The sequence below is a fragment of the Aliiroseovarius sp. ABM4_368 genome (assembly GCF_056161205.1).
On record NZ_JBSWYR010000002.1, the window covers coordinates 54465 to 169255 of the forward strand.

General features: G+C 57.4%; 103 protein-coding genes, 1 tRNA gene and 1 riboswitch (1 of these 105 only partly in view). Of the genes, 48 read left to right on the top strand and 56 right to left on the bottom strand.

What is annotated here, in order from left to right; translation table 11 throughout:
- From ACXAH3_RS06270 to ACXAH3_RS06280, 3 genes are all read left to right on the top strand, one after another.
- Positions 1–395 carry the 3' portion of a DUF6173 family protein gene (locus tag ACXAH3_RS06270; RefSeq protein ID WP_474861220.1) on the top strand. It extends 52 nt beyond the left edge of the window, so only the last 395 of its 447 coding nucleotides appear in the window; the start codon falls outside the window, past its left edge; the stop codon is at positions 393–395.
- 95 nt (positions 396–490) lie between these two features.
- Positions 491–625, top strand: a complete 135-nt coding sequence (locus tag ACXAH3_RS06275) for an aa3-type cytochrome c oxidase subunit IV (protein WP_474861221.1) — start codon at positions 491–493, stop codon at positions 623–625.
- A gap of 38 nt (positions 626–663) precedes the next feature.
- Positions 664–1260, top strand: coding sequence for a hypothetical protein (locus ACXAH3_RS06280; RefSeq protein WP_474861222.1), 597 nt, complete (start codon positions 664–666; stop codon positions 1258–1260).
- 14 nt (positions 1261–1274) lie between these two features.
- Here the strand turns inward: ACXAH3_RS06280 and ACXAH3_RS06285 are convergent, their stop codons facing one another.
- Positions 1275–1607, bottom strand: coding sequence for an AzlD domain-containing protein (locus tag ACXAH3_RS06285; protein ID WP_474861223.1), 333 nt, complete (start codon positions 1605–1607; stop codon positions 1275–1277).
- Positions 1607–2317 carry an AzlC family ABC transporter permease gene (locus ACXAH3_RS06290; protein WP_474861224.1) on the bottom strand — a complete coding sequence of 237 codons (711 nt, stop codon included), beginning with the start codon at positions 2315–2317 and terminating at the stop codon, positions 1607–1609. Before ACXAH3_RS06290 ends, ACXAH3_RS06285 begins: the two co-directional genes overlap by 1 nt.
- 47 nt (positions 2318–2364) lie before the next feature.
- On the opposite strand from ACXAH3_RS06290, the gene ACXAH3_RS06295 reads away from it, so the two are divergent.
- Genes ACXAH3_RS06295 through ACXAH3_RS06305 form a run of 3 tightly spaced genes read left to right on the top strand, consistent with a single transcriptional unit; the run spans position 2365 to position 5629 of the window.
- Positions 2365–3255 carry a formate dehydrogenase accessory sulfurtransferase FdhD gene (locus ACXAH3_RS06295; RefSeq protein WP_474861225.1) on the top strand — a complete coding sequence of 297 codons (891 nt, stop codon included), beginning with the start codon at positions 2365–2367 and terminating at the stop codon, positions 3253–3255.
- On the top strand, positions 3252–3872 hold the full coding sequence (gene mobA, locus ACXAH3_RS06300; RefSeq protein WP_474861226.1) for a molybdenum cofactor guanylyltransferase MobA: 621 nt from the start codon (positions 3252–3254) through the stop codon (positions 3870–3872). The genes ACXAH3_RS06295 and mobA overlap by 4 nt, the downstream gene beginning before the upstream one ends.
- A complete protein-coding gene (locus ACXAH3_RS06305) occupies positions 3869–5629 on the top strand; it encodes a bifunctional molybdopterin-guanine dinucleotide biosynthesis adaptor protein MobB/molybdopterin molybdotransferase MoeA (protein ID WP_474861227.1) in 1761 nt (586 codons plus the stop codon). The genes mobA and ACXAH3_RS06305 overlap by 4 nt, the downstream gene beginning before the upstream one ends.
- A 61-nt stretch (positions 5630–5690) precedes the next feature.
- On the opposite strand, the gene smpB is transcribed toward ACXAH3_RS06305, so the two are convergent.
- Positions 5691–6167, bottom strand: coding sequence for an SsrA-binding protein SmpB (gene smpB, locus ACXAH3_RS06310; RefSeq protein WP_474861228.1), 477 nt, complete (start codon positions 6165–6167; stop codon positions 5691–5693).
- Positions 6168–6272: 105 nt separating this feature from the next.
- Positions 6273–7148, bottom strand: a complete 876-nt coding sequence (dapA, locus tag ACXAH3_RS06315; protein ID WP_474861229.1) for a 4-hydroxy-tetrahydrodipicolinate synthase — start codon at positions 7146–7148, stop codon at positions 6273–6275.
- Positions 7149–7294: 146 nt separating this feature from the next.
- Here dapA and ACXAH3_RS06320 point away from each other — a divergent pair, with 146 nt between their 5' ends.
- Complete coding sequence (locus ACXAH3_RS06320; RefSeq protein WP_474861230.1) at positions 7295–9256, top strand: lytic transglycosylase domain-containing protein; 1962 nt, start codon at positions 7295–7297, stop codon at positions 9254–9256.
- On the opposite strand, the gene ACXAH3_RS06325 is transcribed toward ACXAH3_RS06320, so the two are convergent.
- Together ACXAH3_RS06325 and mnmC2 are read right to left on the bottom strand one after the other, a co-directional pair.
- The gene (locus ACXAH3_RS06325) at positions 9246–10109 is read right to left on the bottom strand and encodes a DMT family transporter (RefSeq protein WP_474861231.1); all 864 of its coding nucleotides are present in this window, start codon (positions 10107–10109) and stop codon (positions 9246–9248) included. The genes ACXAH3_RS06320 and ACXAH3_RS06325 overlap by 11 nt on opposite strands.
- Before the next feature lie 10 nt (positions 10110–10119).
- Positions 10120–10797: a tRNA (5-methylaminomethyl-2-thiouridine)(34)-methyltransferase MnmC2 gene (gene mnmC2, locus ACXAH3_RS06330; protein WP_474861232.1), complete on the bottom strand. Its 678-nt coding sequence runs from the start codon at positions 10795–10797 to the stop codon at positions 10120–10122.
- A 55-nt stretch (positions 10798–10852) separates the two neighbouring features.
- Here mnmC2 and ACXAH3_RS06335 point away from each other — a divergent pair, with 55 nt between their 5' ends.
- Positions 10853–11893, top strand: coding sequence for an NAD(P)/FAD-dependent oxidoreductase (locus ACXAH3_RS06335; RefSeq protein WP_474861233.1), 1041 nt, complete (start codon positions 10853–10855; stop codon positions 11891–11893).
- Positions 11894–11993: 100 nt separating this feature from the next.
- Here the strand turns inward: ACXAH3_RS06335 and ACXAH3_RS06340 are convergent, their stop codons facing one another.
- From ACXAH3_RS06340 to ACXAH3_RS06355, 4 genes are all read right to left on the bottom strand, one after another.
- A complete protein-coding gene (locus ACXAH3_RS06340) occupies positions 11994–12530 on the bottom strand; it encodes an NADPH-dependent FMN reductase (protein WP_474861234.1) in 537 nt (178 codons plus the stop codon).
- Between the two features lie 361 nt (positions 12531–12891).
- Positions 12892–13203, bottom strand: a complete 312-nt coding sequence (locus ACXAH3_RS06345; protein ID WP_474861235.1) for a YciI family protein — start codon at positions 13201–13203, stop codon at positions 12892–12894.
- A 24-nt stretch (positions 13204–13227) separates the two neighbouring features.
- Positions 13228–13836, bottom strand: a complete 609-nt coding sequence (gene cobO / locus ACXAH3_RS06350; protein ID WP_474861236.1) for a cob(I)yrinic acid a,c-diamide adenosyltransferase — start codon at positions 13834–13836, stop codon at positions 13228–13230.
- Between the two features lie 113 nt (positions 13837–13949).
- Positions 13950–15155, bottom strand: coding sequence for a TsoY family (seleno)protein (locus ACXAH3_RS06355; RefSeq protein WP_474861237.1), 1206 nt, complete (start codon positions 15153–15155; stop codon positions 13950–13952).
- Between the two features lie 161 nt (positions 15156–15316).
- On the opposite strand from ACXAH3_RS06355, the gene ACXAH3_RS06360 reads away from it, so the two are divergent.
- Positions 15317–15631 carry a hypothetical protein gene (locus ACXAH3_RS06360; RefSeq protein WP_474861238.1) on the top strand — a complete coding sequence of 105 codons (315 nt, stop codon included), beginning with the start codon at positions 15317–15319 and terminating at the stop codon, positions 15629–15631.
- A gap of 28 nt (positions 15632–15659) precedes the next feature.
- Here the strand turns inward: ACXAH3_RS06360 and cobN are convergent, their stop codons facing one another.
- Complete coding sequence (cobN, locus tag ACXAH3_RS06365; RefSeq protein WP_474861239.1) at positions 15660–19361, bottom strand: cobaltochelatase subunit CobN; 3702 nt, start codon at positions 19359–19361, stop codon at positions 15660–15662.
- Positions 19362–19424: 63 nt separating this feature from the next.
- On the opposite strand from cobN, the gene ACXAH3_RS06370 reads away from it, so the two are divergent.
- Entirely contained in the window at positions 19425–19589 is a 165-nt protein-coding gene (locus ACXAH3_RS06370) for a hypothetical protein (RefSeq protein WP_474861240.1), read from the top strand.
- 7 nt (positions 19590–19596) lie between these two features.
- Here the strand turns inward: ACXAH3_RS06370 and ACXAH3_RS06375 are convergent, their stop codons facing one another.
- A complete protein-coding gene (locus tag ACXAH3_RS06375; protein WP_474861241.1) occupies positions 19597–20049 on the bottom strand; it encodes a GNAT family N-acetyltransferase in 453 nt (150 codons plus the stop codon).
- Positions 20046–21152 carry a cobalamin biosynthesis protein CobW gene (cobW, locus tag ACXAH3_RS06380; RefSeq protein ID WP_474861242.1) on the bottom strand — a complete coding sequence of 369 codons (1107 nt, stop codon included), beginning with the start codon at positions 21150–21152 and terminating at the stop codon, positions 20046–20048. The genes ACXAH3_RS06375 and cobW overlap by 4 nt, the downstream gene beginning before the upstream one ends.
- 32 nt (positions 21153–21184) lie before the next feature.
- Positions 21185–21384, bottom strand: a riboswitch (cobalamin riboswitch).
- Positions 21385–21586: 202 nt separating this feature from the next.
- Between cobW and smc the strand changes: the two genes are divergently transcribed.
- Together smc and ACXAH3_RS06390 are read left to right on the top strand one after the other, a co-directional pair.
- Entirely contained in the window at positions 21587–25042 is a 3456-nt protein-coding gene (smc, locus tag ACXAH3_RS06385) for a chromosome segregation protein SMC (RefSeq protein ID WP_474861243.1), read from the top strand.
- A gap of 69 nt (positions 25043–25111) precedes the next feature.
- Positions 25112–25579 carry a YbjN domain-containing protein gene (locus tag ACXAH3_RS06390; protein WP_474861244.1) on the top strand — a complete coding sequence of 156 codons (468 nt, stop codon included), beginning with the start codon at positions 25112–25114 and terminating at the stop codon, positions 25577–25579.
- Between the two features lie 38 nt (positions 25580–25617).
- Here ACXAH3_RS06390 and ACXAH3_RS06395 read toward each other — a convergent pair whose 3' ends face one another.
- From ACXAH3_RS06395 to ACXAH3_RS06410, 4 genes are read right to left on the bottom strand one after another with little or no spacing between them, the layout of a single operon-like run.
- Positions 25618–26799, bottom strand: a complete 1182-nt coding sequence (locus ACXAH3_RS06395; RefSeq protein ID WP_474861245.1) for a lytic murein transglycosylase — start codon at positions 26797–26799, stop codon at positions 25618–25620.
- A 48-nt stretch (positions 26800–26847) separates the two neighbouring features.
- Positions 26848–27765 (bottom strand): adenosylcobinamide-phosphate synthase CbiB, encoded by a 918-nt coding sequence (cbiB, locus tag ACXAH3_RS06400; protein ID WP_474861246.1) that lies wholly within the window; start codon positions 27763–27765, stop codon positions 26848–26850.
- Positions 27762–28703 carry a threonine-phosphate decarboxylase gene (locus ACXAH3_RS06405; protein WP_474861247.1) on the bottom strand — a complete coding sequence of 314 codons (942 nt, stop codon included), beginning with the start codon at positions 28701–28703 and terminating at the stop codon, positions 27762–27764. Before ACXAH3_RS06405 ends, cbiB begins: the two co-directional genes overlap by 4 nt.
- Positions 28700–29071 (bottom strand): DUF1636 family protein, encoded by a 372-nt coding sequence (locus tag ACXAH3_RS06410; protein WP_474861248.1) that lies wholly within the window; start codon positions 29069–29071, stop codon positions 28700–28702. Before ACXAH3_RS06410 ends, ACXAH3_RS06405 begins: the two co-directional genes overlap by 4 nt.
- Before the next feature lie 148 nt (positions 29072–29219).
- Between ACXAH3_RS06410 and ACXAH3_RS06415 the strand changes: the two genes are divergently transcribed.
- On the top strand, positions 29220–29849 hold the full coding sequence (locus ACXAH3_RS06415) for an HAD family hydrolase (RefSeq protein ID WP_474861249.1): 630 nt from the start codon (positions 29220–29222) through the stop codon (positions 29847–29849).
- On the top strand, positions 29846–30760 hold the full coding sequence (locus ACXAH3_RS06420; protein WP_474861250.1) for an ornithine cyclodeaminase family protein: 915 nt from the start codon (positions 29846–29848) through the stop codon (positions 30758–30760). The genes ACXAH3_RS06415 and ACXAH3_RS06420 overlap by 4 nt, the downstream gene beginning before the upstream one ends.
- 90 nt (positions 30761–30850) lie before the next feature.
- Here the strand turns inward: ACXAH3_RS06420 and rpsU are convergent, their stop codons facing one another.
- Complete coding sequence (gene rpsU / locus ACXAH3_RS06425; RefSeq protein WP_007255353.1) at positions 30851–31057, bottom strand: 30S ribosomal protein S21; 207 nt, start codon at positions 31055–31057, stop codon at positions 30851–30853.
- Positions 31058–31168: 111 nt separating this feature from the next.
- Between rpsU and ACXAH3_RS06430 the strand changes: the two genes are divergently transcribed.
- The 3 genes from ACXAH3_RS06430 to ACXAH3_RS06440 are packed head-to-tail and all read left to right on the top strand — an operon-like array spanning position 31169 to position 33494.
- Positions 31169–31849 carry a COQ9 family protein gene (locus tag ACXAH3_RS06430; RefSeq protein ID WP_474861251.1) on the top strand — a complete coding sequence of 227 codons (681 nt, stop codon included), beginning with the start codon at positions 31169–31171 and terminating at the stop codon, positions 31847–31849.
- Entirely contained in the window at positions 31849–32832 is a 984-nt protein-coding gene (locus ACXAH3_RS06435; protein WP_474861252.1) for an NAD(P)H-quinone oxidoreductase, read from the top strand. The genes ACXAH3_RS06430 and ACXAH3_RS06435 overlap by 1 nt, the downstream gene beginning before the upstream one ends.
- Positions 32832–33494 carry a sulfotransferase family 2 domain-containing protein gene (locus ACXAH3_RS06440; RefSeq protein WP_474861253.1) on the top strand — a complete coding sequence of 221 codons (663 nt, stop codon included), beginning with the start codon at positions 32832–32834 and terminating at the stop codon, positions 33492–33494. Before ACXAH3_RS06435 ends, ACXAH3_RS06440 begins: the two co-directional genes overlap by 1 nt.
- Here ACXAH3_RS06440 and ACXAH3_RS06445 read toward each other — a convergent pair whose 3' ends face one another.
- Positions 33495–34136 carry a ribonuclease T2 family protein gene (locus ACXAH3_RS06445; protein WP_474861254.1) on the bottom strand — a complete coding sequence of 214 codons (642 nt, stop codon included), beginning with the start codon at positions 34134–34136 and terminating at the stop codon, positions 33495–33497.
- A 147-nt stretch (positions 34137–34283) separates the two neighbouring features.
- Between ACXAH3_RS06445 and ACXAH3_RS06450 the strand changes: the two genes are divergently transcribed.
- Positions 34284–35021, top strand: a complete 738-nt coding sequence (locus ACXAH3_RS06450; RefSeq protein ID WP_474861255.1) for a DUF1013 domain-containing protein — start codon at positions 34284–34286, stop codon at positions 35019–35021.
- 140 nt (positions 35022–35161) lie between these two features.
- Positions 35162–37360: an ATP-binding protein gene (locus tag ACXAH3_RS06455; RefSeq protein ID WP_474861256.1), complete on the top strand. Its 2199-nt coding sequence runs from the start codon at positions 35162–35164 to the stop codon at positions 37358–37360.
- On the opposite strand, the gene yaaA is transcribed toward ACXAH3_RS06455, so the two are convergent.
- The 3 genes from yaaA to ACXAH3_RS06470 all read right to left on the bottom strand — a co-directional run bounded on the left by yaaA (position 37361) and on the right by ACXAH3_RS06470 (position 40515).
- Complete coding sequence (yaaA, locus tag ACXAH3_RS06460; RefSeq protein ID WP_474861257.1) at positions 37361–38122, bottom strand: peroxide stress protein YaaA; 762 nt, start codon at positions 38120–38122, stop codon at positions 37361–37363.
- A gap of 1 nt (position 38123) precedes the next feature.
- Positions 38124–40166 carry a DNA helicase RecQ gene (gene recQ, locus ACXAH3_RS06465; RefSeq protein WP_474861258.1) on the bottom strand — a complete coding sequence of 681 codons (2043 nt, stop codon included), beginning with the start codon at positions 40164–40166 and terminating at the stop codon, positions 38124–38126.
- Positions 40167–40227: 61 nt separating this feature from the next.
- Positions 40228–40515 (bottom strand): YggT family protein, encoded by a 288-nt coding sequence (locus ACXAH3_RS06470; protein WP_474861806.1) that lies wholly within the window; start codon positions 40513–40515, stop codon positions 40228–40230.
- Between the two features lie 126 nt (positions 40516–40641).
- Between ACXAH3_RS06470 and ACXAH3_RS06475 the strand changes: the two genes are divergently transcribed.
- The 8 genes from ACXAH3_RS06475 to ACXAH3_RS06510 all read left to right on the top strand — a co-directional run bounded on the left by ACXAH3_RS06475 (position 40642) and on the right by ACXAH3_RS06510 (position 47991).
- Complete coding sequence (locus ACXAH3_RS06475; RefSeq protein WP_474861259.1) at positions 40642–41172, top strand: thioesterase family protein; 531 nt, start codon at positions 40642–40644, stop codon at positions 41170–41172.
- A gap of 58 nt (positions 41173–41230) precedes the next feature.
- A complete protein-coding gene (locus ACXAH3_RS06480; protein WP_474861260.1) occupies positions 41231–42562 on the top strand; it encodes an MFS transporter in 1332 nt (443 codons plus the stop codon).
- Positions 42563–42570: 8 nt separating this feature from the next.
- A complete protein-coding gene (gene mepA, locus ACXAH3_RS06485; RefSeq protein WP_474861262.1) occupies positions 42571–43446 on the top strand; it encodes a penicillin-insensitive murein endopeptidase in 876 nt (291 codons plus the stop codon).
- Positions 43419–44345, top strand: coding sequence for an esterase-like activity of phytase family protein (locus ACXAH3_RS06490; protein WP_474861263.1), 927 nt, complete (start codon positions 43419–43421; stop codon positions 44343–44345). Before mepA ends, ACXAH3_RS06490 begins: the two co-directional genes overlap by 28 nt.
- A gap of 116 nt (positions 44346–44461) precedes the next feature.
- Entirely contained in the window at positions 44462–45082 is a 621-nt protein-coding gene (locus ACXAH3_RS06495; RefSeq protein WP_474861265.1) for a queuosine precursor transporter, read from the top strand.
- A gap of 270 nt (positions 45083–45352) precedes the next feature.
- Positions 45353–45772, top strand: coding sequence for an alternative ribosome rescue aminoacyl-tRNA hydrolase ArfB (arfB, locus tag ACXAH3_RS06500; protein ID WP_474861266.1), 420 nt, complete (start codon positions 45353–45355; stop codon positions 45770–45772).
- A 6-nt stretch (positions 45773–45778) separates the two neighbouring features.
- Positions 45779–47050 (top strand): aspartate aminotransferase family protein, encoded by a 1272-nt coding sequence (locus ACXAH3_RS06505; protein ID WP_474861267.1) that lies wholly within the window; start codon positions 45779–45781, stop codon positions 47048–47050.
- Positions 47047–47991, top strand: a complete 945-nt coding sequence (locus ACXAH3_RS06510) for a phosphotransferase enzyme family protein (protein WP_474861268.1) — start codon at positions 47047–47049, stop codon at positions 47989–47991. The genes ACXAH3_RS06505 and ACXAH3_RS06510 overlap by 4 nt, the downstream gene beginning before the upstream one ends.
- 34 nt (positions 47992–48025) lie before the next feature.
- Here ACXAH3_RS06510 and ACXAH3_RS06515 read toward each other — a convergent pair whose 3' ends face one another.
- The 7 genes from ACXAH3_RS06515 to ACXAH3_RS06545 form a co-directional block, all read right to left on the bottom strand.
- Positions 48026–48385 (bottom strand): hypothetical protein, encoded by a 360-nt coding sequence (locus tag ACXAH3_RS06515; RefSeq protein ID WP_474861269.1) that lies wholly within the window; start codon positions 48383–48385, stop codon positions 48026–48028.
- A 2-nt stretch (positions 48386–48387) separates the two neighbouring features.
- Positions 48388–48690: a hypothetical protein gene (locus ACXAH3_RS06520; RefSeq protein WP_474861270.1), complete on the bottom strand. Its 303-nt coding sequence runs from the start codon at positions 48688–48690 to the stop codon at positions 48388–48390.
- A gap of 5 nt (positions 48691–48695) precedes the next feature.
- On the bottom strand, positions 48696–49988 hold the full coding sequence (gene pncB / locus ACXAH3_RS06525; RefSeq protein WP_474861271.1) for a nicotinate phosphoribosyltransferase: 1293 nt from the start codon (positions 49986–49988) through the stop codon (positions 48696–48698).
- Position 49989: 1 nt separating this feature from the next.
- Positions 49990–50598, bottom strand: a complete 609-nt coding sequence (gene pncA / locus ACXAH3_RS06530; RefSeq protein ID WP_474861272.1) for a bifunctional nicotinamidase/pyrazinamidase — start codon at positions 50596–50598, stop codon at positions 49990–49992.
- A 139-nt stretch (positions 50599–50737) separates the two neighbouring features.
- Entirely contained in the window at positions 50738–51838 is a 1101-nt protein-coding gene (locus tag ACXAH3_RS06535) for a polysaccharide biosynthesis/export family protein (protein ID WP_474861273.1), read from the bottom strand.
- A 157-nt stretch (positions 51839–51995) separates the two neighbouring features.
- On the bottom strand, positions 51996–52649 hold the full coding sequence (locus tag ACXAH3_RS06540; RefSeq protein WP_474861274.1) for an ABC transporter ATP-binding protein: 654 nt from the start codon (positions 52647–52649) through the stop codon (positions 51996–51998).
- Positions 52650–52658: 9 nt separating this feature from the next.
- Positions 52659–53939 carry a KpsE/RkpR family capsule polysaccharide export protein gene (locus ACXAH3_RS06545; RefSeq protein ID WP_474861275.1) on the bottom strand — a complete coding sequence of 427 codons (1281 nt, stop codon included), beginning with the start codon at positions 53937–53939 and terminating at the stop codon, positions 52659–52661.
- 91 nt (positions 53940–54030) lie between these two features.
- On the opposite strand from ACXAH3_RS06545, the gene ACXAH3_RS06550 reads away from it, so the two are divergent.
- From ACXAH3_RS06550 to ACXAH3_RS06570, 5 genes are all read left to right on the top strand, one after another.
- On the top strand, positions 54031–54822 hold the full coding sequence (locus ACXAH3_RS06550) for an ABC transporter permease (RefSeq protein WP_474861276.1): 792 nt from the start codon (positions 54031–54033) through the stop codon (positions 54820–54822).
- Between the two features lie 120 nt (positions 54823–54942).
- Positions 54943–56043: a hypothetical protein gene (locus ACXAH3_RS06555; RefSeq protein ID WP_474861277.1), complete on the top strand. Its 1101-nt coding sequence runs from the start codon at positions 54943–54945 to the stop codon at positions 56041–56043.
- Positions 56044–56052: 9 nt separating this feature from the next.
- Positions 56053–56982 carry a hypothetical protein gene (locus ACXAH3_RS06560; protein WP_474861278.1) on the top strand — a complete coding sequence of 310 codons (930 nt, stop codon included), beginning with the start codon at positions 56053–56055 and terminating at the stop codon, positions 56980–56982.
- 66 nt (positions 56983–57048) lie between these two features.
- Complete coding sequence (locus ACXAH3_RS06565; protein ID WP_474861279.1) at positions 57049–58878, top strand: DUF4422 domain-containing protein; 1830 nt, start codon at positions 57049–57051, stop codon at positions 58876–58878.
- Between the two features lie 4 nt (positions 58879–58882).
- Positions 58883–59578: a sulfotransferase gene (locus ACXAH3_RS06570; RefSeq protein WP_474861280.1), complete on the top strand. Its 696-nt coding sequence runs from the start codon at positions 58883–58885 to the stop codon at positions 59576–59578.
- A gap of 1 nt (position 59579) precedes the next feature.
- Here the strand turns inward: ACXAH3_RS06570 and ACXAH3_RS06575 are convergent, their stop codons facing one another.
- The 3 genes from ACXAH3_RS06575 to ACXAH3_RS06585 all read right to left on the bottom strand — a co-directional run bounded on the left by ACXAH3_RS06575 (position 59580) and on the right by ACXAH3_RS06585 (position 62597).
- A complete protein-coding gene (locus ACXAH3_RS06575; RefSeq protein WP_474861281.1) occupies positions 59580–60323 on the bottom strand; it encodes a phosphoadenylyl-sulfate reductase in 744 nt (247 codons plus the stop codon).
- A 71-nt stretch (positions 60324–60394) separates the two neighbouring features.
- Positions 60395–61552, bottom strand: a complete 1158-nt coding sequence (locus ACXAH3_RS06580) for an NAD-dependent epimerase/dehydratase family protein (protein WP_474861282.1) — start codon at positions 61550–61552, stop codon at positions 60395–60397.
- A gap of 88 nt (positions 61553–61640) precedes the next feature.
- Complete coding sequence (locus ACXAH3_RS06585) at positions 61641–62597, bottom strand: NAD-dependent epimerase/dehydratase family protein (RefSeq protein ID WP_474861283.1); 957 nt, start codon at positions 62595–62597, stop codon at positions 61641–61643.
- 202 nt (positions 62598–62799) lie between these two features.
- Between ACXAH3_RS06585 and ACXAH3_RS06590 the strand changes: the two genes are divergently transcribed.
- Positions 62800–63783, top strand: coding sequence for a glycosyltransferase (locus ACXAH3_RS06590; RefSeq protein WP_474861284.1), 984 nt, complete (start codon positions 62800–62802; stop codon positions 63781–63783).
- A gap of 3 nt (positions 63784–63786) precedes the next feature.
- Here ACXAH3_RS06590 and ACXAH3_RS06595 read toward each other — a convergent pair whose 3' ends face one another.
- The 3 genes from ACXAH3_RS06595 to ACXAH3_RS06605 form a co-directional block, all read right to left on the bottom strand.
- On the bottom strand, positions 63787–64929 hold the full coding sequence (locus ACXAH3_RS06595; protein WP_474861285.1) for a hypothetical protein: 1143 nt from the start codon (positions 64927–64929) through the stop codon (positions 63787–63789).
- Between the two features lie 10 nt (positions 64930–64939).
- Entirely contained in the window at positions 64940–66085 is a 1146-nt protein-coding gene (gene glf / locus ACXAH3_RS06600; RefSeq protein WP_474861286.1) for a UDP-galactopyranose mutase, read from the bottom strand.
- A 154-nt stretch (positions 66086–66239) separates the two neighbouring features.
- Entirely contained in the window at positions 66240–67541 is a 1302-nt protein-coding gene (locus ACXAH3_RS06605) for a M10 family metallopeptidase (RefSeq protein WP_474861287.1), read from the bottom strand.
- A gap of 436 nt (positions 67542–67977) precedes the next feature.
- On the opposite strand from ACXAH3_RS06605, the gene ACXAH3_RS06610 reads away from it, so the two are divergent.
- A complete protein-coding gene (locus ACXAH3_RS06610; RefSeq protein ID WP_474861288.1) occupies positions 67978–71445 on the top strand; it encodes a calcium-binding protein in 3468 nt (1155 codons plus the stop codon).
- A gap of 212 nt (positions 71446–71657) precedes the next feature.
- Positions 71658–72479: a DUF2793 domain-containing protein gene (locus ACXAH3_RS06615; protein WP_474861289.1), complete on the top strand. Its 822-nt coding sequence runs from the start codon at positions 71658–71660 to the stop codon at positions 72477–72479.
- Between the two features lie 13 nt (positions 72480–72492).
- On the opposite strand, the gene ACXAH3_RS06620 is transcribed toward ACXAH3_RS06615, so the two are convergent.
- Positions 72493–73191: a sugar transferase gene (locus ACXAH3_RS06620; RefSeq protein WP_474861290.1), complete on the bottom strand. Its 699-nt coding sequence runs from the start codon at positions 73189–73191 to the stop codon at positions 72493–72495.
- On the bottom strand, positions 73184–74518 hold the full coding sequence (locus tag ACXAH3_RS06625) for a UDP-glucose dehydrogenase family protein (protein ID WP_474861291.1): 1335 nt from the start codon (positions 74516–74518) through the stop codon (positions 73184–73186). The genes ACXAH3_RS06620 and ACXAH3_RS06625 overlap by 8 nt, the downstream gene beginning before the upstream one ends.
- 171 nt (positions 74519–74689) lie before the next feature.
- Here ACXAH3_RS06625 and ACXAH3_RS06630 point away from each other — a divergent pair, with 171 nt between their 5' ends.
- The 3 genes from ACXAH3_RS06630 (at position 74690) to ACXAH3_RS06640 (ending at position 77275) form a co-directional block, all read left to right on the top strand.
- Positions 74690–75325 carry a CAP domain-containing protein gene (locus ACXAH3_RS06630; protein WP_474861292.1) on the top strand — a complete coding sequence of 212 codons (636 nt, stop codon included), beginning with the start codon at positions 74690–74692 and terminating at the stop codon, positions 75323–75325.
- A gap of 159 nt (positions 75326–75484) precedes the next feature.
- A complete protein-coding gene (locus ACXAH3_RS06635; RefSeq protein WP_474861293.1) occupies positions 75485–75706 on the top strand; it encodes a hypothetical protein in 222 nt (73 codons plus the stop codon).
- Positions 75707–75844: 138 nt separating this feature from the next.
- Entirely contained in the window at positions 75845–77275 is a 1431-nt protein-coding gene (locus ACXAH3_RS06640; RefSeq protein WP_474861294.1) for a mannose-1-phosphate guanylyltransferase/mannose-6-phosphate isomerase, read from the top strand.
- Between the two features lie 15 nt (positions 77276–77290).
- Here the strand turns inward: ACXAH3_RS06640 and ACXAH3_RS06645 are convergent, their stop codons facing one another.
- Together ACXAH3_RS06645 and ACXAH3_RS06650 are read right to left on the bottom strand one after the other, a co-directional pair.
- Positions 77291–78028, bottom strand: coding sequence for a YjbF family lipoprotein (locus ACXAH3_RS06645; RefSeq protein WP_474861295.1), 738 nt, complete (start codon positions 78026–78028; stop codon positions 77291–77293).
- 2 nt (positions 78029–78030) lie between these two features.
- The gene (locus ACXAH3_RS06650) at positions 78031–80154 is read right to left on the bottom strand and encodes a YjbH domain-containing protein (protein WP_474861296.1); all 2124 of its coding nucleotides are present in this window, start codon (positions 80152–80154) and stop codon (positions 78031–78033) included.
- 215 nt (positions 80155–80369) lie between these two features.
- On the opposite strand from ACXAH3_RS06650, the gene ACXAH3_RS06655 reads away from it, so the two are divergent.
- From ACXAH3_RS06655 to ACXAH3_RS06665, 3 genes are all read left to right on the top strand, one after another.
- Complete coding sequence (locus ACXAH3_RS06655) at positions 80370–81527, top strand: acyl-CoA dehydrogenase family protein (protein WP_474861297.1); 1158 nt, start codon at positions 80370–80372, stop codon at positions 81525–81527.
- Positions 81528–81608: 81 nt separating this feature from the next.
- Positions 81609–82697: a CaiB/BaiF CoA transferase family protein gene (locus tag ACXAH3_RS06660; protein ID WP_474861298.1), complete on the top strand. Its 1089-nt coding sequence runs from the start codon at positions 81609–81611 to the stop codon at positions 82695–82697.
- A 111-nt stretch (positions 82698–82808) separates the two neighbouring features.
- Positions 82809–82885, top strand: a tRNA-Arg gene (locus ACXAH3_RS06665).
- A 659-nt stretch (positions 82886–83544) separates the two neighbouring features.
- On the opposite strand, the gene ACXAH3_RS06670 is transcribed toward ACXAH3_RS06665, so the two are convergent.
- From ACXAH3_RS06670 to ACXAH3_RS06685, 4 genes are read right to left on the bottom strand one after another with little or no spacing between them, the layout of a single operon-like run.
- Positions 83545–84576, bottom strand: a complete 1032-nt coding sequence (locus tag ACXAH3_RS06670) for a glycosyltransferase (RefSeq protein WP_474861299.1) — start codon at positions 84574–84576, stop codon at positions 83545–83547.
- Positions 84576–85571, bottom strand: coding sequence for a glycosyltransferase family 2 protein (locus tag ACXAH3_RS06675; RefSeq protein ID WP_474861300.1), 996 nt, complete (start codon positions 85569–85571; stop codon positions 84576–84578). Before ACXAH3_RS06675 ends, ACXAH3_RS06670 begins: the two co-directional genes overlap by 1 nt.
- Before the next feature lie 11 nt (positions 85572–85582).
- On the bottom strand, positions 85583–86503 hold the full coding sequence (locus ACXAH3_RS06680) for a glycosyltransferase family 2 protein (RefSeq protein ID WP_474861301.1): 921 nt from the start codon (positions 86501–86503) through the stop codon (positions 85583–85585).
- 3 nt (positions 86504–86506) lie between these two features.
- The gene (locus ACXAH3_RS06685; protein WP_474861302.1) at positions 86507–87742 is read right to left on the bottom strand and encodes an oligosaccharide flippase family protein; all 1236 of its coding nucleotides are present in this window, start codon (positions 87740–87742) and stop codon (positions 86507–86509) included.
- 194 nt (positions 87743–87936) lie between these two features.
- On the opposite strand from ACXAH3_RS06685, the gene ACXAH3_RS06690 reads away from it, so the two are divergent.
- On the top strand, positions 87937–89130 hold the full coding sequence (locus ACXAH3_RS06690; protein WP_474861303.1) for a polysaccharide biosynthesis/export family protein: 1194 nt from the start codon (positions 87937–87939) through the stop codon (positions 89128–89130).
- A 4-nt stretch (positions 89131–89134) separates the two neighbouring features.
- Here ACXAH3_RS06690 and ACXAH3_RS06695 read toward each other — a convergent pair whose 3' ends face one another.
- The 4 genes from ACXAH3_RS06695 to ACXAH3_RS06710 all read right to left on the bottom strand — a co-directional run bounded on the left by ACXAH3_RS06695 (position 89135) and on the right by ACXAH3_RS06710 (position 94631).
- The gene (locus ACXAH3_RS06695) at positions 89135–91492 is read right to left on the bottom strand and encodes a hybrid sensor histidine kinase/response regulator (RefSeq protein WP_474861304.1); all 2358 of its coding nucleotides are present in this window, start codon (positions 91490–91492) and stop codon (positions 89135–89137) included.
- A 213-nt stretch (positions 91493–91705) separates the two neighbouring features.
- Positions 91706–92203, bottom strand: a complete 498-nt coding sequence (locus ACXAH3_RS06700) for a putative pterin-binding protein (protein ID WP_474861305.1) — start codon at positions 92201–92203, stop codon at positions 91706–91708.
- A gap of 104 nt (positions 92204–92307) precedes the next feature.
- Positions 92308–93195: a UTP--glucose-1-phosphate uridylyltransferase gene (locus tag ACXAH3_RS06705; protein ID WP_474861306.1), complete on the bottom strand. Its 888-nt coding sequence runs from the start codon at positions 93193–93195 to the stop codon at positions 92308–92310.
- Between the two features lie 23 nt (positions 93196–93218).
- Positions 93219–94631, bottom strand: a complete 1413-nt coding sequence (locus ACXAH3_RS06710; protein WP_474861307.1) for a WecB/TagA/CpsF family glycosyltransferase — start codon at positions 94629–94631, stop codon at positions 93219–93221.
- 244 nt (positions 94632–94875) lie between these two features.
- On the opposite strand from ACXAH3_RS06710, the gene ACXAH3_RS06715 reads away from it, so the two are divergent.
- The 3 genes from ACXAH3_RS06715 (at position 94876) to ACXAH3_RS06725 (ending at position 98337) form a co-directional block, all read left to right on the top strand.
- Positions 94876–95517 (top strand): response regulator transcription factor, encoded by a 642-nt coding sequence (locus ACXAH3_RS06715; RefSeq protein ID WP_474861308.1) that lies wholly within the window; start codon positions 94876–94878, stop codon positions 95515–95517.
- A gap of 82 nt (positions 95518–95599) precedes the next feature.
- Complete coding sequence (locus ACXAH3_RS06720; protein WP_474861309.1) at positions 95600–97042, top strand: GumC family protein; 1443 nt, start codon at positions 95600–95602, stop codon at positions 97040–97042.
- A 2-nt stretch (positions 97043–97044) separates the two neighbouring features.
- Positions 97045–98337 carry an O-antigen ligase family protein gene (locus ACXAH3_RS06725; RefSeq protein ID WP_474861310.1) on the top strand — a complete coding sequence of 431 codons (1293 nt, stop codon included), beginning with the start codon at positions 97045–97047 and terminating at the stop codon, positions 98335–98337.
- 683 nt (positions 98338–99020) lie between these two features.
- On the opposite strand, the gene ACXAH3_RS06730 is transcribed toward ACXAH3_RS06725, so the two are convergent.
- The 8 genes from ACXAH3_RS06730 to ACXAH3_RS06765 form a co-directional block, all read right to left on the bottom strand.
- Positions 99021–99812 (bottom strand): inositol monophosphatase family protein, encoded by a 792-nt coding sequence (locus tag ACXAH3_RS06730; RefSeq protein ID WP_474861311.1) that lies wholly within the window; start codon positions 99810–99812, stop codon positions 99021–99023.
- A 14-nt stretch (positions 99813–99826) separates the two neighbouring features.
- Complete coding sequence (locus ACXAH3_RS06735) at positions 99827–100825, bottom strand: LacI family DNA-binding transcriptional regulator (RefSeq protein ID WP_474861807.1); 999 nt, start codon at positions 100823–100825, stop codon at positions 99827–99829.
- Positions 100818–102254, bottom strand: a complete 1437-nt coding sequence (locus ACXAH3_RS06740) for a glycerophosphodiester phosphodiesterase (protein ID WP_474861312.1) — start codon at positions 102252–102254, stop codon at positions 100818–100820. Before ACXAH3_RS06740 ends, ACXAH3_RS06735 begins: the two co-directional genes overlap by 8 nt.
- Positions 102251–103297: an ABC transporter ATP-binding protein gene (locus ACXAH3_RS06745; protein WP_474861313.1), complete on the bottom strand. Its 1047-nt coding sequence runs from the start codon at positions 103295–103297 to the stop codon at positions 102251–102253. The genes ACXAH3_RS06740 and ACXAH3_RS06745 overlap by 4 nt, the downstream gene beginning before the upstream one ends.
- Positions 103297–104127, bottom strand: a complete 831-nt coding sequence (locus ACXAH3_RS06750; RefSeq protein ID WP_474861314.1) for a carbohydrate ABC transporter permease — start codon at positions 104125–104127, stop codon at positions 103297–103299. The genes ACXAH3_RS06745 and ACXAH3_RS06750 overlap by 1 nt, the downstream gene beginning before the upstream one ends.
- Positions 104124–105425, bottom strand: a complete 1302-nt coding sequence (locus ACXAH3_RS06755; protein WP_474861315.1) for a carbohydrate ABC transporter permease — start codon at positions 105423–105425, stop codon at positions 104124–104126. The genes ACXAH3_RS06750 and ACXAH3_RS06755 overlap by 4 nt, the downstream gene beginning before the upstream one ends.
- Positions 105426–105495: 70 nt before the next feature.
- Positions 105496–106839, bottom strand: coding sequence for an ABC transporter substrate-binding protein (locus ACXAH3_RS06760; protein ID WP_474861316.1), 1344 nt, complete (start codon positions 106837–106839; stop codon positions 105496–105498).
- 413 nt (positions 106840–107252) lie between these two features.
- Positions 107253–108644 (bottom strand): PepSY-associated TM helix domain-containing protein, encoded by a 1392-nt coding sequence (locus ACXAH3_RS06765; RefSeq protein WP_474861317.1) that lies wholly within the window; start codon positions 108642–108644, stop codon positions 107253–107255.
- A 701-nt stretch (positions 108645–109345) separates the two neighbouring features.
- Between ACXAH3_RS06765 and ACXAH3_RS06770 the strand changes: the two genes are divergently transcribed.
- The 3 genes from ACXAH3_RS06770 (at position 109346) to ACXAH3_RS06780 (ending at position 114155) form a co-directional block, all read left to right on the top strand.
- Positions 109346–109882, top strand: coding sequence for a cytochrome b (locus tag ACXAH3_RS06770; RefSeq protein ID WP_474861808.1), 537 nt, complete (start codon positions 109346–109348; stop codon positions 109880–109882).
- 68 nt (positions 109883–109950) lie between these two features.
- Positions 109951–111078: an efflux RND transporter periplasmic adaptor subunit gene (locus ACXAH3_RS06775; RefSeq protein WP_474861318.1), complete on the top strand. Its 1128-nt coding sequence runs from the start codon at positions 109951–109953 to the stop codon at positions 111076–111078.
- Positions 111075–114155: an efflux RND transporter permease subunit gene (locus ACXAH3_RS06780; protein WP_474861319.1), complete on the top strand. Its 3081-nt coding sequence runs from the start codon at positions 111075–111077 to the stop codon at positions 114153–114155. Before ACXAH3_RS06775 ends, ACXAH3_RS06780 begins: the two co-directional genes overlap by 4 nt.
- Before the next feature lie 205 nt (positions 114156–114360).
- On the opposite strand, the gene ACXAH3_RS06785 is transcribed toward ACXAH3_RS06780, so the two are convergent.
- Positions 114361–114675 carry a 4a-hydroxytetrahydrobiopterin dehydratase gene (locus tag ACXAH3_RS06785; protein WP_474861320.1) on the bottom strand — a complete coding sequence of 105 codons (315 nt, stop codon included), beginning with the start codon at positions 114673–114675 and terminating at the stop codon, positions 114361–114363.
- Positions 114676–114791: the final 116 nt, after the last annotated feature.

A 114791-nucleotide genomic window follows, 5' to 3' on the forward strand; every position in this document is an offset into this window, starting at 1 on the left:
CCAATTGCAGCGAATCCGGGCCGGTTGTGGTTGAAGATCAACCGCTTCCCGCCAAAGTGGCCGAAACCCCGGTCGAGCAGAAAAGCCCAGCACAATGGGCCTATGAACGGCTGATTCTTTATATCAAAAACTTCGAAGAACAGCTGGACAACGAACACGAGGTCGCCATGGGCTTTGCTGGCGGCGACGCGGGCGTGTTGCGGATTGAGGGAATCGGCTTTTTCGACCCGGATATCATCACCTATTACGGATCGGACGGAGAGGGCACAAAAACCCAATTGGTACAGCATGTCAGCCAACTTTCAGTGATGCTGCGCGCCCTTCCCAAACAGGTAGAAAGCGCCGAACCTAATCGCATCGGGTTTCGCTTAGCTGCACAGCTGGAAGAAGAATAGACGCAATCCGCCCTTGGAACGCAATCCGGGCCGTGACAGAGGCCCGGAAATCCGTTATCTCGTGCAAAACGCAAACTCTGAACAGGAATTGAACAATGGCTGAACACGTGCATGGCACCATGGATACAAGCTCTCAGGAAAAAACCTATGCGGGCTTTGTCAATGTAACCAAATGGACGGTCATCGCCATTCTGGGTATTTTGGTATTCTTGGCACTTGTCGGCGCATAACACCGGCATATCCAACTTCTTCTAGGTTCGAGGGTCCTATGCTTCGATTGCTTGCTGCGCTGTCGTTGATTCTTTCACTTGCCGCATGCGGTGGGGCGGTAAACGTGTGGGCGAGCGATCAAGAGGTCGCCGATGCCGTGTATCGGCATGACGCCGCCCCCACCCTCACCTTGTTCACCGTGATCTCGACCGCGTCGGGATCTGGGGCGCATTCGGCGCTTATGGTTAGCGGATCCCAGCGCGTGATCTTTGATCCGGCGGGCACGTTCAACCATCCGAACCTGCCTGAACGCAATGACGTGGTATACGGCATGACGGATCGGGCGGTGGACTTCTATATCGATTACCATGCTCGCGTGACCTATGACATGGTACAGCAGGATATCGTTGTCTCGCCGCAAGTGGCCGAGATGGCCAGACGCGCAGTCGAGCAATATGGCGCGGTGCCCAAAGCGCATTGTGGCCAGTCGGTCAGCGCGGTCCTAAGCAGCTTGCCGGGCTTTGAATCCATTCCGAAGACCTATTATCCGAAAAAGATCATGGACGCGTTTGCGAAACTTCCCGGCGTGCGCACGCAACGTTTCAGCGACGACGACCCCCACAAGGGCGGACGGATCATCACGCAGGGCATATAAGCCCTGCGTACCGCTTATCCCAGCAGGAACAACAACCCGTAAAGCGTGGCCGCTCCGGACAGGATTGCGGCCAGCACATTCTTGGTGAAATACCCCACAGCCAGCGTCATCAAAGCCGCGCCCAAACGAGCCGGGTCAGGATTGCCGCCCGTTGCATCCGGCCACAGCACAAGCGGCGCGACGAGGCCCGGAAGCACAGCAACGGGCGTATAGCGCAAATGGCGTAGCACCCATTCGGGCATCGGGCGGTCCCCTATGAGACCCAAAAAGCTGAAGCGGATCAGGAAGCTGCCAATTGCCATCACGAAGATGACCAGCCAAACTGTTGTGTGATTCAGCTCTTCCATCAGGCGGTCCTCCGTTCCATATAAAGTTCGACCTGGGCGCCCACGATCATCGCCCCAATCGCCGCCACCAGCAGACCCGAGCCATAAGGCATCCATGCCATTAACAGCGCCAACACGACCGACGTCGCCGCCGACGCCACATGCGCAAATGTGCGTAGGGCAGGTGCGATCATCGCAAGGAATGTGATGGGAAGGGCGAAATCCAATGCAAATTCAGGTGGCACCTGTGTACCCGCCACAGCCCCCAGATAAGAGGCGCCAAACCAAAACGGTATCAACGGCGCGACTGTGCCGACATAGTACATGAAACGCTCTGTCACAGTCAGATCACGTTCCATCTCGAATTTGATTTGCGACAAGGCATAGGCCTGATCCACCATCATATAGGCGACCAAAGCCCGCTTCCAGATCGGCGCACTGCCCAGATAGGGCGTCAGGGATGCGCTGTACATCGCCATGCGCAGGTTCACGGCCAGCGCGGTCAGGATCACGATTATCGTCGGCGCATTCTCGGTCATCAACTGCACCGCGGTGAACTGCGCAGCGCCTGCGATAACCATAACGGAAAAGCCCATCGTTTCAGCCAAGGTCAGCCCAGCTTCGGTCGCCACAACGCCAAAAAGCGCTGCAAACGGGATGATCACCAAAAGAAACGGAAGCGCATCGCGTGTTCCGCGCAGGAATTGTCGTTTCGGGTTGGACGTTGTCATGGGGAAATCCTAAATTACCCACAACGCTTACGGCGTCTCAGCAGGAGTTGCAATTGGCCACCGAACTCAATCTTTCCGATTATCTGATCGCTCCCGATCCCGGCGCGGCGCGACTGACCCGTGCGGTTGCCGGTCATGACGAAACCGGCGCGCCTGTGACCATCAACGTGGTCGAAGAACGCCCGCTTACCATCTTCTTGAACCGACGCGAGATCGTGACCGCCATGACCATCGGCGATTATCCCGAATATCTGGCGCTGGGGTTCCTGCGCAATCAGGGGATGTTGTCCGAAGACGACCAGATCATCGGCGTGGATTTTGACGAAGATATCGACACGGTGGTGGTGCGCACCGCAACCGAGACCGACTATGAAGATAAACTGGCGCGCAAGACACGCACGTCGGGCTGCGCAGTCGGCACAGTGTTTGGCGATATGATGGAAGGGCTTGAGGGGCTAACCCTTCCCGCCGCGCCTGTGAAAACCTCGTGGCTCTATGCCTTGTCGCAAAAAATAAACCGCACGCCCTCGCTGTACCTGGAAGCAGGCGCGATTCATGGCACGGTCCTGTGCGAAGGTGATCGTCCGCTGGTCTATATGGAGGATGTGGGCCGCCACAACGCCGTCGACAAAGTAGCGGGTTGGATGCTGGACCAGAAAGTCTCGGGCGCGGATAAGATCCTTTATACAACTGGTCGCCTGACCTCGGAGATGGTGATCAAAACCGCGCAGATGGGTATTCCCGCGCTGGTCTCACGATCCGGCTTCACCGCGTGGGGCGTCGAAATCGCAAACGAGGTTGGACTGACCCTGATCGGTCGGATGCGTGGGCAGCGGTTTACTTGTTTGGCGGGCGAGGAACGATTGGTCCGCGATGTAGACCCGGCACATATGACTCACGAAGACCGCAAGCACCGCCGCAAGGGGGCAGGCGCATGACCCGCCCCCTTGGCATCATTCTGGCCGGTGGTCTGGCCACTCGTATGGGCGGCGGCGACAAAGGGCGGTTGCCGCTGGGCGACGGCACGCTTTTCACCCACGTGATCGACCGGCTTGCCCCTCAGGTCGACAGCATGGCCCTGAACGCAAACGGAGACCCCTCTCGTTTTTCCGACACCGGCTTGCCTGTCCTGCCCGACAGTATTGATGGCTATGCGGGTCCATTGGCGGGTGTCCTTGCTGGGCTTGATTGGGCGGCAGAACAGGGCGCGACCCATGTCGTTTCCGCCGCGGCCGACACGCCCTTTTTTCCGCGTGACATTGTGGACCGTCTGCTGATCGCCGCGCAGCGCGACAGCACGGAAATCGCGATGGCTGCTACGCTAGACCCGCAGCGCGGGGCAATGCGACAGCCCACTTTCGGCCTTTGGCCCGTGGCTCTTCGTGATGACCTGCGCGCGGCCCTAGAAGACGGCTTGCGCAAAGTCGTCCTGTGGACGGACAAACACGGGGCGGCTATCGCCAGCTTCACCCCCACGCCGTTTGACCCGTTTTTTAACGTGAACACACCAGACGATCTTGCTCAGGCCGAACAGTTTTTGGAGACCGCACCATGAAAATCTTCGGTGTTACTGGTTGGAAGAACTCGGGCAAAACCGGGCTGATGGAGCGTCTGATTGCCCATTTCACCGCCCAAGGCCTACGCGTTTCGACCCTGAAGCACACCCATCACGGGGTCGATCTGGAAAAGCCCGGATCGGACACGCACCGCCACCGTTTGGCAGGCGCGCAAGAGGTCGTGCTGGCCTCGTCCGCGCGCATAGCCACCCTGCATGAACTCCGCGACTCCCCTGAACCGCGTTTGGCCGAGCTGATCGCGGGCCTGACCCCCTGCGACCTTGTACTGGTGGAAGGGTTCAAAGGCGCTCCGCATCCCAAGATCGAGGCGCATCGCGTGGAAACCGGCGAGGACTTGTTGGCCCCAGAGAACGACTCGATCCGTGCCGTCGCCAGCAACGAAGCCCTACCGGACCTCGGCCTGCCCGTGTTCGATCTGGACGACACCGCTGCGATTGCTGCCTTCATTGCGGATGTTACGGGCCTTGCGCCATGCAAAGCAAAGGGATTGAAGAACGACTGTTTCGCGCTTCCGCCCGGCGTGCACTGGACCCCCGTCGATGAAGCGCTGGACACGCTCCGCGACCGTCTATCGCCCGTGGTCGATACTGAAACCGTACCTACAGCACAAGCGCGTGGCCGTATCCTAGCCAGTGATCACAAGGCCGCCCGGTCCAACCCACCCGGTGCGAACTCTGCCGTCGATGGTTATGCCTTCGCCTATGCTGATCTGCCCGAGGACGACATCATCGCCCTGCCCCTGATGTCCGAACGCGCCGCCGCTGGGGTACCTTTCACTGGCACCTTCCCGCGTGGCCACGCCATCCGCATTCTGACCGGCGCGCTTCTGCCTGAAGGCGTTGACACGGTGGTTTTGCAAGAAGACGTCCAAGTCGACGGACAAACTCTGCGCTTCCCCGCAGGCGTAAAGCCCGGGGCAAATGCCCGCGCAGCAGGCGAGGATATCGAGGCGGGCAAGCTGGCCCTGCCCGCAGGCCATAAGATGCGCGCGCCTGACGTGGCGCTGCTGTCCGCACTTGGCCTGCCAGACATCCAAGCCTTCAAACCGCTACGCGTCGGCGTCCTGTCCACTGGCGACGAGCTGGCCGAGCCCGGCACCACCTTTGACACCGACCGCACCTATGACGCCAACCGCCCGATGCTTCTGTCACTGGCCGAAGGTTGGGGCTATTCCCCTGTCGATCTAGGCCATGTGGCCGACGACCGCGACACCTTGCGAGCAGCCTTCGACACAGCTGCAACACAAGCGGACGTCATCCTGACCTCAGGCGGCGCATCTGCAGGGGACGAGGATCACGTCTCGGCGCTGCTTAAAGAAACAGGGTCTTTGCACCACTGGCGGATCGCCATCAAACCGGGCCGACCTCTGGCGCTGGCGCAATGGAACGGCACACCCGTTTTCGGGCTGCCCGGAAACCCGGTCGCGGCCCTCGTCACCACGCTGATCTTCGCGCGCCCAGCTTTCTCGCGCCTTGCAGGGGGGCCATGGCTGACCACGCCCGGCACAATGCTTCCTGCCGCCTTCACCAAGTCTAAGAAAGCAGGCCGCCGCGAATATCTACGCGCGCGCTTGACCGAAAACGGCGAAGTGGAAGCATTCAAATCCGAAGGGTCGGGCCGCATATCGGGTCTGTCATGGGCAACGGGGTTGGTTGAACTGCCCGACGAAGCCATGGACATCAACACCGGCACGCCCGTCCGCTTTATCAGTTACGACAGTCTCGGAATCATCTAACCCCCATCCTCTTGCCCTAAATACCTTGGGGTGAATGCCGAAGGCAGAGGGGCAAAGCCCCTTAATCCCCGTGCCGCAAAAGCCGCTGCTTCTGACGACCCCAATCCCGCTTGGCCTCGGTCGCGCGCTTGTCATGGGCCTTCTTACCCTTGGCAATGCCCACTTTAACCTTCACCAAGCCCTTGTGATTGAAATAGATCACCAGCGGCACAAGGGTCATGCCCTTCCGGCTGGTCGCATTCCACATCCTTGAAATCTCACGCTTGGACGCCAGCAGCTTACGCTTTCGGCGCTCCAAATGCCCCCAAGTCACCGCTTGCTTATAGGGCGCGATATAGGCGTTGGTTAGGTAAAGCTCGCCATCCTCGACGGCGACATAGCTTTCAGCAATATTCGACCCACCTTGACGCAGCGATTTTACCTCGGAGCCCATCAATACGATGCCGCATTCGATGTCTTCCTCGATCGCATAATCATAACGCGCACGCCGATTGTCGGCGATGACCTTATAGTTGGTATCTTCTTTTGCTTTAGCCATGTGCCGGATGTAGGGCCTGCACCGCGAACTGTCCAGACCATCAACCTAAATAGACAAAGGGCCGCGACGATGCGCGGCCCTCGTAACACAAATCATCCGTTCGGATCAGTTGATCAACCCGGCGTGACGCATGGCAGCGTCAATGGCGGCCTTGGTCTCAGCCGAGACTTCGGTCAACGGGCTGCGCACGTCGGTGCCGCAACGGCCCAGCTTGGACAGGCCATATTTCGCACCGCAAAGCCCCGGCTCCATAAAGATCGCCTGATGCAGCGGCATCAATTTGTCTGCAACTTCCAGCGCTTTGCCAAAATCACCCGCCAGAGTCGCGGCCTGCATATCCGCACACAAGCGCGGGGCCACGTTCGCCGTGACCGAGATACAGCCGACGCCGCCTTGGGCGTTGAACCCATGCGCCGTAGCGTCTTCGCCCGAAAGCTGCACGAAATCCGCGCCACAAGTCATACGTTGAAAGCTGACGCGTGCCAAATCGCCCGTGGCGTCTTTCACACCGACGATGTTCTTGTGCTTGGCCAGCACGCCCATGGTCTCGGGTGTCATGTCGACGACTGAACGGCCCGGAATGTTGTAGATCACGATGGGCAGATCGACAGCATCTGCCAACGTCTGAAAATGCGCGATCAAACCTCGTTGGGTCGGCTTGTTGTAATAGGGCGTCACCACCAGACCGGCAGCGGCCCCAACACGCTTGGCATGTTCCATAAAGCGCAGCGATTCGGTAGTGTTGTTCGATCCGGCGCCTGCAATGACTGGTACGCGCCCAGCCGCAGCTTCGACCACCGCTTCGATGACGGCCTCGTGCTCTTCATGGGTCAGGGTCGGGCTTTCGCCGGTCGTGCCCACCGGCACCAAACCGGACGAGCCTTCCTCGATCTGCCAATTAACCAAGCGTTTAAGCGCGTCGAAATCCACTGCACCGTCCTTGAACGGCGTAACCAGGGCAGGAAGAGATCCTTTGAACATGACACGCTCCATTTTTGTCTGTGTTTCCAAAAGCGTTTGCGGATCAGCGCTGAATCGCCCCGCAAACGCGGCGGAAACTAGCCGGGTTCGTCGCAAATGCCAAGTTTGTGTGTTGCGTGTTAGCGCCACAAAGATAGATTTTGCACATGAACAGGATCAAATCGCGATTCACCTCGGCAGTTTTGCTGGCCGTATTCATGGGTTTGCCCTCGGTTTCCGGCGCCTTGGCGCAGGATTCGGGCGCTGTAGCAGCTTTCCAGACAGCGATTAAATCTGCGCGCGCGGGTGATTGGGGCACAGCAGGGGCCGAGGCACGCAAGGGCAGCGCGCTGGCGGCTGACATCGTGGAATGGCATCGATTACGAGAAGCCAAGGGCAGCTTTGCTGACACCCGCGCATTTCTGTCGCGCCGCGCCGACTGGCCCGGTCTGAAACTGCTGCGTAAACGGTCCGAGAAATCCATCCCGCACAATCACACCCCATCCGAGGTTCTGGACTTCTTCAAAGACCAGCCCCCGCAAACCGGCAAGGGCGCACTGCGTCTGGCCGAAGCGCTGAAGGCGACTGGTAAAACTGACGAAGCGAAGGCCCAAATTGTGACCGCGTGGACGTCCTTGTCACTGGATCAGGACGAGCATGAAGCCTTTGTGTCGCGCTACGGCGATACGCTGCGCGCGCATCATTGGGACCGTGCGGATGCGCTTTTGTGGCGCGGGGCAACAACCGAGGCCGGGCGGATGATGCCGCTTCTGTCCTCGGGCCAGCAGGCTTTGGTAAAAGCGCGCATCGCGCTGCGCAAAAAGCAAAACGGCGTTGATGCGTTGATTAAAGCCGTACCTGCCAACTTATCCAACGATCCGGGGCTGGCTTACGAGCGGTTCTTGTGGCGCGCATCAAAAGGGCGCAATCAGGATGCGACGGATCTGTTGTTAGAACGCTCGACATCTGCCCAATCGCTGGGCGAGCCCGAGCGCTGGGGCAGTTGGCGGCGCGTGTTGGCGCGCTGGTCGATGCGCGACGGGAAATCCCAGCAGGCCTACAAACTGGCGGCGTCTCACCACATTGAAACCGGATCAGACCGCAACGATCTGGAATGGCTTGCGGGCTATCTTGCGCTGCGCAAGCTGAACGACCCCTTGACCGCAAGCGCGCATTTCAAAGCCTTTCAAGCAGGAGTTCAGACCCCCATCAGCCTTGGCCGCGCCGGATACTGGAATGGCCGTGCTTACGAAGCGCTGGGGGACAAGGTGATGGCGCAGGCGGCCTATGAATTTGGGGCCGAGTTTCAAACCAGCTTCTATGGCCTTCTGGCCGCTGAAAAAGCCAACATCCCCATGGACCCGCGCCTGACTGGCACAGAACCTTTCCCGGACCACAAACAAGCCAGCTTTTGGGGTGGGTCCGTCATGGAAGCCGCCCGCATTCTGCAAGCGGCGGGTGAACTTTACTGGGCCGAGCGTTTTGTCGTCCATCTGGCCGAAAGCCTGTCTCGCGAACAGTTGGGACAACTTGGCGCGTGGGCGGAAAGCGTGAACGAACCACACTTGCAAGTGATGATCGCCAAGCAAGCGGCACGCCAAGGGCACACTATCGCACGGCCTTATTTCCCTACGCCGGACATTGGGCGCGGCAATCGCTCTGTGCCCCGCGCTCTGGAACTGGCCATCGCACGCCGTGAAAGCGAGTTTGATCCCTCGGTCGTGTCCGGAGCAGGTGCACGCGGCTTGATGCAATTGATGCCCGGCACTGCGTCCGACATGGCCAAGCGACTGGACATGCCTTATTCGCGTGCACGCCTCACGCAAGACCCCCCTTACAACACGCGGTTGGGATCGGAATATCTGGCGAAACTGATCGAGGATTTCTCGGGCAATCCGGTGCTGATATCTGTGGGATATAACGCCGGTCCGGGTCGCTCGCGCAGTTGGACGGAACGCTTTGGAGACGTGCGATCCTCGTCCGTCGACATCATCGACTGGATCGAACACATCCCGTTTCGTGAGACCCGAAACTATGTCATGCGCGTCACCGAAAGCCTGCCTGTCTATCGTGCGCGCTTGACAGGGAAAACCGAACCCCTGCGCTTGTCGACCGAGCTTAAGCGATAGCGCGGCGGCTGCGGATCAGCGTGAAAATGCCTGCGGACACGACGATCACCGCGCCGATGACGACATTGGTGTGCAAGGTCTCGTTGAAGACAAGCACGCCGATGAAGCTGACGAAAACCAATTGCAAATAGGCGAAGGGTTGCACGGTGCTGGCTTCGGCAAATTCATAGCATTTGATCAAGAGCCAATGGCCCAACACGCCCGTGCAGCACAACAGCGCCATCCACGCCCAGTCACCCGGCAACATGGGTTGCCAGAACCAGATGCCAATCGCGGTCATCAACACCGCCCCGATTATGCCCGTCCAGAAAAAGCTGGTCTGCGTGCTGTCCGTCTTGGCCGCCAACCTCGTCATCAGTCCATAGACCGCAAACATCGCAGCCCCCAGCAAAGGAATGATGGCGAGGGGCGAGAACACGCCCGATCCCGGCTGTAGAATTATCAGGATGCCGATGAAGCCAATGCCAATGGCCACCCAACGGCGCCAACCCACATGTTCACCCAGAACGGGGCCGGATAGGGCCGCAATCATAAGGGGATAAACTGCGAAAATCGCGTGACTTTCCACCAGCCCAAGCAATGTGAAGGACAGAATGGTCACACAAATCTCCAACGCTAAAAGCGCCCCACGGCTGACTTGCAGCCAAGGGCGCGCGGGACGCAATGCGTCGGTCAGCCCGCCATTGCGATGTGTGATCCAGATGACAAACGCCGCGAAGAACCAATAGCGGATCATCACCACCATCCAGACGTTGTACTCGCCCCCTAAATGGCGCGAGATCCCGTCCTGCATCGCGAAGACAAAGGTGGTGGCCACCATCAGCGAGATGCCGATTTGAGTGTTGCGCTCCATTGCGTCCCCCCTAAGGTCGCAATTTGCCACGGCTCATATGCCGTTTGCGCCCGTATCCGGGAACACGTTCCACGTCGAACCCCGCCGCGTCTAGGGCGCGACGGACAAAACCTGCAGCAGTATATGTCGCAAACGTGCCATTTGGCGCGGTGTGGCGCCCAACCTCACCCATCAAGTCCTCACCCCACAGCTCCGGATTTTTGGCAGGCGAGAATCCGTCGAGGAACCACGCATCAGCTTGACCATCCCACGCAGAGAGCGTTTCGCGGGCGTCGCCTTCGATCACGTCGACGGTGAATCCATCCAGATCAAAGTGACGCGCACCTTGCTCCCAAGCGGTCAGGAACGGGTCTGCCACCGCATACGCCTCGGGGAAGGCTTGCAGGGCGCGGTCGATGTCGGCGGCCTGCATCGGGAATGCCTCGAACGATGTAAAGCCACCGCCGCCCGGCGACCCCGCATCCCGCCACGCAATGAACGCGGCCAGCATGTTCAGCCCGGTGCCAAAGCCAAGTTCGGCGATCTGGAAACCCGGGCGCAAACGCGCGGCCAAATCATTGCCGTCAAGGAACACGTGCCGTGTTTCAGCCAAACCATCTTCTAGCGAGAAATAAGGATCATCGAACCGATCCGCGACCGGCACGCCGCTGTCTTTCCACGTGATCTTGGCTGTCTGGCGCTTTGTCATAATCTACCCTAGAACCCTTTCGAAACCTGCGCGAACATGAAGAAGGATGGCTTGGATGGCAACGGCTGATGTGACGGTCTATGGCGCAGGGATCTTTGGCCTGTCCGTCGCGTGGAGCTGCGCCAAGCGTGGGGCGATGGTGCGTGTGATTGATCCAAACGGGCCGGGCGCAGGATCATCCGGGGGCTTGGTCGGCGCGCTGGCGCCGCATGTGCCAGAACGCTGGAACGCCAAGAAAGCCTTTCAATTCGACAGCCTGATCATGGCAGAAGCGTATTGGGCCGAGGTAGAAGCTGTGTCGGGTGAATCCCCCGGATATGCACGATCAGGCCGCTTACAACCCATCGCGGACGAACGCCTGTTGGACCTTGCCAAGACCCGCGCAACCGAGGCCGAGACCCTCTGGCAAGGCAAGGCTGTGTGGCAAGTGCGTCCGGCCTCGGACTTCCCGGATTGGGCACCAATCAGCCCGACAGGTTTCCTGATACATGACACGCTCACCGCCCGGATGAGCCCCCGCCGCGCCGGGGCGGCTTTGGTCGCTGCAATCCAGGCCAAGGGCAGCAAGATTGTGACCGATTTCCCATCAGAAGGGATCGAAGTCTGGGCAACCGGCTGGCAAGGCATGGTCAAGCTTTCCGAAGAGCTGGGCAAACCTGTCGGCAACGGCGTCAAAGGCCAAAGCGCGCTTTTGGACTATGACGCGCGCCACATGCCACAGCTTTTCGCAGACGCCGTCCATATCATCCCGCACGCGGACGGCACCGTCGCCATCGGATCGACCAGCGAACGCGAATTTGATGACCCCTTCAGCTGCGACGAGGCACTGGACGAGGTCATCGCCCGCGCCCGCACCGCCTGCCCCGCCCTTGCCGATGCGCCGGTGATCGAACGCTGGGCGGGCGTCCGCCCGCGCGCCAAATCCCGCGCGCCTATGCTGGGCGAATATCCAGGCCGCCCAGGAACGTACATCACCAATGGTGGCTTCAAGATCGGCTTCGGCATGGGCCCGCGTGTCGGCGAGTTGATGGCTGATCTGGTGCTGGAAGGCCGCGACGAGATCCCCGACGATTTCCGGGTCGAGGCAAGCCTTTAAGCACCACCACGCAAAGACTTCTCGCATTTTCTTGTTACAAATATCCCGGGGGTGAGAGCCGCCGGCTCGAGGGGGCAGCGCCCTCCCGCAACTTCGCCAATTAAACTGCCGCCCGCAGCTTAGACATCAACGTCGATAGATTGGCTTCATAGCGCTCATTCGTCAGCAGGCCATTTTCATCGAACTCTTTCGAGCTTCCCGCCACCGCAATCTCTGGCCCGATCACCAGCTTCGGCTGAAACGGTGCCATAGCCGAGACCAGCGACACCTGTGCCCGCTCTCCACCCGCGCGGCCCGCAGCAGCGGACATAACGGCGACAGGCTTGCCCTCCCATGGTTGAGGCTTCACCCGGCTGACCCAGTCCAACGCATTCTTCAAAACGCCCGTCAGCATCTTGTTATATTCCGGGGTCGAAATGATCACCGCATCCGCCGCAGCGATCTGCGCGGCCAACTTGGCCACGTTTTCGGGAATGCCCTCGGATGCCTCGAGGTCCCCGTCATACAGCGGCAAGTTCAAATCAGCCTCGATATAATCTGCATCACCGTAAAGCCGCGCCGCGTTCCTAACTAAGAACCGGTTGGTTGCGTCCTTACGCAGGGAACCTGCCATGCCAAGCAATTGATGTTTGGTCAACTGAACCTCCTTATTCGCACCACCCGATTTGGGCGCGGAACACAGGTAAGGTCAAGGCAAAGGGCATCCCAAGCGGCACCGCGAACAAATCTTTGTGGGTTACCTGAAGACCAAGGGCGTAACCTGCGCCTTTTAGATCCCGAGTGAGAGTTTTCTGCACATCGTCTATCGTCAGGACGGTAGAGCTGCCATCCGCTCCGGTTACGTGATTGTGGCCCTGCCCGAAAAAATGCTGAGCGAAGCAACTGATCGCGAATGGACCGGGCGGAACGGGAACGAACAGATCGCCATGCCGCGCCTGACGCTGGATCAGTTGCACACAGGGCGAGGCGGGTTAACCACCGCGCTTTGTCGATTTGGGTCAACCCTTGGGCATCTCCTTCAGCTCTGCCAAATGGATCGTGCCCATCTGGATAAAGCTGTTTTCACTGGCAATCGCCAATGCTGTTTCCGCGTCCGGTGCATTGATCACGCAAAAGCCCATCATTGGCTGTTTGAACCCTTCACGGTGGCCATCTCCATCTACGGTCCACTGCGCCTTGAAGGGTGTCTCGGGCATTTCGAAAACGTCCGCGTATTTGGCAATCCATGCCTTATACGCGGCCTGCATCTCGGCCTTCTTGTCGTCAGGCACGTCCCTAGGTTCGTGATACGCCATATAGAATTTCGGCATGGTCTTTCCCTCGCTTCTCCGGGGTCAGAATTCGACCCCGATCTGCGCTTTGATGCCTGACCGGAACGGGTGTTTCACCAATTCCATCTCTGTCACCAAATCAGCAATCTCGATCAGATCGTCCGAGGCATTGCGCCCGGTCAAAACCACGTGGGTCATATCGGGCTTCTCTTCTACCAGAAACTTCACCACTTCGTTCACATCGACATAGTCGTAACGAATGGCGATGTTGATTTCGTCCAGCAGAACCATCTTGTTGGACGGGTCGCGGATCAACTCCTTCGATTTTTCCCATGCGGCCTGCGCCATCTCGATGTCGCGGGTGCGGTCCTGCGTCTCCCACGTGAAACCTTCGCCCATCGTGTAGAATTCGCAAATGTCCGAGAACTTGGCGTTGATCAGATCACGCTCGCCACAATCCATGCCACCTTTGATGAACTGCACGACGGCACATTTCATATCCGCAGCAATACAGCGGAAGATCATCCCGAACGCGGCCGAGCTTTTACCCTTGCCCTTGCCCGTATGCACGATGATCAGACCTTTCTTGTCGGTCTTCGTCGCCATGATCTTGTCACGGGCGGCTTTCTTCTTTGCCATCTTGGTGGCGTGGCGGTCGGGATCTACGGTCATTCTGGCCTCACTTCTGACTGTTCATCTAATGTGAAAGCACACGCCGCCAGATGCAAGTGCGGGCGCCCCGAAAATCGGAACGCCCGCCTATTTTGGCCACCGTGAGTGGCGTGTTACTCGGCTGGTACGGCCGAGCTTTCGTTGCGGCCAAAATGCTGTTTGTTCAGACGAACAACCAGAGCAATCATGGCGAATTGGAAAACTATAGCAATGGCGGAAATCACCCAGTATGTGACCGAGAACTTGTCGATCACGCCGGCTTTTACCAGACCCGAATTTAAGAAGAAGTGCAGCAGAACTGCCATTGCAACGCCCGGGCAGACCAACGCATAGGAACCGGGCGAAGTCTCTTTGTCGAAGACAAAGCTTTTCCAGTACCCAACGCGCGACAGCACCACCAAGCCCAGCAGGCCGAACAGGACTTGGACTGCGATCAGACGGGCAAGAAACACCATGGTTTCAGCAGCCGAACTGTGCACATCAAAGGTGGCGTGCAGCCCATGGTTCTGGCGCATGAACATTATGCCCAGAATGGTCATCAGCGGGATGACGATCATCAACGTCGGCGCAGCTTCCTTGGCGGTCCCATGGTGCAGCATCGAGTTGAAGGCAGTGAACAGGGCCAACGCGGCATAGACGATGGCTGCGGTGCCAAAGAAGGTCGAACCGATCAGGGCAACGCCAACGACCACGGTGTTTGCGCTCATCGCAGCGGGGGCAGCAAAACCCACAGCGGTCATAGCCAGTGCGAAGGACGGCAGCATCTGGGCAAAGCTATTGTGTGCGGTTACGTCGAAAACGCCGCCTTTGGACAGTACGCGGCCTAGGAAATCCCCGATAAAGCTCAGCGCCAAAATGCCTATGGCAAGAAAGGCCGCCATGGCGAAGGGAAACAGGTATTCGACGATAGACCACAAGCCGGGGACGAAGACCAGACCGGCCACGAACAGGCCGTTCACACTCATCGCCAGCGCCAGCGGCATGGCAAGCAAGGTGGTTTCGGCGTTCGAGTTCTTCAGCGTGGTAAAGGCGTCGGTCTTGCGGAAGGCCGAGAAGCTTTTCAGGTTCCAGATCAGGTATTTCAGGTTCAGAAACACCATCGCGGCGATACCCACCCATGCGACGACGATAGCAGTCTTCATGCCCATCGATCCGGTGGTGAAGGCAGCCATAATATCTTCGAAGACAGGCACGGGCTGACCCGGGTGTTTCACCCAGAACATCAGGTACATAAAGAAAGTGACCGACAGGCCACCGGCACCAACCGAGGCAAGAAAGTAAAGAGGCGAGTATCTGTCTGCGGGACGCGAGAGTTGCATTGGACTTCTCCATTCATATTCGTAATCTTGAATATCTTATAATTGCAATTGCAACAGTCTGCAAGCCCGCGGCCTTGCACAGATTGTCGCGGGGTGAACTGTTGGGATTTACCGATTGTTAACCAAGGCGTCGCAAGGTGCCGGGGAAGGAGTCACCAACCATGCGACTAGCCCATTCCCTTGTTCTACTGGGTCTTCCAGCCCTCGCGGCCTGCGACAGCCCCAGCCCTCAATTCATGCATCGCGACACCGCCACCACGCGGGTCGAGGTCGAGGGATCAAACTTTTCCGTGCATCAGCGCGAAAACTGGGTCGAGGTCTATCGCACCGGGTTTGAGGCCCTGCCCCGCGTCCCGGTGATTCTGGCACGCTCGAAAATCGCGATTGAACAGGCCACTGGGTGTAAGGTGGTCGAGGGATCTCTCAGCGGGGATCAGGCAATTCAGAGGGCAGAAATCGACTGCGACACGGCATAAACCGCCGGCGCGACGAAACGCAACTGTGTCAACTGATCTGATCTAGCATCGCCCGGGCCGAGTTTGACCGCGGCGCCCAAATCCCTCGTTCGATCGCTTCGCGCAAACGCTCGGCGATCTCTTTCAGGGCCGGATCGTTGTGTTCCTCGATGAACTCGCGCGTGTCATCATCCTCGATGAACGCGCTATAGACCAGATCGAAATGATGGCTGCGTACGGCCCCCGTGGTGGCAGCGAAGGCGAACATATAGTCGACCGTCGCAGCAATCTCGAACGCGCCCTTATAGCCGTGGCGCTTCACACCATCGATCCATTTCGGGTTCACCACACGCGAGCGGACCACGCGGCCGATCTCGTCTTCCAGCGTACGTATTACCGGACGCTCAGGCCGTGAATGGTCGTTGTGATAGATCGGACGATCCCGGCCCTGAAGGGTCGACACAGCTGCCGCCGCGCCGCCTTCGAACTGATAATAATCATCGCTGTCCAGCAGGTCATGCTCGCGGTTGTCTTGGTTCTGCACGATGGCCTCGACCTGCCCCAAACGGGCCTCGAACCCTTCGCGGTCGCGAGTGCCTTCGCTACCTGCACCATAGGCGTACCCACCCCATTCCAGATAGGCCTCGGCCAGATCGGCTTTGTCGGCCCAAAGCCGTTCGTCGATCATCGCCTGAAGTCCGGCCCCATAGGCACCGGGTTTCGATCCATATACACGCGAGGCGCCCTCGCCCGCTCGCACGCGCGCGGCGGCGGGATTTACATCGTCGGGTTCGTCCAACGCCTGAACGGCCCGCGCCGCACTGTCGACCAAGGCGATCAGCTGCGGGAAGGCATCGCGGAAGAAACCCGACACCCGCAAGGTCACGTCCACACGCGGACGGCCCAACGCGGATGACGGGATCACTTCGAACCCGGTCACGCGGCGGTTGGCGCTGTCCCATTTGGGCTTCACACCCATCAGCGCCAGCGCTTGCGCGATGTCATCGCCGCCCGTTCGCATATTTGCCGTGCCCCATGCCGTCACCAGCATCGAACGCGGCCAATCGCCGTGCGTTTGCAGATGCTTGTCGATCAACAGGCTAGCCGATTTCCACCCCAGCGCCCAAGCGGTTGGAGTCGGCACGGCGCGGCTGTCGACCGAAAAGAAATTCCGCCCTGTCGGCAAAACGTCCAAGCGTCCGCGAGTCGGCGCGCCAGAGGGCGCAGGGGCGACGAACTGCCCAGCAAGGGCGGTGAGAAGCCACTTCCCCTCATCCGGGCCACAGGCCCGAACCGAAGGCAAAACCTGCGCGTGATAAGCGTCGAGTACAGGACGGGTTGCGGTAAACTCCTCTGGCACCTCGTCCCAAGCGACGGCAAGCTGAGCTAGCAGTTCCAAGCGCTCAACAGCGTCGCCATTGCTGCGCCAGTTGCCCGCCTCGATCGCTTCGAGACGTGCGTGACGCGGGCCGTCATATGTGGCGGCCATATCGCAATCCAACGGATCGATATCCACGCCGCAATCCGCTGCCAGAGCCCGGATCAGCGACGCATCGCTACCTTCACCCTGACCGCGCGGGACACGAACCAGTGCAATGCCTAGGTCGCGCTCCAGATTCCCAGTCGGAGACTGCCCGAACACATGCAGCCCGTCGCGGATTTGCGCCTCTTTCAGCTCGCACAGATAGGCATCGAGCTTCGCCAGATCGCTATCTTCATCCTCGCCCGACATACCCACATCAGCGTCCAGCCCGGTGGCTTGGGTTAGGGTCAAAATCTCGCGCCGCAGATGTTCGATACGGCGGGGATCTACCCCGGCAGCCTCGTAATACTCGTCGACCAGAGCTTCCAGATCGCGTAGCGGCCCATAGGTCTCGGCCCGGGTCAGGGGCGGGGTCAGGTGGTCGATGATCACCGCCTGCGCGCGGCGCTTGGCTTGCGTTCCTTCGCCAGGGTCATTCACGATGAACGGATAGACATGCGGCATCGGGCCCATCACCGCCTCGGGCCAGCAAGTCTCGGACAGGGCGACGGCCTTGCCCGGCAGCCATTCAAGGTTTCCGTGCTTGCCCATATGCACCAGCGCATGCGCGCCGAAGGTGTGGCGCAGCCAGAAATAGAAGGCCAGATAATTGTGCGGTGGGACAAGGTCGGGAGAATGATAGGTGTCGGTCGGATCGATGTTATAGCCGCGCGCTGGCTGCACGCCGACCACGACGTTGCCGAACTCCAGAACCGACAATGCAAATGACCCGCAATCAACGTCACCCGGCGTGAAGAATGGATCTTGTTCCGGCTTGCCCCAGCGACTCTCGATCGCCTCACGCATTTCCCACGGCAGTTGGCCATAGTTGATCTGATAGTCCGACATCGGCATCGTCACGCCACCCGAGCGCGCGGCCCGGTCGGTAAGCCAATTGGTCGGGCCGGCCATGACCGCCTGCATCAAGGCGTTGCTATCCGCGGGCGCATCTTTGACCATATAACCCTGATCCGCCAGCAGTCCCATCGCGTGCACGACAGCGGCAGGCGTATCCAGCCCTACGCCGTTGGCCAGCCGCCCATCCTTGTTGGGATAGTTCGCCATGATCAACGCGACTTTCCGATCCGCAGCGCCTGCCCGGCGCAGACGCGCCCAGTTCGCCGCAAGTTCGGCCACGAATTGCACCCGATCGCCCAGCGCTTTGTAGGTGGCGATGGGGCATTCAGTGGCTTCATCAAAGAACGCTTCGCCTTTGAAGCTAATCGCGCGGGACAGGATGCGACCGTCCACCTCGGGCAGTGCCACGTTCATCGCGATGTCGCGGGCGGACAGGCCGGTCAGACCTTCGGCCCAAGCCTCTTCGCTGGATCCGGCCAGCACCACTTGGCACACCGGCGCGGCGTTGCACCACGGGGCCTCGAACGGGTTTTGGCTGGGCACGTCACCTGCATGCGGCGATCCGACGGCGAACGAGGTGCAGTTCAGGATAACCTCGGGCGCGGCCTCGGTGAACAGGCTTTCCAGCGTCGCGACTGACACTGGATCTTTCAAGGACGCAACGAAGACTGGCAGCGGGTTCAGCCCCTTACGCAACAGCGACTTCACCAGCCGGTTTATCGGGTTCAGACCCGCACCTTGCACCAACGCACGATAAAAGACGACGGGCACGACGGGGGCGCCCGCGGTCCACGCCTCTTGCGCAGCAGACAAATCCGAGACACCCGCGCCGGGCCAATAGACACCCGCACGCAGCAAGGGGCGCGCAGCTTCGGGGCGCTCGCCGCCCTGCATCATCGCCTTAGCGTAATTCAGAAACCCAACCGAGTTTTCCGGCCCGCCCTCGACCAAATAGGCCCAGAGCGCATCGTAATCCTCGTTCGACACCGTCGACAGCGCCCTCAGTTCCGCGTCCGGTTTGTCGTCGCCGGGAAGCAGTGCCAAAGGCACGCCCGCGTCACGCAGATGGGCCGCATATTGTTCGGCCCCGTATTTCCAGTAGCCGACGCCGCCAAGCACACGCGCCACAACCAGCCGAGACTTCGTCGCGCAGTTGTCGATATGCAGGTCGACCGACATCGGGTGCGCCAAATGCATCATGTTGGCAAGACGCAAACCGGGCGCGTCCGCCATCTCGGCCCGCGCTTGGGCCAACCCCGCAAGTTCCGTGTCGGCCGCCGAAATGAACACCAGATCCGAGGGCGTCTGCCCCAGATCAACCGGTTCTTTTCCGTCATCAATGCTGCCCGGAGTGGCTGCCAGAAGATGCATGTCGCGTCCCTTGCGTTAAGATGTTATGGACCGGCCAAACATGACCCGATCAAGGTGAACCCTATGGATTATAAAGCTGCCGGCGCGCCGAAACCTGCCAAGGGCAAGCCCCGCCACTCCGAACATAATGCCCGCGGGACCGAGAAGAACCCGCTGAACCGCAAAGACGACAAATCGGCGCTTTTGGCGCGGATGAAGGCGGCTGCCGATAAGGGCAAGAAGGCGTAAACGCCGATCACAGCGCTTTCTCCATGAAAATCGAACTGTTGGCCTCGGGATAGCTGCCAAATGGCCCGCATGTGCGGAACCCAACCCGTTCGTACAGACGGTGCGCCGCGTAAAGCACATTGCCGGTTTCCAGCTTCATCGCCGCATGTCCTTTGCGGCGCGAAGTTGCCTCGATTTGCCCAAGCAAAGCCTCACCCACGCCTTTGCCGCGCGCGTCGGGTGAGACGAACATGGACTTCACTTCGCCATATTCGCCCTTGTCGGCCAGTGCGCCTGTGCCAAGAATTACGTCGCCCTCGCGTGCCACGAAGAACGAGATCTCGGGCACGCACAGGTCGTCGATATTCAGGAAGAAATTGTCCTCGGGGGGAAACAAGCTCTCCATCAAGGCATGGCTTTGCTTCAGCAACGCCGTGGCCTGAGGATCGCGCGGATCGCCAAGGACAACCTGAACGGTCATGCGATCAGCGCCTGTGTTATGGCGTCGCGGTTCAGTCCCGACTGGCCAATGACCACCAAACGCGTTTCGCGGGGCTGGGTGCCGAAGGGCTGGTCGAAATAGGTGTCGACGCGGGGACCAACCGCCTGAAGCGTCAGACGCATTGGCTTGCCTTCGACGGCCGCGAAACCCTTCAAGCGCAGGATGTTGTTGGCGCGGATCACGTCGGCGACTTTCTCGGCAAAGGCTTTCGGGTCGGCGACCTCGCCCAGCGTGACCACGAAGCTTTCAAACGCGTTATGGTCGTGATCGTGGTGGTGATGATGGTGATCATCGTGATCGTGGTGATGGTGGCCGTCATCATGGTCGTGGTCGTGGTCATCGTGATGATGATGCCCCTTCTCGTGCAGCGACAGACGGGCAGCCATATCATCTTCAGCACCCATGCCCTGCCCCAGCAGAACCTCGACCGGCAGCGCGCCCATGGTCGAGCGCACAACCTGCACGCCGTCACGGCTGTCCCCGGTCAGCTTCGAGACCAGTTGATCCGCTTCACCTTCCGCCAGAAGGTCGGACTTGTTCACCACAATCATGTCGGCGCAGGTCACCTGATCCTTGAATAGCTCGGACAAAGGCGTCTCGTGATCTAGGTTCTCGTCGAGCTTCCGCTGCGCCTCGACCGCATCCAGATTGGAAGCGAACTGACCGTCAAACACGGCTTTCCCGTCAACAACGGTCACAACACCGTCCACCGTCACGCGGGTCGAGATCTCGGGCCATTGGAATGCACGAACCAGTGGTTGCGGCAAGGCCAGACCCGAGGTTTCAATCACGATGTGATCCGGCGGCGTGTCACGATCCAGCAGTTTCTCAAGCGTGGGAATAAAGTCCTCGGCCACGGTGCAGCAGATGCAACCGTTGGACAGCTCCATGATGTCATCTTCGGTGCAGGTCTCGTCCCCGCAGCCTTTCAGGATGTCGCCATCCACCCCCAGATCACCAAACTCGTTGATGATCAGCGCGATGCGTTTGCCTTTGGCGTTGTCCAGCATGTGACGGATCAGGGTCGTCTTGCCCGCACCCAGAAAACCGGTGACCACGGTGGCAGGTATCTTTGCTTGCATATTATCCTCCTTCGCCCGTCTCCCCGACGGGTGGGTTTCGATTTCGCATGGCAGGTCTCCTGGCTTTGCGGGTCGAAGCGCGCCGCCGCCTTCCCGACCCTTTGGATCAGTGGCGTTGGCGGGCGCTCTCCGCTTACAGTCGCGGGGGCGGCTGCACCATCAAACCCCGAATTGGGTCGTCCCCGGTGCATTCCCTTTTGTCCCATTGGGAACCATGCCGGACTTGTTTGCCGCGCGATGGGCCAGAGGGTCAAGGTCGAAACCGACCTGCGGGCGCGGAATGACGGCAAGACGAACGCGCCCAAACGGCGGCAAATGCAATATCTTGTGGATAACTCGCCGATTTCGCCCACATATCGGTGCAGGCCGTTGACTCGTCGCAATTCGATCCGAACAATCATCAGACGATAAGAATCAACGACGAGGCAGACCGCTTGCGGTTTTCGAAGATCAGACTGAATGGCTTTAAAAGCTTTGTGGACCCGACCGATCTGGTGATCGCTGACGGGCTTACAGGCGTGGTTGGGCCGAACGGTTGCGGGAAATCGAATCTGCTTGAGGCCCTGCGGTGGGTCATGGGTGAAAACCGCCCGACCGCAATGCGCGGCGGCGGGATGGAAGACGTGATCTTCGCCGGTGCTGCCTCGCGTCCTGCGCGCAACTTTGCCGAAGTCTCGTTGCTGCTCGACAATAGCGAACGTCTTGCCCCGTCGGGCTTCAACGAAAGCGACAACCTTGAGATCGTGCGCCGGATCACCCGCGACGCAGGCTCTGCCTATAAGGTGAACACCAAGGATGTGCGCGCGCGTGATGTGAGCATGCTGTTTGCCGATGCCTCAACCGGGGCGCATTCGCCTGCACTGGTGCGGCAGGGGCAAATTTCCGAGCTGATCAACGCCAAACCCAAAGCACGCCGCCGTATTCTGGAAGAAGCCGCTGGGATCTCGGGCCTGTATCAACGCCGCCACGAGGCCGAACTGAAACTGAAAGGCACCGAGACCAATCTGGCCCGCGTGGATGATGTGATCGAACAATTGGCCTCGCAACTGGGGCAGTTGGCGCGTCAGGCCCGTCAGGCCGCACGCTACCGCACCATTGGCGATGATCTGCGACTGGCAGAAGGCTTGCTGCTGTATCGCCGCTGGCGCGAAGCGGATGTCGCGCGCGCTGAGGCTCAAACCCAACTGACGGAACGCGTGAAGGCTGCCGCTTCGGCCGAAGGTGCTTCACGACAGGCCACCAAAGCCCGTCAGGACGCCGAAGACCGCCTCCCCCCCTTGCGCGAGGAAGAGGCCGTCGCCGCCGCAATCCTGCAGCGCCTGCAGGTGCAGCGTGACCAGCTATCGGATCAGGAAACCCAAGCCCGCGAACGGATCGAGACCCTAACCAGCCGCATCACACAGCTGACCCGCGACATTGATCGCGAAAGTGGGTTGAACAAAGATGCGGGCGAGACGATCGAGCGTCTGGAATGGGAACAAGATCAGATTACAAAGGCGTCTGAAGGGCATGATGATGCACTTGAGGCGTACAATGCAGATGCCCGTGACAGCGCCGCGATCTTGCAGGAACGTGAAGGTGACCTGACTCAACTGACTGAAGACGTCGCACGACTGGCTGCACGCCATCAATCTGCACATCGCCTGTTGGATGACAGCCGAAAAACGCTGGAAAAGAGCGAAGGCGAAGCCAACCGTGCGCGCTCTGCGATGGACGATTCCAAGGGTGCGTTAGATAAGGCGGCGGCTGATTTTGAAGCTGCTGGTGTGGCCCAAACGACAGCAGCCAAAGCGTCAGAAGATGCGGAAGCCGCACTTGTGGCTGCAGACGAAGCGCGCGCCGATGCACAATCGCGCGAGGCTGACGCCCGCGCGGCTCGCTCGTCCGCCGAGGGCGAGGTAAATGCCCTTCATGCCGAGGTTCAGGCGCTGTCCCGTCTGGTCGAACGTGATGCGTCCGAAGGCTCGCAAGTGCTGGACAGCTTGCGCGTGAAATCCGGGTACGAGAAGGCCTTGGGGGCTGCTTTGGCCGACGATCTGCGCGCGCCAGAGATTGACGGCGAAGCACCTTCAGGTTGGGCGTTGTTGCCTGGATACTCGCAATCGCAACCCCTGCCCGATGGCGTGAATGCGCTGTCGAACTATGTCACCGTGCCCGAAGTTCTGGGCCGCCGGATGAGCCAAATTGGCTTGGTCAAAACCGAAGACGCCGCGCGCCTGCAGGCAGACCTGAAACCCGGCCAACGTCTGGTCTCGATGGAAGGGGATCTGTGGCGCTGGGACGGGTTCCGGGCCGGTGCGGAAGATCAGCCCTCGACCGCTGCGTTGCGGCTGGAACAGTTGAACCGCCTGCAGGAACTGAAGCAGGATCTGGAAGAGGCCACCGCCCGCGCCGACGGTGCCCGCGCCGCCCATGACATGCTGAAAGCCCGGTTGGTGGAAACGACCGAAGCCGACAAACACGCCCGTGACGCCCGCCGTGACGCCGACCGCGCGGTAACCGAAGCCAACCGCGCGCTATCGCGTGCCGAGGCCGATCGCAACATCGCGGAAGGCAAGCTGGAGAACCTTGGGCTGGCCCTGAAGCGCCACGAAGAAGAAGCGATGGGTGCGCGTCAGCGTCTGGCGGAAGCTGAAAAAGGCGTGGCCGATCTGGGCGATCTGGATGCCGCCCGCACGCAGGTGGAAGAGGTCAAAATGGCCGTCGAAGCCGCGCGGATGACCATGATGTCCAAACGCTCGGCCCATGATGAATTGCGCCGCGAGGGCGAGGCGCGGACCCGTCGCAGCCAAGAAATCACAAAAGAAATCTCGGGGTGGAAGCACCGTCTGGAAACCGCGGGCAAGCGGATCGCCGAACTGGACGAGCGCAAAACCGAAAACGAGGCCGAGTTGAAAGATGCTCAGGCTGCACCAGAAGAGCTGGCCGCCAAACGCGAAGAGCTGGCTGACGCGATCGGCGAGGCCGAGACCCGGCGCAAAGCCGCAGCAGACAAGCTGGCTGAAGGCGAAACAGCCGAGCGCGAGGCCGCCAATGCCGAACGCGACGCCGAGCGCGCCGCTGGTGAAGCCCGCGAGGCCCGCGCCCGCGCCGAAGCCCGCGCGGATGCTGCCCGCGAAACCGTCGCCCTTGCTGCCGAGCGCATTCAGGAAGAGATGGAGATCACGCCGGAGGCCCTGCTGGAAACGCTGGGCGCTGATCCCGACAAGATGCCATCATCCGAGCAGATCGAACATGATGTGAACCGGTTGAAACGCCAGCGGGATTCGCTGGGCGCTGTGAACCTGCGTGCCGAAGAAGACGCGAAGGAAGTTCAGGAAGAACACGACAACCTGCTGTCTGAAAAGACCGATCTGGAAGAGGCGATCAAGACGCTGCGCTCGGGCATTGCCAGCCTGAACAAAGAAGGGCGCGAACGCCTGCTGACTGCATTCGAGCAGGTGAATGAAAGCTTCGGCACCTTGTTCAAGCACCTTTTCGGAGGCGGTGAAGCCAAGCTGGTTTTGGTCGAAAGCGATGATCCGTTGGATGCTGGGCTGGAAATCATGTGTCAACCTCCGGGCAAGAAACTGTCGACGCTCAGCCTGCTGTCAGGTGGCGAACAGACCTTGACCGCACTGGCGCTGATCTTTGCCGTGTTCCTGGCCAACCCCGCCCCGATCTGTGTGCTGGACGAGGTCGATGCGCCGCTGGACGACGCCAACGTTACCCGTTTCTGCGACCTGCTGGACGAGATGACCCGCCGCACCAACACGCGCTTTTTGATCATCACGCACCACGCAGTGACGATGGCGCGGATGGACCGGCTGTTTGGTGTAACCATGGCAGAACAGGGCGTCAGCCAACTGGTCAGCGTTGACCTAAAAAAGGCCGAGCAGATGGTTGCCTAATCTGGCTTTGCCCTTGCTCCTCTACAATCATGACCCTAGGCTTTCCCAAAGTCCGATTTGGAGAAACCTATGAAATCCATTCTTTTTTCCGGTGCCATGGCGCTGTCTGTGTTGGCGGGGCACTCTGCTAGCGCCGAGCAGGTCAAAGCGTCCGAGCCTGAAAGCGTTCTGGCCTATTTTGAAGACCTTGGCGCACCCGCAAAACTGGTTGAAGACAGCGTGGGCGATCCGTCTGTCGAGGTGCAGTACTATGGCACGAACATGGTCGTTTTCTTCTATGGCTGCCGAAACAACACCAACTGTAATTCACTTCAGTTTTTCTCTGCATATACAGCAGACAGCGAGATTTCGTTGGACGGACTGAACGAATGGAACGCCGAGCAGCGATATGGGCGAGCCTATGAAGCCGAGGACGGACGCAAGATGTTGGAATACGACATCTATACCGGTCAGGACGGCGTTAGCATGACCGATTTTGACGAGATTTTCGACATCTGGACAGAGGTTGTCGAAAGCTTCGAAGACGCGCTTTCCTGAAGCGTTCGCCCCCACCCACGCGGCTGGGGGCGCATTTCTTACAGGGCATTCAACAGTTTGGCGGTCGGCCACGCGTCAGCTGGCAGACCCAGACGGACCTGTTCAGCTTGAATGGCTGTCCGGGTTTTCGCACCCAGAATACCGTCGATTTTCCCCACATCATGTCCGCGCGCAGACAGTTTCTTTTGCAGCGCTTTCAGCTGCTGGCCGCTGAACGCCGGATCAGGATTGCCCGCGTTGAAGATCGGTGCTCCTTCCAGCCGGGTCGCAAAATAGGCGGCGGTGGTCACATAGACGAAGCTTTGGTTCCACTCGAAATACACGCGGAAGTTCGGGTAGGCGATAAAGGCCGGCCCTTTGCGCCCTTGTGGCAGGATGATTGACGCTTGAAGATTACCTGCGCCCAGCTCTCCACTGCGGGGTGTCACGCCCAGCGCGGCCCAGTCTGACACGGGTTTCGTGGTGGTCAGCCCGGTGTCGGCCCAGTTCAGATCGGTGGGCAAGGTGACCTCTTGCAGCCACGGCTCGCCCGCGCGCCAGCCCAAGCCCTGCAGCATCTTGGCCCCCGACAAAAGGGCGTCTGCAGGGGTTTGGCGCAGGTCGATCTTACCGTCACCATTGCCGTCCACCCCAGCCTCGATGATGTCACCGGGCAGCATCTGGACCATGCCGATCTCGCCCGCCCAAGCGCCGGTCGAGGTCGCGGGGTTGAACGCGCCAGCCTCGTACAACTCCAACGCCGCGAAGACCTGTGGCTGGAACAGTTCGGGGCGGCGGCAGTCGTGTGACAGCGTGACCAGAGAGTTCAGCGTGTTGAAGTCCCCTTGGAAGGCGCCATAGTCGGTTTCAAACGCCCAGAATGCGGTCAGAACACCGCGACTGACGCCGTATTCAGCCTCCATCCGATCAAAGGTCGCGGCGTGTTTGCGCAGCATGGCGCGCCCCCGATCAATTCGATCCTGACTGATCAAACGGCGCGAGAAATCGACGAACGGGCGCTGGAAAATCCCCTGCGAGCGGTCGGCCTTCAGCGTCGCTTGATCTTGCCGAACGGACGCAAAAAACTTGTCCACGGTGGACTTCGAATGCCCTTTGGCGATGGCCGCGTCTTTCATCGCGCCTACGAAGTCCGAGAAACTTCCACCACAGGCCACGGTTTGCGCCTGTGCGGGCAGGGCCAGAGACACCGCGACTGCCGCTGCTGAGAGAAGTTTTTGCATGCGAAACCCTTTGGTTAACTGCCTGGCGTGCAGATTAGCGCATTCGCATCACGTGACAACCGCAAGCGCGATCACGATCCCGACAAGGACCAACCATGCTGACCACAGCGCATCTACGGCCTGATCGACCTCTTTCGCGCCAATATCGCGCGCGCCGTCGCCGTTCACCCACGGGAAGTCCCGCATCTCGCCGTGATAAGCGCGGGGGCCGGACAGAGCGACATTCAGGGTGGATGCCATAGCGGCCTCGGGCCACCCTGCGTTGGGCGAGCGGTGCAGAGGCGCGTCGCGGCGGATCACCGACCAAGCAGACCATTTGCGGCGGGCGAGGATCAGGATCAGTGCGGTCAAGCGTGCGGGAATCCAATTCAGCACGTCATCCGCGCGGGCAGCGAATTTGCCAAACTGTTCATAGCGTTTGTTGCGATAGCCAATCATGCTGTCAGCGGTGTTGACTAGTTTATAGATCATCAACCCTGGCAGCCCGGCGATCAGAAACCAAAAGGCGGGTGCGACAACGCCGTCCGAGAAGTTTTCAGCCGCGCTTTCGATTGCCCCTCGCGAAATGGCATCATCTGACATGCTTTGGGTATCACGCCCAACGATCATGGAGACGGCTTTGCGCCCCTCTTCCGTCGATTGGCGCAGCGCATCGGCCACGGCTTGAACATGTTGGGCTAAGGATTTCTGGGCCATAAGGATGGCGGCGACTATGATTTCCAGCACCCCGCCAAAAGGGAGACACCGGACAATCCAACCGGTCAAACCGGCAACAGCGGCCAGGCACAAAATGCCGATAGCTCCTTTTCGAAAGCCAGCCTCGCCATCATTGAACCCACGTTCAAACCAGCCAATGGCCCGCCCCATCAGAACCGCTGGGTGCGGCACACGTTTCCACGCCCAATCGGGTTCGCCAAAGATGGCGTCGAGTATTAAGGCCAGAGCAAGTGGGGCTGCGTAGATCATAAGGCAACCTCGAGCTGCGCCCAGCGGTCCGGGTGTGGCAATCCAAGGCGCAGCCAACGGTTCGAATAGGGGAAAATGCGGGACCAGACATGGTGTTCGGCCAAGCGGTCCTGCCACGCATGCGCGTCGCCGACATCGTAAAGTCGGAAGAGCGTCGTCCCGCCCAGCGCCTCGGCGCCGTTGGCCGTCATCAGCGCATCCAGACGTGTGGTGTCTTTGATCAGACGCGCGCGTGTGGCATCCGCCCACGCGAAATCCTCTAACGCCTGCGCGCCCAGCTCTAACGCCGGGCCGGAAACCTGCCACGGTCCTATGGTGTCGCGCAGCTTGGCAATCAGAACGGGGTCCCCGATCACAAAGCCAAGACGCAGCCCGGCCAGCCCCCAGAACTTGCCGAAGCTTTTCAGGATCAGAATGCCCGGTTCGATCGCGGCCTCGATCAGGCTTTGATCCGGCATCACATCGCAAAAGCTTTCGTCGATGACGGTAAGGGTGCGGTTCAAATCCAGATTTGGCCAGACGCGGCCATCGGGGTTGTTGGGATGCACAACAACACGGGCGGGGACCGCGTGATCGACGACGTCCCAACCCTGCGCCTGAAACCCGGCGGCATGTTCATTATAGGTCGGGCCTTCGATCTGCACCTGACCAGCTGGGAACAGCGATGGAATGCGGGCGATCAGAGCGGAAGCTCCGGGCGCGGCCAGAACCGCAGCACCTTCGGGCACGTTCCAAAACTTGCGCGCAGCCGCCTCGAGCCGCGCAAACGCGCCTTTATCGGGCAGTGCGGTCCACGCATCTGCCGAGAACGCCCCCACAGGGTAAGGCAACGGATTGATGCCCGTGGACAGGTCCAACCAGCCCGCACGCGTGCCGCCGAAGCGGGCAATGGCCGCGTCCAGCCCGCCCCCGTGATCGCGTTCCTTAGCTTGGATCATGTATCCTCCGGCAGGGGGGCATGGCGTGTCACGAAATGGCCTTTCACCGCCTGCGGCCATTCGCGATAGGGCACCTGTCCGGTTTCGCTGTCCGAATGGGCCCGCGCATAGTCAACGATGCCTTGCGCCGCTTCCTTGGACACCTCGAAACGACCCAGCGTGTAGCAAAGCTTGCCATGCGCCTGAATGGCGACGTTGCAGCTGTTGTCACAGCCCATCAGGCAGGACACGCGGCGGGTGCGCACATCGGTGCCTTCGGCCTGCGCCTCGATCAATGCGGCCAAGGCTTCACCGTCGGTTTGCTCCATCCCGCGTTCGGCCCAATCCGCGTGTTTACAGGTGTCACAGATGGTGATCCAGGTTGTCATGGCGCGCGCTCCTTCATTGTTATGGATGGTTCAAGCGGAAAACGCGGCGAATGACAACGCAAATTGCGCCGGTTCGGGGCTGTCCTGCGCCATATCCGGCTTCAAGGTTATGGCTTCCGTTTCCGTTCAAACCGACTAAGGTCGCGACATGACACAGAATACTCCCGTCACCGCCGTGATTTTTGACATCGGCAACGTATTGATCCGCTGGCAACCAGAGGAGCTTTACGACCAATGGATCGGCAAAGCCCGCCGAGAAGAGATGTTCGCCGCCGTAGATCTGCATTTTATGAACGAGCTTGTGGATCGTGGTGGGGATTTCCAGCAGGTGATCTATGAAACCGCTGACAAATACCCGGCCTATGCAGAAGAAATCCGCTGGTGGCATGATCGCTGGTTGGATCTAGCCAGCCCCGCGATAGACTTGTCTGTGGCAACACTGCGCGCATTGAAAGCCCGGAATATCCCGGTATTCGCCCTGTCGAACTTCGGCATCGGCACGTTCGAAATCGGGGAAGCCGCCTATGACTTTCTGTCCGAATTCGACCGGCGCTATATCTCAGGACATATGGGCGTGACCAAGCCCAGCGCACAAATCTATCAGATGGTGGAAGATGATTGCGGCCATGCGCCCGCAGGCCTTCTGTTCACCGATGACCGCGCCGAGAACATAGACGCCGCCGCCCGGCGCGGTTGGCAGACCCACCATTTCACCACGCCCCGCGCGTGGGCCGACACCCTGATCGCCCGCGACTTGATAAAGGAGAGCGACCTGTGACCCCCGAACTTATTCCATTTGAGGCCGATGAACTTCTCAGCTGGAAGAGTCTGGCCGACGCCTTTCTGGACGGACACACCAAACCGAAGGCTCAGATTGGGGATACGTTCCTTTATCGCGGCGAAGACACCATGCTGACGCGGTCAGCTTGGATCGACGGGCTGGGGATCGCGGTGAAGACCGCCAACATCATGCCCGGCAATCCGGGGCGCGGCGAGCCGATGATCCATGGGGCGGTGAACCTGTATGACGACACCACGGGGCTCTTGGAAGCCATCGTGGATTTCCACCTTGTTACCAAGTGGAAGACCGCCGGAGACAGCGCCCTCGGGGCGCGGCTTCTGGCCCGACCCGACAGCAAAGTGGTGCTGATCATCGGGGCGGGCACGGTCGGGCGCAACTTGCGCATGGCCTACGCTGCGATGTTCCCCGATGCGCGTTTCCTGATTTGGAACCGCAGCCCCGAAGGCGCGGCCAAGTTCGCGGACGAATTCGACAAGACCGACGCTGTGGCCACCTTGGAAGAAGGCTTCGCACAGGCGGACATCATCACCTCGGCCACCATGACAACCGACCCCCTGATCAAAGGCGAGTGGCTGCGTCCCGGCCAACACCTTGACCTGATCGGCGCCTATCGCCCCGACATGCGCGAGGCCGACGACACCGCCCTGACCCGCGCCCGCCTGTACATGGACAGCCGCGACACGGTGCTGGATCACATTGGCGAGTTCAAAGACCCGTTGGCCCGCGGGGTGATCAGCCGCGATGATGTGGTGGGCGATCTCTACGACCACCAAGATGGCGTCTTCACCCGCCAGCCCGAGGACATCACGCTTTATAAAAACGGCGGCGGCGCACATCTGGATCTGATGACCAGCCGCTACATTCTGGATGCGTGGCGCAAACGCTAAGCCAGACAAAAACAAACCCCCGGAAGCAGCGCTTACGGGGGTCGTTTTGACGGACAGTTGACAACCTGCCCATCGAACACTGTTCAGATCTTAAAGAAGACCTTCACGCTGTGCTTTTTTCCGAGCCAGCTTACGCTGACGGCGAATCGCTTCTGCCTTCTCGCGCGCTTTTTTCTCGGAGGGCTTCTCGAAATGCTGCTTAAGCTTCATCTCACGGAAGACACCTTCACGCTGAAGTTTTTTCTTCAGCGCACGAAGCGCTTGATCGACGTTGTTATCACGAACCGAAACCTGCATGTGGTTGTCACCACCTTTCTAAGTTAGAGTTTGCAAAAAGTTGCAGGAAGCTGGCTTCTAGCAGCGACGAAGCCTCTTGTCCAGTTCGCCCTCAGATGCGAGGAACAGCCTATGATCGAAAAAGATAAATTGCTTGAAGCCGCCCTGAACCACGTCCCGTTCGATGGGTGGTCAGATGCAACCCTTCTGGCCGCTGCCGAAGATTGCGACCTATCCGAGACCGATGCCCGTGCGATGTATCCGCGTGGAGCCGTGGATTTGGCACTGGCCTATCATCGGTCTGGCGACGCCAAAATGGTCGAGCGCCTGAATGCAGCTGACCTGTCAGAAATGCGCTTTCGCGACAAGATCGCAGCGGGTGTGCGGTTTCGGCTTGAGGTTGCGGATAAGGAACTGGTCCGTAAGGGCATGACCTTCTTCGCAATGCCTCAGAACGCCAGCGACGGGGCTGCTGCGTTGTGGACCACCTGCGGACTAATTTGGGAGACGCTGGGCGACAGCTCGACCGATCTGAACTGGTACACGAAGCGGGCGACACTTTCGGCGGTCTATTCATCCGTTGTGTTGTTCTGGCTGGGTGATGAAAGCGAAGGGGACGAAGCCACGTGGGCCTTCCTTGATCGCCGCATCGACGACGTGATGCAGATCGAAAAAATCAAAGGGCAAGCACGTGGATCGGCGCTTTACAAAGCGTTCATGTCCGGGCCGGGTAGAATCCTGGATTCGATCAAAGCCCCCGGAACGCCCAACCCGAACTATCCCGGCCGCTGGCACCCAGACGAGGACGAATAATGACCAAAAAGATGCGCGCAATTCAGATCACCGAACCCGGTGGTCCCGAGGTTTTGCAGATTTGCGAACAGCCCCTTCCTTCGCCGGGGCCGGGCGACATCCTGATCAAGGTTGCATTCGCCGGTGTAAACCGTCCCGACGCGCTGCAACGCGCAGGCAGCTATGCCCCGCCCCCCACCGCCAGCCCCCTGCCCGGCCTTGAAGCGTCTGGGGAAGTCGTGGCCGTGGGCGATGGCGTCACGCAGTGGACGGTGGGCGACAAGGTTTGCGCACTTCTGCCCGGCGGCGGATATGCGGAATACGTCACGACCCCTGCGGCCCACGCGCTGCGCATCCCAGATGGCATGGGCATGAAAGAAGCTGCTTGCCTGCCCGAAACCTTCTTCACTGTCTGGTCCAACGTCTTCATGCGTGGTGGCCTGCAAGCGGGCGAACGCTTCTTGGTCCACGGCGGCAGTTCGGGCATTGGCACAACAGCAATCCAACTGGCCAACGCCTTTGGCGCGCGAGTGTTCACCACAGCCGGGTCCGACGAGAAATGCGCGGTTTGCTCTGACTTGGGTGCCGAACGCGCGATCAACTATAAAGACGAAGACTTCGTTGAGGTGATGAAGCCCGAAGGCGGCGCTAACCTGATCCTCGACATGGTCGGCGGGGGCTATATCGCTCGAAACATCAAATGTCTGGCCGTTGAAGGCCGCATGGTGCACATCGCCTTCCTGTCCGGCCCCAAGGCCGAGATCAATTTCGCGATGATCATGGCCAAGCGCCTGACCGTCACCGGATCGACCCTGCGTCCACAATCTGATCTGGCCAAAGCCCGCATCGCCGAAGAGCTCTCGGAAAAAGTCTGGCCGCTTCTTGATGCAGGCCGCATCGCGCCCGTAATGGATCAGGTCTTCGCGCTGGAAGACGCCCACAAGGCGCACGCCCGCATGGAAACCAGCCAACACATCGGCAAGATCGTTTTGGAGGTCAGCTAGTGCCCTATATCGAACATGGCGGGAAGCGCATCCTGTTCATCCATATCCCGAAGACGGGCGGATCTTCGGTGGAAGACTGGCTCAGTTCAGTTGCCCCGTTGCGGATGCACAATCCGATCCCGACACACGGGCTGCGCCTGACGCCTCAGCATCTGCGCATGACGGATGTGGAAGCTATGTTCGGTGCGGATTACTTCGACTTTGTCTTCGCCATCGTCCGCGACCCGTATAAGCGACTGGAATCCGAGTTCAAAATGCGCACCAAACGGTCTGCCGATGTGATCGCGCAGAAGGGACGTTTCCAGTCTTGGGTAGACCGCGTGCTGAACAAAGTGAAATCCGACCCGTTCTTTCTGGACGGCCACCTGATCCCGCAATGGGAGTATTTGACCGACAATTGCACGATCTACCGGTTCGAAGATGGCATCGGCGAGATCATCAAGGATGTCTCCGAGAAAACCGGACTGCCCATGCCCGACGAAATTCCGCACCGTCGCGGATCGACAGATGTGCAGGTTCAGATGGACTGGACCACCAACAGCACCATCGCTGCAAACCAGAAATACCGGGCGGATTTCGAGAATCTTGGATATCAAATGACGGACACGGCGCAGGCACCCGTCGGGTTCAAGACTCGTATGGTTCGGTTGATAAAGTCGTAGTTACTTTATTGGGTCCAGCAACGCCTTCTGCGCCGTACAATCGCGCACGACATCGCGGGCGCAAGTACGAGGTTCAAGGTCTTTGGTCAGGCACAGGCGCGCCTCTTGAATGCGGTCGCCTTTGCAGGTGATGGTCAGCATGTCGGGGTGCCAGTCGGGATTGGCTTGAAGGAAGGCCTCTTCCACCACGGACGCGGGCAGGCGCACGGATTGGTCCAGTTTGCGAAACACGTCTGGGCGGTTCACGGCCCCGAACGCTTCACGCACAAGCGCATAGTAATCAGCCGCTTCAAGCCCCGCACAGGATCCGTGTTTCTTCCACTGATACCACGCGGCTCCGCTGGTACCGAACATATCGGCCTGCGCGGCGGTCATGGACCGGGACGGAGGGCGCACCGCTGTTTTACAATAGCTCGGCCAGCCGCGTTCATATTGCGGCCACAGCCCATGCACGACCCAGCCCAGATCTCGGTCGGGATCACATTGTTCGGATCCACGCTGATCGCCTGTCGTGGCACACCAATTCGGTGACCAGCTAAGCGACAGCACGTAATAGTCGAAATCCCCCGCACGTTCGCCTTCGGCCACACCGGCCCACGCCGCACTCAGCCAGATCAAGCCACCCAAGAACAGTTGACGCATTTGCACTTCCCTCTTTCGCCTTCCTTCCTTATATAGACCCCAAGTTCCCCGACAACGGAAACCCGTCTGGACCGCCAATTGGCACCAGACAGCCCAGCCAGGGCGCGGGAAAGTTGTATCCGGGCCGATATTGTAAGGAGTGTTCAGATGAGCAAACTGATCATGGCAAAAGCCACCGCTGTTTGGCTGGTGGACAACACGACGATCAGCTTCAAGCAGATCGCGGATTTCTGTGACCTGCACGAGCTGGAAGTACAGGGCATTGCTGATGGCGACGTCGCCACCGGCGTAAAGGGCTTTGATCCCGTGGCCAACAACCAGTTGGACCAAGAAGAGATCGACAAGGCTGAGAGCAATCCGCTGCACAAGCTGAAGCAGAAGTTCTATGCCGCTGCCTCGGGCGAAGAAAAACGCCGTGGTCCGCGTTACACGCCGCTGTCCAAGCGTCAGGACCGTCCTAACTCGATCCTGTGGCTAGTGAAATTCCACCCGGAATTGGCCGACGCGCAGATCGCCAAGCTGGTGGGCACCACCAAGCCAACCATCCAGTCGATCCGCGAGCGCACCCACTGGAACATCCAAAACATGGAACCGATCGACCCGGTTGCCTTGGGTCTGTGTAAGCAGAGCGAGCTTGACCAGGCGGTTCAAAAAGCTGCCGCCAAGCAAGCAAAAGAAGGCGGCGTGATGTCAGATGACGAGCGTCGCAAGCTGGTCTCGACCGAGCAAAGCTTGGCCATGGACACTGAACCCAAGATGCCCAGCGCGATCGAGGGACTGGAAACATTCACTTTGTCCGATGCGCCGGAAGAGAAAGAGGAAGAACTGCCCGACGCAGACAGCTTCTTCAATCTGCCGGACTCGAAAGACGAAGACGACGAATAAATTCAGAAACCCCGGCCCAGCGCCGGGGTTTTTCTTTGCGCAGGCAATTCTTCCTCAAATTTTCTCGTTCCCATTAAGTTCCTGTTCACCGTGTTGGGTGATGCTGTGTCAGACAGTATCGCCCAACCGGAGAACCGGGGATGAAAATCGAAGATATTCTTGCACAAGAACGGCGGGCCAGAATGACCGCCGAACGGCTTTTGGCCCAGAAACAGGCCGAGCTTTCGGATGCCAACCGCATACTGTCTCAGCATGCATTGTCACTGTCGGACGAAATAAGCGAGACCCGCGAGGTCGTCGAAGAAATCAAAGGGGAGAACACCCAAGTCCGCGCCGACCTTGAACGCGCCAACAAGGAGGTCGTGATCGCCAAACGGCGGCTGTGGGATTCGCTGGAAACCATCGAAGATGGATTTGCGGTGTTTGACCAGACCGACCGGATGATTGCCGCCAACAGCGCCTATCTGAAGCCCTTCGATGGGCTGACCTGCGTGGCGCCGGGCATCCGCTATGTCGACATCCTTAACATTGCCACCGAAGAGGGCATTGTCGATATCGGCGACCTTCGCCCACTGGCGTGGCGTGACATGATGCTGGATCGCTGGCATGCCCCCAAACGGGATCCCCTGAACCTGCGGCTTTGGGACGGCACCCACATTCAGCTTGTGGACCGCCGCTCGCGTGATGGGGATATGGTTTGCCTTGGATTAAACATCACTGAAACCATCACCTATCAGACCAATCTGAAAGAGGCCCGGCACCGCGCCGAGTCCGCAAACCGCGCCAAGTCCGCTTTCCTTGCCAATATGAGCCACGAGATTCGCACGCCCATGAACGGCGTCGTATCTATGGCCGAGCTGATGGCCGAAGGCGATCTGGACGACGAACAGCGCCTTTACGTGGACACGATCCGCAAATCGGGCGAGGCTCTGTTGACCATCATCAACGACGTACTGGATTACTCGAAGATCGAAGCCGCCAAGCTGGCCTTGCACCCCGAACCGTTCGATCTGGAAAAGACCATTTTGGACGTGGTGACGCTGTTGCAACCCACCGTGCAGGAAAAGGGCATCCAGTTGTCGATTGATTTTGACCTGTTCATGCCGACCAAATTCATGGGCGACGCGGTGCGCTTGCGGCAGATTTTGACCAACCTGATCGGAAATGCTGTAAAGTTCACATCGGAAGGGCATGTGCTGGTGCGCGCCATCGGGTTACCCGCCGGGGATGACAAGGATTACCGCGTCCATATCTCGGTCGAAGACAGTGGAATTGGCATTCCCGAAGACATGCAAGCCCACATTTTTGGCGAATTCAATCAAGTCGAAGACGAACGCAACCGCCGCTATGAAGGCACCGGGCTGGGGCTTGCCATCGCCCGTCAATTGGTCGAGCTGATGGACGGTCAAATCTGGCTGGAAAGCGAAGAAGGCGAAGGTTCCTGCTTTGGCTTCAATGTCTCGCTTCCCGCACTAAAGCATGCGGTCGAACCTCGGCTGCCCGACGAGCCGGGCAAGGCGGTTCTGGCACTGACCGACGGGTTGAACAAGACCATCTTGGAAAAACGCCTGAAAGCACTTGGGTTTGAAGTTGAATTGACATCCGCCACAACAGACCTGACCCAGAAATGTCAGGGCGCACGGGTTGTGTTCGTGGACGAAGCTCTTTGCGCTGCTGAGTCAAAGGACACTGATTCACTACAGGTGCTTAAATCGGCCTGCCCAGACATCAAATTGATCGTTCTGACTCCCCCTCAGAAGCGCGAAACTGATTGTAGCTGCGTCACCATTGCCTCGCATGTGTTGCACACTCCGGTACTGCGCAATGTGTTATTCGACACACTCAGCACACTGGATTTCGTCCCAGCAGTTACGGACGCAGCACCCGAGGTTGCAATCCCGCCGGTAGATACCATTGTTACCCCAGCTCAATCCCGCGTGATGCGCGTCCTGGCGGCCGAGGACAACAAGACCAACCAACTTGTGCTTTCGAAACTGGTCAAGTTTTTGAACATCGACCTGCGCTTTGCAAACAACGGGTTGGAGGCAGTCGAAGCATTTCTGGATTTCAAACCTGACCTGATCTTCATGGACATCTCGATGCCCGAGGTCGACGGCAAAGAGGCCACCCGTCGCATTCGCCTGATCGAGCAGGATCAGGGCATGACCCGCACCCGTATCGTTGCACTGACCGCGCACGCCATGACCGGTGACGCCGAAGAAATCCTGAAGCACGGGCTGGACAAACACCTGACCAAACCCTTACGCAAAGCCGCCATCATTGACGAGATCATGACGAACTGCCCCGATGACGCAACGCCCCCTATGGATGACGCCTGATCAGATCGCGTCGCGCAGGAATACCGGTTGATCGGGTTTGCTCATCTCGGGCTGATATTGATATCCGCCCAGATCAAACTCCAACAGCGCCTGCGGGTCACGCAGCCGGTTCTGCACCACGTATCGCGCCATCGAGCCACGGGCTTTCTTGGAATAGAAGCTGATCACTTTCGGCGTGCCGTTCTTCATTTCCATAAACTGCGGCGTGATCACGCGCAGGTTCAACTGGTCCTTCTGAACAACGGTGAAATACTCGACCGAGGCGCAGTTTACCAAGATCTCACTTTCCGTCTTTTGGCCCGCCTCGTTCAGCGCATCGGCAATGCGCGGCCCCCAGAATTCATAGAGATTTTTGCCGCGCGGGTTCACCATTCGTGTACCCATTTCCAGCCGGTGGGGTGCAATCTGATCGCGCGGGCGCAAAAGACCGTAAAGCCCTGACAGCAAGCACAAATGGTCATCGGCATAGCGCATCGCGTCCTCGTCCAGACTGGCGGCATCAAGCCCGGCATAGGTGTCGCCCGCGAACATTTCGATTGCGGGTTTTTCGCCCTGGCCGCTGCCAAAGACACCGAAGCGTTCGGCATTCAGCGCGCCCAGCTTGGGCGAGATATGCATAAGCTTTTCTAGACCTTCTGCACCGACACCCCGCGCAGTTTCGGCCAAGATCTCGGCTTGTTCAAGAAATCGAGGCCGCGTTCCCGCGCCGTTCAGCGCAGGTTTTTCGTCCAGTTTTTTGGCGGGCGAGACCACAATCAGCATATCATTCCCCTTGGCTTAAAATTTCCAAAAATGCCGGGCCAAACCGTTCGGCTTTGGCATCATTCATCCCGGGCATCCGTGCCAGCTCCTCGATGCTCGTCGGTTTACGCTCGGCAATCTTGCGCAGCGAGCCGGGCGCGATTGTCAGATATTTACCAGTCCCATCCTTGCCACGCAGCAAGTCCGTAGCGGCATCTTGCAACTGATCAAACAGGGACCCCGCGGCGCGGCCTGCCAGCTTGCGACGGGCGGGGTGCATATGTTCAACTTCGCCCGCAATGACCTGCAAAAAATCGGCGCCATAGCTTTCCAGCTTTTTCGCCCCAACGCCCCCAATCCGCGCCATGTCGTCCAACGTCGCGGGGCGGGTTTCGGCCATCTCGATCAGCGTTTTGTCGGTGAACACCACGTATGCTGGGACGCGGGCGGCTTCGGCCAGCGCGCGCCGCTTGGCTTTGAGGGCAGACAACAGCGGCGCGTCTTCTTCTGACACCAGCATCTTGGCGGCGGGACGACGCGCGGCTTTCAATGTGTCGCGCCGCAACGTGACCTGAGCTTCACCCCGCAGCACCGGATGCGCCTTTTGCGTGATGCGCAGCGCGCCATGCCGTTCGGGATCGGGCCGCACCAGATCCAGGCCCAGCATCTGCCGGAAAATCGCCTGCCACATGGGTTTTCCGTGATCCTGCCCCACCCCAAACGTCGGCAGGCTGTCATGGCCGCGTTCCTGCACCCGATCCGTCATCGTGCCGCGCAAAATGTCGATCAGATGACCCGAGCCAAAGCGCTCGTCGGTGCGTAGGATGGCGGACAGGGCTTTCATCACATCGACCGTACCGTCGAACAGATCCGGCGGGTTGGAACAGAGGTCGCAGTTTCCACAGGGTTCGGCCTCTTCCCCGAAATAGGCCAAAAGCTGCTTGCGGCGACAACCATGCGCCTCGGCCAGGCCCAACAGGGCATTCAATCGCCCGTGATCCGCCGAACGGCGTTCGGGCGGGGCCAAGCCTTCGTCGATCTGAGTACGGCGAAAACGAATGTCGTCGGCACCAAATAGGGTCAATGTCTCAGCAGGAGCACCATCGCGGCCCGCGCGGCCGATTTCCTGATAGTAAGCCTCGATGGATTTGGGCAAATCAGAATGCGCGACCCAGCGGATGTCAGGTTTGTCGATCCCCATGCCGAAGGCCACAGTCGCGACGACGATCAACCCATCTTCCTGTTGAAAGCGTCGCTCGACCTCGCGGCGGTCATCGGGCTCCATCCCGCCGTGATAGTGCACCGCCGCGTGACCCGCGTCGCGCAGTGCGTTCGCCAAAGTTTCGGTCCGGGCGCGGGTGCCAGAATAAACGATGCCGGATTGCCCTTTGCGGGCGGCTGCGAAGGATAGGATCTGTTGGCGGGGCGAATTCTTGGCGGCGAAAGCTAGGTGAATGTTTGGACGGTCGAAGCCGCGCAGGAACGCGGCAGGCGGTTCACCATCAAACAGCTTTTCAACAATCTCGGCGCGGGTTTCTTCGTCGGCAGTCGCAGTGAAGGCGGCCAAGGGCACGTTTAACGCGCGGCGCAGCTCTCCGATCCGCAGGTAATCCGGGCGGAAATCATGGCCCCATTGGCTGACGCAATGTGCTTCGTCCACGGCGATCAGGCTGGTTCCGATCCGACGGAGCAGGTTCAGCGTCCCACCCGAGGCCAGACGTTCAGGCGCCATGTAGAGAAGTTTCAGCTCGCCAAGTTCCAGCGCGGCAAAGACCGCATCGGTTTCTTCCTGAGTATTGCCCGAGGTTAGCGCCCCCGCCGAAACACCTGCCGCCTGAAGCCCCCTCACCTGATCACGCATCAAGGCAATCAACGGAGAAATGACCACCGTCACCCCATCGCGCACCAGCGCAGGCAATTGAAAGCAAAGAGATTTCCCGCCACCCGTCGGCATGATGGCCAGCGTGTTCTGACCGTCGCACACGGCCTGCACGATCTCGGCCTGACCGGGCCGAAAATCATCGAAGCCGAAGACGGATTTCAGAAGGTCTAGGTCGCGGGGCATGTATGTGCTGCTCGGTGTTTTGACAGCACAATCCCATGCCCGCGCGTGGGCGGCAAGCGAATTAGAAGAACGAGGCCGCGTTGTTGATCAGGATGATCCGCACCGCATAAAGCGCTACCAATGCCACCAGCGGGGCAAGATCTAGCCCGCCCATATCGGGCAGGAAGGCGCGAATACGGCCATAGACAGGTTCAAGCAAGCGGTTCAGCCCATACCAGATCTGCGCCACAATTGGCTGGCGCAGGTTCAGAACTTGAAAGTTGATCAGCCATGACATGACGATATGCGCGATCATGATGAACCAGCCGATGTCCACGATCAGCATCAGAATTTGAAACAGGGATTGCATGTCGGCTCCTTGAATTTGGTTCTCTGTCATCTAGGTCGCCTGCCGCCCAAGGGCAAGGGTGACGCGCGGTTGGGATTGACGTTTGGGAAAAGGCGCGGCAGGTCGGGCACATGTAAAGGAGCCGCCATGTATCCCGTTGTTCGCATGATCAAAGAAATGGTGAAATTCGCCAAGGCCGAGCCGCTGCCCGTCGATGGCGTCCATATCAGCCACCATCGTTGCTGGCCGTGGGACATCGACCTGTGGCGCGAGCTGAATAATGGGCGCACCCTGACCATGTACGATCTGGGCCGCATTCCTTTGGCCAGCCGCACGGGTCTAAGCCGCGCCTTGATCAAGAACCGCTGGGGGCTGACCATGGCAGGCGCCAGCGTGCGTTATCGCAAGCGTATCCGCACTTTTGCGCGGTTCGAGATGCGCAGCCGCTTGGTCGGCTGGGACGACAAATTCTTTTATGTCGAACAGACGATGTGGCTGGGCAAGGATTGCGCAAACCAGATCGTTTATCGCTCGGCCGTGACGGATCGCAACGGGATTGTCCCTTCTGACAAGGTGCGCGCCGCCATTGGTCACACCGGCCCCGCGCCCGAGTTGCCCGAATGGGTACAGGCGTGGATCGACGCTGACGCTACGCGACCTTGGCCACCTGAAATGTAAGTCCCCTTGCCCGCGCGCCAGTTTCCCTGTTTGATCGAAAAAAAGTACAGGGGCAGACATGGCAGAAATCTCGGCACGTAAGCGCATCTGGGGATGGTTCTTTTTCGATTGGGCCAGCCAGCCCTATAACACATTGATCCTGACCTTCGTCTTCGCCCCGTATTTCAAAACCGTGGTGGGCGACGGGGCGCAAGCGCAAGCCAGTTGGGGCTTCGCAGTTGGCACCTGCGGTCTGATTATCGCGCTGCTGGCGCCCATCCTTGGTGCCTTCGCCGACAACTCGGGCAATCGTCTGCGATGGATCTGGCTGTTTTCGATCATGTATGTGATTGGCAGTTTTGGACTGTGGTATGCAGCGCCTGACAATTTCAACATGACGCTTATTCTAATGCTCTTCGGCATCGGCCTGATAGGGATGGAGTTCGCAACGATCTTCACCAACGCGATGCTGCCCGATCTTGGTTCGCGAGAGGAAATCGGTAGCATTTCCGGCAATGGCTGGGCCTTTGGTTATATCGGCGGTCTGTTGACCCTAATCATTATGCTGGCCCTGTTCGTTGAACAAGAGAACGGCAAAACGCTGATCGGTATGACGCCCCCGTTCGGGTTGGACCCACTATTGAAGGAAGGCACACGTTTCGTGGGCCCTCTGACCGCGATTTGGTTCGCCATCTTCATGATCCCCTTCTTCCTATGGGTGCGCGATCCAAAACCGGTCAGCAGCGATCCTCTTTTGGTGCGCCACGCGCTGGCCAGCCTTTGGAATACGATCCGGTCGCTTCCGAAATCGCCCAGCCTGTTCGCCTATCTTAGCAGTTCAATGTTTTATCGTGACGCACTGAACGGCATGTACACGTTCGGCGGCATCTATGCGGCAGGTGTGTTGAACTGGTCCGTGGTAGACGTCGGCATTTTCGGCATTCTGGCGATCATCACCGGCGCAATTTTTGCCTGGATCGGAGGCCGTGCGGATCGGCGCTTTGGCCCGAAACCGGTGATCACCGCGTGCATCATCGTGCTAACTTTCGTCGCCATCTGCATCGTCTTCATCTCGCGCGAGAGCGTGTTTGGCGTGCCGGTCCCTGCGGACAGCAGCCTGCCGGACATCGGATTTTATATCCTCGGAGCGCTGATCGGGGCCGCAGGCGGCGCGCTGCAATCGGCCAGCCGCACAATGATGGTGCGCCAAGCAAACCCTGATCGAATGACCGAAGCCTTCGGCCTTTATGCCCTAGCAGGCAAGGCCACCAGCTTCCTTGCGCCTTTCCTGATCGGCATCATCACAGCAGCGACAGGCAGCCAGCAGCTCGGCGTCTCCCCGCTTATCGCGCTCTTTTTACTGGGACTTGTCCTACTCATCTGGGTTAAACCCAATGGCAACCACGCGTAGGTTTTCATATGAAACTGTTTGAAAAATTGATCCTTATAGCGGGGCTGGCCCTGACTGGCCTGCCTGCCGCTGCTCAACAGCCCGCAAAAGAACTGTTCGGTGCGGCCAATAAAGGCACTGCGACGCGGTCGGCGTCCTTTGGGTCTTATGCCAAAGGCTGTCTGGCCGGTGCCGAGCAGTTGGCCGAAACCGGGCCGACATGGCAAGCTATGCGCCTGTCGCGCAATCGCAATTGGGGTCATCCCGAGCTAATCGACTTCGTACAGAAACTGTCGCGCAAAGCTGCAAAGCAACCGGGCTGGAAAGGCCTTTATGTCGGAGACCTGAGCCAGCCGCGTGGTGGGCCGATGCTGTCGGGCCACCGCTCGCACCAGATTGGGTTGGACGCAGATATTTGGATGCTGCCACCCAAACGTCTGAACCTGAGCGCGTCCCAACGCGAGTCGATTTCCTCGATCTCGACCCGTCGTTCCAAGGGAGCTTACGTGAACCAAAACTGGACCCGCGCGCATCACGAGATCATCAAAGCCGCCGCCAAGGACAAGCGCGTGGCGCGGATTTTCGTCTTCCCAGGCGCCAAGGTCCAAATGTGCAAAGACGCCAAGGGCGACCGGCGCTGGCTTCGCAAAATCCGTCCGTGGTGGGGGCATCACTATCACTTCCATGTGCGGCTTTCCTGCCCCAAAGGTGTAAAAGGTTGCGTTAACCAAGCCCCGCCTCCTGCTGGTGACGGCTGTAAGGATGCTGAAAAGTGGGTGCAGGACATTCTGCATCCCAAACCCGCACCGAAAACCACCAAACCGACGACGCCCAGCAAACCCCGTGGTCCCCTGACCCTTAAGGATCTTCCAAGCCAATGCGGACCCGTTTTGTCATCGCGATAGCGGCCCTTGCCGCCCTTCTGACGCTTGATCTTGGCGCGCAACCCGTGTCGGATGCTCAGCTTGTGTCGGCCTATCGCTGGCACGGCAAGGGCGAGCATTTCGGCGGCTTTTCCGGGCTTGAGATCAGCGAGGATGGAAAAGGTTTCATCGCGATCACCGACCGTGGCTATGTGGTCAAAGGCAGCTTTGACCGCGAAGACGAGGTCATATCGGGCCTAAAAACCGCGCGCCTTGGCCCGCTGAAATCCCCCAAAGGCACCCCTTTTGGCCGGTTCAGATCGGACAGCGAGGGGTTGGCTTCCAACATGGACGGGCCTATTTTTGTCAGCTTCGAGGCTAAGCACCGCGTGATGCGTTTTGGTAGTGTCAGGACCAAGGGGCGTGCGTTGAAATTGCATCCCGACTTCAAGGAACTGCAAAACAACTCGTCGCTTGAAGCGCTTGCCATCGACCAGACCGGCACACTTTATACCATCCCGGAACGAACCGGGGTCGAAGGCTCGCCCTACCCGGTCTACCGCTTGCAAGCGGGCAGCCAAACGTGGGAGAAGCCGTTTACGATCCCACGCTTCGCGCCCTATCTGCCCGTGGGGGCGGACATTGGCCCAGACGGAAAGTTCTATCTGCTCGAGCGTCACCTCAGCGGTGTTTTGGGCTTCACCAACCGCGTTCGTCGATTTGATATCACCCCAGATGGTTTCAAGAACGAAGTCGAGTTGCTACGCACCCCGGTCGGCCTGCATGACAATCTAGAAGGGCTTGCCGTTTGGCGTGACAACAACGACAACATCCGACTGACCATGGTCTCGGACGACAATTTCAAGTTCTTCCAAGTGACAGAATTCGTTGAATACGTGGTCCTGACCCCATCCCCAGATCCGACTCTGACCGCGAACTGACGCGACATCCCCCTTGTTTACAAGGGTTGATCTGTTGGCATTCCCGTTATAGAAGCGCCCCGTCCTTGCCTTGCAGGGGCCAAGTCTCCGCAACCTTGCTAAAACGGACCAACATCATGACCCGTCTTATTCCTGGCGTTATCGCCATGGCCGCCATCGTCGTGGCCTCTAACATTTTGGTGCAGTTCCTGTTCGGCCAATGGCTGACTTGGGGCGCCTTCACCTATCCGCTCGCTTTCCTTGTCACTGACGTGATGAACCGCGTCTACGGCGTATCCGCTGCACGCAAAGTCGTGCTGGTCGGCTTCGTCACCGGCGTGATCTGCAGCTTCATCGGCACCCAGATCATGGGCGAGTTCGGCCCGCTTGTAACGCTGCGCATCGCGATTGGATCCGGCCTTGCCTTCCTGACCGCACAGCTTTTGGATGTCGCTATCTTTGACCGTCTGCGCGAAGGCCGCTGGTGGCGTGCCCCGGTTGTCTCGACCTTGATCGGCAGCTCGGTCGACACTGCGATCTTCTTCACCATCGCGTTTTCGGGCGCACTGACTTTCATTGAACCCACCAACGATGTCAGCTGGGCGGGCGAGGTTTTGCCGCTTTTGGGCGCAGGCCCGATGGCCCCGCTTTGGGTGTCTTTGGCGGTTGCTGATTGGATGGTCAAACTGGCCCTTGCGCTGCTTGCTTTGGTGCCATTCCGCGTACTGGTCACAAAACTTTCACCAAATCCTGCGTGAAAAGTTTTGACAAACGCAAAATCTGTGGCAACCTCCTAGATATAGAAACAGCGAGAAAGGAGGTGTCCATGTCTAGAGATACAACGGAGCGAGGTGCTGGGACAACCTAGGTCGCGACCATCCGGGGCAGCCCCTGGACAGGATAGCAGGCCGAGTTGACCTAAGTCTAACCGGCCCCACCTCCTAAATTCTCGAAAGGGTCGTCCCACTGGGCGGCCCTTTTCATTTGGCCCCTTTCATTTTGGATCCAGAACGGACTAGGGTGCCCCCATGATCCGCGTGACCGACGATATCATCCTGCAAGACTGGGAGCTCAGCGAAAGCTTCACACGCTCGTCCGGTCCCGGCGGGCAGAATGTCAACAAGGTCTCAACGGCCGTTGAACTCAGGTTCGAAGCCGCCCGCTCGCCCCATCTGACACAGGCCGTGAAGGCGCGCTTGAAACGTATCGCGGGCCGCAAATGGGCGCAGGACGGGGCCATCACAATCCGCGTCGAAGACACACGCAGCCAAGCCCGCAACCGCGAAATCGCGGCAGAACGTCTGGCCGAAATAATCCGAAAAGCGCTGGTCGCGCCCAAGCGACGTATTCCCACCAAACCCACCAAAGGCTCGCAACGGCGACGCATGGATGCCAAAACCAAACGCGGTCAGGTGAAAGCCCTGCGTGGCCGCGTGAACGAGGACTAGACCCACATGAAAACTGATCTTCTGGACCGCCGTACGCGGCTTCTTGGCCCGAACTTGACCACCTTCTATCACGATCCTGTGCATGTGGTCCGGGGCGAAGGTACGTGGCTATGGGACGCGGACGGAAACCGCTATCTGGATTGCTATAACAACGTCCCGCATGTCGGCCACGCGCATCCGAAAGTGGTCGAGGCGATCACCAAACAAGCCGCCACGCTGAACACGCATACCCGTTATTTGCATGAAGGCATTCTGGACTACGCCGAGCGGCTGACCGGCACGATGGATCACGGGTTGGACACGATGATCATGGTCTGCACGGGCTCCGAGGCCAACGACATCGCTCTGCGCATGGGCCGCGCAATGACAGGCAAGACTGGCATCATTTGCACCGACAACACCTATCACGGTAACACGGATCTGGTCAGCCATCTGTCGGCCAAGCGTATGCCAATTGGTGGGCCGGTGGATTGGGTAAAGAAGGTGCCCTCGCCCGATACATTATCCCCGCTTGGTGGCAGTGCTGAAGCGCAAGCCCAAGCCTTTGCCGACGAAATTCAGCGCGCTATCAATGCGCTAGAGGACGAAGGCCACGGCTTCGGCACATTGATACTCGATCCGTTCTTCGCCAACGAGGGCTTCCCGGATCTGCCAAAGGGGTTCCTTGACCCGACCGTGGAAGTGGTGCGCCGAGCTGGCGGGATCATTATCGCGGACGAGGTGCAGCCGGGCTTTGGCCGCACCGGGCGCAACTTCTGGGGACATGATCGGATCGGGCTGGCTCCGGACATTGTGACGATGGGCAAGCCGATGGGGAACGGGCATCCGGTGGCAGCTGTAGTGACCCGCCCTGAAATCATGGCCGAGTTCCGCACGCGATTTGGATACTTCAACACATTCGGCGGCAACCCGGTATCGGCGGCCGCAGCGATGGCTGTTTTGCAGGTTCTGGAAGACGAAAAGCTAGTCGAGAACGCACGCGACACAGGCGACTATGCTCTTAAGCTGCTCAAGGAGCTGAAGCACCCAATGATCGCTGACACGCGGGGCGCTGGGATGTTCATGGGGATCGAATTCACGCGAGACGGCGACCCGGAAGGGGCGGCTGGGTTCTGCAAGGATCTGGTCGAAGAGATGCGGAACCGCGGCGTGTTGTTGCATCTTGTTGGGCGGTACTACCACGGGATCAAGATCCGTCCGCCGATGTGCTTTGACCGATCTCAGGCCGAGCTTCTGGCCGAGACTCTGGACGCCGCACTGAAAGCAGTGCCTGCATGAACTCCTTTTTGAAACAAGCGCTAAAGGCATGGGATGCGCAGCATGTTCGGATGATCAAGGACCGCGAGAACGCGGTGCATGAAGTGCGGGTGGCGGGGAAACCTGCCGCGCTGCGGTTGCACCGTCCCGGGTATCAATCCGAAGCTGCCATTCGGTCGGAACTGGACTGGATGGGCGCATTGGCCGAGGCGGGTATGCGGGTGCCCTCGCCCATCCCGACGAAGGGCGACGCCTTTGTATTCTCGAATGGGTCCGATCAATGCGCGACAATGGTGTCGTGGGTCGAGGGTGCACCGATTGGGGAGAGTGGGGTGCCGCTGGAAGGTACGGCGGAAGCGCAGGCAGAGCTGTATCGAAAGGTCGGAGCAGAGCTGGCAAAACTGCACAACCTGACCAACGAAATCACCCTGCCTGACGACTTCACCCGGCACAGGTGGGACATCCCGGGGCTGCTAGGGGATGACCCGTTTTGGGGACGGTTTTGGGAGTGCCCAGCGTTGAGCGAGGACGACCGAAACATGGTGCTGCGGGCGCGGGCTGTAGCACATGATCTGGCGACGGTTTACCTTGAAAACGGAGCGGATTTCGGGCTGATCCACGCAGACGCCCTGCGTGAAAATGTTTTTGTTCACAATGACGCCCTGACCCTGATCGACTTCGATGATGCGGGGTTTGGGTTTCGGCTTTACGACCTTGCGGTGATGATGACCCAAAACGCCGACGAACCCGCATATGAGGCGATCAAGGCGGCGGCGCTGGCGGGATATCGAGACCACCGCGCGCTGAGCCAAGAGGCGGAAGACCTACTGCCCATGTTCCTAATGATGCGTCGCTTTGCGTCGATGGGCTGGGCGGTTCCGCGGTACGACCCGACCGGCCCCGAGGTCGCCAGCTACACCCAAAAAGCCGTCACCGCCGCCCGGAATTTTCTTGGGGGATAAGGGGCGGAGTGTACCTGTTAGCACTCGCAATGTGTCAGGTATTGGTCGGATGCAACTTCAGCTCTTTTGCTTCTAGACCAACCAATATGTCCAACGAGATTTCACCTTGATACTCGAACATAAACTGTCCGCTCCGGATCGAAAGAATAGCTAAACCTGGCTCCAATATTTGAGAGACCGTGCCCATAATCAGCGTATTCTTCCCTTGAATGGAGAGGCCGCTTTCGCCTGAGCACGGCTTCAGTGTTTCACCGGCAATGAAAACTTCGGCGGTGTCTAGCTCACAGTATATCCAATCCGACTGCGGCGGTTCGGCCTGAAACTCCGCTAAAAAATTGCCGACGGGTGATTCATAGGCTTCAGGACGCTGCAGTTTTCTTACCTTTATCTGCACAACTAGTTTTCGTCCTCGTATCCGGCTAAACTTTGTAGAAAGTTGAACGCTATCTCTGGTTGCTTGCAACTAAACGTCGCCAAGCTGTTTTCCCAGTCTTCCCCTTTGATCAAGAAGGCTTTAAATGATCCCGCAGCTACGTTGGTGCCATCTCCATAGAACCCTAAATCTACGACAAGGGAGCCCTTCGAAAACTGCGCTAAGTCCTCGGACAGGTAGTCCTCATCTAATACTTCAAGAGCTTTGGCGACAGTCCAGCCGTGCTTTCGGAACACGGCGTTTATTTCATCGGGAGCAAACGCCATAGAGCCTAAACCACAACCTCCATCCCGACCTGCTCGCCAACCCCAAACACCCGCTTATAGCGTGCGATCTCGTCCTCTGGCCCCATCGCCTTGTTGGGGTTGTCCGACAGCTTCACCGTCGCCCTCCCATTCGCTTTCACGGCCTTGCAGACCAGCGAAAATGGGGCGAGGGCATTATCCGGGACGAGGTCTCGGAAATCATTCGTAAGCAGGGTGCCCCAGCCGAAGCTGGTACGTACGCGGCCTGCGAATTGCTGGTGCAGTTCAATGATCTTGTCGGTGTCCAGACCGTCCGAGAAGATGACCATCTTCTGGGTGGGATCCTCGCCACGGGATTTCCACCAGTTGATGGCGGTTTCGGCGCCTGTGGCGGGGTCTCCGCTGTCGATGCGGATGCCGGTCCAGCCCGCGAGCCAATCGGGCGCGTTGTCCAAAAAGCCCTTGGTGCCATAGGTGTCGGGCAGGATGATGCGCAGGTTGCCGTCGTGTTCTTCGTGCCAGTCGGCGAGCACGTCATAGGGGGCTTGGGCAAGCTCGGCGTCGTTTTCGGCCAGGGCTGCGTAGACCATGGGAAGTTCGTGGGCGTTGGTGCCGATGGCTTCGATGTCGCGTTTCATGGCGATCAGGCAGTTCGAGGTGCCGACGAAGCTGCCCGGCAGCCCCTCCATCGCGGCTTGCACGCACCAGTCCTGCCAGAGGTAGGAGTGGCGGCGTCTTGTGCCGAAATCGGCAAGGCGCAGGCCGTCGAGGGTGCGGAGTTTCGAGATCTTCTCCCACGCGCGGGTCATGGCGCGGGCGTAGAGGACTTGCAGTTCGAACCGGCCCATGCCGCGCAGGACGGCGCGGGAGCGGAGTTCCATGAGGACGGAAAGCGCGGGGATTTCCCAGAGCATGACCTCGGGCCAGGAGCCTTCGAAGGTAAGCTCGTATTGGTCGCCGACGCGTTCGAGGTGATAGGCGGGGAGGCGCATGTTCTCGAACCACTCCATGAAGTCGGGGCGGAACATCTGGCGTTTGCCATAGAAGGTGTTGCCGCGCAGCCATGTGCTTTCGCCGCGAGACAGGGTGAGCGAGCGAATGTGATCGAGTTGTTCGCGCAGTTCGCCTTCGTCGATGAGGTCGGCAAGGGGAACGTATTTCGAACGGTTGATCAGGCTGAAGGTGACTTGGGCGTCGGGCTTGTTGCGAAAGACCGACTGGCACATCAGCAGTTTGTAGAAATCGGTGTCGATCAGCGAGCGGACAATCGGGTCGATCTTGAAGCTGTGATTATAGACGCGGGTGGCAATGTCGACCATGTTAAGCCTCCAGTTTCACGCCAGCGGCGCGCATGTTGTCACGGGCGGTGGCGAGGGATCCATCAAGGTCGATGGCGCGGCAGGCGGGTTCAAGGACGGTGACGTTGAAGCCCAGTTTCGCGCCGTCGATTGCCGAGTAGGCAACACAGAAGTCAGTGGCGAGGCCGACCAGGGTCAGCTTGGTGACACCACGGGTGCGCAGGTAACCTTCAAGCCCGGTTGGGGTGGTCTGGTCGTTCTCAAAAAATGCGGAATAGCTGTCTATCTGCGGGCTGAAACCTTTACGGATCACCATGTCGGCAGGATCGGTCAGAAGGTCTTTGTGGAAGGCCGCGCCTTCGGTGCCTTGCACGCAGTGGTCTGGCCAAAGGACTTGGGTGCCGTAAGGCATCTCGGTCACCTCAAACGGGGCTTTGCCATCATGCGAAGTGGCGAACGAGCTGTGCCCCCCCGGGTGCCAGTCTTGCGTAAAGACCTTCACGCCGTAGTCGGGCAACATTGCGTTGATCAGGGGCACGATTTGGTCGCCGTCCGCTACGGCAAGTGCGCCGCCGGGGCAGAAATCGTTTTGCACGTCGATCACGATCAGGGCTTCATCTGCGGTACGCATGGGCGGTCCTCCTTGAAAGTTTATGGGTAAGGACCGGGCGCGGAAGGGTCAAGGGAATGGAGCGTGATGTCACGGGATGAGCGCCACAAAAAAAGGGCGCGCTGGAAGCACGCCCTTTCGCCGTCAAAGGACGGGTGTCTTAAAGTTTGTTCACATCCACTGCGATGCCGGTCATCTGACGCAACAGGCCAAGCAAGGTGCTTGCCGCAGCGACCGAGCTTTCGGTGACAAGTACGGTGTCCTTGCTGCGGACTTTAAACTTGCCCGCGCTAAACAACCCATCAGCGGTGGTCAGATCGATCACAAAGACACTACGGGCATTGTTCGGCCCTCGGTCGTCTTGACGCACGGCGGACTGTGGATATTCACGTAGGATCAGAATCCCCTTCGGGTTCGCGCGGTTGTCGGTCAGGCCGCCCATCAGTGACATCGCGTCCAAAGCCGAAATCTCGGATTTCGAGAAGGATATCAGCGCCTCTTTCGAGGCAGCACCAAGCGAGCGGAAATAGCGGCGGTCATCTTCAAGCGCGAGCTTGTCGCCGGGCTTGAGATAGGCGTCATAGGACGCATTCGACATTACCTGATCCAGCGGGCGCAGATAAGTGCGGTTGCCGCGGATCAACTTGACGTTGGGGCTATTAAGGTTGCGATCAGGACCACCAGCTGCGGCAACTGCGTTCAAAACAGTAAAGGCGGGATCGTCCAGCGTGATCGGACCGGGGTTGGTTACGCCCGACACAACCGAAATTGTCCCACGTGTGCCTTGGGTTACGTCCAACTGGACCTGGGCCGAGGGGATGACCTCGACATACTTCCGTTGGATGCGGGCGCGGGCGGCCGAATGAGGCATCCCGGCGATATGTACAGTGCCGACGAATGGCAGGAAGATGGTGCCGCCAGCAGAGACTTGCATGTTTTGCATCTGAACGGTGTTTTGGTTCGGGGCCGACAGAAGAGACGATTCTTCGCTATCCCAAACGGTCACGTTCACCCGGTCAAACGGTCTGATTGGCTTGTCGGCCGCCGCCGCGCCGCGCGAGGGCCAGGAATAGTTCCCGTCCGTATTCGGCGCTGGCCAGCGAGATATCGCCGGCAAGGTGGTCTTGGTCACGTTGTAGACGGCCAAATCGGTTCGGTTTTCAGCATTCCCACCCACAATTTCGGATTGAATTGCCGCACCGCGTGGTGCGCCACAGCTGGCCAAAATAAGAGCCGAAACCGTAATTAAAACAAAACGCATACGCGCAACCCCCAAGTTTCATTGTGGTTCAAGGCAGCAAACCAATTGGCCGCACATTAGTAACGAAGTGGTAATTTCTCAAGCGCCGAGAGGCAGATTTCGATGTTATTTCCGAACTGTGCACAATTTGCAGTAGTCCCATCACAATCAAGGCCGGTCAGGCGGTCATCTCGCGGTGCAGTGCAATCGCTTCTTCAACATCATCAAAGTAAGTCAAACGCCCTTCGTCCAGAATGCACGCTGCGTTGCAGACGCGCTTAATCACACGCAGGTTGTGCGTGACCAGAAGCGCGCCGCTTGTCTCCATCCGGTCCTGAAACACGCGCATGCTTTTCTTACGAAACGACGCATCACCTACGGATGTAACCTCGTCGACCAAATAGACGTCGAACTTGATCCCCATGGACAGACCGAACGCAAGGCGTGAGCGCATCCCCGAGGAATAGGTGCGTACAGGCAAATAAAACTGCTGCCCCAGCTCGGCGAAATCCTCGACATATTCACGCAGTTCTTCGGTATCAACGCCATAGATGCGCGCCAAGAACTTGGTGTTCTGCGCGCCCGTCAGGTCCTTGTGGAAACTGCCTGCAAAGCCGACCGGCCAACTGACCGTGCCATCAATGTCGATGGTGCCGCTGTCCTGCCGCATCGTTCCGGCCACCATGCGCAGAAGGCTGGACTTCCCAGCCCCGTTGCGCCCCAAAAGGCCGATCACTTTGCCTGGCTCGAAATCAACCGTGATGTTGTCCGCCACCACCTTGGTCTGGCCTTGCAGCCTATAGGCTTTGCGCAGGTTTCGGATCCGGATCATGCCACGGCCTTATCGTCTGTCGCGGATCGAGTAATACACCATCGTCGCCACCACCCAGATGCCGATAAGGAAGGCCGACAAGGTGGCCAGAATTATCAGCCGTTTGGGATATTCCGGGGTCTCGGCCAATGTCGGTTCGATATAGGCCGCCAGATAACGCGATTTGCGCGCCGCTTCAGCAGTCGCCACATCCAATGCCGCAAGGGCTGACAGATAGGCTTGTTCGGCAAATTGCTTATCTACGGACAAACGCTCATAATCGCCGATCAGGTTCGCATAAGCACCATTCACAGTGCCGTCAGTAGAACTGAAACGCGCGCGTTCGTCTTCCAGACGTTGTTTGATCACGTCAACGCGGCGGCGCGCTTGGACCAAACGGGGATCGCCTTCGCGTGCCGTCTGCATCAGGATGTCCAGATCAATTTGCGCGCCAGCAAGCTGGTTTTGAAGCGAGTTCAAAAGCCCCATACGCCCAACGATATCAGCATCGGGGTCAATGATCTGAGTTTCAAGGCGGAACTTCTGAATGGCCGCACGCGCCGTGCTGAGGCGCTCAACCGCCTGCTCAAGTTCGCTGCGTGCATAGCTAGTCGAATCTTCGCGCGCGACGGCGGTCAATTTGTTGATCATGACGGTGCTTTCGTCATAGATCGCATCGGCCACTGCCTTGGCGTCTTCCGGAGTAAATGCGGTAACACGCACCTCGATCAGACCCGAGCCGCTATCATAGAACACTTTAACAACACGGGCCCAGAATTTCTGAAGGCCTTCGATGGTGACATCGGGATCAATACCGAAAATAGGGTCGGACGGCATGTGATACATCGAACGCAGGTCCAGCTTGTCATCTACAAGCCGCACGATGCGTTGGCTTTGAATGAACTCGAACAGCACATCGGTATCGGTGCCGCTGGACGACCCCGCCAATTCAGTGATCCCGCCCAGCATTTCAACCGGAGACGCGCTGTTTTCAGCCCGAACCGAGAACCCAAGATAGGACGCATACTGATCGTGGGCGATAACGTAGAGATAGACCGTCGCCAGCAGGATCGGCGTCAATACGCCGAGAACAAAGAAGTTGCGGATCAAATTGTGCCGCCTACGCGCACGCGCTGGTTTAGCGTGCGGTCGCAAGGGCGGAAGCTCTTTTTCCGCCTGCTCTTTGTTCGTAGGCTCGTCCTCGCCCCAACCGTCATCATCAAGCTCGTCCTGCTCGGCTGCAGTGGTCTGCGATTCCTTGTCAGTCTTGGCATCGTCCTTGGGCTTAGGCGCGTCGGGAGATTGGGTCATAGGCTATCCACGGCAAAACATTTTGCAAATCATATGCATTGGCGGCAGTTATCGGATACCTGTTAAGACGAATCAACTCGATATTACCCGTATGACCGCAACACGCACCGCAGATCCTACCCGTTTCAAGATGGGGCGCACCGTCGTCGCCCTGATGCTGCGCGAGATGTCGTCAACCTATGGACGGTCAAGCGGCGGCTATATCTGGGCTTTGATTGAGCCGATCAGCGGCATCGCTTTTCTGACCGTCGTTTTCTCGTTCGCGCTGCGTTCGCCGTCGATCGGGGACAGTTTTGCGCTTTATTACGCAACCGGCATGCTGCCCTTGGGTCTGTTTCGGGCAATAAGCGGAAAGACTGCGAGCGCCGTCAGATACTCGAAACCTCTGCTTGGGTATCCCAGGGTGACTTTCGTCGACACAATCTTGGCCCGCGTCATTCTAAACAGCCTCACACAAATGCTAATCAGCGCAATGCTGATCGGCGGGATGGTGATGATCAGCCCATCCTTCGTGTTTCTGAACATCCCTGAGATGGCGCTGTCTTTCCTGATGGCAATATCGCTGGGAATTGGGATCGGAACGCTGAATTGCTTCTTGTTCTGGCGCTTTGACTGGTGGGAGCAATTGTGGAAGGTGATAATGCGTCCCCTGTTTATCATTTCGGGCGTTCTCTATAATTTCGACGATCTGCCCCTTTTCGCGCAGGAGATCCTTTGGTGGAATCCGATTGTGCATGTGATCGGACAGATGCGGATGGGGGTCTATGCCACCTATGAACCCACCTATATCTCGTATATCTTTGTCTTCGCAGTTGCGCTGTCGACCCTGTGCGCAGGGCTGTCTCTTCTCAGCCGTTATCACGACGACATTTTGTACAAGTAGGCAAGTCAACCGCTACGGATCTTCTTGATCTAAACACGGTTAAATGCAATTCCTCGCTCGCTGCCCGCAGGCGAATGAAATCTAAGGGCGGAAAACCATTTATATGGGAGCAGACAGGATATGATTTTCGGAACGCGCAAGACATCCGGTCGCACGCTGCTGATACATATCGGAGACCACAAGACGGGCTCGACCACCATTCAGAATGCCTTCGCGACAAGCTGCGTGCAGATCGAAGGTGAGATCCCATGCTATCCTAACAAACTGAACCACAATTTCCTGCCCTCGGCCCTTCGGGATCGATACGAAGGGCACGGTGTTAAGAAAGACGCCCACAGCCGCGCCGTCCTGAACAAACTGGGCCACCGCCTGAAAGGTGCGTCGACAAAACACAGCCTGATATCAGGCGAGATGCTGGAACGCACGCCCCCAGCATTGGTGAAGCGCTTCTTGGACGACTATATCGGGCGGACATTCGACGAGGTGCGCGTCATTGCCTATGTCCGCCCCCATGCCGAGCGGCTTCTGTCGGGCTATGCTGAGGTAACGAAAATCGGTGGCAACCAACGCAGCTTGCAGGCATTTTGTGACGGAATGGCCAAATCTGGCCGCCTATTTTACGCAAAGCGCTTTCAAGCGTGGCGGGATGCATTCGGTGACAATTTCATCCTACGCCCGATGATCCGCAGCGCACTGATAAACGGGGACTTGCTGGAAGATTTCATTATCCAAGGGTTTGGAACCGATAGCTTTACCATTACGCCCTTTGACGACGATAATAAATCGCTGGATCTTCAAGATCTAATGCTTCTGAAAGCGCTGCAATCTCGTATTGCGAACCAGCCAAAAACAACGCGCCACACGTTCGGTCGCGAGGTGGCTCGTCATCTTGGACTGCAATCCGAAAAAGCTGATGGCGAGAAACTGAGGATGCATATCGAGCTTGCGCAGGAAATTGCCGAAACCTACGCCGAAGATGCCCGCGCAGTGGATCAATTGTTTTTTGGTGATGAGCCCTTGTTGGAAACGGCGCTTCAATCAGCCATCGACAGGGCCAGTCCTACGCTGATGTCGACCGAGCCTAAGGACCACTTCAGCGCCCATGATCTGCGGCACATTCACGCGCTGGGCGATCTGTTCAACATGATGATCAGCGCAACCGATACGGATTGGTCAAAACTGTTCCGAGCGGCACGTATCGACGCGCTTCACAAAGGTTAGGGGGTTGATTTGAAAGAGCTTTGGCTTCACATCGGTTCGCATAAAACCGGCACATCGTCCCTGCAACAGGCGTTGCGCTTTGCCCAAAGGAACAGTTTACTTGGCGATCTGACATATGCTTATTGCCCCAAAAGCACCAGCATCAATCGCCTGATCAAAGTCAGTGGAGCAGGCAATAAACTTGACACTGTGATTGATTTTCGGGGCTTGAAGGCAGCACTCGACGGAGACGGCAGCTTTATTGCGTCCTCCGAGATGTTCTTCTGGATCCACAACCCGCGACAGGTGCGAAAACTTGCCCGCGTCCTTAAGCGGCGGTTCGACAAGGTCCATATCATAGCTTATCTGCGACGACAGGACTCGTTGGCGATATCGCATCGCAAGCAGGCAATCATGCGCAATGCCGCCGAGGGGTTTTATGGTCTGCAAGTATCAGCCCTGCCGACCTATCAACCGCATTTCGATCACTATTTCCACTATGATAAGAAATTGAAAATCTGGGCGGATGCGTTCGGGAAAGACAGCTTGCACGTCCGCAAGTTCGAAAAATCAGCGCTGTACAACGAAGACACAGTGGACGATTTCTTTCATCTTCTGGGACTTGCGACCCCCGACTGGGGTGATCACGCCAACCCGCCCATGTCGCGCAAGCAACTATTGGTCGGGCTTCACCTGCGCTCCAAAGCCGTAGAGCGACCCAAAGTTTCCGCATTGCTTAAACAGATCGAAGACACCGACAAGCTGTCTCCGTCGCGCGCGCAGGCCGAGGCGTTCCTGAGCCACTTTCAAGACAGCAACCAACGCCTAGCGAGGATGCTGGATGACATTGACGCCCCGCTCTTCTTCGACACGGATATGTCCCGCTATCCTGACACTGGAAACGACATTGTTTCTGAGGATGAAATCAAGCAGTGGATTGCGGACGTCCAGGCGCGCTGACCCGCTGAATTCTTGTAACTCCACCGCCGTCGCACTATACATCGCGCGACGCAGGAAAGGTGCATTATGAAAGTCTCGATTTACTCTGCTTACCACAAACTTTCGCCGCGGGTTTCGTCCAAAAGCATCAAGCCCATCCATGTCGGCGCGACTTTCGCCAACGCCCCTCTGCCCGGCATGATGGCGGATCACACTGGCGACAATATCTCGGACAAAAACGGGTCTTTCTGCGAACTGACGGCACTTTACTGGGCGTGGAAAAACGATCGGGACAGCGATTTCGTCGGGTTGATGCATTACCGCCGCCTGCTGGACGTCGCGGACGAAATTTCGGACGGCCCGGCCGAGGCCTATGTCGGCGCAGTGGACATCGACGGCTGGGTTGAGCGCGCCGAAGCATGGATGGATGCTGAGCTGGACAATTGGGACATCGTCCTGCCGCGCCTGCACGAAATGGGCATGAGCGTCGAAGCCAACTATTTGCGTGGCCACCACAAAGAAGATTTCGACAAAATGCGCGAGGTGGTTGCCAAAGATCATCCCGAATATCTGGACGCCTTCAATACTGCCGCCAAGTCGATGGACATACGTCTCGGCAACATCGCCCTGATGCGCCGCGAGGTCTTTGACCGCTATTGCACATGGCTGTTTGATATCCTGCTGAAAGTGGACGCCGCGCCGATTAACCGGGTGAATTACAGCGCTTATCAGGCCCGCTATATCGGGTTCCTGGCAGAACGTCTGATGACAGCCTTCATCATCCACGAACAGAAAACAAACCCGTCGACTCGAATCCGCGAGACCGCCATTGTGAACCTGTCCAAAGCTGTGGTCACGCCCTACCTGACCGCCGAAGACAAGCCAGCTGACGACGTTGTGAACCTTGCGATTGCCGCGGACCGGAACTACCTGCCGCACGCCTCGGCGATGATGTCGTCGCTGCTGACACATGCAGATCCCAAACGCCCCATCGCGCTTTACTTCCTGCATTCGGGTATCGAAGACAAAGATATCGAGGTTTTTGACAGCTGGCTGCACTCGCAACGCAAGAACATCCAGCTGCACGCCATCGACACCGGCAACTATTTCGACGACAGCTATCGTTCGTCCAGCCGCGCGCCGTCGAACGCGACCTACAATCGGTTCTTGCTGTTCAACCTGCTGCCGGGGCTGGATCGTCTGCTTTATCTGGACGTAGACATCATTCTGAAAACGGATGTGTGCAAGTTATATGACACCGATATCGGAGACGCCAAGATAGGCGGTGTGCCGGATTGGATCATGACCCGCACGCTGACCGGCCCCATTCCAACGATCGACCCAGATGTGCCGGACCTGTCGGCCTATCACCGCGAGCGGCTGGGAATGTCTGACGAGCAAATTGCGCGATACTTCAACGCGGGCGTTTTGCTGTTCAATTTCAAAGCCATGGGTGACCTGAACGAGCTGGGTCGCCACCTGCTGCACGAGGCACAAAACGGGCGGTATCTGTTCCGCGATCAGGACATTCTGAACAAGGCGTTCAAAGAAGACCTGTACGAATTGGACGGGCGCTGGAACGTCTTCAACTCGGTCAATGCGGCCTATTCGAAGGTGCCCAAACCCAACCATGACAAGGCGATGGCGGCGCGGCGTGATCCGTGGATCATCCACTATGCGGACCGCACCTATAAGCCGTGGCACGGGGTGGCAGTGCCGCAGTCGGGCCTTTATTGGGAAGCACTGATCAAAACGCCTTACTACGGCGAGGTTATGGCCACGTTACAAGATGGTGGTCAACGCAAGTCACTTTATACATCTCGGATCGTTCAGGCTGGGAAGGCCATGGGGCAAAAATACCCCGCGCTGAACCGCCCGCTTTTGATCACCTACAACACCATTCGCAAGATCCGGTAGGGGCATGAAAGCGGTTCTGAAATCTCTTGGCAGCAAGCTGCAACGCACGCCGTCCGTGACACAGATAGACGGGCCAGTACACATCATCGCGTCGCCTTACAAGACGGGGTCGACCTCGATCGGGAAGTCACTGATAGCTTTGGGTGTTGGCCATCGCGAGATGCAGCACGATGGCCCGCTTTTGCGCAAAATCAAACCCGCCGCACAACGCTATCGCAAGATGCTGAAAGGCGCTCAAGACTTCCACGCGTTTGAGGCTGCGGAAAAAGAGAACGTGCTGGAGAAATTCAAGCCGCTGGTGGCCGCTGCCGCGCGCTATGACATCTTTCACGACGCTCCCATGGGGCACACCCACCTACATCCGTTCATCCGCAAAATCATCGCGCCCGAGGCCCGGTTCATCTGGGTTAACCGAGATCAAGAGGGATGGCTGGAAAGCGTGCGCAAATGGGAAGTGTCACATCCAGATATCTATCGGCACCACGCGATTTGGGAAACCGACCCAGAGGCCCGAAAGGCCAACCGTCTGGCATTCTGGAAGCACCACCATGACGCGTTTCTGTCGCTGGCAGATGCCTTCCCGGACCATTGCCTTGAGCTGCAGTGGAGCGATCTGAAAAGCTATTCGGCACTGGCGAATTTCTATGGCGTGGACGAACCCGAAGACGCGTTTCCGCACACGAATGCAGCGAAAAACTAAGCTAGTTTCCGCCGCCTCGCACCATCTTGCCATCGACAAAGTGAATTCCGCATTCGGTCTTTTCGCTGTCCGCCCAGCGCCCTGCGCGGGCATCCTCGCCGGGTTTGACGGCACGGGTGCAGGGCAAGCAGCCGACAGACAGATAGCCACGTTCCTTCAAGGGGTGCTCGGGCAGCGCGTGCGTCTTGAAATAGGCAGCCACGTCGTCGCCCGTCCAGTCCAGCAGCGGGTTTACCTTTAGCCAGCGACCCTGTGTCTCGAACAGCTCAAGCTCGGATCGGGTGGCGGCTTGCCCGCGTTTGCGCCCGGTGATCCAGCAATCCAGCCCCTTCAGCGCGGCCAGCATCGGCAGCGTCTTGCGCACGTGGCAGCAAAGATCCGGGTTGGTCTGGTGCAACAACCCCTCGGGGTCATCCGCATTCACGCTGGCGGGACGAGGATGGACGGTTTGGATGTTGCATAGCCCAAGCCGGGCCACCAGATCTTCGCGATACTGCAGCGTTTCTGGAAAGTGCATACCGGTTTCCAGAAAGATCACAGGCACATAGGGATCAATCTGCGCGACCATGTGCAACAGAACAGCGGCCTCGGTCCCGAAGGATGACACAAGGCCGATCCGCCCGGGAAAGAGCGTCTTGATCGCGTGTTTCAGGACATCTTCGGCAGGAAGCTGGTCATAACTTTCCGTCAGACCCTGTGCCTTTTCACGCAGTTCAATGCGTGCATTTGTTTCCAGAGCGTGCATGTATCTGCCTTTGGTGTCTGGAGGACAAGAAAACTGGGGCCGCTACTTTTCAGCAGCGGCCCCGTTCTAGTTTATTTCCACAGCGAAACGCAGGGGATCTTGGTCGTGTCGCAGCGATCGGCGTATTTCGCGGCGATCTCTTTGACTTCGTCCATCAAGCCGCCTTCCAGCTTGATCGGCTCAAGACCCAGACCCAGGAAGCGGTCATTGGCGACGAACAGCTCGTTCTCGGCTGCTTCGTTGCGCGGGTTCTCCAGATAGGCAATCTCGGCGCCCATCATGTCGTGGATCATCTTGGCCAGATCACGCACGCGGTGCGTTTCGGTCATCTGGTTCAGGATGTTCACGCGCTCGCCCGATTGCGGCGGGTTTTCCAGCGCCAGCTCGATGCAGCGGCAGGTGTCCTGAATGTGGATGAAGGCGCGGGTCTGACCACCGGTGCCGTGCACAGTCATCGGATAGTCCACAGCGGCCTGCATGATGAAACGGTTCAGAACCGTACCATAGTCGCCGTCATAGTCGAAACGGTTGATCAGACGTTCGTCCATCTTGGTTTCAGCGGTCTGTGTGCCCCAAACGATGCCCTGGTGCAGGTCAGTGACCTTCACGTCGTCGTTCTTGTTGTAGAAGGCGAACAGCAATTGGTCCTGGCTTTTCGTCATGTGATAGATCGAGCCCGGGTTGGTCGGGTACAGGATCTCGGTCTCGGTTTCACCTTCGGGGGTGTCGACCTTAACTTTCAGATAGCCTTCAGGGATCTTCATGCCTGCGGTGCCGTAACCGTAAACGCCCATGGTGCCCAGGTGCACCAGGTGGATGTCCAGACCGCTTTCAACGATGGCGGCCAGAACGTCGTTGGTGGCGTTCAGGTTGTTCGACACGGTGTAACGCTTATGCGCGGCGGATTTCATCGAATAGGGGGCAGCGCGCTGTTCGGCGAAGTGGATGATCGCATCCGGCTTTTCGTCTTTGATCAGCGTCAGCAGGCGGTGATAGTGCTCGCCCACGGTGAAGTTATGGAACTGGATGTCCTTGCCGGTCAGCTCTTTCCAGACGCGGATACGCTCGCCGATGGGGCGGATCGGGGTCAGGCTGTCGACTTCCAGCTCAAGGTCGATTTCACGGCGCGACAGGTTGTCGACGATAATGACATCGTGGCCACGATTGGACAGGTACAGCGCATTCGGCCAACCGCAAAATCCGTCACCACCTAGAATGATTACTTTCATGTTTCTCTACCCGCTATAATTAGGTTGGAACGAGCTATAGACCCGTTTCTATCAAAGGAAAACCTCTATCCACGACAGCTGCGACAGCCTAGCGCGAATAGTAGGTGTATGTTTGCCGAATTCCATCAGCGAAATCGGTAATTTGGTCACCCAAAAGCACCTTCACATCCTCGGCCGATGCGATCACGTCGCGCGGTTCGGTTTTCAGAAGGTCCTCGGCTGGGATCTTGGTATAGTTCAGCTTGTCGCCGCTGGCGGCCTCGATCGCGCCGACCACGTCCATCAGCGTGGTGGAAACACCTGCACCCAGCATGTTCACGCGGTCATAAGCCTCGCCTTCGCGCACGCGTTTGGCTTGGGTTGCAATGCCACGGCCCACGTCGCCGGCATAGATGAAGTCGCGCGATTGCTTGCCGTCACCGTTGATGAACACCTCGCCGCCTTCGACGATGGCACGAGTGAAGGCGTGGATGGCGCTTTTCTTTTTGTCCGAGAAGCGGCCATAAACGTTGGTCATACGGATGACCGAGAACGTGCCGCCGCGCAGCTCCACCAACTTCTCAAGGATCATTTCCTCGGCCGCTTTGGTCGCGCCATAGAAGTTCTTGGGGCAATAGGCCGATGTGGTTTGCACTTCGAACGTGCCGTCAAACAGCGCGCCCGCGGTCGAGATCAAGATGAAGTGGTCGCCGGGTTGAACGGCCTCCATCACGAATTTCGAGGGGTTGGCGATGTTGGCGTCGATGAAGTCCAGCGGGCGATCTTTGGATTCCGCCACGCGGGTTTCGCCGGCAAGGAAGACGAAGATGCGGCCGCCGTCTTTGGTTTTCTGCTGGTCCAGAAACTCGATCGCGCCGGCGTCTTCATAGCCACCTGCAAAGCTGGGCAGGTCCAAGGCTTCGTGCCCAGGAACGGCGTTGGACAGATCGTCGATCACCAAGGGTTCCAGACCGTCAAACTGATCGTCCTGCGCGATCACGTCCAGAATGTTGCGGCCCACAAAGCCAAATCCCCCGATCAGCACCAAAGAGGTTGAGTTTTTCATGTCCAGTCGTCCAGCAATTTATCTGTTTTTGTTGCCTGTTCCCCTAATGCCAACAGCCCCAAAGGTCAAACATTGAGGTCTGAAATCTGCCGGTTGTTTCCCGTTGGCACCGCAAAATGGCAGCGGCATTGACAAGCCCCACAAAATAAGGGGAAAACCCACGACGAACAGCGCGCGCTTACACGAGATCAAGGGTTTGAAAATGCACGATAATGCCAGCCGGAATGGCAGCTTGGTGGCTGTTGTCGTGACCTTTAATCGGTTGGACAAGCTGAAGCTTACGCTGTCGAACCTGCTTCAGAATTCGCCAGTTGGTTTGGCGTCCATTGTGGTGGTGAACAATGCCAGCACGGATGGCACGGCGGATTGGCTGGCTAAGCAAGGCGACCCGCGTCTGGACATCCTGACCAGCGCAACCAATCGCGGCGGTGCTGGAGGGTTCGAGCAAGGATTGCGCCATGCGCTGACCCAGCATCAGGCCGATTGGTATGTGGTGATGGATGACGATGCATGGCCCGAGCCGGAGATGCTGGACAGCTTCATGGCGGGTGACCGCCCGGACGATACGGCAGTCGCGGCGGCAGTGTACTATCCCGATGGGCGCATTTGCGAGATGAACCGCCCGTCGGTGAACCCATTCTGGTCGCCACGCACGTTCGTGCGCACGTTGGTCAAGCGGCGCGACGGCTATCACATCCCGCCCAGCGCTTATGAGGCCGACGCCCCTACCCCCATCGACCTGACGTCTTTCGTGGGGCTGTTCATCTCGAAGCGTATGCTGGACACGGTGGGTCTGCCGGATCCGGGGCTGTTCATCTATGGTGACGACGTGATCTATACGCTGGGTCTGCGCAAGCGCGGATTTAAGATCAAGTTCGACCCGTCTGTGCGCTTTGTCCACGATTGCTCGACCTTTCAGAAGGACGAGAAGAAGACCTATAAACCGCTGTGGAAAGTCTATTACGCTTATCGCAATGGGCTGATCATGTACCGGCGCGCGGCAGGTATCCTGTTCTGGGCGCTTCTACCGGTGTTGCTCATCGCATGGAAACGAGCCGCAAACCGCTATGGCGACGACAAAGCGGCCTATGAGGCGCTGCGACGAACGGCGGTATCAGACGGGCTGCGCCACCACACCACGCGGTCGCATTCTGAAGTTTTGGAGATGACCAAGATCGAGGGCTAGGTCTTAATTTCCGCGCCCGAACTTGGCTTTCAAACGGCGCTTGATCTTGCGAAACAAGTAACCGGGCTTTTCCATGTCACGAAGGCGTGCGGCAACATTGGCCAAATGCTCGGCCTCATAATTCAAGCGCCCCGACAGCCTGTTAATCTGGTGCTGCTTTTCGATTAATGCTTCGCGGTGCGCGGTAACAATCTTGGAAAGATAGATCAACGCGTCTTCCGCACCATTCGCATAGACATTTTGCCCACCGACCGGTTTGTCGTCGAACAAATGATCACGCCCAAGGGCCTCGCGCGCAAGGGTGTCATTATCCGCTTGGCAGCGATCAAGAATTGTCTGGCGAAGTTCTTGCGAAACAAAGGTCGCCCGGGTGTCGTCCAACTCCGGCAATTCGTAATCGGCAAGTATCTTTGCGAACTCGACCGGGCGCACGGGTTCGTCGTGACTGCCGTTGAACAAAGCGTTCATATAGCTTTGCGCCGGACCCAGAGAGACATTGCGTTCACCCATTGCCTCGGGCCCAAGAAGGTCAATGGGGATGCCAAATTCGGCACACAAATAAGGCACGCTACCGCCAGCCTCCCGCATCGCATCATAGGTCATCACCCGGATGCGGTCGGTGCCCAGCGCGGCCCAGATGCGATACTGACCAAGGTAATCCAGCTCGTGCCAACTACGGGCTAACCACTCGTCCGGCGTCTCGACACCGCGTGTCAGCGCCATTTTGTGCTTGAGACCCCATTGGCGATAGGCGCTTTCGGCCCATTCGTCCTGTCGCCTGAGACACATCGCAATTTGAACTTCATCAAAGACCTGCGTCTGGCCGACAAAACGTTCGATGATGCCAACCACAGCGGTCAGATCCGGCGCCATTCCGATGGTTTCATTCGACCAAATAACGGTCGAGACTTCTGGTGCGTCGGCCGCAGCCCGCTCTAAAGCGTTCAGGGCCGAGGCAAGATACTCCGGCTCACCTGCATGGAATTGCGCCTCGAGCTCGTCTTCTTTCGGCACGGCAAATTTGAGGCGCGGACCTGCGCAGAGGAGGCCTGCCTGTTTCAACGTGTCAAAACTGTCCCGAATGGCGTCCTGAAACGCGGTTGTCCCGGTTTTTCCCAGACCTACATGAAGGATCAGCTTTGTCATGGCGTATTCCCTATGGCGTGACCGCAAAGGTCGGCATGTCGGTTCCGTCGGCAACCGATTTGCGGAACATGTCGGCGGTGTCCAGCGCCTCGCGGATGGTGACATCCATGTCGAGGTAGCGATATGTGCCAAGACGCCCCACGAAGGTCACGCCTTTGGTGGTCTCGGCCAGTTCGACATAGTCAGCCAGCAGGGCTTTTTCATCGACCTGACGGATCGGGTAGTAGGGAATGTCATCCGGGCCGCAAGCGCGCGAGAACTCGCGATAGCAGACCGAGCTTTCATGGGTTTCCCACGGGCTGAAATACTTGTGCTCGGTGATGCGGGTGAAGGGGATGTCTTCCTCGCCATAGTTCATCACTGCGCAGCCCTGATAGTCGCCGTCATAGGTGAACCGTTCGAAGTCAAGCGTGCGATAGCCAAGGCGGCCCAGTTCGAAATCAAAGTACCCATCCAACGGACCGGAGTAGAAAACGTGGTCATATTGGTCCGCTTGATCGCGGGTAAAGCGGGTGTTCAGATGCACGGTGATAGAGGGGTGATCCAGGATCTTCTCGACCATCTTGGTATAGCCCTCTTCCGGCATCCCTTGGAATTTATGGAAGAAATAATTGTCGTCATAGTTAAAGCGCACGGGAAGGCGCTTTAGGATGCTGGCGGGCAGCTCGGACGGCTGCATCCCCCACTGCTTGATCGTGTAGCCCTTGAAGAACGCCTCGTACAGGTCTTTGCCGACGAAGCGCAGCGCCTGTTCTTCGAAGGTCTCGGGGTCTTCGATCGAGGTATCGGCCTGCTCGCTTGTGATGAACTCTAACGCCTCGTCCGGGCGCATCGATCGGCCAAAGAACTGGTTGATGGTGTGCAGATTGATCGGCAGCGAAAACACCGTACCCTTCGAGGTTGTCTTCACGCGGTTCTTGAATGGCAGGAAATTGGCGTGCTGATTCACATAGTTCCAAACCTGTTCGTCGTCGGTGTGGAAAATATGCGGGCCATAGACATGAACCATGATGTCAGTCTCGGCGTCGCGCTCGGTGTGGCAGTTGCCTGCGATATGGTCGCGGCTTTCAACGATGGTGACCTGATGCCCGTCCTCGGCCAGCTCGCGTCCGATGACGGCACCGCTTAGACCTGCTCCGACAAGTAAGATGTTCATCGTAATCTCCAACCTGAATATCCCGGGCGTTGTTCCACATCCGGGGGAACTTGGCAAACAGGAATGGAATCGCCCGAGCTGATCTTAAAGGGGCTGCACAATGCAAAGGGGCCAACCACGACATGTGATTGGCCCCTACATAACTTCATGCAGATCAGATGAACGAGATATCGTCCACAAGATCCATCGTGTTTGATAAGCCTTGGACGGTCAATGTAGCGCCATTGTCGAGCTCGATCACAACATTTCCATTTTTAACAAAGGCATTGTCGTTCAGGAACTGCTCCACGTCAGTCGTCGCTACAAGGCTGCCTTTGATTTCAATCCGATCGCCTTCGGAATTGTCAAAGTCGGTTATTTTGTCATTCCCGGCATTGAACACGAAAACATCCGCATCAGCACCACCTGTCATGGTGTCGTTTCCATCGCCTCCGTCAAGGCGATCATTGCCCGCATTGCCAGCCAACTTATCTGCCCCGGCACCGCCCTTCAGGACATCAGCCCCATCGTTTCCGAACAGCTCGTCTGCACCCTTGGCCCCAAACAGCTTGTCTTTACCATCGCCCCCCCGGATCTCGTCATTGCCGAGCTGACCATACAGCTTGTCACTGCCAGCGCGGCCATAAAGCTCGTCTGCCTTGTCACCACCAAACAGATCGTTGCTGCGCGCATTCCCGTAAAGCTTGTCTGTGCCGCTTCCAGTTTTAGCGTTCTCGATCCACGTGCCACGCTCGATCTGAACATTGTATGTCTTGCCAAGAACATTCGAAAACGCGCCGGGATTCAGATCAATTTTTTGGTTCTTCCCGGTCTTCGAGAAATCCATCACGTCTTCGCCACCCTGGTCGTAGATCGTAATGGTCATCACTGCTTTGGTTTCTGTGAACTGCTTTGCCGGCCCTTTGGCATTCGAGTCATACCCCCAGGTCGTTTTGCCTGTGTTAACCTTCTTACCCCCCGTCGGCTCGCCATAGAGCTTATGAACGGCTGCTATATCGGCGGGCATCGGGCTGAGCGTATAGGCGAAAGAGCCTTTTACATTCGGGTTCTCGGTCTGCGAGAAATAGGACATGATCGACATTTGCCAGCTATCATTGGAAAACCGCGCGTCCTCCGAAAATGTACCGCTTCCGTTATAGTTTCCGGCATGGCCCAGCCCAAGTGCGTGGCCGATCTCGTGCAGGAAGGTTTGATAACCATAGCTGTCGAGCTTGTATTGCTCGCCACGATACCAATCTTTCGGGATATTGACCTTGGCCTTGGTGATATCGCCCTTCGAATTATAGTTCGTGACGGCATAGGCACCAGATTTGTCATTCTGGACGAATTTGATGTCAGCTTTGGACGCCTTGACGTGTTTGAACTCGATCCCTGTCGTGGCTGTCCAGGCTGCAAGTGCTTTCTTCGCAAACCACTTACCAGCTTTCGACAAACCATCCACGTTATAGTTAAGCACCCGCCCCGGGCGCAGATCGAAAGCAGCGTTCGCGGGATCTCCGAAATAATGCGCTGAATCTACAGTAAGCTGCCGAACAAAATCGCTGACACTTCCATGGGGTTTGCCTGCATAATGGATTTGTTGGGATCCCCCTTGATTAAGAAACCAAAACGAATCTTGCTGCAATGCCAACATCATTCCTGAACTCTCCACTTTCACTCTAAAGGCAACTGTTTCGCCAGACCCTGTTTCGAGCACAGAACTAAGGCAAGAACGCGGCAAGTGACAGTCCTGAATTAGGCAGTGTGGCGCGCATTCGTTAAAGAGTAAGTAACTTTCAATTGCTTATAATTCCTAAATAAAACCCTGACAGCGGGTAAACTGCCGTTAACTTCCAACCAACACACTCGACATGCGTCTTTTAGGCGCGTGGGTAAAAATGAGGGTGGTTGGGGTGACCATTTTTAGTTTTGCTGGCACCAGTTTTGGTGCCGGTCATTCATATGCGTCAGGCATAACAGATCTTCAGATTGTGTGGCAGGGCGACCAAGTCCGATTGGTGTCGATCAGCGCCTCGGCGAATGGGGCGATGATTTCGACCATTGGGCCGGGCGCGTCACTTTTTTTGTCTGATCAGACCGGCACGGGCAATGGGGCTGTGTCATCATCGAACCCGGTGCTTGAAACAGTTACCCATCAGGGTGACACGTTGCTGATGGCTTTTGGGCAAAGCGACTGGGCGATCAGCGGGTTGACGCTGGAACCCGGCGCGTCGATCTCGTCACCCACGCAATATCAATGGGGGCCGGAAGGGATCGGATTGCTGACCGCAATGGGGTCAACAACCATGGGCGGCACTACCCATATCTATACCGCCAGCATCACCGGCACCAGGTTTCGCCATTATGTTCTGGACGAAAGCGACACATTCACACTGCAAGACGATCTAAGTCAGCCGGAATATCTGAATGCGCCAGATTTGATTGATATCGAAGTGATCGACACAGGCACAGAAACACTGCTGATCGCGGCGTCTTCGTCCGGGAACGGAATTGAAAGCTATCTGCTGGACGCAAACGGCTCCCCCACCTTGGTGTGCGCACACAGCGCCGACACATTGCTGCCGGTCGGGACGCCGACGAAGATGGCAACCGGTATGGTTGGAGACCAGCATTTCGTCGTTTTGGCCGCTGCGGGAAGCTCGTCCCTGACGGTGTTGCGTGTCGATCCCGGAGGCGAGTTGACCCCTGTGGACCACGTTATCGACAACAAGTTCACGCGTTTTTCGGATGTCACCGAACTGACATCGGTCGAGATTGACGGGCGCTTGTACATCATCGCGGGCGGATCGGATGACGGGCTGTCCATGTTTACATTGATGCCGGACGGGGCACTGGTTCATCTGGACACCATCTGGGACACGAATGCGACGGCGCTTCAGAACATCTCGGCGCTTGAGGCGGTAAATATCGACGGGCAAATCGCGATCTTCGCCACCAGCGAAACCGAGACAGGAATCACGCGTTTTACAGTGGATCCTCCTAACGCTGGCGAAGCGCTGGACGGGGGGATCGGCACTGACCTGCTGACCGGTGGGGCGAATGCCGATATGTTAATGGGCGGGTATGGCAACGACATTCTGACAGGCGGCGGCGGGCGCGACATTCTGAACGATGGCGACGGGCAGGACATTCTGACCGGAGGCGCCGGGGCCGATCTGTTTCGACTAAGCAGTGACGGCAAAGAAGATACGATCACCGATTTCGACCCCACGCAGGACACGTTGGATCTTAGCGGCTATCACATGCTGTACGACGCCGGCCAGCTTCAAATTACATCGAAAATCTGGGGTGCGATTATCACCTATCGGGACGAGGTGCTGAACGTTTATCGCGCGGGCGGCGGGTCGCTGGATGCGACGGATTTCAAAACTGAGGACGTGTTGACTTTGGACCGTCCACCCAACGGGTTCGACTACTTCCCGGAAACCATCAGCGGCACCACCGGCAACGACACCATAGCCGGAAACCTAGGCTTTGACACGCTGCATGGCATGGCGGGTGATGATGTTCTTATGTGGTCCGGCGGGGGCGATCTTTTCTATGGGGGCAGCGGTGTCGATGCCGTGTCTTATGCTCTTGCCGCTGGGGGCGTTCTGGTCAATTTGACGACAGGTGAAACTGATCACGCCGCCTTGGGGGACCAGTTTGATTCCATTGAGAATCTAATTGGGTCAGAGTTCGCGGACGTGTTGATTGGCGACGCCAGAGACAACATCCTAACCGGAGGCGATGGGGATGACATTCTGGGCGGCGGCGCGGGCCGCGACTGGTTGGATGGAGGCGCAGGGCTGGACAGTGTCAGCTATGCCTTAAGCGATCAGGCCATCACGATCTCGCTGCTGGATGGCACCGGTGGCTCGGGCGATACATTAATCAGCATCGAAGGCGTCGTAGGCAGTGCATATGACGATGACATCACCGGTGACAATGCCGCAAACCGATTGGTCGGAGGCGGTGGAGCGGATCTACTGGATGGCGGCGAGGGTGACGACATACTGGACGGAGGAGATGGGGACGATCTTCTGATTGCCGGACTGGGTGCCGACCAGTTTATCGGCGGGGACGGTACGGACACTGTTGATTACTCGGCTATTCAACAACGGTTGATCTTTGATCTGACCACCGGATCGCGCGGCGGTGCGGCTGTGGGGGATCAGTATGACTCGATCGAAGCCTTCATCGCCACCGACCTAAATGACAACCTGGGTGGATCTGATAACGGCGAAACCTTGATCGGAAATGGCGGCGACGACATCATCCGCGCCAATGGGGGTGATGACAACGTGCAGGGTGGCACTGGCAACGACCGCCTTTGGGGCGGGGCGGGAAATGATCTGCTATATGGGGGCTCGGGCGACGACATTTTGTATGGGCAAAGCGGTGACGACCGCTTCGTCGGTGGTGCTGGCGTGGACACGTTCATAGGAGGCAGCGGGATCGACATCGTAGATTACAGCGATGTGACCGAAGGCTTCATTTTCAACTTCGCCACAGGGGCGCACACCGGAGATGCAGCTGACGATGTCTTCGACTCGATAGAAGGCGTGGTGGGTGGCAAGGGTGCAGACACACTGATCGGAGCAGAAGGGGACGAGGTCGTGGAAGGTGGTGCTGGGCGCGATCTGATCGACGGTGGCTCTGGGAACGACACGCTGATCGGCGGCGGCGGGAACGACACATTCCTTGCAGGTGACGGGGCCGACTGGTTTGACGGCTCGGGCGGGTTCGACACGCTGGACATGCGCGCCAACACCAGCTCAGCCACGGTTGATCTAAGCCGGGGTGAAGGCTCTGGCAGCATGGCGGGCGACCACTTTGTCAGCATGGAAAAACTGCTGGGAACACGCTTTGCCGATCGTTTCATCGGCGATGCCGCCGACAATCGGCTTGAGGGGCGAAACGGCGCTGATACGCTGGCAGGCGCAGGTGGCAACGACAAGTTGTTGGGCGGCAAGGGGGCTGATCAACTGACCGGCGGGAGCGGTAATGACACGCTATGGGGTCACAACGGGAACGATTCTTTGGCTGGTAGCAATGGACGTGACACTATACGCGGGGGAAGTGGGCGCGACACGCTGGATGGCGGGGCCGGCAGGGATATGCTGTATGGCGGCGCCGGACGCGACACATTCCTGTTCAACGGCGGCGCGGACCGCATTCGTGACTTCAACCACCGGACAGAACGGCTCTTGTTCGACAAAGAGCTTTGGGGTGGCGGGCGCAAAGCGGTAAAAAAGATCCTGAAATTTGCCGAGATCAAGGGCCAGAAAGCCGTGTTCGATTTTGGCGGCGGGGATAAGCTGGTGATCGATGGGGTAACGAGCCTGTCTCAACTGAACGACAACATCGAGTTCTACTAAAACGTTTAGGTTTCAACCTGACACAGGGGGAAACCGAAACGCAGCCCAAGATGTCGGCGCTGCAGGCGCTTCGCGACAAACTTGTGCCTCAAGTGTATCCCGAAACGCTTTAGGTTCGGTCTGCCACCGGGCTGCAACGTACGCCGCAGTCCGGCGGCGTTAATCATTTTCACCAATCTACTGGACGGGAAAAACCTTTCGCGGAGAACCCTATGAGCCAGTCACCTGTCCTGTCCCTGCCCCTGATCCAACCGTCTCAGGCGCAAAAACACGTCACCCATAACGAAGCCCTTCGGGTTCTGGATGTGCTGGTGCAATTAACGGTGCAAAGCGCCAACGACACCGCCCCGCCAGTCGCAGCAGTGGACGGAGACCGCCATATCATCGCCAGCGGCGCAACGGGCGATTGGACCGGTCACGATCACAAGATCGCCCTGCTGGAAAACGGCGTCTGGCAGTTCTTCGCCCCGCTGGAAGGCTGGCGCGCGGACGTCACTGCAACAGCCACGCAGATGCGCTTTGACGGCAGTATCTGGGTCGCGGTGTCTCCTGACACCAGCAATCTGAGCACAGTGGGCGTGAACACCAGCGCGGATGCGACGAACCGGTTGGCGGTATCCTCGGACGCGGTGCTGTTGTCGCACGCGGGCGCATCGCATCAGTTGAAGGTCAACAAGGCCAGCACCTCGGACACAGCGTCGCTTTTGTTTCAGGACAACTGGTCGGGCCGGGCTGAAATGGGGCTGGCAGGGGATGACGACTTCTCGATCAAAACCAGCTTGGACGGGTCTGCTTGGAACAACACCATTGTCGCCACGGGTGGTGGAAATGTGGGGATCGGCAAGATCCCGGACGCCAAACTGGATGTGAACGGGGTGATGAAGCTGACCCCGGTTCTGACAGCAAACTTGCCCGCTGCAGCGGCCATCGGCGCGGGCGGGATTGCCTTCGTGTCGGATGCGACCGGTGGGGCGCAGCTGGCTTACAGCGATGGTACGGCGTGGTTGAAAGTGGCGGACGGATCAGCGCTGTAACTCGCCCTAGGACTTACTGCCCGCGAATACGGGCAGCGCGACGGCCTGGCAGCGGCAAGAGTTTTGCCGCTGTCAGATACAGCACATACAGATCCAGCATCGGCGATTTGTTCCGGTGATAGATCATGTCCAGATGCGCCTTGCGGGGAATGCATCGGCGCACATAGACGTCTTCTGATTCCGCTTGGGATTCGCATTCCGCCAGCATCTTTTCTTCATGCGAATGAAAGATGATCGAGGCCAGCCCGGTGATGCCCGGACGGTCAAGCAGCACTTGCTGATAAATCTCGGGACAGGCGGCGACATAGCGCGGCTCGGGCGGGCGCGGACCGACAAAGCTCATCTCGCCCTTTAGCACGTTCCAAAGTTGTGGCAGTTCGTCCAGACGGTGATTGCGCAGATACCGGCCTAGCTTGGTGATTCGACCCTTCTTGTGCCCCCCGGTGATACCCACATTTTCATGCGCGGGCACGGTCCGCATAGTGCGGATCTTCATCAGGTCGAATTCCTGTGTGAAGGTCGTGTTGCGGCGCGAGCGATAGATGAACGGGCGTCCATCCTTCACCAACACCACGACATAAAGCACCGCAAGCGCGGGAATCACCGGCACCAAAAGCACAAGTGCCAACACGATGTCGAAAAGTCGTTTCAACCTTTGCCCGTTCCGTTTCTTGCCTGCCGCCTCCCATGTCTGGAAAGTTGCCTCAGTCATTCCATTCTCCGGTGCCGAAGCCGCGACGGCCTACGGCACAATAGGCCGAGAACCCCGCACGCTTCGCATCAGATGGCGAATAGATGTTGCGCAGATCCGCCATGGCCGCTGTCCCCATGCATCCGGCCAGACGTTTCAGGTCCAACGCACGGAACTCGTTCCATTCGGTCAGAAGCACAACAGCATCCGCATTCTCGGCTGCCTTATACGCATCTTCGAACCAATGTGCACCCGGCAAAAGCGCTTCACCCTCTGACAACCCCTGCGGGTCTACGACGCGTACAGTCGCCCCTCCGCCGATCAGAGCTGGAACAATGGTCAGGCTGGGCGCGTCGCGCATATCATCGGTGTTGGGTTTAAAGGTGACCCCCAATACGGCGATTGTCTTTCCTGAAACCGACCCGCCGCACATATCGACCACCTTGCCAACCATCCGGCGCTTGGCGTCTTCGTTCACGGTTATCACGCTTTCGGTGATCTGCATCGCCATGCCGTTTTCCTGACCGATCCGGGCCAGCGCCTTGGTGTCTTTGGGAAAGCAACTTCCGCCATAGCCGGGACCCGCGTGCAGGAATTTGTTGCCGATACGGCCGTCCAGCCCGATGCCCTTTGACACCTGCTTCACATCCGCGTCCACACGTTCGCACAACGCTGCGATTTCGTTCATGAAGGTGATCTTGGTCGCAAGGAAAGCGTTGGCCGCGTACTTGATCATCTCGGCGCTTTCCAGATCGGTCGTGACGATAGGGAAGTCGCGTAGGAAGAGCGGACGATAGATGTCGGCCATGACCTGCGCCGCGCGGTCGCTTTCCACGCCAACCACAACGCGGTCCGGGCGCATGAAGTCGTCGATCGCCGCCCCTTCACGCAGGAACTCCGGATTCGAGGCCACATCGAAATCGAGGCTGGGATTGGCCTTGGAAACGACTTCGGCCACGCGGCGATTCGTACCGACGGGTACGGTCGATTTGGTGACAACTACGGCATAGTGATCCAGCGAATCAGCAATTTCTTCTGCGGCGGCAAAGACGTAAGTCAGGTCTGCGTGGCCGTCTCCGCGCCGAGTTGGCGTTCCAACGGCAATAAAAACGGCTTCAGCGTCGGTGATGGCCTCTTTCAAGTTTTCGGTGAAGGTCAGACGTCCAGCCTGGACGTTTTTCGCCATCAAATCTTCCAGCCCGGGCTCGTAAATCGGAACCTTGCCAGCTTCGAGCATCTGGATCTTGCGCGGATCTTTGTCGACGCAAACGACTTCGTGTCCAAAATCAGAAAAACAAACGCCCGATACAAGCCCAACATAGCCCGTTCCAATCATCGCGATTTTCATCGGTATTTTCTCTCATATATTTAATAAATCACTAGAACTTTGGTGCGGGAAACGCCGCTTCAAGTCAATGGAAAGCGCCATATTATGGCCCAGAAACAGCCCGGCGTTCCTCAGTGACTTTTTTGTACTCGATATGTTACACATCAGGCACCACTCAATTCGGAGCGTCCTATGGCACGCAACTTCCTGCCCTTGCTTTTGATGGCGTGTTTTGCAGTCTTTCTGTCCGTAAACACTGCACAGGCGAAATGCGCTGTTCAGCGTGTGGCGGGTTCTGAAAAAAGCATTTCTTCCAATAAGATAAACCAATCCCTGCTGGATGCAGCCATCCTGGCCGAGGTGAATTTTCACCGATGCAAACACGGATTGCGGAAGCTGGCGCCGGCCGGCGGCTTGCGCAAGCAGGCCAGCAAGCACTCACTGTGGATGGCCAAGTCCGGCAAGCTAAGCCACAAAGCCACCAAGGGGTCGGCACGCACGCTGGCAAGCCGGTTAAAGTCCTCGGGTCAGAGGTTTAGAACCGGGGCCGAGAATATTGGCGTCATGCGTTTGTACAATATAGATGGTCGCCGCTTTCTGATTCGGTCATCGGGGAAATGCATGTTTACCACCCCTTCGGGCCAACCCTTGGGGCGGCACAGCTATCGCAGTTTGGCGCAGCTTGCGGTGCGTGAATGGATGAAATCCCCGAGTCACAGAAAGAACATTTTGCTCCGAAAAGCCAGCCATATGGGTTCAGGAGGGGGGATTCGCCCCAACTCACGGCATTGTGGTGCGGTTTTCCTTACCCAGATATTTCTTGGGTGATATCGGGGTATTGCAACAGGGCCACAGGGTCTAAAACTTAGCTATCATATGGCGACTGATCCGAAAATCAGACTTCCAATGCCGTCTCTTGTGTGCAAAACAAACATGGACGGCTCGCTAAACCAGCGCTGCCCGCTAATTAATTATGGAGTATGAGACATGAAAAAAGTCATGACCCTTGCCGCTGCTGGCATGTTCGCCCTGACCGCACCTGCTTTTGCTGGCGGCTACAGCGACCCGGTTGTTGAAGAAGAAATCGTAGTAGTTGAAGAAGCTGCAACCTCGATCGGCAACACCGGCGCAGCTCTGCTGGGCCTGGCCGTAGTTGCTGGCATCATCGCTGCTTCGGACTCGGACGACTCGACCTCGACCACCAACTAATATCGACTGCTTCGTAAGAAGCTTTCGGTTGAAACGGCAAGCCTTCGGGCTTGCCGTTTTGCGTTGAAGGGGACATGATTCCACCAAAGCGTGCGTGGGCCGCTTGTAACTGAGATCATGTAGCCGGAGACCTTCGACGTGAAAAAGATCGTTCCGATCGTATTGGCCGGAGGCATCGGAACGCGGCTTTGGCCGATCTCGCGGCAAAGCTATCCCAAGCAATTCCGAAAACTGGGCGCGGCTGACAGCCTGTTTCAGGACACCATCAAGCGGTTTCATGGTTCTCTATTTCAACGCCCGATCATCGTCACCAATGAAAGCTATCGCTTTCACGTGGTCGAGCAGATGGGCGAGATTGCAACCCTGCCCGAACAAATCCTGCTTGAGCCGAAATCGCGCAATACGGCCGCGGCGGTTTTAGCGGCCACTCTGGCGGCGCTAAGCAAAGATCCCGACGCCATCTGCATCGTGACACCGGCAGACCACTTGATGCCCGACCACGCGGCCTTTGCCGAATGCGTGTCCAAAGGGTTAGATGCCGTCCAAGCGGGCCACATGGTGACCTTCGGGATCACCCCGGACCGACCCGAAACCGGTTATGGCTATCTAGAGCTGACCGCCCGCCCTGCCCCGGACCAAGATACGATTCTGTTGGCAAGCTTTACCGAAAAGCCTGACGCACCAACCGCCGCGCAGATGCTGGCTGGTGGTCACCATTTATGGAACGCTGGCATTTTCCTGTTCCGCGCCCGCGACATGATCACGGCATTTGAAACTCATGCACCCGAGATGCTGCCCCCTGTCCAGGCGGCTTTGACTGATAAAGAGATGGACCTGGGCTTTACCCGATTGCCGCAGAACCATTGGGACAGCCTGCCGGATGTGTCCATCGACTATGCCATCATGGAAAAGCAGCGCGACCTACATGTTGTTCCGTATGACGGACACTGGTCGGATCTGGGCGGCTGGCAGAGCGTATGGAGGGCAGAGCTTGACGAGACCTCGGACGCGGGCACGGTCACGCTTGGCGACAGTCATGCAATTGACTGTCAGTCGTCGCTCCTTCTGGCCGAGCACTCGGATCAGGTGCTGGTCGGGTTGGGGCTTGAGAATGTGATCGCAGTCGCCACCAAGGACGCGGTTTTGGTGGCCGACAAAAGCCGATCCAGCGACGTCGGTGCGCTGGTCAAAGAGCTGACGAAGCGCAGCAAGGAACAGGCCCAGACAATGCCGCGCGACTATCGTCCATGGGGCTGGTTTGAACGGTTGGTGGCCGGGCCGGGATTTCAGGTGAAGATCATCACTGTGCATCCGGGGGGGGTGTTGTCGCTGCAATCACACGCGCGCCGCGCCGAGCATTGGGTGGTGGTCGAAGGCTGCCCGACCGTGACCATCGGGCAGGACAGTTACGATGTTCCTGCCAACCAATCCGTTTATGTCCCACTAGGGGAGCTGCACCGGCTGGAAAATAACGGTGCTGAAGATGCCGTACTTATCGAAGTTCAGACCGGCGCCTATCTGGGCGAGGATGACATCACGCGCTACGAAGACGCCTATGCGCGCAGCTAGCGCACAGGCTGCCGGTTACAGGCGCAGGTTCTGAATGGCCAAGCTGCCGATCCGCTGACCAACCCACTGGCTGGATTTCAGAACGCGTCCGCCCCCATCGACCCAATAGACATTGGTGAAGGAAATCGCATCCTTGCGGCAGGTTTCTTTCAGGATGACCGCATTGGCGTTGACCTCGCCCAAGGCGACCCTTTCGGTGCCCGAGCGGCGTAGCGAACAGTTCAATGCCAGTTCGGTGGTTTGGCCCAGATCGCCCAAGTAATAGTGCTTACGAGTATAGTCAGCGTTCCGTCGCGACGTGATGGCGGACACAGCCGCGTCTATGCGCGAGGACATCAGATCTTCGCCCAGCCCACGCGTATTGGTCATAACCCCGCGCTTATAAGTGATGCCCTGCCCCGGCGCGCTACCCCAAGTCACATAGCCGCCGTTGCGGCCCACGGGGTTCATTGCCAGCACGGCGTTGGTGTCGATGCGCACGACAATGGCGATAGGGCCTTTGGTGGCCGACAGCGCCTTGGCGACAATCGCGTTCGGATCTGCCGCCGCAGCCGGTGCCGCGTTGGCGGCCGGCTTGGTCAACTTACGCCCGGCACGTTTCGCAACATTGCCAGTCGCGTCTTTCAGATAGCCCAGCGTTGCGTTCGGAAGCTCGAACTCTTGCTTGTCGGACCCGCAAGCTGTCAAAGCAAGCGCCGCGCAAAGGCCAAGTGTTGCCGCGCGCAGCGGTGATTTCAGTGAAAAGCCCAGCACCATTACCTCCAGAACTTGCCCCAGCGGCCAGCATAAGCATCGCCGTGCCCGTCTTCCACCCAGTCAAACAGGCGACCATCTACGCGCAAGCGCGCGCCGCCGTCTCGGGACAAGGACCGGATCTGAGCACTGGAATCGCCACGCGACGGAGTACCCAACGCCCATTCCAGAGGGATGGACAGGCGAATTCCCTTGTCGAACGAACCCTCACCGAAATCTTCGGCAGAAACATTGGTCTTGGTGAAGTAACCACCGACTTTCCAACCATTTGCGAAGGTCCGGTCAACGGCAAAGGTGGCGCCGTAATCCCCAGCCAGATAGCGGCCCGCATCCACGCGGGTCGAGAACCCGTTGCCCAGATCATAGTAGGCCGAGACATGGCCTGTTACGACGTCATAGTCACGGAAGCCAAACAGTTGGTCATAGTCGCGCTGCTTGACCCAAGCGACCTCGGCTCCGACAGCCAGTCGGCTGTCCACAGGTTTCCACAGGACCTCGGCAGACACACCACCGAACATCTTTTCCAGATAGCCAATGGTCACACGGCTATAGAGGTTCTTGCCAGGACGTTCATACCAAGTCGCGGTCAGGTGCTGGATCGCCGGGTCGCCCTCTTGCGCGTAGAGCGCAGCATGTGTCCGAACTGGAGGCAAGGCGGACGAGGCATTGAAATCGGAATCATCCAGGTTACCCCAGAGGCTTTTCTGCACGGCTCCCGAAAGCACAAGATTCGGAGCCAGATGGTATTTCGCGCTGAGACGCAGGCCAAGGTCACCCCGGATCGGGCTGGACGGGTCGAAATAGCTTAGCGACATATAGGGTGCCAATGCCCAGGAGAAACGCGTGTCCTGGCGCACCAGCTCCGAGTTTTTCACCGATGTAGGCGTGGCCTCGTCGATGGTAACACGCTGATAGATGTCATTGGCCGGCGCATGCTCTAGGCGCTCGATATCGCTGCGGCGCATGGTGACCGTCGACAGTGGCAGACCATTCTCGACGATGGTGATCTTGAAGCTCTCGACCGAAGGGGGCAATGCGTGAGTCAGAACCCGAGCGGTCCGCCCGATGGCCTGCGGCTGCGAGTTATAGCGACGGTTGTCGATCTTCAGCTCAGCCCGCGTAGCGCCAAGGGCCATAGACTTCAGTTGGATGCCTTCTTTGCTCAGCGCATCGCCAACCACCTTGCGGATCCCGGCCTGATCTTCGGAATTCGAGACCCAATCGGTGCTCCACGCAGCTGAATCTGCCCGCGACGGGCGCGGCTTAACTGGCAAAGGGGCCTTTTCGTTGCCCGAGCGCGCCAAAGGCTGACGGGGGTTCAGACGAATGGTCAGGCCTGCGCCGAACATGCTGCCCGCCACATATGCTGCGTTCAGATGAATGGCTGGGGCAACTTGATAATCAATGCCGAAATTGAAGGGCGAGTTATGCTCCAACGTGCCGCGACGCTCTTCGACCGTGAAAGCATCCGACGAGTATTCGGCCTTGAGGGTCAGCTTGTCATTGACCTTATAGCTAAGCCCCGCAAAGGGTGCGACATCACCGCGGAACCACTGGCTGACATTCAGATTGCCACCGCGTCCCGCGTCCCAATCCGGGCGGGCGCCCCCTATGGTGCCAATGGAATTATACGAGGCAAGGCGCCCCCAACCAAGGCCACCATGAACCCGCAGCTTGTCGCCAAGGCTTTTGGTCGCAACCACGTATTCGCTGGAATAGACGCCAGTGCCGATAAAATCGCGAATGCCGACCGACACCGCTGGCAGGTATTTCGTTTCATTCAGAACGCGGTATTGAAGGTCAAAACTGCGGTCGAAGAAATCCTGGCCGCGCAAGGGGCCGCTGTTCCAGAAGTTTTCCAGCCGGGTATAGCGAAAGCTGCCCGACAGACGGGGCAGGATCTGGAAGGTCAACGTGCCGTTCGCGTTGGGGCCAAACTGCGAATAAGAAAACGCCAATTCGCTGTCAGGAGCAACTTCAGCCGTCGGCATATGGATCAGGCCCGGTGTCCCGTAAAGCGTATAGCTTGTGGTCTCGGTCCCGACCTGAGCAAGTGCAGGCGTCGCCGCCGAGGCCAGCAGGCCAAGCGTTGCGTATTTTATGAAATCCACCCGTGCAGTAGTCACCGCAGTCTCCGTCTAACGTCTTTTTTCCAATCTAAATACGTGATCCGCGCGTCTAACGCACGTAAAACATATCCGCTGTAGCGGTTTGTGGGGGATTGTCGCGCAATTGCACAAGTTCCCTTGCGTCGGCTTAGCGCGTGTAACGTCACGTTACCAGTCCGATTGCATCCTGCGCGGCGTATAGTTTGAAAAACAACGTAAAATCGGAGCCCGCCATGAGCCTGTTTTCACCCTCGGCCAGCTGGATCAGCGACGAACACCGCATGTTTGCCGACATGACCAACCGCTTTTTTGCAGATGAACTGACGCCCAACATCGAACGCTGGGTCGATCAGGGCATCGTGGACCGCGCATTTTGGAACACCGCTGGACAAGCCGGGATTATGGGCGGCGCCACCCCCGAGGAATACGGCGGAGCAGGCGGCGACATGGGGTTTGAAAGCGTTGTAATCTATGAACAAACGCGCACCGGGGATTGCGGCTGGGGATACGGCATTCAGTCGATCGTCACCCACTACATCACCGCTTATGGTACCGAAGAACAAAAGGCGCGTTGGCTGCCGGGCCTTGCCTCGGGCGAGATTGTGGGCGCGATTGCGATGACTGAACCCGGCACCGGGTCTGACCTTCAAGCGGTGAAAACGCGGGCCGAGAAGGATGGAAATCAATACAAGATCAATGGCTCCAAGATTTTCATCACCAACGGTCAGGCAGCCGACCTGATCATCACCGTCTGCAAGACGGACCCGAGCGCGGGCGGAAAGGGCATTTCGCTGATCGTGGTCGAACCGGATCAATGCGAGGGCTTCCAGCGCGGCAAGAACCTGAAGAAGCTTGGGATGAAGGCCAATGACACGTCCGAGCTGTTCTATGAGGACGTGAAGGTTCCGTTGACCAACCTGCTGGGCACGGAAGAGGGCCAGGGATTCTATCAGTTGATGAAGCAGCTGCCGTGGGAACGGTTACTGATTGCCATTCAGGCGCTAGGCGCGATTGACTTCGCGTTGGAGCAGACCATCGCCTATACCCAAGAGCGCAAAGCCTTTGGCCAGCGCGTCATGGACTTTCAAAACACCCGCTTCAAGTTGGCCGAATGCAAAACGAAAGCCGAGGTTCTGCGCAGTTTCGTCAATGACTGTATCGCACAGTTGATCGAGGGTACTCTGGACGCGCCCACCGCCTCGATGGCGAAATACTGGGGCAGTGAAGTGCAGAACGAGATCATGCATGAATGCCTGCAATTGTTTGGCGGCTATGGCTATATGACCGAGTACCCGATTGCGCGGCTTTATGCGGATGCGCGGGTACAGATGATCTATGGTGGGACGAACGAGATCATGAAGGAACTGATCGCCCGGTCGATTGATGTGTAAGGGGCGCGGCCCCTCGCATCGCCAAGGCTCACCCCGGGATAATTGGGGCCAGAAGAAACGGCGCCCCAGTAGGAGAGGTAATTGAGTGGTGATAAGCCCCTATCCGGGTTGAAGGTTGTCGAGATACAAGGGCTTGGCCCTACCCCCTTCGCTGCCATGTGGCTGGCGGATATGGGGGCAGATGTGGTGCGCATCCAGCGCCCGAACCTGAAACCTCTGATCCCGCAAAAGGTGGATGTGCTGAATCGCGGGCGCGGCTTTGTCGAGCTGGATCTAAAGTCCGAGGCGGACCGGGCCACGGCACGCAATCTGATCAGTCGCGCCGACATGTTGATCGAAGGGATGCGCCCCGGTGTGTTGGAGCGGCTTGGACTTGGACCTGACAATTTCCCGGACAATCCGGCGCTGGTCTATGGTCGTATGACCGGCTGGGGGCAATCTGGCCCTCTTTCCCAAGCGGCAGGGCATGACATCAACTACATTGCCATCTCGGGCGCGCTTCATGCAATTGGTGGAGGTCACCCTGTGCCACCGCTGAACCTGCTTGGCGATTTCGGAGGTGGCGGCATGTATCTGGTCGCCGGGATGCTGGCGGCGCTTCATGCGGCAAAGACCAGCGGGCGCGGGCAAGTCGTGGACGCAGCGATCACCGATGGGACAGCGCATTTGATGGCGATGATCTATTCGCTTTATGGGGCTGGCATCTGGGCTGACGCGCGCGAAACCAATCTGCTGGATGGTGGCGCGCCGTTTTACACGGTCTATGAATGCGCCTGTGGCGGGCACATCTCGGTGGGCGCGCTGGAAGCTAAATTCTATGCAGAGTTTCTGGAGCGGATCGGGCTAGCAGAGGCTGAATTACCCACCCAGCACGACGTCGAGGGATGGCCGAAATTGCGCAATGCGTTCACCGCACGATTCAAAAAAAGAACACGCGATGAGTGGGCCGAGATCCTTGAGGGCACAGATGCCTGCTGCGCGCCCGTTCTGTCATTGGCCGAAGCGCCGCACCATCCACACAACGTGGCGCGCGGCAGCTTTGCGACGTTTGAAGACGTGATCCAACCAAGCCCAGCGCCGAAGCTTTCAGGTGCCACGCCAAGCGCGGAAGCCGGGGAAACGCACACCCCACAGGATGTGTCCACAGTGCTGTCGCGTTGGGCCAGTTAGGCAAATGGAAAACGTTCAACCCATTTGACGCGGATGGATGAAAAAGTCGAAAAAACTTCGACTTTCGCCCTTGCAAACCCCCGGCGGTCCAGTTACATCCCCGCCTACCGCGCTCTGGTAGCTCAGCTGGATAGAGTACTTGACTACGAATCAAGGGGTCGGGGGTTCGAATCCTCCCCAGAGCGCCACTTCTTCCCTGTTGAACGTCACACGAACCTGACCCAACCGTCATAGATGGACCAGAAGCAGGTCGCGTGGACTAATAGAGTTTCGGCCCATTGCGGACACTCGACCAGTAGCGACAATGCCGCGTCTGCGCCCGCATAGCCGCCGTTCGCTGCGCTTGAACGACTTTGAGGTGGTCAACACCTCAAGCGCGGGACTTTGGTGCACTAGCCACACCTAGAATGAACGACCGCATTATACGCTTTGCGCCGCAGAGAAAGAACAGCAAGGGCAGAGAGCTGATCTCCACTGCTTTTGCCAGTTTCTCATCATTCGCCTAGCAAAGCAGACACTAGATCTGCATTAGACCCGTGTTCTTCTGTGCATTGCTGCGGATAGATCGCCACGGAAGGGTTCGTCTGAAAATTGACTTTTCCCGAGATGCGCCAAACCCACATGTATTGGTTCGAAGGCTATCAGCGTCTTGGGGTACCATAGAGGATCCCGGAGCTGGCAAACCGACGATGGAAATTGCATGCCTTGGCGACCATCAGATTTCGCGGCAGGTTCCTTCTGGAATTGTTTATGTAGTTCAAACTGAACTCGCGGAAAAGCGGAGTCTTTTTCGTGTATTCGGCCGCATTCCCAACCAACCGTTTATGCCTATTTGCTGCTTTCTCATTCATGAAAGTAGCGGAACCGGTTTGCAGGGTGATGGTGTTTCTAGTTCACCGCAAAGATCCTTGACCAGCTTGGACCAGGCAGTAGCGAAGTTTTGTTCGGGTGTTTGTTTAACGTTGCAAGTCGCCACGATTGCTATTCTCTCTCGCGCAACCGCGTCGATCGCATCAGTCCATGCTTCGACATCACGAGATGTGACAAGGCGTGCTCCGAATTCAACGTGGTCCACGAGCCCGTCAACGGATTGCGCCAACACAGGTCGCTTCGCGGCAAGTGCCTCGGCTGCGACCAATCCGTAAGCCTCCCAACGTGAAGGCATCAGGACTGCGTCGATTTCACCATAGATCCCACATGCGTCAGAGCGGTGGCCTTCGAATGAAATGCGCGGATCATCTTGGGCCAAACGTTTCAGGTTTTCTTCCTCGGGGCCTGTGCCGTAGATCCGCAATTCTGCGTCTGGGGTGGTCACGTTTTTGAAAGCACTGATCAGAGTATCAAACCCTTTTTGGTGATCCAGCCGGCCGATTGCACCAAAAACGCGCGTTTCACCCTTTGGGGCCGGGATGGCGCGCATGTTATCATAGGACACAGTGGATTGTATCACACCCAGCTGCGACGGACGCACAAGGCCAGCTGTCGCCAGCCAACGACCCTGCGCATAACTAACAGCAACCACCTTTTCATAAAGTGCATAAGCTGAGCGCAATAGAGTGTTAAACCGCGCTTTGCGGAGAACATTCCGGGCGACAAAAGCTTCGGTATAACTGTGCTCGACATGGATCATTGGCGTGTTTGGATTCAAAGCGCGCAACACAACATGGCCCGGCAATGTACGCCACGACACAGAAAGGTGGGACACAATAACATTCGCGTTCAAACGACCGATCTTGGTTGAACCGCGTTTGACGAATTTAACGATATGTCGATCACCCGATGCGCGGATGATCGGGCAGGATTGAATATGTTCTAACACGCGGGTTACCCCGCCGCTGGTTTGATCGTCGCACAGATGAATGATGGTCTTGCTGGACATTAGAAGGATCCTTGGCGTTTGGTGTTTGCAGCGATAGCGAACAGGCGTTGAAGGTTGCGGGCGCCAAATAGCGACAACAGGTGAAGTGCGCCGAATGTCACGGCAGATTTGACAGGTTCCTCGAAGAAAGGACGTGACGAGGTTTGCATCCAAGCCTTGGCGTGTCGGCGCGCGCGCGAAAGGTCGAGCGACTTGAGCGCACGGCGACAGAGATAGCGTTGCTGATAGGCGCGCGCAGTTTGTGCGTGCTTTTCAAAGAAAGCGGGGTTCAAAGGGGTCAGTTTCGTGACCATTTGCTCCCAGGCCTGCAACTGGTTTTCGGTGGATGCGGATAGGCCATCAGGGTTGATCCGATACTGTGTCAGAAAGCCCTTGATCCCTTCAAATTCCCAAGCGGTGGTCAAGGCAATTCGGGTCCAGCATTCGATGTCCTCGGACTGGCGGAAGGTTTCATCGAAGAACCAATCGCGTTCTTGTTCGTGATTTGGGCGATAGGCGATGTCTTCAAAGACGTCGCGACGCACAACAACCGCCGAGCCATTCCCGATCGGATTTCGCTTGAAAACATGCGCCGGTGTGACCCCGGTAAGCTTTGGTGTCTGGGTCTGACCAATCGGGACGCCCGCGTTGTCAATCAGAGTTGACGCGGAATAACTCAGACCAACCATCGGATTTGCACGAAGATGTGCCACGTGACGCTCCAGCTTTTCTGGCGTCCAGATGTCATCTGCATCGCAGAACCCGATGAATGCGCCAGCCGCTGCGTGGATGCCGCTGTTGCGTGCACCAGCCAGGCCACGATTGCGCTGATGCACAACCCGGACATTTTCGCGTTGGGCGTAACGGTTCGAGATTTCGATAGTGTCATCTGTCGAGCCGTCGTTAACGATCACAATCTCAAAGGTGCCGTAGGTCTGCGCCAGCAAGGCTTCAATTGTTTCGGGCAGTGTTTTGGCCGCGTTATAGGCCGGAACAACGATAGAGACGAAAGTCATGTCATTCTCCATTATGTGAAAAGCTTGCGCGCAATCGGGCGCGGCAAAACCGGGACGCTGAGCGCGGCGAGAAGGGTCAACGCGCCACGCCGTGGCGAGGAAAAGAAGCCAGCGGGGCTGATCTTCATACCCGCGAGGGCGAAACGTAGGGGCAGGAGGCGATCTTCGCTCATGCGCAGGGCGCGACGGGAAAGATAGCGATTGTAGATAGCGTTGCTTGAGGGGCTAGGCATCGCGCCAAAACCGGCGGCTGTTTTCAATACCTCTTGGCGCGAGCGTTCCATCGCCGCCAGATCAGACGAAAGCCCGCGCGGGCTGGTACGGTAGTACGTGTGCAGCTGTTGTAGACCCTTAATGCGAAGGCCTTGCCCGACTGCCCGCACAAGCCAGTCGAGGTCTTCGTTGTGGACCATCTCGGTTGAAAAGCCGCCTGAGGCAATAAACGCATCCCGACGCATGGTGATGTTGGAACATGTGCAAACGGGGTTCTCACCCAACAGCATATCGATGCTCAACTGGTCTTGGGGGACGGTTGAATAAACCGAGGCGTCATTTGGTGTGTCGTTAAAGAAGGCAATCTGTCCGAAAGCACCATGAGTTTCTGAATTGGAGAATGCGTTTGCGAGCGTTTCCAGCTTTGTCTCGGTCCAGATGTCATCTGCATCGCAGAACGCAATGATTTCGTTACGGGCAAGGGACATTGCGCCATAGTTGCGCGCAGCACTTGGGCCTTTGCCAAGGTTGAAGATCAACCGGATACGGTCATCGCGCTGGGTGTATTCCTGAACGATTTTACAACTCGCATCCGAGGATCCGTCATCGACAACAACAGCCTCCCAGTCGGCATGAGTCTGGGCCCGAAAGCTGTCGAGTGTGGCGGCAATAGTACCTTCGGCATTGAAGCAAGGAACGATGATCGAAAACTTAGTCATTGGTTACGCTTTCGCTTTGTCCGACCCATAAGCCAACAGGACGGCTGGGGCAGAGGCGATGAAAAGGATGGTCGCGGTCACCAGGGCATAGCCGGTTGCGACAGAGGTCAGGCCAAAGGGTGCAAGCATTGCAGTATTAGCGAGAAGCGCGGCCGTGAGGATCAGGGTGACCCAAAGCTCGACTTCAGGGCGGTCTTGGACACGCAGCCAACCAGCTGCGGCGGACCAAAGCGTTGTCGGGATCGCGACAAGGCACAGGATTGAAACAACGGGGCTGATGTCGTCCCACCCTTCGCCGAAAAGAACGGGCACGTAATAGGGCGCTAGCACAGCTTGCAGCATAACGATCGGCGCAACTACGAAAAGCGGCATGGAAATGCTTTGGCGCAGCGCCTTGGCTTTGTCTTGTGCGCTACAGAGATGCGGGAAAACTACGGTTGCCAGCGCGACAGAAACCGAGTTCGCAAGACTAAGGCCCGCGTTGAAGGCCATGAAGTAAAGACCCAGCGTCTCGGCCCCCATCAGCGCGCCAACAATTACTTTGTCGGCTTGCAGGCGCAGCGCTTTGGTCACTTCGGTTCCAAGCACGGCGCGGCCGAACTGGAAAAAGGGACGGACTGAAGCGTAACCTGCATCGCGATTGGCCTTCCATGGGTGCAGGCGACGTTGTGCGATCAGCCAGAACGGTGCAGAGATGACACGCGGCAGGATCAACGCCAAAGGGTTCGCCCAAACAAGAGCAAGCGCGACAGCTGCAATATTTGAGCCGACGATTTGCGACCCAGAAATCGCGGCAGTCTGTTGCAACTTCCCTGCGCGCATCGCCAGTGCGACCTGAACAAGGCCGCCGGGCATGAACAGATATTCAACGGCCAGCAGCAGGATCAGCGCGGCCAGGGTGGCGCTTCCGCCACACAAGAAAACCGCGCCCGCAACGCCCGCTTGCAAGGTGAAAAGGCCAATGCACCATGCCCAGAAAATCTTATGTGCTGTATTGCATGTGGCATCCAAGACATCGTCGCGAGACGAGATGATTTTTTGACCTACGCCGTTCTCAGTAAGGGATTTGACGATGTCGCCTGCGGCCATGGCTGCAGCGGCTACTCCGATTTCTTTCAATTCAAGCGACCGCGCAACAGCGACGACGACCAAAAGCCGCGAAGCCTTGGCGGCCGCTTCCGATGCGCCATAAGCCATCAGGCCCTTTGCTAGCGAGTTGATTTGCGATGTCGCGTTCATTCAGGTCATCCGTTTCTTTGATGACCTGTTTTTATCGAAATAAAACTGAGGTGTATTGGACGCTACCGGACAGTATCGGGGCGCAGAAGGCTTGACACCTACCCAAGTGGATAGGGATGTTAGTCCCAACGACCTTTGGTGGTTTCGGCGTAGCTGGGTTAAGCCGATGGTGTAAGTGCTATTGAGAGAACGACATGAGTAACGCCGCGAAAGTCACGACTGCCAGCACCGCGCTTGTATTGCTTACAAACTGCGCCAGCCTTGAACCCCCCGGCAACCTTGAACCGGTTCTTCAGGGAGATGCCTATCAAGCTCAGTATCGCGCACCGGTCTTGGCTGAATCCGAGAAGGGCTATCTGCACTCATCGACAATGAACGCGCAGAAATGCCTTCCTTTGCGCGTCGGGGCGGGCGGTAAAGGGATCACCTATTTGGTTGGGGAACGGCTGACGCGTAATGATCTGGTCGAGATCTTCGTTAGCGATGATGACACATTTGGCGGATCTTATGTTGTGTCGCGTGATGGCACGTTGAAACTTCCTTTCCTAAGCCCGGTGCGTGCCCAAGGGCGTACAACGTCCGAGATTGAACGCGACATCGCGTCCAAACTTCAGGCCGGTGATTTTTTCACCGAGCGCCCGAAAGTGTCAGTGCGCGTGAAAGATTTTGCCTCGGTGACTGTTGGGGTCTCGGGGGCCGTGTTCGAACCGCATGCGACCGAAATCGGAGCTGTATCTGGCGAGGATATCGACGGCCGCCGCCAAGACGCTTTGGGTGCCTCGTCCGAAGGGCGTAACCTATCGGCAGCTTTGCGTGCGGCAGGTGGGATCCGCCCAGATGCTGACATTTCAGCGGTCGAAGTCTCGCGCGGGTCTACGGTCTATAAGATTGACATGCGCGGCGTGTTTGAAGGCCGCAATAACGTCGACATTATGCTGCTTTCTGGTGACGAGATTCGCGTCCCAAGCCGTGGGTGTTTTCAGGAAGATCTGATGCGTCCCAGTCCGATCAGCCCACCTGGCATCGCGCTGTTCATTTCGAACCTGACTCAGCCAGCAACAGGCAACGCTCCTTCTGCAAATGGCAAAGAAATCCGACAGGTGCCTTACGGAACCCGTTTCTTGCAGGCTGCAATCAATATGAACTGCGTTGGTGGCGCGAAGACCACCAGCGCCAATCGATCCGCTGTTCTGTTTTCGCGCAATCCCGAAACGCAGGTGTCTGCGGTTGTTGAGCGGAACATCGAACAACTCATGCGCCTGCCCGAGCGGGATGATTTCGATCCCTATCTTCTGCCCGGCGATGCTCTGGCTTGTTACGATAGTTCTGTGACAAACATCACCGAAGTTGGCCGTGTAGTTGGGGTGCTAAGTTTGGGGACACTTTAAACGCTTAGGTGTTGCGTGCGTTGAACTCGTTCATCGTGCGCGACCAAACTTCAGGCAAGGCAGAGATTTCGCCAGTAACTGTGGAGAGTTCGCCTGACTTTGCCGCAATCTCGATGTTGCGCAGACGGTCTGCAACGTCCAACGCACCTATTGCGGCCGCGCCGCCCGCGATTTTGTGGGCGGCTTTTGCCAACTCGGGCAAGGCGTCTTCTGTTGGGGTTGTATACCCAGCGACGAAATCCTCCAGCTCGCCGGATACGCGTTGGAAAAGCTTTTTATGTTGTTCTGGGCCAATCATATCGCGCATCTCGGTGAAGTGATCACCTGATATAAGATTGTTGGAGGCGGGCGTGGTTTTCACGGGGGCAGCTGCGCTCCACTTGTTGGTAATCTGAGCAAGAGCGTCCGCGCTCAGCGGCTTGGTGACCAGATCGTTCATGCCATCCAGCAAAAAGGCCTCATGCTCTTGGGGTAGAACATTCGCCGTTAGTGCTACAATTGGTGCTGCATGCGAGGCACCATTCCCCGCGCGGATGGTTCGTGTGGCTTCACGCCCGTCCATTACTGGCATGCTGATATCCATGAAAATCAGATCGAAGCGATGCCCATGCGCAAGCTCGACACCAATCTGTCCATTGTCTGCAGTCGTGACCTCATGGCCAGCTTTTTGCAGCATTTCCTGCGCGACGAACTGGTTGATTTCATTGTCTTCAACCAACAGGATATCCAAAGCTCGAGAGCTTTGGATCTTGCCCTCATCTGCGGTGGTGCGTTTCGTTCGATTTACGATGCGGGTCGGGAATGAGACGCTGAACTGCGTGCCCTTGCCGACAGTGCTTTCGACCTGAACTTTTCCGCCAAGTGCTTCAACAAATCGCTTCACGATGCCAAGGCCCAGCCCCGTACCACCCACATCGCGGTTGTAAGATGCATCGCCCGTCACAAAATCTTCGAAAATATGATTAAGCATATCAGGCGCGATACCGGACCCGGAATCTGAGACACGCAGATGGGCGGTTTTCTGGCCCGATGCATCCTCGGCCACTTCCGCTTCAATACTGATACGGCCATCATGGGTAAACTTGATGGCGTTGCCCACGAGGTTCACAAGGATATGTTGGACCTTGCGTTTATCAGTTTCGATACATTCGACGGGTTCGCCAATCCATCCCCATTCAAGGGTGGAACCATTCGCCATCGCAGCGCTGGATTGGCTGCTAACGATATCCTCTAGCAGCGTGCTTAGGTTGACCGGCCCGAGACGGGCCTCGAGCTTGCCTGCGTCATAGGTGGTGATATCCAATACATCCGCGATATGGTTCATCAGCAATCGCCCGGATTTTTCCATATTCGACACATAGATCGATTGCTTGGCGCTTAGCTTGGTGTCTTGCAGCAAAGTCAGGGTGCCAAGGAGACCGTTCAAAGGTGTGCGAATTTCATGGCTCATGGTCGCTAGGAAGTTGGTCTTTGCCTTTTCGCTTTCAAGTGCTTTATCGCGGGCCTCGATCAGCTCTTCATTTGCTGCAATGCGCGCGGAAATATCACGTAAAAAGGCCACGAAAATCTCACCTTCTGCCGTGCTCGCGCTTTGGATTGCTAATTCAACTGGGAACAAGCTTCCGTCAGCACGCATCCCCTCTAACTGTACACGGCCTTGGCCAACCACGCGCCGCTCGCCCGATCTTCGCATGCGTTCCATCCCTGCTGCATGGGCGTCGCGGAATTTTTCTGGCACGATCAGTTCGCCAAGCTCTTTGCCTAAGGCATAGTCGCGCGGATAACCAAAGATCGTTTCTGCGGCATCGTTATAGTCGAGCACATTCCCCGATAAGTCGGTTACGATGACGGCATCCAAAGATGTATTGATGATCGTCTCGGTCCGGTCCTGCGAGTTTCGCGCAGTAACCATGTTGCGCCGATTTCGCTTGTTCAGTGCGTTCAACAACAGCGACAAGGTCACAAGCGCCAAAGTGAGCAACCCAATTGCGACGGCCAGCTCGCTTAAGGTCACAAGTAGTGAACGGCGCTTCTGGTCAGCCAGGCTGGCAAAATATGTAAGGCCGGAATTGGAAAGCGTGCGTGCGACTGGCCGAAACTCTTCAGCGCGTTTGATAATTCGGGGAAGCTCTTCCTGCAGTTTGTCGTCTGGTCCATCAATGAACGGTATCGTTTCGTCTAGGAAGCCACGTAGCGTCGACAGGCTGCTTCCGAAGACAGCTTCTCGCCTCAAATCTGCATAAATGCCTGATTGGGACAAAGTGTCTAAGCGGCTATAGAAAATGTCGAACTCGCGACGCATCAATGAATAATCTGGTGTGTCGCTCTGACTTGCTAATATGGCGTCACGTTCGAATTCCAAGAACTCGACCTCAGCTTGAGTAAGCGACCATTGGATGTTGTCGGAATCCGCCGAATTAAGCTGTCTAATATCGCGCGCGACATCAATGGTAAGAACGGATATCGCAAACGTTGAAAGCCCGACGAGAAACGCCAGGCCCAACATGCCGATGCCACTATTGGATAAACGTGAGAATATGACTTCAACCCTTGCCGGCTTTCTATTCACGCCAGGTTACTCCATAAATTCGATCCGTGCGAGCTGCCATATACTACGCGAATACACAATTTCGGTTCGGTATTTCGCCGATGAATCATAGGGATAGATGACCCAAACGGGACCTTTGTCGCGAATGGACATAAGATCGGAATTTCGCTTGATCGCAAGGATGGGCCCACCTTCAACGGCATCGCTAACAGGGATTTCCACGGCGTAGTCATTTAGCGCAACAGCGCTGATGGTTCCTGATGTAATGCCAACAGCTTTAGCAAGTGTGGCCAGCTCTACGCCTTCGAAAACCTGTTTGCCATCGGTCCAGATGGTTGATGTTTCGATGGTGGTAAGTCCAAGTGCTTCCAAACCTGCAAAATCAAGTTCGATAGTCTGACCGTCATTGCCGCCATGGGTGATCGTAAGCAATACGTCACCTTCCGGCTGTTTGAAATCGGTGGCAAGCGCCGTGAGTGGTGTGGCAATGGTGATCGCCAAAATGGCCAGAAATCTTGAAAGCATCTGCATCTCCCTTCATCTGCTGACATCATAAGAAACGCGCGCTTTCTAAGTAATCCCCTAATCGGTATAGCGACCTACCCGATCGGGTAGGTCGCTATATCCCTTCAGGCCGCGAGGGGATGGGGTTTAATTCGGCCTGAAAGGAATTCACTGAGCTCAAGTTCTAAATCTGCACGGGCAAGGGCGAAGGCAGCTGTGGCTTGCACGAAGCCTTGAACCGATCCGCAATCAAAGCGTTCCCCGTCAAACTGATAGCCGGCCACTGAGGTCGTGCCGATGTCTGCGCAGATCGCGTCAGTCAATTGCAGCTCGCCGCCTGCTCCTGGATTGATATGTGCGAGGCGATCGAAAATCGAGGGCTCAAGGATGTAGCGGCCAACAACTGCTTGGGTCGAGGGGGCTTTTTCCGGGCAGGGCTTTTCGACCATCCCGCGCGCTTTGATAATGCGCCCGACCGATGCCTCTGGGTCGATCACACCGTAGGATCCAGTCTGATCTGGCGCGACTTGCATTGTTGCAACCATATGGCCGCCGGCTTGCGCATGTGCGTCGACCATTTGGCTCAGGGCGCCCTTAGGGGCCGAGATCACATCATCCGGCAACAGCACCGCGAAAGGTTCATCGCCTACAAGTCGGCGGGCTAGGCTTACGGCGTGGCCAAGACCGCGCGGGTGCTTTTGGCGTACAAATGACAGGCTACCTTCAGGAAGATTGGTTTGTTCCAAGGCTTCCAATGCCGAGGCCTTGCCATTGTCGCGCAACTGCTGTTCCAGCGCGCGGGCGGTGTCAAAGTAATCTTCCAAGGCGCCTTTGCCGGCGGCTGTGACAAAGATGAACTCTTCGATCCCAGCTTCACGCGCTTCATCCAACGCATATTGGATCAGTGGCTTGTCGACCAGCGGAAGCATTTCCTTTGGGACCGATTTGGTTGCCGGAAGAAAGCGAGTACCCATACCTGCGATTGGGAAAACGGCTTTACGTACATGCGTCATTGGAAGTCTCCTTTTAAAACTCGTTAATAAGCACCACGGCCCGTTGCGACCGCGCGGAAGGTAAGAAGGATAAGGATGAGATCGAGAAGAATGGTGCGCGATTGGGTATAGGCCAGATCCATATCGATCATCTTTTCAAACCCAATGTCGGCGCGGCCCGAGACCTGCCAGATTCCGGTGATGCCCGGTTTGACACTCAATCGGCCAAGCGCACGCGCGGGATATTGCGCCACCTCGCTGGGCAACGCAGGGCGCGGGCCAACGATGGCCATGTCGCCACGGAAAACGTTGATCAACTGCGGCAGCTCGTCCAGCGATGTGCGGCGCAGAAGCTTGCCGATGCGTGTCACACGGGGATCGTCTTTTTGTTTGAAGCAAATGCCCTCACGCTCGGAATTGGAGAGCAGCGCTTCGCGCCGTGCCTCGGCATCTGTGTGCATCGAGCGGAACTTCAGCACCTGAAACGGCTTTCCGTCTTTGCCGATGCGCGTTTGGGAAAAGAATGCAGGGCCTTTGCTGTCGATCCTGATCAGTGCTGCGAGAGTCAGAAACAGGGGCGATAGGGCCAGAAGCGATCCACCGGAAATCGCCAGGTCCAATGCGCGTCGTGCCGAGCTGGTCTTTGTTGGCATCAGCTTTGACCGCTTCAGGCTTCCGGCAAGAAAGGTAGGGTTGCCAAGCAAATAGCGTTTGGCCATGCGGCGCGGCTCCATCGCCAATCTCCAGACCCACTCCATGCGCGCAGCGCGTACGGCTTTGGGTGCGCGGGTCACATTTCCAGCACGGAAATCGAAGAATGCACCTACGCCCATGGTTAAAGAGGGGGCCAGCTTGCGTGCATTGCGCGACAACCAGATGTCTTGTTGCGGAACACCAAGCGCAACCAGCAGAATATCTGCGCCACTGTCATTGATCTGCGTGATCAGTGCATCTTGATCGCGCATGTCATCATAGCCATTCGCGGTACCCGCAATGCGCAGACCGGGAATGTCGTGGACAAGGCTGGCTGCGGCAGCGTCGGCAGTGCCAGGTTTCGCGCCCAGCATGAAAACGGATTTTCCAAGTTTTGCAGCACCAGCGAGCAGAGCAGGGATGAAATCAGTGCCGTTCAGGTTTTCTTTCAGCTCTTCACCATCCATCTTGGCGGCCAGATCAATACCGATCCCATCTGGCAGGCGGTAATCAGCGCTGACTACAGCAGTGTTATAGTGGGCATCACGGCGTGCGATGTTCACGCAATGAGCATTCACAAAGCAAACCCTGCGGCGACCCGGCGACAGCAGTTTTACCACCGCCGTTCTGGTTGTCGCGTTCATCAAGTTCATCTCAAGCGACGGAAGGTCCTTCGTCAGCGAAGCCCCTGGGGCCATCTTGGAAAGAGGGGTTACGTGAACTGCGGTGGCAGTGATTGTTTCAATTCGAGCAGCAGAAGTCATTGTCGTCGCCTTTCGGGTTTCGGTGTTGAAACCAACCTGACGTGACAACGACGCAGGCTCAACGGAGCGGACGGACAGTTTGCGGGAACACAGTATGGGGTTTCGACGCGAAAGAAGGGCTTACGGAAAACGCGGATAGCCGACCTATCCGAATGGTGAGTGTCGGTAATCCTTCGAATGCTTGTCTCGCCTGATAAACGCCGTATTCTGGATCTAATAACAAAGCATCTAGGAGACACACTTGATGCGTATTTTGATTGCCGATGACCACGACCTTCTACGAGACACCTTGGTTATGTTCTTGGAAGGACAAAATGATATTGAGACCCAGACAGCCGCGGATCTGGACGCGGCGTTGAAAATTATTTCAAGCCAAGATTCGTTTGATTTGCTTTTGCTGGACTACAACATGCCAGGCATGAACGGGCTTTCCGGACTTACTAAAGCGATGGAATACGAAGGTGGCCAACGCGTTGCCCTGATGTCTGGTCAGGCGACACGTGACATCGCTCAGAAAGCGCTCGACGCGGGGGCTGCGGGTTTTGTGCCTAAGACACTTCCTGCGAAGTCGATGGTCAATGCAATCCGGTTCATGGCGATGGGCGAGCAATATGCCCCGCTCGAGTTTATGACCGCGCCAGCTGATGAGCCTAAAAACGAGCTCGCTGAAAAACTCTCGCCACGCGAGTTTCAGGTGCTGCGTGGCCTGACCGAAGGCAAGTCCAACAAAGAGATCGCGCGCGACCTTGAGATTCAAGAGCCGACCGTCAAATTGCACGTCAAAACGTTGTATCGGAAAATTGATGCTTCCAACCGAACACAGGCTGCACTGATCGCGCGCGAGGCGGGACTTTTTGCCGATACCCTATCGGATAGGTTCGGCTGACCCTTTGCGCCGGCGCTCTACCCGTGGGCGCGCATGCTTAGTTTTATAAGGCCAGATATATTCACGTCATGGAGAACATGTCATGAGTATATTTGTTGCAAAAAGCTGGGCCGCGCGCCTACCGAAGTTAAAATGGCGATTTGACGTAAAGCGCATTCTCGTTGGCGGAAAGCTTGGTGATCTCGGGCGTCTGCCCCGTTATGCAGCGTTTGCGCTTTTGGGTCTGACACTGATCTGGGCGCCGATCACTGGATATCTCAAAACGTCCCCACTTGTGTTCAAGTCCTCTGTGTCTCTGATCTTGCCGGGGTCGGGCGCTTCGGCTTCGATGAATTTGAACGGCATTGGGCAGGCGACGTCCTATGCCAACTCGGCCTTCGCCAGCAACTCGATCAGCCCGACCGAGACTTATAAGCGCCTGATCGGAGCAGACCGCATTTTGAACGCAGCGGCCCAAAGCGTGGGGGAAACGCGTCAGGCTTTCGGCAAGCCCCGCATCAACCTTGTAGACCAGACCGGTCTTATTCATCTGGAAATGTCCGGCTATAGCCCTGAGCAATCACAGGCGAGAGCCGAAGCTTTGCTCGACGCCTTTTTTGTCGAACTGGATGCGCTGCGATCGGACGAACAAAGCACGCGTGAAGACAGCGGCCTTGCTGCAATCGAGGACTATCGCGCATCGGTCGCCAAAACACGTGAAGATATTGAAAACCTACAAGCCTCTTCGGGCCTTCTGAGCGCAGATCAATATGACGTACTTCTTACGAACGCGACCGTTCTTGAGGTCGAGCTGAACGCGCTTTCGGGTACACTTAGCGACAGAACACAATCTGTGTTGTCTCTCGAAGCAGCTCTTGGGATTGATGCCGAAACAGCTGCGGCGACGCTAAAAGCTTTCGCGGATCCCGAATTCGTTTCCTTAAGCACCGAGCGCTCCAATCAAGCTGCATCGCTTGCAGAACTGAAGTCGCGCTTTGGAAACAACCATCCTAAAGTTCAATCAGCCCAACGCGCATATGAGGCTGTGTCCAATGCGGCAACCCAACGCGCTGCTTTCGTGACTGGTCTTGATGCGCAAGACCTGGCCAAACTTGATTTTGCACTGGACGGTGCACGGGCAGATCTTCTGTCGCGCTTAGTGCAGCTTGAAACGGAACGCGCGGGGGTGCAGCAGAAATATGAAACACTCTCGGCCCAGCTGACCTCGCAACGTACTCAACTAGAGCAACTGGCCGAACCTGCTGCGCGCTTGCAGGATCTTCAGCGCGATTTCTCGGTCGCTGAAGCGATTTTTGCCTCGGCGATCGCGCGCAATCAATCCAGCAAGTCTGATCCTTACGCGTCCTATCCGCTGGTTCAGGTGCTTGAGAACCCATCACTGCCCGAGAAGCCATCCTCGCCAAGCCGCAAACTTGCGCTGGCAGCCGGCATTGCGGCCTCCTTTTTCCTGCTCATAGGCTTAGTTCTTGGTTGGGTCCGTCTGGCGCTGCTGAGCAAGCTGTTGAAAAAGCCTGAGGGCAAGTAACGATGGAGATGAACCCGGTCGAACGTTTCGTGTTTCGCGCGCTGGCCTATACGTGGCCGTTTTATGCGCTAGGCGCGCTTTATGTCGTTGGTCCCGTTTTGGCATGGCTTTTGGCCGGGCTTGCGTTTCTCTGTCTCTATCTTGGTGATGCAGTACGTGATGATATGCAGGTGACGGGATCAATCCCACCGTTGATTTGGGCGTGGGGCGCCGGGATGCTTGTTATGCTTGTTGCGCTATGGATGGGGCATTTGAACTGGGATCTTGGCATGAAAACCATGATCAAGTCCTCGATCGGTTGGGCCAAGGGGTGGGCATTGCTTGCGCTGTTCCCACTTGCAGGCGCGCTGCTGCCGATACGCCGTGACGTGATCATACGTGGACAAGGCGTTGTAGGGGCATGCACGCTTGCGCTGGCCCCGATTTTGCTTGCCGCGCCTTACATCGGATTGCCCGAGCGCATCTTCACGTCGCCACTGAAGGCCGTTGGCGGGCCGGGGCCCGAGTATTTCACCGTTTATTTTTTCACCTTCGATCCGGCCAGTTGGACACCCCGCTGGCAGTTTTACGCCCCGTGGTCCCCTTTTGCGGCGCTGCTGGGGGTGGTTTCTGTGCTTATGGCGCTTGAAGAGAAGAGCTTTAAGTGGCGCAGCATTGGCATTGCCGCAGGCGTATTAATGATCCTAGCCTCAAAGTCTCGCATGGGGCTGGTTGGGCTTGTGGCCTGCACCACGCTTCCGCGTATGATGCCGCTTATCACCAAAGCATGGGCATGGAAGGCCGTAGCAGGGCTTACCGCATCATTGGCCATCATCGGCACGGCGCTTTTGCAGTTCTTTCAAGATTTTGTTGCCGCGTTTCGTGGCGCACGTGCCGACAGCACGCGAGTTCGTGAGACCCTTCAACGGATTGCCTATGAGCGCTGGCAAAACGAGGCCGTATGGTTCGGTCACGGTCGCGTACAACCGGGTCCGCATCTGGTAGAATACATGCCCATCGGCAGCCATCATACGTGGTATGGTCTGCTTTTCGTGAAAGGCCTTGTAGGGTTTCTTGCGCTGCTGGGGCCAATGCTGTGGCATACAGCGTTCACGATGTATGACACCGCCCGCCACCCTCGCGGACGCCTGCCTCTTGGCATCATGCTGACACTAATCCTGTTGTCCTTCGGCGAAAATATCGAGATCGAAGTATACCTCCTGTGGCCCGCACTGATGATTCTTGGGATCCATTTACGTGAGGTATCCCGAGACGCATTGCCACCTAAAGAGGACCTATCGACCACCAATGGATAGTTGATAGGTCGAAATTGAACAGCGACTAGGTGAGCTTAGGTTTGTTGCTCCAGGCTGAACTGCGATTCAGGGTCGCAAGTCAACAAGGGGTGGCTCACCTTAAACAGACAATTTTCCCAAGAGTGCAGCTGGCACTGCTGCAGATAACCAGCCGGTAAGAATCGAGTGCTCGTTGCGAATGGCAGAATTGGCTGGCCGTAATGCAGCAACACCCGATGAAGGTGAACGAAAGCTATGGGTTGTTCTTGCAAATGCCAATATCAGCAATCGGCGCTTCGAAGTCACTCAAGTATGATGCAGCATTAGGTACTTTGGGCTCGCTCGAGACCTTAGCTGCAGGACGAACTAACGGCCGCTTTGCGGTCTGGGTTAGAAAAGCTTGACGTTTGGGTCGGAATTGAATGACGAGAATTTCTTGTCTCCTAAAGTTTTGGCTGGCAAAAGAGTCAAAGGTTCGTGACGTTCCACATTCCCTTGTCGAACACCAACTTGAGTTGCCTTTTGGGCCACTATTTTACCCTTTCATTGAACAATTTCAGGCCCAGGCGGGTTTTGCAAAACCCCTTCCCTAGCTTAGCAGCTATCTTGCATGTTCTAAGGCCTCTGATGTCCCATTTTATCTGACGACGGACAGTTTATCCCACGAAACAGACATGAATAGCCATGCGCAGCATTTTCTTTCGTTAGACGGCTGCAGAGCGTAGCAGAGGTGCCAGTTCATGATCAGGGCAGGCCAATGCCAGAAATGGCGCTGGTTCATTCAGGACCGGCGTAAATGCTGGCGCAACGATCGTGGCACCTGCAGCCCTTAGGATCGCAATTCCGGCTGCGGCGTCCCAAAGGTTCAACCGTCGCTCAATATAGGCATCAACCCATCCACACGCGACGCCGGCTAACCCAATGGTGGCAGCACCCGAACGGCGGTATTCCCCACCTTGATCAATGATCTGTGCAAGAAGCTCGGCATGATCCCTAAATTCCGTTCGTGGCGACCAACCGACAGCAATCAGCGCTTCACTTGCGACACAACTGACTGCAGGCGTAAGCGGAGCACCGTTCCTCCGCGCAACTGGCGTTTCTGACAGCGCCCCCTCGAGCAGAAGATCAAGGTCGGGCGCGAAAATAACGCCCAGTATGATCTCTCCGTCATTCGCCCAAGCAATGGAAATCGCCCAATCTGGCAAGCCCCGCATGAAATTGGTGGTCCCATCGATAGGGTCAATTATCCACACCCCACCTTGCGAGACATCGCCATGACGACCGCCTTCTTCGCCAATGATCGCATCGTCTGGAAAGCGCTCGGCAATACGCTCGCGGATCAAGGTTTCAACTGCCAGATCGGCGGCAGTGACGAAATCCTGCGGGCCCTTTGCATCAACGGTCAACCCGGCCTCTGCATTGCGCATCGAAAGAGCGAGAGCACCAGCCTCTTTTGCAAGTGACGCGGCAAAGGTCAGTCGGTCGTACAGTGTCATGTGAATTTAAACTTTCAAGTAGAGCCGCGCAGTATCGGCTTGAGTGGTGTGTACTTTCGAAGTGCCTCCGCCTCGGGCGATTGAAGACGGTGGAGCATCACCTCCACGGCCACCCTGGCCTGCCTGTCTGCGTCCTGTCCCACCGTGCTTAAATCGTATGAAGCCCAGCTTGCCTGTTCAATATCGTCAAACCCAACAACGCGAATGTCGCGCGGCACTTGCAATGCAAGACCATGGCGCAATCCGTCCAAAGCCCCACAGGCCAACAAATCCGTTGTGCCGAAAAGTCCATCGCATTTGCGCACGATATCTGCATGTTCCAATATCGCCGCTCGCCCGGCTGCATATGATTGGTTGTCGCAGGGTATCTGCGTGCAATTTAGTCCTTTGGCACGCACCAGATCGCAAAAAGCGTTAACGCGGCCAATCACCGTGTAAGTTCGATCCTCGGGTCGCAAAACGCCGAACTTGCGAGCACCTGCTTGATACAACACATCGAAAACGATCTTGGCGGCCGCATTCGTGTCAAGTTCCAGCCTGTCGCCGCCAACGGGTTCCGGATTTCGGTTGATCAAAACCAGTGGCACCCGCAATCGCTGACACTCGACCATAATAGCCGCCGGAGGTGTGTCCGAGGTGACAATCATACCTGCGAGATTGTAGTCCAAAATCGACGACAATAAGGGTTCAAGATCATCGCTCTGCTCGGCCGTGAGCAATAGCGGTCTGAACCCTTGCGCAATCAGTGATCGCGAAAGGTATTTTACCTGCCGCGCGCGAAACGGAGTGTCCAGCCGAGATGCGAGTATGGCGACCAGCTGCGACTGTTGCGATTTCAGGTTTCGTGCCAGCGCATTGGCGCGATAACCCAGCTTCGTTGCCGCGGCCATGATCTTGGCGCGGGTCTCATCGGCGACGCTTGCGCCGGGGGTAAAACAACGCGATACGGCAGACCGCGAGACCCCCGCAAGGCGCGCCACATCATGAGAGGTAGGACGGCGGCGCTTAGACATTCGCCTGTACCTGTCGGGCAAGTGCAAACGGATGGTCCACGTTGGCAAGATCAGGCTCGGCTGCAATGATCCGCGTCAACGTCTCATGCTCCTCGCCCATAGCGGCAAGCATGACCTTGGCCCCTGCCGCCCTTACTGCAGCGAATTCCCCTTCCTTTTCGGCTTTCGCAACTTCATCCAAGGTGAACTCGATAATCATAGGTGCGAGATCGTCGAAGGTCTCTTGCAAACTGGCATAATCCTGTCGCCGCGCCATGATGTTCGCTCTTGGCGCAAGTGCGCGAAGCTCTTTAAGTGCATCGTGGCTGAAAGACCAGAAGAAGACGCGATCTTGCAGACCTGCATCACAAACCGCACGCCAAACGACTTCGGGTGATGCCGATTTCAGTTCCAGATAGGCGCGCCCATCATAGCGGTGTAACAGGTCCAAAACCTCGCCCAATGTCGGCACCTTTGTGCCTTTGAAATGAGGGCTGAACCACCCGCCAGCATCAAGGTCACGCAGTTGGGCCAAAGTATGCGCGGTGATCGGACCTTGGCCGTTTGTTGTCCGCTCAAGGGTCGGGTCGTGGTGAACAACAATCTCGCCATCGGCGGTCTGGTGTAAGTCGCATTCGATAAAATCAAATCCAGCTGCCAAAGCGCATTCAAGCGCAGGAAGCGTATTTTCGGGCGCGATCTTGTTGGCGCCGCGATGGCAGACCGTTTGGAACGGCAGGCCGCGTCCGGGTTGGTTGACCAGTTCGGGCCGGTCAGAGCAGATGCCAATAACAGGTCGCGTGCGGATTGCGGCCATCCGTTCTGGATCTTCTTCGTGCCAAATTGCGATCGTTTGACCGTTTGCAAAGGCACGTTCAAAGAGAGCGTCAGTTAACGTGTCTTGCGGACGCTCCATACGCTCCCAACAAAGGTGGATTACATCAGCCCCTTCGGCATAGGAAAACGGCTCGGCCCCAAGCGGCACGAGCACGGATCGCGGATAGGGGCTTTCTGCGTCGGCTAGGATCTGGGCTGCTTTCGGGTCGAATGCGCCAAGAATTGCACGGGTAATGCCATGCTCGCGCAGCATCTCAAGCGTCGGCAATGTCGCATTGGTGTCCTTGATATCTGCATAGATACCCGCCCCCAAAAGCGCGGACTGTGCCACCACGTCGTTCAGGCGGGGACACGGGCGATCCTCGGACGTAGTGTGTGCGAGAATATCGGCAAACGACGTGTCAATAATCTTGCGCCCGTCAGAAAGTATCTTGTCGTGAAAGGCAATGATCTCGCCATCTGATGTCACACGAATGTCCACCTCCCACATGTCAGCACCGATGCGGCTGGCGAGCTGGAAGGCCTCAAGCGTGTTGTCGGGCGCATAGGCCGCGGCACCTCGGTGCGCAATGGAAAGCGGACGTGCGGGACGTGTCCAGTCAGAAGCGGTCATAGGCGTGCTCCCTCGGAATTAAACAAATGTGCGCGTTCAAGGTCTACTGACCAGCGCACATCTTGTCCAAGCTTGAACGAATGGCCCGCAGGGACAATTGCGCGCAGCCGTTGATTGTCCGCAAGGATCACATCAATGAGATCCTCACGACCTTGCGGCTCGATAAAACTTACCCGGCCTGAGATCAACGGCCCCTCGTGCTGCGGTCCGTAATGCTCGGGGCGGATACCAAGGGTGATCGACCCTTTCGCAGTGATCCCTTGGGGCAAAGGCAATCCGTTGCCATCGCCAAATGCGAGGGCCCCGTTCGCTTCGGCTTGCAAAAAACTGATCGGTGGATTGCCCAGAAAACTTGCGACATAGCGCGAAGCGGGGCGTTCATACATTTCGGTCGGGGTGCTGATCTGTTCGATCCGCCCGTCCTTCATCAACGCGATCCGATCACACATGGACATGGCCTCGATCTGGTCATGCGTAACCAAGATTGCAGTGATCCCTGTCTCGCTCTGAAGCCTGCGAATTTCCGAGCGCATCTCAAGACGAAGCTTAGCATCCAGATTGGCCAGTGGCTCATCCAACAACAGCACGTCCGGCTTTCGCACAAGCGCGCGAGCAAGCGCCACACGTTGTTGCTGACCACCCGAAAGCTGCTGCGGTTTGCGGTTCAGAAGATTGCCGATTTGTACCAGCTCGGCAATCTCGTCCACGCGGCGCTTAATCTCTGATGTGCTCAACTTCTGAACCCGCAACGGGAAGCCGATGTTCTGGGCCACGTTCATATGCGGATAGAGCGCATAGTTCTGAAAAACCACACCCACGGGACGGTCCTGGGGCGGCAGCTTGGTCACGTCCTGATCGCCAAAACGCAATGTCCCCCCATCAATGCGTTGGATACCACTGATGGCAAACAATGTCGTTGACTTGCCGCAGCCCGATGGACCCAAAAGCGCGATCATCTCGCCCGAGGCTACGGACAGTGACATATCCTCGATCACTGTCGTATTCCCAAAACGCTTGGTGAAATTCTGTAATTCGATACGCATTAGCCTTTCGTGCCTCCGCCATAGATGTTCATGAGCCGTTTCTGGAACAGCAGATAGACGGCGATGACGGGCAATGCGTAGAACATGCCAATCGCCTTGAAGAGCCCGTAGTCAGGGCGCGTGTCATCCGCGATGACCGCATTCATATAGGTCGCCAGAACTTGCGCATCCGCACCCGGTGCCAGCACCAACGGCAGGATGAATTCGGACCAGCCAGCGAGGAACGAGAAGATCAGAAGCGCAGACAGCCCCGGTTTGACCTGTGGCAGGATCAATTCCCGCCAGACGCGGAACCGCGAGGCACCGTCCTGTACTCCCGCCATTTCGATTTCCCACGGGACAGAGTCGTAAAAGCCCTTCATGATCCAGATACCGAAGGGCAGTTCCAAGGCGGCTTTCACCAAAATGACACCGCTGAGGCTGTCATAAAGACCAAGGAATTGCAGCACGATAAAGATCGCAATGATAAGCGTGATCGTAGGAAAGGCATGAAGCATGATCAGCCCTGCCAGAAAGAACCGACGTGCAGGAAAGTTCAAACGCGATAGCGCATAGGCTGCGGTGATAGAGAAAGCACAGACCAAAAGTGCTGTCGCGCTGGCGAAGACGAAGGTGTTCAACGTCACCCGCCAAATCGAAGGTCGCGCGCTGTCGATGCTTTCCCACAGGAAGCGCCAGTTCTCAAGCTCCCATTCCTGCGGAATGATCCCTCCGGGCGCGGGGCGCGACACGCTGTCGACCAGCTGGAAACCATACATGATAACCAGAGGTGCCGAGATCAGTGAGAGGGCGAGAATTAGTATCCAGTTGCCTTTGTATGAGGTGTTCATTGCTCAATCCTCGGCTTTGCGACGAGGTCGCGGAAGTTGAAAAACCGCAGGTAAAGCGCGGAAAGCAGGATGCCGATGAACACCAGCGCCAGCGCATAAGCCGCACCCAGCCCGTATTCGAGATTGCCGCCGTAGTTCGACAAGGCCGTGTGATAGGCGGCCAGCGCCCAGACCTCGGTCTGGCGGCCCGGTCCACCATCTGTGGCCAGCAGGATGTATTCAAACGAAGTCAGCAACGAGAGCGTTTGGTAAGACGTGATGAACAAGATCGGCCAGCGCATCTGCGGCAACAGCACAAATCGCACTTGTTGCCAGCGGCTTGCCCCATCGACTTGCGCCGCAAACAGTTGTGTTTCGGGGATCGCACGCAGGGACGACGAGAACAGGATCATCCCAAGCGACGCGCCGACGCAACCGTTGATTAGCACAATAAAGGTCCATGCATGGGTGGCCGTATGGCGCATCCAATTAATCGGCTCGATGCCGAAAGGACGTAACATGGCCGAGATAAAGCCCTGATCCCATGTCAGCCATTGCCACATCAGAACATAGAGAACCGGCGGCAGAATTCGGGGTAAAAACCAAATGGCTCGGAAGGTCTGCGCCGTGCGCATCGGCAGATAAAAGGTCGAAAGCGCCAAAAACAAGCCGAAGCAGACATTGAACGTTAGCGTCAGCACCACATAGATGACCGAGTTCAGCGCATAGCGCCAAGTTGCTGGAAGCTCCCACAGAAGTTCGAAATTTTGTGTGGTGAACGTCCAACCGGTATAGGCGGCTTTGGTCAGCGCGGCACGGTCCGTATCAGACACACCAAGCTCGGTGATCGCATTCTGAAACGCGACCTCGGTCGGATAGCGCTGGCCAAGGATTGATACGCGGAAAAGTTCTGCTGCGGCCTTGAGGTCACGCACTTTGCGGATCGGATCGCGACGCAGGTCTTTCAGCGCCCGCTCAAGCGCCCGCCGGTCGTCGAACACTGCGTTTCCATGCAGCTGTTGAAGCTCATCCGCGCGCTCCTCGCCGAACTCCTTCGCAAAAAGCGCAAGCGTTTCGGGCCGAACCGCATAACCAGCCCCCTCCAAGATGGAAATCGTGTGTTGGCTCACACCTGCTGCGGGCAGGCGGCGTAGGTCGCTTTTGCTGATCTGGTATTCGCCGCCCAGAATTCCGGTAGAGGTGCTCATGTTCGTGAAGGCAAAAACCACGGTCAAAACGACCGGTAGCAAAAAGAACATCACCACAGCCAGCAACGCGGGGCTGAGAAAACCCAAGCCCAGAAGGGTCTGACGGTTCATGTTGCACCTCATGATTTAAGAATGGACGGCGGCGCACTTGAGGCGCCGCCGCAGGGAGGCATCGCTTGGGTTAGCGAACAATCAACTCGTCACCGAGCATGGTGGTGAGCTGCGCTTCGACTTCGGCCACGGCCTCGTCCGGGGTCTGGACGCCAGTCCATGCCGCTTCGAGCCCCTTAAACATGGCTTCCGAGAACGCCCCATATGTCGGGTGGTTAGGTTGTGCATTGGCACTTGGCAGCAAAACCACGCTGGCTTCCGAGGCCCAACGGTCGCCCGCATACAGATCAAGTCCGGATTCCGCCTTGCCGATCGCCAAATGCGAGGACGCAATCGCGTGTAAGGTGTTCAGCCGCGGCTCTGATGCGATAGCGATCAGTTGCGCTGCAATTTCTTCGGCGCGGTCTTCTTCTTGTTCGGTCACAAGATAAACCAGCGGATGAGTGATCGTGTTGGGTCGACCCGCGTCATTTCCAGCCGGGATCAAAGTAAAGCCGATGGTGCCGAAGAAATCCTCGTTGCCTTCTTTGCCAGTATACCGGCCATAGTGCCAAGTACCGCCATGCCAGAATGCGGATTTGCCGTTGGCAACTTCAGAATACCATTGGTCCCATTCGGTGCCGATGTGGTTTCTACGGGTTACACCAGCTTCGACGGCATCCACAAAGAACTGATACATCTCGGTCATCGCCGTGCGGTCAAATACCAGCTTGCCCGTCTCGGGATCCAACAGCTCACCACCAAATGACTGATAGAACTGTGCATAGTCCGGGCCATTTGAAACGCGGGGATAGAAGCCGTAACCTTCTTCGACCAGCCCCATGTCTACAGCTTTCTTGGCATCAGCAAGCATGTCGCGCAGGGTATATTCCCCCGCCTCGACGCGGGCGGCCATGGCATCCATGTCGGCGTCGGAATAGCCCAGCTTCTGCATTGTTTCTTTCCAGAAGAAGAATGGGCGGCTTTCGGCGTCTTGCGGCACACCCCACTGCATTCCGTCAAATGCAGCGATCTCCATCAAGTTGGAATAGACGTTGTTCAATGGCCAAGCGTCCAAATCGACGTAATCTTCGACCGGCACGATATATCCAGCACTGGCCCAAGGCGCGATGTCGAGATGCGAAGTCACAACGATATTGGGCGCGTTGCCAGCTTCGGCACCCAGCGTGACGGCTTGCTTGAACCCGTCCCAGCCATCGAAATCCCGCTTACCTTCGACGGTGATGTTCAGATCTTCTCCGCGAATGGCAGCTTCGCGCGACAAAATGTCAGCGGCAATCTGGATATTGTCGATGCGGTAGTGGTCACTGTCATTGGACCCGCCAGCCCAGACTGTGATGGTGATGTCTTCTGCCAGAACCGGTGTTGCGGCTGAGGCAGCGATCAGCGCAAGAGCGCATATCATCTGTTTCATGAGGTCGGTATCTCCAAAAATGTGAGCCGCAGAATGCGTTGCACACGTGTGCACAGAATTGTTAAGCTCTGTAACAGCGGTTTGACACCTGAGTGAAACTTCTGTGAAGCGTTGCCCGATGAGTGATTTGAAGCGACCTGGAAAGTACACCTAAGCCGGCAAAAGGCGACAACGATTATGCGGACCAGTCTCTGTAGGGACCTCGGGACTGCATTCATGGCCCGCTTCCCAGACATTCGCCGCGCGTACAGAACTCACAGGTGCTGACTGCAGCAAATCGCGGACTAAGTGAGCATTCGAATTGTCGCGCACGATGACCGCTTTGTTTGAGAACATCCAATCCAGCAAGGTCAAAACGGGCGAACATTGGAAGTATGGGCTGCTGTGTTTCAAGCAGCCCTGCAGTGTACCTGCTATGTCAGCAACCGCTTAAGCACTGGAACACGCGATAGTAAGAGTGCGTCCAAAGCGAGAACCGTCAACAGGGTTAGGCCTGCTAGGGGGAAAGCCATAGAGACAGCTAGACCTACAAGAACAGCCCCTTGCCACAACGGCATGTCTTTCGGCATCGGAGGAGCAGCCAGCCGGGGGACCCCTGCCGGCCGACGTTTCCACCAAAGTACAATCGCGCTGACGGACAGGAACACAACCGCCAGACAGAACACGGTGTTTGCCAGCACGCTCCACAGGCCCATTGTGCCCATATGCAAGGCGATACCTACGGCCATAAACTTGGCAAAAAGCGAATAATCCTCGTACCGAACATCAGCCAAAATGTTACCGGAATAGGCGTCAATGTGGACGGTGCGATCCGCAGTCGGGTTCGGGCCGTCATTGCTCATCGAGTCATGGCTGAGCGTCCAAACACCCGTCGCACCTTGTGGCAGCGAAAGCTGATACCGCTCGGTGAACCCAATTTCACGGGCAAACCGATCAACCGTGTCGAGTGTGAGCGGGTTAGATGGATCAATGCCTGCTTCTCCGGCAACGGACCCAGAGGCTGGCATCGGTGTTAGCTCCAACGCCCAAGGCACCTCTTTAATGCCGCCATTCATACTGGCGTGTATTTGGTCAGACAAAGGCGCGCCCCACTTTTCCGCGGGAAACTGGTTCCAAGCCTGCATCATTTTCTCACCCCAGACGCCAGCCCAAGACAGACCGGACACAAGAAAGAAGAGCAGAAAAATCGAAGACCAGATTCCAACCACACCGTGCAAGGATTTCCACAGGGATCTGCCTCGTCCGAAGGTGGGGACAAGGGCGCGTCGCCATGAATGCTCACCGCGCGGCCACCAGATATACAGACCGGTCGCAACAAGAACCATACCAAGTGACGCTGCGATCTCGATCATTCGGTCGCCGGTTACGCCCAAAAGCAGACTACCGTGGATGTTGTCGGCTAAGTCATAAAGCCCCTGCCTGCGCGCATAGTTCGCAAGCACATCACCTGTATATGGATCAACAGCCACCATAATCGGCCCATCTGCGCCATCCACGCGGAACACTGCCGCAAGATCAGGCGCACGCGGGGCGATGTATGTCTTCAACTCTCCATCCGCCACAGCATCGACCGCTGCTTGGGCTTGTTGAGATACGGATATAGGGGTGTCCAGCTGGGTGACGGCGTATCGTTCACCGTCGCGCCCATCAAGGAAGGCAAGCCACAGCATCAGTAACCCGGTTACGGCGAGCATGATAAAGAATGGGATGACATAGAGGCCGGCGTAGAAATGCCAGCGCCATGCCGCAAAGTACAGTTTGTTCACGCCGCCCTTAGGCTGCGCAGAAGTTTCAGCGAGTGTCATAAGAGGCCTCCAAGCCCTTTCGCCGCGCATCCGACAAGATGCGTGCGATTTGATTTCAGTTGGTTAAGTGAAATCAGGCTTGAGGTGGGGCCCTTGTCAGGCGGGCTGGGTCAAGTTCACTCCGCTCAGCAATGCGTTTAGCGACAAACTCTAAGGCGTGCGTTTCCACCAGCTCTCTGACGGCGAAACAAGTCGTTTTAGTCTGAACGGTGTTGTCGGTTATTCGGCAGGCCTCACAATCGAAAGCGGAAGGTGTACCCTCGCCATCTGTTATGCCACAGATGTCGCTTAACTGACCGCCCGAGGCAACGTATTCCGCAAGTTCAGGAGTGATAACCATAGACGACGTTCGGTGTGCAAAACCCACGGACGAGAGTGCAATTGCCACTGCAATCACAACACACCAATCCAAGAATTTGAAAACCGAAACGTGCATAGCGGACTACTAGCCAATTGATCAGTTCGAAGCTAGCAGTTTTGTTATGCAGAATTTGCACACCCCACTAATGCCGCCTTTCATTCGTTGCGCAGCATTCGACGCAGAATGAGCCCTTTGAACGAATTGGGCTGCTTAAAGCTGGATACGACCCATCAGGTTTGATCGGAGCAGGTGCCCAACTTGAACTTTTTTTCAAACACAGCGACAGAAACACTTGGCCGGTACGTATAAGGACAGATCACTGCAACCGAACGGTAAGTCGATGAGACATTTAAAAGACACAACTGAAGCATATGGCGCGATATCTCGAGCCTTTCATTGGGGCATGGCAGCCCTGTTTTTGTTGCAATTTCTATCCGCAGCCGCCCACTATGCGCTGCCCCGTGAGAACTTCTTTCGAGAGACCTTATGGAGTTATCACACAGACCTGGGCATCCTCTTGTTCTTGCTCGTAGCGCTTCGTGGAATTTGGGGAATCACCCAAATCAGCCGCAGACCCCGCGACGAAAATGCGCTAGGCGTGGCCGCAAAACTGGGGCACTTGGCGCTCTATGGCTTGATGATCATCGTTCCAGCGGTGCGCATCATAGATGCAGCCGGGGGCACCCGTGGGTTAAGCGTTCTCGGCTTGGAACTGGTCGCGCCCCGTGATGTTGCAATTGCCTGGACGCAATCCCTAGCAGAATGGCACGGAGAGATCGGCTGGTTTCTCGCGTTTGTCATACTGGGCCATATAATTATGGCGACAGTCGTGCACCCATTGTTCCTTCGTGACAATGCTTTGAGCCGCATGATCTGACCCGACCACAAAACGAAACACCAACCAACTTCCGCTCGTTCAAATGCGCGCACTCAGGAGCAAAGACGTTGAAGAAACTGATAATCGCAATTTTGACCGCCGGAATTTTAGCGGCTTGTTATATCACAGCATTCGGCGTGCCAGACCGGATCGCGCAAGCTTTGAATGTTGCACCTGAAGGCACAGAAGCCGCACCGGGTGGCGGCGCACCGAGAGGGCCGCGCGGGCCAGGCCGTACAACGACTGTTGTTTTCTCGCCGTTGGAGCAAAGCCCTTACACGCTGACGCTCCGGGCGGTCGGCAGCGCAGTATCCTATCGAAGCGCGGATGTGATCGCCGCCGAAGACGGAGAGGTTGTCGAGACGAATTTGGAAGCAAACTCTCTGGTCGAAAAGGGGGATGTGATCCTAAGACTGGATGATAGATCCGAACAGCTGGATCTTGAGATCGCGATTGCGAACAGGGATCAAGCTCAGGCCACCGTGGATAGATACAAAGGGCTGCACAATCTTGGCAGCACCGTGGTCACCGATGTCGCCCTCTCTGAGGCGGAAATCGCATTGCGGCTAGCCGAGGCGAATGTAGGCCTTGCCGAAGTCGCGCTTGCGGACCGGACGGTGACCGCGCCGTTTTCTGGGCGCCTTGGCTTAAGTGATGTGACTGTGGGCGACCATCTTTCAGGTGGGGAAGTCATTGTAACAATTGATGATTCAACGACCTTACTGGCCGAATTCGAGGTGCCAGAGCGTTCGATCGGGCTGCTTGCCAAAGGCAAACCGGTTTCCGTTTCAACCCCAACCTACGCGGGGCGTGTCTTTGAAGGCAAAATCACCGCCTTTGACAGTCGCCTTGACAGCGTCACACGCAGCGCAACGGTTCAGGCTGAAATCGATAACTCGGACGGATTATTGATTTCCGGCATGACATTTTCGACCCGCATGTTTGAGCAAACGGATCCCCTGCCAACGGTGCCATCAACAGCGATCACTTGGGATCGCAGTGGCGCGGGCATCTGGGTCGAGGACGAAGGACGGACCAGCCGCATTCCAGTCACCATCCGCTATCGCGAAGGAGATCGGGTCTGGATTGAAACCGATGCGCCACTGGGTGCGCAAGTTGTTGTGGAAGGCGCCGCAAAACTGCGGGATGGATCACAGGTTCAGGCCGCCCCTGCTGCCCGGGGTGAAGGCGCATGAGCATCGAAAAGTTAGCCCACAAAGCCGGTTTTGCGGATACGTTCGTTTCCCGCCCGATCCTTGGGATTGTGTTTAACCTGTTGATCATCATCGCTGGCCTTGCCGCGCTAAACAGCGTGGATATCCGCGAAATGCCGGATGTGGATCAACCAGTTCTGTCGGTGCGCACAACCTATGACGGCGCCGTCGCAAGCACCGTTGATACGGAAGTGACCCAGGTGCTTGAAGATGCGCTTAGTGCGCTTGAGGGGATGTCATTTATTGAATCCACCTCCAGCAGTGAATCCAGCCGGATCACCATTGACCTTTCTGACGGAACCGATGTGGATGTGGCAGCCAATGAGGCACGTGAAATCGTGTCTGATACCCTGCGGTCCTTGCCAGACGACATTGATGACCCGACCGTTAGCAAAGCAGATAGCAATTCAGATGCGATTATGCGTTTGGCTCTGCTTGGGGACGCCAGTTTTGACGAGCTTACTCAAATCGCAGAAGGCGCCGTTTACGAAAGGCTGTCGTTGATTGACGGTATCGCCGAAGTGACAGTGCGCGGCAACCGCGCCAATGAATTTCGTGTTTCGGTAAACCTGCCTTCCCTTCTAAGCCGCGGCTTGACGGTGTTTGATGTATCGACCGCATTAGAACAATTGCGCGATGATACAGCCTTGGGTTCATTAACGACGACAGCCCAGACAATGGCGCTGCGCGTGGGTAATGACGAGGTGACTGTAGAAACGATTAAGGATCTTCCGATCAATGACACCACGACGATTGCCGATATCGCCTTTGTCCAATTGATCCCTGAAGACGCCTCTGTTTACGCGCGCGTAAATGGAGAAACGGCTGTTGGCCTAGATATTACGCGCCAATCTGTTGGGAATACGCTGGAAATTTCCCGCGATGTGACCGCCGCCGTGGAAGAACTTAGAACGCAGCTTCCTGATAATGTGCAGCTGATCATCGCCTCTGACGACGGGATTTTTATCGAAGGGTCAATCAGCGAGGTTGCGAAATCGATCCTCATGGCCACGGCGATTGTGATCGCCGTGATCTTTTTGTTCCTGCGTTCGCCGCGGGCCACGCTTATTCCTGCTGTGACAATCCCGGTCGCCCTGATCGGCACCGTGGCTGCGATCTGGCTGACTGGTTTTTCGGTGAACACCATCAGCCTTTTGGCGCTTGTTCTGGCAACAGGCATGGTCGTGGATGATGCGATCGTTGTGATCGAAAATATCGTGCGCAAACGCAAATCCGGCATGGGAGCTTATGCGGCAGCAGCGGCGGGAACAAACGAAGTGTTTTTCGCCGTAATTTCCACAACCGCAACCTTGGCGGCGGTTTTCATCCCTATTTCGTTCCTGCCCGGACAGGCCGGCGGCGTTTTCTCCGAGTTCGGCTTTGTTTTAGCCTTTTCGGTCACCTTGTCGTCGATCACAGCACTGACATTGGCGCCGGTTCTTGCGGCCCTGCTTGACCCCGGGAAATCGCAAGCCGGTGTAAAAGAAAGCAAGCCGGGCAAGCTTTCCAAAGGGTTTGATTATGTGATGGACTTTGCAATCCGCACACCGGCGATCGTTCTGGCCGCAGCATTCGGGTTTGCACTGATCGCATTTGGTGCGGCCTCAACGCTGCCGTCGACAATCACCCCGACAGAAGATCGCGGTTTCTTCCTTGTTCAGGCACGCGGCGCGGCGGATACAACCGTTGATTATCTTGATACGCAGGTGGTTCTGGTCGAAGACATTCTGCAACCCTATCTGAATAATGGTCAGATAGAAGCGGTACAAAGCATCATTGGTGTTCGCGGTGGTACAAGCGCGTTTATCATCGTTCGGCTTCCCGACTGGTCAGAACGCGACTTTTCCCAACAAGAGCTTATCGCGCAAATCAGCGGGCAATTGACCTCGGTTCCCGGTGTGCAGGTCAGCGCGCGGTCAACCAACAGCCTGAACATTCGTGGTGCTGGCGGTGGGCTTGGCTTTGCGGTGACGGGCACAAACCTTCAGAACATGACAGCCGCCACCGAAAAGCTGGTTTCCGCGATGAGGCAGGATGACACATTCCTGAACCCACAGCTTTCCAATGACAGCGTCGATGCGCAGCTTGAAGTCACTGTGGACAACAGCGCCGCCAGTGATATGGGCCTCAACAGTTCCGAAGTGTCCAGCCTTGTGCGCGCGCTGGTCCAAGGGGAGGTCGCAGTAAGCGTCTTTTCCAATGACACCGAGATTGATGTAAACGTTCAACCGGGCGGGCCTCCAATTGATGACCCTTCTGATATCGCGTCGATGTCGATCCGTCTTGACAGCGGGGCCTATGTGCCATTGTCGGCGGTTGCTTCTTTGGAAACGGTTGTAAGCGACGCGCAGATCGAACGGCTCGGCGGGGCGCTCTCTGTTTCAGCTCAAGCCAACCTTGGCGAAGGCGTTGATCTTTCAAACGCGATGGAGCGCCTTTTGGAAATCGCTGATGAGATCTTACCAGATGGCATGGCGATCAACTTTACCGGCGAAGCCGCCACATTGAATGACTCTGCCGGGGGGATGTATGCCGTGTTTGCCGTCGCCCTGTTGGTGGTATTGCTGGTCCTTGCCGCCCAGTTCGAAAGCTTTGCCAGCGCCGTTGTCATCATGCTGACCGTTCCTTTCGGGCTGGCGGCCGCGATTATGGCGATCTCGCTGTCCGGTGGATCGCTGAATTATTACAGCCAAATTGGGCTTGTGATGTTGATTGGCGTGATGGCGAAGAATGGCATTTTGATCGTGGAATTTGCCAACCAGCTGCGCGAAGCGGGCGCGGATATCGATACGGCCATCCGCCGTGCGTTGCGTTTGCGGATCCGTCCGGTGATGATGACGATGGTTTCCACCGTTTTTGGGGGCTTGCCATTGATCCTGACGTCAGGTGCAGGCGCTGAGGCGCGGATCGCGGTTGGATGGGTGATCGTAGGCGGACTGGGCTTTGCGACGGTGTTTACATTGTTCCTTACACCGATTTTCTATCGCTGGATTGCGGTTCTTGGAACGACACCCGGGGCGGCCGCGAAACGATTGGAAACGGAAACGGCCCTTATGTAAACATCGGCGGCATCTCGCAGATCGACACTAACCCTCGGGTTTCGAAGTCACATCAAATTCCGTCTGTCGTAAGGGCTTTTGGGACACAATTGAGGTTTTCGTAACGGAGGATTTCTGGTTCATCGTGACCTGAATGGAGTGACAATGAACCAGAAGTCAGGAAGCAGCAAAACGTCTGCACAGACGGTCAACATGCGCTTTCATTTCAAGTTGCAGCGGCCGTAGCTTCTGCAAGCGCGTCCATCTTCTTCGCCAGCTTGATATCTAGGTTCGTTAGGCCGTCAGCATCATGTGTCGTCAACGTGACGTCGACCGTTCGGTAGACATTGAGCCACTCTGGGTGGTGGTTCCACTTTTCACACCAGATCGCGACACGGGACATCCAGCCCCAAGCCTCGACGAAGTTAGGGAAGACATACACCTTTCGGATTGCATCACGATCCGCGACCGTGTTCCAACCGGCTGCCTCTAACGGCATAAGCTGTTCCTGTCGCTCTTCGGGTGTCAAAACATCTGCCATTTCAGTTCTCCTCCACGTCGAAGAGTATAGCTTGCCGCGCTGCCCGCGCGAATCCATACCCGCTGAACACATTCTTTTGCTACACTTGTGTCACAGTACCAGCAGTAAGCTGGCGT

What these genes read in the sequence shown, in the direction of transcription:
- ACXAH3_RS06540 (WP_474861274.1), bottom strand. Translation starts at nt 52,649, where the DNA reads ATGATCCGGATCCGAAACCTGCGCAAAGCCTATAGGCTGCAAGGCCAG.
- ACXAH3_RS06415 (WP_474861249.1), top strand. Translation starts at nt 29,220, where the DNA reads ATGACACAGAATACTCCCGTCACCGCCGTGATTTTTGACATCGGCAAC.
- ACXAH3_RS06555 (WP_474861277.1), top strand. Translation starts at nt 54,943, where the DNA reads ATGATTTTCGGAACGCGCAAGACATCCGGTCGCACGCTGCTGATACAT.
- ACXAH3_RS06700 (WP_474861305.1), bottom strand. Translation starts at nt 92,203, where the DNA reads ATGCTTTCAAGATTTCTGGCCATTTTGGCGATCACCATTGCCACACCA.
- dapA (WP_474861229.1), bottom strand. Translation starts at nt 7,148, where the DNA reads ATGTTCAAAGGATCTCTTCCTGCCCTGGTTACGCCGTTCAAGGACGGT.
- ACXAH3_RS06410 (WP_474861248.1), bottom strand. Translation starts at nt 29,071, where the DNA reads ATGACAACCTGGATCACCATCTGTGACACCTGTAAACACGCGGATTGG.
- arfB (WP_474861266.1), top strand. Translation starts at nt 45,353, where the DNA reads ATGATCCGCGTGACCGACGATATCATCCTGCAAGACTGGGAGCTCAGC.
- ACXAH3_RS06405 (WP_474861247.1), bottom strand. Translation starts at nt 28,703, where the DNA reads ATGATCCAAGCTAAGGAACGCGATCACGGGGGCGGGCTGGACGCGGCC.
- ACXAH3_RS06730 (WP_474861311.1), bottom strand. Translation starts at nt 99,812, where the DNA reads ATGACACTGTACGACCGACTGACCTTTGCCGCGTCACTTGCAAAAGAG.
- ACXAH3_RS06615 (WP_474861289.1), top strand. Translation starts at nt 71,658, where the DNA reads ATGAGCCAGTCACCTGTCCTGTCCCTGCCCCTGATCCAACCGTCTCAG.
- ACXAH3_RS06390 (WP_474861244.1), top strand. Translation starts at nt 25,112, where the DNA reads ATGAAATCCATTCTTTTTTCCGGTGCCATGGCGCTGTCTGTGTTGGCG.
- smpB (WP_474861228.1), bottom strand. Translation starts at nt 6,167, where the DNA reads ATGGCTAAAGCAAAAGAAGATACCAACTATAAGGTCATCGCCGACAAT.
- yaaA (WP_474861257.1), bottom strand. Translation starts at nt 38,122, where the DNA reads ATGCTGATTGTGGTCTCGCCCGCCAAAAAACTGGACGAAAAACCTGCG.
- ACXAH3_RS06490 (WP_474861263.1), top strand. Translation starts at nt 43,419, where the DNA reads ATGCGGACCCGTTTTGTCATCGCGATAGCGGCCCTTGCCGCCCTTCTG.
- ACXAH3_RS06750 (WP_474861314.1), bottom strand. Translation starts at nt 104,127, where the DNA reads ATGAACACCTCATACAAAGGCAACTGGATACTAATTCTCGCCCTCTCA.
- ACXAH3_RS06320 (WP_474861230.1), top strand. Translation starts at nt 7,295, where the DNA reads ATGAACAGGATCAAATCGCGATTCACCTCGGCAGTTTTGCTGGCCGTA.
- ACXAH3_RS06510 (WP_474861268.1), top strand. Translation starts at nt 47,047, where the DNA reads ATGAACTCCTTTTTGAAACAAGCGCTAAAGGCATGGGATGCGCAGCAT.
- ACXAH3_RS06325 (WP_474861231.1), bottom strand. Translation starts at nt 10,109, where the DNA reads ATGGAGCGCAACACTCAAATCGGCATCTCGCTGATGGTGGCCACCACC.
- ACXAH3_RS06345 (WP_474861235.1), bottom strand. Translation starts at nt 13,203, where the DNA reads ATGCCGAAATTCTATATGGCGTATCACGAACCTAGGGACGTGCCTGAC.
- ACXAH3_RS06480 (WP_474861260.1), top strand. Translation starts at nt 41,231, where the DNA reads ATGGCAGAAATCTCGGCACGTAAGCGCATCTGGGGATGGTTCTTTTTC.
- ACXAH3_RS06585 (WP_474861283.1), bottom strand. Translation starts at nt 62,597, where the DNA reads ATGAAAAACTCAACCTCTTTGGTGCTGATCGGGGGATTTGGCTTTGTG.
- ACXAH3_RS06275 (WP_474861221.1), top strand. Translation starts at nt 491, where the DNA reads ATGGCTGAACACGTGCATGGCACCATGGATACAAGCTCTCAGGAAAAA.
- ACXAH3_RS06355 (WP_474861237.1), bottom strand. Translation starts at nt 15,155, where the DNA reads ATGCAACTCTCGCGTCCCGCAGACAGATACTCGCCTCTTTACTTTCTT.
- ACXAH3_RS06580 (WP_474861282.1), bottom strand. Translation starts at nt 61,552, where the DNA reads ATGAAAGTAATCATTCTAGGTGGTGACGGATTTTGCGGTTGGCCGAAT.
- ACXAH3_RS06575 (WP_474861281.1), bottom strand. Translation starts at nt 60,323, where the DNA reads ATGCACGCTCTGGAAACAAATGCACGCATTGAACTGCGTGAAAAGGCA.
- ACXAH3_RS06280 (WP_474861222.1), top strand. Translation starts at nt 664, where the DNA reads ATGCTTCGATTGCTTGCTGCGCTGTCGTTGATTCTTTCACTTGCCGCA.
- pncA (WP_474861272.1), bottom strand. Translation starts at nt 50,598, where the DNA reads ATGCGTACCGCAGATGAAGCCCTGATCGTGATCGACGTGCAAAACGAT.
- glf (WP_474861286.1), bottom strand. Translation starts at nt 66,085, where the DNA reads ATGAACATCTTACTTGTCGGAGCAGGTCTAAGCGGTGCCGTCATCGGA.
- mobA (WP_474861226.1), top strand. Translation starts at nt 3,252, where the DNA reads ATGACCCGCCCCCTTGGCATCATTCTGGCCGGTGGTCTGGCCACTCGT.
- rpsU (WP_007255353.1), bottom strand. Translation starts at nt 31,057, where the DNA reads ATGCAGGTTTCGGTTCGTGATAACAACGTCGATCAAGCGCTTCGTGCG.
- ACXAH3_RS06715 (WP_474861308.1), top strand. Translation starts at nt 94,876, where the DNA reads ATGCGTATTTTGATTGCCGATGACCACGACCTTCTACGAGACACCTTG.
- ACXAH3_RS06675 (WP_474861300.1), bottom strand. Translation starts at nt 85,571, where the DNA reads ATGACTTTCGTCTCTATCGTTGTTCCGGCCTATAACGCGGCCAAAACA.
- pncB (WP_474861271.1), bottom strand. Translation starts at nt 49,988, where the DNA reads ATGGTCGACATTGCCACCCGCGTCTATAATCACAGCTTCAAGATCGAC.
- ACXAH3_RS06680 (WP_474861301.1), bottom strand. Translation starts at nt 86,503, where the DNA reads ATGACTAAGTTTTCGATCATCGTTCCTTGCTTCAATGCCGAAGGTACT.
- ACXAH3_RS06785 (WP_474861320.1), bottom strand. Translation starts at nt 114,675, where the DNA reads ATGGCAGATGTTTTGACACCCGAAGAGCGACAGGAACAGCTTATGCCG.
- ACXAH3_RS06570 (WP_474861280.1), top strand. Translation starts at nt 58,883, where the DNA reads ATGAAAGCGGTTCTGAAATCTCTTGGCAGCAAGCTGCAACGCACGCCG.
- ACXAH3_RS06625 (WP_474861291.1), bottom strand. Translation starts at nt 74,518, where the DNA reads ATGAAAATCGCGATGATTGGAACGGGCTATGTTGGGCTTGTATCGGGC.
- ACXAH3_RS06630 (WP_474861292.1), top strand. Translation starts at nt 74,690, where the DNA reads ATGGCACGCAACTTCCTGCCCTTGCTTTTGATGGCGTGTTTTGCAGTC.
- ACXAH3_RS06475 (WP_474861259.1), top strand. Translation starts at nt 40,642, where the DNA reads ATGTATCCCGTTGTTCGCATGATCAAAGAAATGGTGAAATTCGCCAAG.
- ACXAH3_RS06470 (WP_474861806.1), bottom strand. Translation starts at nt 40,515, where the DNA reads ATGCAATCCCTGTTTCAAATTCTGATGCTGATCGTGGACATCGGCTGG.
- ACXAH3_RS06670 (WP_474861299.1), bottom strand. Translation starts at nt 84,576, where the DNA reads ATGTCCAGCAAGACCATCATTCATCTGTGCGACGATCAAACCAGCGGC.
- ACXAH3_RS06285 (WP_474861223.1), bottom strand. Translation starts at nt 1,607, where the DNA reads ATGGAAGAGCTGAATCACACAACAGTTTGGCTGGTCATCTTCGTGATG.
- ACXAH3_RS06755 (WP_474861315.1), bottom strand. Translation starts at nt 105,425, where the DNA reads ATGAACCGTCAGACCCTTCTGGGCTTGGGTTTTCTCAGCCCCGCGTTG.
- ACXAH3_RS06735 (WP_474861807.1), bottom strand. Translation starts at nt 100,825, where the DNA reads ATGTCTAAGCGCCGCCGTCCTACCTCTCATGATGTGGCGCGCCTTGCG.
- ACXAH3_RS06305 (WP_474861227.1), top strand. Translation starts at nt 3,869, where the DNA reads ATGAAAATCTTCGGTGTTACTGGTTGGAAGAACTCGGGCAAAACCGGG.
- ACXAH3_RS06725 (WP_474861310.1), top strand. Translation starts at nt 97,045, where the DNA reads ATGGAGATGAACCCGGTCGAACGTTTCGTGTTTCGCGCGCTGGCCTAT.
- ACXAH3_RS06370 (WP_474861240.1), top strand. Translation starts at nt 19,425, where the DNA reads ATGGATTATAAAGCTGCCGGCGCGCCGAAACCTGCCAAGGGCAAGCCC.
- ACXAH3_RS06685 (WP_474861302.1), bottom strand. Translation starts at nt 87,742, where the DNA reads ATGAACGCGACATCGCAAATCAACTCGCTAGCAAAGGGCCTGATGGCT.
- cobW (WP_474861242.1), bottom strand. Translation starts at nt 21,152, where the DNA reads ATGCAAGCAAAGATACCTGCCACCGTGGTCACCGGTTTTCTGGGTGCG.
- ACXAH3_RS06765 (WP_474861317.1), bottom strand. Translation starts at nt 108,644, where the DNA reads ATGACACTCGCTGAAACTTCTGCGCAGCCTAAGGGCGGCGTGAACAAA.
- ACXAH3_RS06705 (WP_474861306.1), bottom strand. Translation starts at nt 93,195, where the DNA reads ATGACGCATGTACGTAAAGCCGTTTTCCCAATCGCAGGTATGGGTACT.
- ACXAH3_RS06360 (WP_474861238.1), top strand. Translation starts at nt 15,317, where the DNA reads ATGCGACTAGCCCATTCCCTTGTTCTACTGGGTCTTCCAGCCCTCGCG.
- ACXAH3_RS06720 (WP_474861309.1), top strand. Translation starts at nt 95,600, where the DNA reads ATGAGTATATTTGTTGCAAAAAGCTGGGCCGCGCGCCTACCGAAGTTA.
- ACXAH3_RS06745 (WP_474861313.1), bottom strand. Translation starts at nt 103,297, where the DNA reads ATGCGTATCGAATTACAGAATTTCACCAAGCGTTTTGGGAATACGACA.
- cbiB (WP_474861246.1), bottom strand. Translation starts at nt 27,765, where the DNA reads ATGATCTACGCAGCCCCACTTGCTCTGGCCTTAATACTCGACGCCATC.
- ACXAH3_RS06770 (WP_474861808.1), top strand. Translation starts at nt 109,346, where the DNA reads ATGAGACATTTAAAAGACACAACTGAAGCATATGGCGCGATATCTCGA.
- ACXAH3_RS06535 (WP_474861273.1), bottom strand. Translation starts at nt 51,838, where the DNA reads ATGCGTTTTGTTTTAATTACGGTTTCGGCTCTTATTTTGGCCAGCTGT.
- mnmC2 (WP_474861232.1), bottom strand. Translation starts at nt 10,797, where the DNA reads ATGACAAAGCGCCAGACAGCCAAGATCACGTGGAAAGACAGCGGCGTG.
- ACXAH3_RS06655 (WP_474861297.1), top strand. Translation starts at nt 80,370, where the DNA reads ATGAGCCTGTTTTCACCCTCGGCCAGCTGGATCAGCGACGAACACCGC.
- ACXAH3_RS06375 (WP_474861241.1), bottom strand. Translation starts at nt 20,049, where the DNA reads ATGACCGTTCAGGTTGTCCTTGGCGATCCGCGCGATCCTCAGGCCACG.
- ACXAH3_RS06710 (WP_474861307.1), bottom strand. Translation starts at nt 94,631, where the DNA reads ATGACTTCTGCTGCTCGAATTGAAACAATCACTGCCACCGCAGTTCAC.
- ACXAH3_RS06505 (WP_474861267.1), top strand. Translation starts at nt 45,779, where the DNA reads ATGAAAACTGATCTTCTGGACCGCCGTACGCGGCTTCTTGGCCCGAAC.
- ACXAH3_RS06760 (WP_474861316.1), bottom strand. Translation starts at nt 106,839, where the DNA reads ATGAAACAGATGATATGCGCTCTTGCGCTGATCGCTGCCTCAGCCGCA.
- ACXAH3_RS06545 (WP_474861275.1), bottom strand. Translation starts at nt 53,939, where the DNA reads ATGACCCAATCTCCCGACGCGCCTAAGCCCAAGGACGATGCCAAGACT.
- ACXAH3_RS06780 (WP_474861319.1), top strand. Translation starts at nt 111,075, where the DNA reads ATGAGCATCGAAAAGTTAGCCCACAAAGCCGGTTTTGCGGATACGTTC.
- ACXAH3_RS06335 (WP_474861233.1), top strand. Translation starts at nt 10,853, where the DNA reads ATGGCAACGGCTGATGTGACGGTCTATGGCGCAGGGATCTTTGGCCTG.
- cobO (WP_474861236.1), bottom strand. Translation starts at nt 13,836, where the DNA reads ATGACCGTAGATCCCGACCGCCACGCCACCAAGATGGCAAAGAAGAAA.
- ACXAH3_RS06635 (WP_474861293.1), top strand. Translation starts at nt 75,485, where the DNA reads ATGAAAAAAGTCATGACCCTTGCCGCTGCTGGCATGTTCGCCCTGACC.
- ACXAH3_RS06590 (WP_474861284.1), top strand. Translation starts at nt 62,800, where the DNA reads ATGCACGATAATGCCAGCCGGAATGGCAGCTTGGTGGCTGTTGTCGTG.
- ACXAH3_RS06550 (WP_474861276.1), top strand. Translation starts at nt 54,031, where the DNA reads ATGACCGCAACACGCACCGCAGATCCTACCCGTTTCAAGATGGGGCGC.
- ACXAH3_RS06595 (WP_474861285.1), bottom strand. Translation starts at nt 64,929, where the DNA reads ATGACAAAGCTGATCCTTCATGTAGGTCTGGGAAAAACCGGGACAACC.
- ACXAH3_RS06565 (WP_474861279.1), top strand. Translation starts at nt 57,049, where the DNA reads ATGAAAGTCTCGATTTACTCTGCTTACCACAAACTTTCGCCGCGGGTT.
- ACXAH3_RS06450 (WP_474861255.1), top strand. Translation starts at nt 34,284, where the DNA reads ATGAGCAAACTGATCATGGCAAAAGCCACCGCTGTTTGGCTGGTGGAC.
- ACXAH3_RS06620 (WP_474861290.1), bottom strand. Translation starts at nt 73,191, where the DNA reads ATGACTGAGGCAACTTTCCAGACATGGGAGGCGGCAGGCAAGAAACGG.
- ACXAH3_RS06690 (WP_474861303.1), top strand. Translation starts at nt 87,937, where the DNA reads ATGAGTAACGCCGCGAAAGTCACGACTGCCAGCACCGCGCTTGTATTG.
- ACXAH3_RS06395 (WP_474861245.1), bottom strand. Translation starts at nt 26,799, where the DNA reads ATGCAAAAACTTCTCTCAGCAGCGGCAGTCGCGGTGTCTCTGGCCCTG.
- ACXAH3_RS06445 (WP_474861254.1), bottom strand. Translation starts at nt 34,136, where the DNA reads ATGCGTCAACTGTTCTTGGGTGGCTTGATCTGGCTGAGTGCGGCGTGG.
- ACXAH3_RS06740 (WP_474861312.1), bottom strand. Translation starts at nt 102,254, where the DNA reads ATGACCGCTTCTGACTGGACACGTCCCGCACGTCCGCTTTCCATTGCG.
- ACXAH3_RS06495 (WP_474861265.1), top strand. Translation starts at nt 44,462, where the DNA reads ATGACCCGTCTTATTCCTGGCGTTATCGCCATGGCCGCCATCGTCGTG.
- ACXAH3_RS06455 (WP_474861256.1), top strand. Translation starts at nt 35,162, where the DNA reads ATGAAAATCGAAGATATTCTTGCACAAGAACGGCGGGCCAGAATGACC.
- recQ (WP_474861258.1), bottom strand. Translation starts at nt 40,166, where the DNA reads ATGCCCCGCGACCTAGACCTTCTGAAATCCGTCTTCGGCTTCGATGAT.
- cobN (WP_474861239.1), bottom strand. Translation starts at nt 19,361, where the DNA reads ATGCATCTTCTGGCAGCCACTCCGGGCAGCATTGATGACGGAAAAGAA.
- ACXAH3_RS06520 (WP_474861270.1), bottom strand. Translation starts at nt 48,690, where the DNA reads ATGGCGTTTGCTCCCGATGAAATAAACGCCGTGTTCCGAAAGCACGGC.
- ACXAH3_RS06435 (WP_474861252.1), top strand. Translation starts at nt 31,849, where the DNA reads ATGACCAAAAAGATGCGCGCAATTCAGATCACCGAACCCGGTGGTCCC.
- ACXAH3_RS06290 (WP_474861224.1), bottom strand. Translation starts at nt 2,317, where the DNA reads ATGACAACGTCCAACCCGAAACGACAATTCCTGCGCGGAACACGCGAT.
- ACXAH3_RS06430 (WP_474861251.1), top strand. Translation starts at nt 31,169, where the DNA reads ATGATCGAAAAAGATAAATTGCTTGAAGCCGCCCTGAACCACGTCCCG.
- mepA (WP_474861262.1), top strand. Translation starts at nt 42,571, where the DNA reads ATGAAACTGTTTGAAAAATTGATCCTTATAGCGGGGCTGGCCCTGACT.